This is a genomic window from Arenimonas fontis, assembly GCF_008386465.1.
GTDB classification, from domain to species: Bacteria; Pseudomonadota; Gammaproteobacteria; order Xanthomonadales; family Xanthomonadaceae; genus Arenimonas; species Arenimonas fontis.
The window spans coordinates 1-110,823 of the sequence record NZ_VUOD01000006.1; the positions used below are offsets into that span (position 1 = coordinate 1).

The 110,823-nt window shown below is 69.4% G+C and carries 109 protein-coding genes, 4 tRNA genes and 5 pseudogenes (1 of these 118 only partly in view); 41 read left to right on the forward strand and 77 right to left on the reverse strand.

The window, feature by feature from the left end; translation table 11 throughout:
- Both F0415_RS08765 and F0415_RS08770 read right to left on the reverse strand, forming a co-directional pair.
- Positions 1-187 (reverse strand): annotated as a pseudogene (locus tag F0415_RS08765) (ISL3 family transposase); the annotation flags it as partial.
- A gap of 215 nt (positions 188-402) precedes the next feature.
- Positions 403-846, reverse strand: a complete 444-nt coding sequence (locus F0415_RS08770) for a hypothetical protein (RefSeq protein WP_149860846.1) — start codon at positions 844-846, stop codon at positions 403-405.
- 173 nt (positions 847-1,019) lie between these two features.
- Here F0415_RS08770 and F0415_RS12705 point away from each other — a divergent pair.
- Positions 1,020-1,514 (forward strand): annotated as a pseudogene (locus F0415_RS12705) (phage integrase N-terminal SAM-like domain-containing protein); the annotation flags it as partial.
- Positions 1,515-1,733: 219 nt separating this feature from the next.
- Positions 1,734-3,410, forward strand: coding sequence for an ADP-ribosylglycohydrolase family protein (locus F0415_RS12710; protein WP_342780503.1), 1,677 nt, complete (start codon positions 1,734-1,736; stop codon positions 3,408-3,410).
- A gap of 27 nt (positions 3,411-3,437) precedes the next feature.
- Here the strand turns inward: F0415_RS12710 and guaA are convergent, their stop codons facing one another.
- From guaA to F0415_RS08815, 8 genes are all read right to left on the reverse strand, one after another.
- Positions 3,438-5,006 (reverse strand): glutamine-hydrolyzing GMP synthase, encoded by a 1,569-nt coding sequence (gene guaA / locus F0415_RS08780; protein WP_149860848.1) that lies wholly within the window; start codon positions 5,004-5,006, stop codon positions 3,438-3,440.
- A complete protein-coding gene (guaB, locus tag F0415_RS08785) occupies positions 5,006-6,463 on the reverse strand; it encodes an IMP dehydrogenase (RefSeq protein ID WP_149860849.1) in 1,458 nt (485 codons plus the stop codon). The genes guaA and guaB overlap by 1 nt, the downstream gene beginning before the upstream one ends.
- Before the next feature lie 88 nt (positions 6,464-6,551).
- Positions 6,552-7,829 (reverse strand): TRAP transporter large permease, encoded by a 1,278-nt coding sequence (locus F0415_RS08790; protein ID WP_149860850.1) that lies wholly within the window; start codon positions 7,827-7,829, stop codon positions 6,552-6,554.
- Entirely contained in the window at positions 7,826-8,359 is a 534-nt protein-coding gene (locus F0415_RS08795; protein WP_149860851.1) for a TRAP transporter small permease, read from the reverse strand. The genes F0415_RS08790 and F0415_RS08795 overlap by 4 nt, the downstream gene beginning before the upstream one ends.
- Positions 8,360-9,343: a TRAP transporter substrate-binding protein DctP gene (gene dctP / locus F0415_RS08800; protein ID WP_188310345.1), complete on the reverse strand. Its 984-nt coding sequence runs from the start codon at positions 9,341-9,343 to the stop codon at positions 8,360-8,362. It abuts the gene before it with no gap.
- A gap of 23 nt (positions 9,344-9,366) precedes the next feature.
- Positions 9,367-10,251, reverse strand: a complete 885-nt coding sequence (locus F0415_RS08805) for a TRAP transporter TatT component family protein (RefSeq protein WP_149860853.1) — start codon at positions 10,249-10,251, stop codon at positions 9,367-9,369.
- Positions 10,252-10,275: 24 nt separating this feature from the next.
- Positions 10,276-11,145: a bifunctional methylenetetrahydrofolate dehydrogenase/methenyltetrahydrofolate cyclohydrolase FolD gene (gene folD / locus F0415_RS08810; RefSeq protein WP_149860854.1), complete on the reverse strand. Its 870-nt coding sequence runs from the start codon at positions 11,143-11,145 to the stop codon at positions 10,276-10,278.
- A gap of 139 nt (positions 11,146-11,284) precedes the next feature.
- Positions 11,285-11,752 (reverse strand): hypothetical protein, encoded by a 468-nt coding sequence (locus tag F0415_RS08815; protein ID WP_149860855.1) that lies wholly within the window; start codon positions 11,750-11,752, stop codon positions 11,285-11,287.
- A gap of 139 nt (positions 11,753-11,891) precedes the next feature.
- On the opposite strand from F0415_RS08815, the gene F0415_RS08820 reads away from it, so the two are divergent.
- Positions 11,892-12,749, forward strand: coding sequence for a tetratricopeptide repeat protein (locus F0415_RS08820; RefSeq protein ID WP_149860856.1), 858 nt, complete (start codon positions 11,892-11,894; stop codon positions 12,747-12,749).
- A gap of 57 nt (positions 12,750-12,806) precedes the next feature.
- On the opposite strand, the gene F0415_RS08825 is transcribed toward F0415_RS08820, so the two are convergent.
- The 25 genes and pseudogenes from F0415_RS08825 to F0415_RS12820 all read right to left on the reverse strand — a co-directional run.
- Positions 12,807-12,881 (reverse strand) — tRNA-Val (locus F0415_RS08825).
- Positions 12,882-12,999: 118 nt separating this feature from the next.
- Positions 13,000-14,628: an FMN-binding glutamate synthase family protein gene (locus tag F0415_RS08830; protein WP_149860857.1), complete on the reverse strand. Its 1,629-nt coding sequence runs from the start codon at positions 14,626-14,628 to the stop codon at positions 13,000-13,002.
- 14 nt (positions 14,629-14,642) lie between these two features.
- Positions 14,643-14,729, reverse strand: a tRNA-Leu gene (locus tag F0415_RS08835).
- A gap of 90 nt (positions 14,730-14,819) precedes the next feature.
- Positions 14,820-14,893: transfer RNA gene (locus F0415_RS08840), tRNA-Cys, on the reverse strand.
- Between the two features lie 80 nt (positions 14,894-14,973).
- Positions 14,974-15,049: transfer RNA gene (locus F0415_RS08845), tRNA-Gly, on the reverse strand.
- Positions 15,050-15,123: 74 nt separating this feature from the next.
- A complete protein-coding gene (gene pgsA, locus F0415_RS08850; RefSeq protein WP_149860858.1) occupies positions 15,124-15,684 on the reverse strand; it encodes a CDP-diacylglycerol--glycerol-3-phosphate 3-phosphatidyltransferase in 561 nt (186 codons plus the stop codon).
- Positions 15,681-17,549, reverse strand: a complete 1,869-nt coding sequence (gene uvrC / locus F0415_RS08855; RefSeq protein WP_149860859.1) for an excinuclease ABC subunit UvrC — start codon at positions 17,547-17,549, stop codon at positions 15,681-15,683. The genes pgsA and uvrC overlap by 4 nt, the downstream gene beginning before the upstream one ends.
- Positions 17,546-18,961 (reverse strand): redoxin domain-containing protein, encoded by a 1,416-nt coding sequence (locus F0415_RS08860; RefSeq protein ID WP_149860860.1) that lies wholly within the window; start codon positions 18,959-18,961, stop codon positions 17,546-17,548. Before F0415_RS08860 ends, uvrC begins: the two co-directional genes overlap by 4 nt.
- Before the next feature lie 26 nt (positions 18,962-18,987).
- Positions 18,988-19,449, reverse strand: a complete 462-nt coding sequence (locus F0415_RS08865; RefSeq protein WP_149860861.1) for a low molecular weight protein-tyrosine-phosphatase — start codon at positions 19,447-19,449, stop codon at positions 18,988-18,990.
- An 11-nt stretch (positions 19,450-19,460) separates the two neighbouring features.
- Positions 19,461-20,234: a 3-deoxy-manno-octulosonate cytidylyltransferase gene (gene kdsB, locus F0415_RS08870; RefSeq protein WP_149860862.1), complete on the reverse strand. Its 774-nt coding sequence runs from the start codon at positions 20,232-20,234 to the stop codon at positions 19,461-19,463.
- Positions 20,221-21,198 carry a tetraacyldisaccharide 4'-kinase gene (gene lpxK / locus F0415_RS08875; protein WP_149860986.1) on the reverse strand — a complete coding sequence of 326 codons (978 nt, stop codon included), beginning with the start codon at positions 21,196-21,198 and terminating at the stop codon, positions 20,221-20,223. The genes kdsB and lpxK overlap by 14 nt, the downstream gene beginning before the upstream one ends.
- Before the next feature lie 8 nt (positions 21,199-21,206).
- Positions 21,207-22,961 (reverse strand): lipid A export permease/ATP-binding protein MsbA, encoded by a 1,755-nt coding sequence (gene msbA / locus F0415_RS08880; protein ID WP_149860863.1) that lies wholly within the window; start codon positions 22,959-22,961, stop codon positions 21,207-21,209.
- Positions 22,958-23,380: an ExbD/TolR family protein gene (locus F0415_RS08885; protein ID WP_149860864.1), complete on the reverse strand. Its 423-nt coding sequence runs from the start codon at positions 23,378-23,380 to the stop codon at positions 22,958-22,960. The genes msbA and F0415_RS08885 overlap by 4 nt, the downstream gene beginning before the upstream one ends.
- The gene (locus tag F0415_RS08890; RefSeq protein ID WP_149860865.1) at positions 23,377-24,039 is read right to left on the reverse strand and encodes a MotA/TolQ/ExbB proton channel family protein; all 663 of its coding nucleotides are present in this window, start codon (positions 24,037-24,039) and stop codon (positions 23,377-23,379) included. Before F0415_RS08890 ends, F0415_RS08885 begins: the two co-directional genes overlap by 4 nt.
- Positions 23,933-26,349: pseudogene (locus F0415_RS08895) on the reverse strand (DNA internalization-related competence protein ComEC/Rec2); the annotation flags it as partial. The pseudogene F0415_RS08895 and the gene F0415_RS08890, both read right to left, overlap by 107 nt.
- A 57-nt stretch (positions 26,350-26,406) precedes the next feature.
- A complete protein-coding gene (gene lolD, locus F0415_RS08900; protein WP_483964258.1) occupies positions 26,407-27,093 on the reverse strand; it encodes a lipoprotein-releasing ABC transporter ATP-binding protein LolD in 687 nt (228 codons plus the stop codon).
- A gap of 7 nt (positions 27,094-27,100) precedes the next feature.
- On the reverse strand, positions 27,101-28,348 hold the full coding sequence (locus tag F0415_RS08905) for a lipoprotein-releasing ABC transporter permease subunit (protein WP_149860868.1): 1,248 nt from the start codon (positions 28,346-28,348) through the stop codon (positions 27,101-27,103).
- 6 nt (positions 28,349-28,354) lie between these two features.
- Entirely contained in the window at positions 28,355-28,804 is a 450-nt protein-coding gene (locus F0415_RS08910; protein WP_246149925.1) for a hypothetical protein, read from the reverse strand.
- Positions 28,767-29,015 carry an FAD assembly factor SdhE gene (locus tag F0415_RS08915; protein ID WP_149860869.1) on the reverse strand — a complete coding sequence of 83 codons (249 nt, stop codon included), beginning with the start codon at positions 29,013-29,015 and terminating at the stop codon, positions 28,767-28,769. Before F0415_RS08915 ends, F0415_RS08910 begins: the two co-directional genes overlap by 38 nt.
- Entirely contained in the window at positions 29,012-29,431 is a 420-nt protein-coding gene (locus F0415_RS08920) for an MAPEG family protein (protein ID WP_149860870.1), read from the reverse strand. The genes F0415_RS08915 and F0415_RS08920 overlap by 4 nt, the downstream gene beginning before the upstream one ends.
- Positions 29,432-29,441: 10 nt before the next feature.
- Positions 29,442-30,224 (reverse strand): succinate dehydrogenase iron-sulfur subunit, encoded by a 783-nt coding sequence (locus F0415_RS08925; RefSeq protein WP_149860871.1) that lies wholly within the window; start codon positions 30,222-30,224, stop codon positions 29,442-29,444.
- A 21-nt stretch (positions 30,225-30,245) separates the two neighbouring features.
- Positions 30,246-32,036, reverse strand: coding sequence for a succinate dehydrogenase flavoprotein subunit (gene sdhA / locus F0415_RS08930; protein ID WP_149860872.1), 1,791 nt, complete (start codon positions 32,034-32,036; stop codon positions 30,246-30,248).
- Between the two features lie 7 nt (positions 32,037-32,043).
- The gene (gene sdhD / locus F0415_RS08935) at positions 32,044-32,424 is read right to left on the reverse strand and encodes a succinate dehydrogenase, hydrophobic membrane anchor protein (RefSeq protein ID WP_149860873.1); all 381 of its coding nucleotides are present in this window, start codon (positions 32,422-32,424) and stop codon (positions 32,044-32,046) included.
- Positions 32,421-32,816, reverse strand: coding sequence for a succinate dehydrogenase, cytochrome b556 subunit (gene sdhC / locus F0415_RS08940; protein ID WP_149860874.1), 396 nt, complete (start codon positions 32,814-32,816; stop codon positions 32,421-32,423). Before sdhC ends, sdhD begins: the two co-directional genes overlap by 4 nt.
- 54 nt (positions 32,817-32,870) lie before the next feature.
- Positions 32,871-32,960 (reverse strand): annotated as a pseudogene (locus F0415_RS12820) (DUF1674 domain-containing protein); the annotation flags it as partial.
- Positions 32,961-33,066: 106 nt separating this feature from the next.
- Here F0415_RS12820 and ygfZ point away from each other — a divergent pair.
- Positions 33,067-33,924, forward strand: coding sequence for a CAF17-like 4Fe-4S cluster assembly/insertion protein YgfZ (ygfZ, locus tag F0415_RS08950; protein WP_149860875.1), 858 nt, complete (start codon positions 33,067-33,069; stop codon positions 33,922-33,924).
- Positions 33,925-33,991: 67 nt separating this feature from the next.
- Entirely contained in the window at positions 33,992-34,888 is an 897-nt protein-coding gene (locus F0415_RS08955; RefSeq protein ID WP_188310346.1) for a phosphate/phosphite/phosphonate ABC transporter substrate-binding protein, read from the forward strand.
- Between the two features lie 4 nt (positions 34,889-34,892).
- Here the strand turns inward: F0415_RS08955 and F0415_RS08960 are convergent, their stop codons facing one another.
- From F0415_RS08960 to F0415_RS08980, 5 genes are all read right to left on the reverse strand, one after another.
- The gene (locus F0415_RS08960) at positions 34,893-35,792 is read right to left on the reverse strand and encodes an adenylate/guanylate cyclase domain-containing protein (protein WP_149860877.1); all 900 of its coding nucleotides are present in this window, start codon (positions 35,790-35,792) and stop codon (positions 34,893-34,895) included.
- 53 nt (positions 35,793-35,845) lie between these two features.
- Entirely contained in the window at positions 35,846-38,107 is a 2,262-nt protein-coding gene (locus tag F0415_RS08965; protein WP_149860878.1) for a thiamine pyrophosphate-dependent enzyme, read from the reverse strand.
- Positions 38,108-38,140: 33 nt separating this feature from the next.
- On the reverse strand, positions 38,141-38,683 hold the full coding sequence (locus F0415_RS08970) for a GNAT family N-acetyltransferase (protein WP_149860879.1): 543 nt from the start codon (positions 38,681-38,683) through the stop codon (positions 38,141-38,143).
- 43 nt (positions 38,684-38,726) lie between these two features.
- Positions 38,727-39,890, reverse strand: a complete 1,164-nt coding sequence (locus tag F0415_RS08975) for an acyl-CoA dehydrogenase family protein (RefSeq protein ID WP_149860989.1) — start codon at positions 39,888-39,890, stop codon at positions 38,727-38,729.
- Positions 39,891-40,123: 233 nt separating this feature from the next.
- The gene (locus F0415_RS08980) at positions 40,124-40,810 is read right to left on the reverse strand and encodes a glycine zipper 2TM domain-containing protein (protein WP_149860880.1); all 687 of its coding nucleotides are present in this window, start codon (positions 40,808-40,810) and stop codon (positions 40,124-40,126) included.
- A gap of 131 nt (positions 40,811-40,941) precedes the next feature.
- Here F0415_RS08980 and F0415_RS08985 point away from each other — a divergent pair, with 131 nt between their 5' ends.
- Positions 40,942-41,190 (forward strand): DUF6116 family protein, encoded by a 249-nt coding sequence (locus tag F0415_RS08985; protein ID WP_149860881.1) that lies wholly within the window; start codon positions 40,942-40,944, stop codon positions 41,188-41,190.
- Positions 41,187-41,948 carry a TatD family hydrolase gene (locus F0415_RS08990; protein ID WP_149860882.1) on the forward strand — a complete coding sequence of 254 codons (762 nt, stop codon included), beginning with the start codon at positions 41,187-41,189 and terminating at the stop codon, positions 41,946-41,948. The genes F0415_RS08985 and F0415_RS08990 overlap by 4 nt, the downstream gene beginning before the upstream one ends.
- Positions 41,949-41,956: 8 nt before the next feature.
- Here F0415_RS08990 and F0415_RS08995 read toward each other — a convergent pair whose 3' ends face one another.
- Positions 41,957-42,739: a tRNA threonylcarbamoyladenosine dehydratase gene (locus tag F0415_RS08995; protein ID WP_149860883.1), complete on the reverse strand. Its 783-nt coding sequence runs from the start codon at positions 42,737-42,739 to the stop codon at positions 41,957-41,959.
- A gap of 115 nt (positions 42,740-42,854) precedes the next feature.
- Here F0415_RS08995 and F0415_RS09000 point away from each other — a divergent pair, with 115 nt between their 5' ends.
- A complete protein-coding gene (locus tag F0415_RS09000; RefSeq protein ID WP_149860884.1) occupies positions 42,855-43,334 on the forward strand; it encodes a glycine zipper 2TM domain-containing protein in 480 nt (159 codons plus the stop codon).
- A 128-nt stretch (positions 43,335-43,462) separates the two neighbouring features.
- On the forward strand, positions 43,463-43,861 hold the full coding sequence (locus F0415_RS09005; protein WP_149860885.1) for a cytochrome c: 399 nt from the start codon (positions 43,463-43,465) through the stop codon (positions 43,859-43,861).
- On the opposite strand, the gene F0415_RS09010 is transcribed toward F0415_RS09005, so the two are convergent.
- The gene (locus tag F0415_RS09010) at positions 43,851-44,684 is read right to left on the reverse strand and encodes an alpha/beta hydrolase family protein (protein ID WP_149860886.1); all 834 of its coding nucleotides are present in this window, start codon (positions 44,682-44,684) and stop codon (positions 43,851-43,853) included. The genes F0415_RS09005 and F0415_RS09010 overlap by 11 nt on opposite strands.
- Before the next feature lie 122 nt (positions 44,685-44,806).
- Here F0415_RS09010 and F0415_RS09015 point away from each other — a divergent pair, with 122 nt between their 5' ends.
- Complete coding sequence (locus F0415_RS09015) at positions 44,807-45,295, forward strand: DUF456 domain-containing protein (RefSeq protein WP_149860887.1); 489 nt, start codon at positions 44,807-44,809, stop codon at positions 45,293-45,295.
- Positions 45,296-45,299: 4 nt separating this feature from the next.
- On the opposite strand, the gene F0415_RS09020 is transcribed toward F0415_RS09015, so the two are convergent.
- A complete protein-coding gene (locus F0415_RS09020) occupies positions 45,300-47,792 on the reverse strand; it encodes an ABC transporter permease (RefSeq protein WP_149860888.1) in 2,493 nt (830 codons plus the stop codon).
- On the reverse strand, positions 47,789-48,490 hold the full coding sequence (locus F0415_RS09025; protein WP_149860889.1) for an ABC transporter ATP-binding protein: 702 nt from the start codon (positions 48,488-48,490) through the stop codon (positions 47,789-47,791). The genes F0415_RS09020 and F0415_RS09025 overlap by 4 nt, the downstream gene beginning before the upstream one ends.
- Positions 48,491-48,570: 80 nt before the next feature.
- Here F0415_RS09025 and F0415_RS09030 point away from each other — a divergent pair, with 80 nt between their 5' ends.
- On the forward strand, positions 48,571-49,182 hold the full coding sequence (locus F0415_RS09030; RefSeq protein WP_149860890.1) for an arylesterase: 612 nt from the start codon (positions 48,571-48,573) through the stop codon (positions 49,180-49,182).
- Complete coding sequence (locus F0415_RS09035; RefSeq protein ID WP_149860891.1) at positions 49,179-50,342, forward strand: PQQ-dependent sugar dehydrogenase; 1,164 nt, start codon at positions 49,179-49,181, stop codon at positions 50,340-50,342. The genes F0415_RS09030 and F0415_RS09035 overlap by 4 nt, the downstream gene beginning before the upstream one ends.
- A gap of 12 nt (positions 50,343-50,354) precedes the next feature.
- Here F0415_RS09035 and F0415_RS09040 read toward each other — a convergent pair whose 3' ends face one another.
- The 5 genes from F0415_RS09040 to F0415_RS09060 all read right to left on the reverse strand — a co-directional run bounded on the left by F0415_RS09040 (position 50,355) and on the right by F0415_RS09060 (position 54,185).
- Positions 50,355-50,981, reverse strand: coding sequence for a glutathione S-transferase family protein (locus F0415_RS09040; protein WP_149860892.1), 627 nt, complete (start codon positions 50,979-50,981; stop codon positions 50,355-50,357).
- Positions 50,982-51,170: 189 nt separating this feature from the next.
- Positions 51,171-51,380: a cold-shock protein gene (locus tag F0415_RS09045; RefSeq protein ID WP_149860893.1), complete on the reverse strand. Its 210-nt coding sequence runs from the start codon at positions 51,378-51,380 to the stop codon at positions 51,171-51,173.
- 250 nt (positions 51,381-51,630) lie between these two features.
- Positions 51,631-53,148, reverse strand: a complete 1,518-nt coding sequence (locus tag F0415_RS09050; protein ID WP_149860894.1) for a fumarate hydratase — start codon at positions 53,146-53,148, stop codon at positions 51,631-51,633.
- A gap of 99 nt (positions 53,149-53,247) precedes the next feature.
- On the reverse strand, positions 53,248-53,634 hold the full coding sequence (locus F0415_RS09055) for a hypothetical protein (RefSeq protein WP_149860895.1): 387 nt from the start codon (positions 53,632-53,634) through the stop codon (positions 53,248-53,250).
- 68 nt (positions 53,635-53,702) lie between these two features.
- Positions 53,703-54,185, reverse strand: coding sequence for an FKBP-type peptidyl-prolyl cis-trans isomerase (locus tag F0415_RS09060; protein WP_149860896.1), 483 nt, complete (start codon positions 54,183-54,185; stop codon positions 53,703-53,705).
- Positions 54,186-54,443: 258 nt separating this feature from the next.
- Between F0415_RS09060 and F0415_RS09065 the strand changes: the two genes are divergently transcribed.
- Positions 54,444-55,220, forward strand: a complete 777-nt coding sequence (locus F0415_RS09065; protein ID WP_149860897.1) for a ferredoxin--NADP reductase — start codon at positions 54,444-54,446, stop codon at positions 55,218-55,220.
- A gap of 7 nt (positions 55,221-55,227) precedes the next feature.
- Here F0415_RS09065 and F0415_RS09070 read toward each other — a convergent pair whose 3' ends face one another.
- Positions 55,228-55,710: a glutathione peroxidase gene (locus F0415_RS09070; RefSeq protein ID WP_149860898.1), complete on the reverse strand. Its 483-nt coding sequence runs from the start codon at positions 55,708-55,710 to the stop codon at positions 55,228-55,230.
- Between the two features lie 136 nt (positions 55,711-55,846).
- Here F0415_RS09070 and F0415_RS09075 point away from each other — a divergent pair, with 136 nt between their 5' ends.
- Positions 55,847-58,003: a M3 family metallopeptidase gene (locus F0415_RS09075; protein WP_149860899.1), complete on the forward strand. Its 2,157-nt coding sequence runs from the start codon at positions 55,847-55,849 to the stop codon at positions 58,001-58,003.
- A 149-nt stretch (positions 58,004-58,152) separates the two neighbouring features.
- Here the strand turns inward: F0415_RS09075 and F0415_RS09080 are convergent, their stop codons facing one another.
- The 3 genes from F0415_RS09080 to F0415_RS09090 all read right to left on the reverse strand — a co-directional run bounded on the left by F0415_RS09080 (position 58,153) and on the right by F0415_RS09090 (position 60,404).
- Positions 58,153-58,587 carry a PA2169 family four-helix-bundle protein gene (locus tag F0415_RS09080; RefSeq protein ID WP_188310347.1) on the reverse strand — a complete coding sequence of 145 codons (435 nt, stop codon included), beginning with the start codon at positions 58,585-58,587 and terminating at the stop codon, positions 58,153-58,155.
- Positions 58,588-58,827: 240 nt separating this feature from the next.
- The gene (locus F0415_RS09085; RefSeq protein WP_149860901.1) at positions 58,828-59,319 is read right to left on the reverse strand and encodes an NUDIX hydrolase; all 492 of its coding nucleotides are present in this window, start codon (positions 59,317-59,319) and stop codon (positions 58,828-58,830) included.
- An 8-nt stretch (positions 59,320-59,327) separates the two neighbouring features.
- On the reverse strand, positions 59,328-60,404 hold the full coding sequence (locus F0415_RS09090) for a GGDEF domain-containing protein (protein ID WP_188310348.1): 1,077 nt from the start codon (positions 60,402-60,404) through the stop codon (positions 59,328-59,330).
- 308 nt (positions 60,405-60,712) lie between these two features.
- On the opposite strand from F0415_RS09090, the gene F0415_RS09095 reads away from it, so the two are divergent.
- Complete coding sequence (locus F0415_RS09095; RefSeq protein WP_149860903.1) at positions 60,713-60,904, forward strand: hypothetical protein; 192 nt, start codon at positions 60,713-60,715, stop codon at positions 60,902-60,904.
- A gap of 3 nt (positions 60,905-60,907) precedes the next feature.
- Positions 60,908-61,072: a hypothetical protein gene (locus tag F0415_RS12605; protein WP_188310349.1), complete on the forward strand. Its 165-nt coding sequence runs from the start codon at positions 60,908-60,910 to the stop codon at positions 61,070-61,072.
- 6 nt (positions 61,073-61,078) lie between these two features.
- On the opposite strand, the gene F0415_RS09100 is transcribed toward F0415_RS12605, so the two are convergent.
- The gene (locus tag F0415_RS09100) at positions 61,079-61,489 is read right to left on the reverse strand and encodes a hypothetical protein (protein WP_149860904.1); all 411 of its coding nucleotides are present in this window, start codon (positions 61,487-61,489) and stop codon (positions 61,079-61,081) included.
- Between the two features lie 96 nt (positions 61,490-61,585).
- On the opposite strand from F0415_RS09100, the gene F0415_RS09105 reads away from it, so the two are divergent.
- On the forward strand, positions 61,586-62,782 hold the full coding sequence (locus F0415_RS09105; RefSeq protein WP_149860905.1) for a lytic murein transglycosylase: 1,197 nt from the start codon (positions 61,586-61,588) through the stop codon (positions 62,780-62,782).
- A 116-nt stretch (positions 62,783-62,898) separates the two neighbouring features.
- Here F0415_RS09105 and F0415_RS09110 read toward each other — a convergent pair whose 3' ends face one another.
- Genes F0415_RS09110 through F0415_RS09125 form a run of 4 tightly spaced genes read right to left on the reverse strand, consistent with a single transcriptional unit; the run spans position 62,899 to position 65,293 of the window.
- Positions 62,899-63,771, reverse strand: coding sequence for an acyltransferase (locus F0415_RS09110; RefSeq protein ID WP_342780502.1), 873 nt, complete (start codon positions 63,769-63,771; stop codon positions 62,899-62,901).
- Between the two features lie 30 nt (positions 63,772-63,801).
- Positions 63,802-64,155 (reverse strand): DUF6164 family protein, encoded by a 354-nt coding sequence (locus F0415_RS09115; protein WP_149860907.1) that lies wholly within the window; start codon positions 64,153-64,155, stop codon positions 63,802-63,804.
- A gap of 5 nt (positions 64,156-64,160) precedes the next feature.
- Positions 64,161-64,706, reverse strand: a complete 546-nt coding sequence (locus F0415_RS09120; RefSeq protein ID WP_246149926.1) for an SRPBCC family protein — start codon at positions 64,704-64,706, stop codon at positions 64,161-64,163.
- Between the two features lie 11 nt (positions 64,707-64,717).
- Positions 64,718-65,293: a hypothetical protein gene (locus tag F0415_RS09125; RefSeq protein ID WP_210244175.1), complete on the reverse strand. Its 576-nt coding sequence runs from the start codon at positions 65,291-65,293 to the stop codon at positions 64,718-64,720.
- An 85-nt stretch (positions 65,294-65,378) separates the two neighbouring features.
- Between F0415_RS09125 and F0415_RS09130 the strand changes: the two genes are divergently transcribed.
- On the forward strand, positions 65,379-66,335 hold the full coding sequence (locus F0415_RS09130; protein WP_210244176.1) for a DUF808 domain-containing protein: 957 nt from the start codon (positions 65,379-65,381) through the stop codon (positions 66,333-66,335).
- 7 nt (positions 66,336-66,342) lie between these two features.
- Here F0415_RS09130 and F0415_RS09135 read toward each other — a convergent pair whose 3' ends face one another.
- Together F0415_RS09135 and F0415_RS09140 are read right to left on the reverse strand one after the other, a co-directional pair.
- Positions 66,343-67,590 carry a GGDEF domain-containing response regulator gene (locus tag F0415_RS09135; protein ID WP_149860911.1) on the reverse strand — a complete coding sequence of 416 codons (1,248 nt, stop codon included), beginning with the start codon at positions 67,588-67,590 and terminating at the stop codon, positions 66,343-66,345.
- Positions 67,591-67,687: 97 nt separating this feature from the next.
- A complete protein-coding gene (locus F0415_RS09140; protein ID WP_188310350.1) occupies positions 67,688-68,548 on the reverse strand; it encodes a transporter substrate-binding domain-containing protein in 861 nt (286 codons plus the stop codon).
- A gap of 191 nt (positions 68,549-68,739) precedes the next feature.
- Between F0415_RS09140 and F0415_RS09145 the strand changes: the two genes are divergently transcribed.
- Positions 68,740-69,816, forward strand: a complete 1,077-nt coding sequence (locus F0415_RS09145; RefSeq protein WP_149860913.1) for a diguanylate cyclase — start codon at positions 68,740-68,742, stop codon at positions 69,814-69,816.
- A 4-nt stretch (positions 69,817-69,820) separates the two neighbouring features.
- On the opposite strand, the pseudogene F0415_RS12895 reads toward F0415_RS09145, so the two are convergent.
- From F0415_RS12895 to F0415_RS09170, 6 genes and pseudogenes are all read right to left on the reverse strand, one after another.
- Positions 69,821-69,928, reverse strand: a pseudogene (locus F0415_RS12895) (TraR/DksA C4-type zinc finger protein); the annotation flags it as partial.
- 12 nt (positions 69,929-69,940) lie between these two features.
- On the reverse strand, positions 69,941-70,525 hold the full coding sequence (locus tag F0415_RS09150) for an NnrU family protein (RefSeq protein ID WP_149860914.1): 585 nt from the start codon (positions 70,523-70,525) through the stop codon (positions 69,941-69,943).
- A 91-nt stretch (positions 70,526-70,616) separates the two neighbouring features.
- Positions 70,617-70,910, reverse strand: a complete 294-nt coding sequence (locus F0415_RS09155; protein WP_149860915.1) for a hypothetical protein — start codon at positions 70,908-70,910, stop codon at positions 70,617-70,619.
- Positions 70,911-70,918: 8 nt separating this feature from the next.
- The gene (locus F0415_RS09160; protein ID WP_149860916.1) at positions 70,919-71,494 is read right to left on the reverse strand and encodes a hypothetical protein; all 576 of its coding nucleotides are present in this window, start codon (positions 71,492-71,494) and stop codon (positions 70,919-70,921) included.
- Positions 71,495-71,592: 98 nt separating this feature from the next.
- Positions 71,593-71,889, reverse strand: a complete 297-nt coding sequence (locus F0415_RS09165) for a HigA family addiction module antitoxin (protein WP_149860917.1) — start codon at positions 71,887-71,889, stop codon at positions 71,593-71,595.
- A complete protein-coding gene (locus F0415_RS09170; RefSeq protein ID WP_149860918.1) occupies positions 71,889-72,170 on the reverse strand; it encodes a type II toxin-antitoxin system RelE/ParE family toxin in 282 nt (93 codons plus the stop codon). The genes F0415_RS09165 and F0415_RS09170 overlap by 1 nt, the downstream gene beginning before the upstream one ends.
- 350 nt (positions 72,171-72,520) lie before the next feature.
- On the opposite strand from F0415_RS09170, the gene F0415_RS09175 reads away from it, so the two are divergent.
- On the forward strand, positions 72,521-73,462 hold the full coding sequence (locus F0415_RS09175) for an HNH endonuclease signature motif containing protein (RefSeq protein WP_149860919.1): 942 nt from the start codon (positions 72,521-72,523) through the stop codon (positions 73,460-73,462).
- Between the two features lie 8 nt (positions 73,463-73,470).
- Here the strand turns inward: F0415_RS09175 and F0415_RS09180 are convergent, their stop codons facing one another.
- From F0415_RS09180 to F0415_RS09190, 3 genes are all read right to left on the reverse strand, one after another.
- A complete protein-coding gene (locus F0415_RS09180) occupies positions 73,471-74,616 on the reverse strand; it encodes an NAD-dependent epimerase/dehydratase family protein (RefSeq protein WP_149860920.1) in 1,146 nt (381 codons plus the stop codon).
- 147 nt (positions 74,617-74,763) lie between these two features.
- Positions 74,764-75,690: a M14 family metallopeptidase gene (locus tag F0415_RS09185; protein ID WP_149860921.1), complete on the reverse strand. Its 927-nt coding sequence runs from the start codon at positions 75,688-75,690 to the stop codon at positions 74,764-74,766.
- 113 nt (positions 75,691-75,803) lie between these two features.
- The gene (locus F0415_RS09190) at positions 75,804-79,544 is read right to left on the reverse strand and encodes a methylmalonyl-CoA mutase family protein (RefSeq protein WP_149860922.1); all 3,741 of its coding nucleotides are present in this window, start codon (positions 79,542-79,544) and stop codon (positions 75,804-75,806) included.
- A 479-nt stretch (positions 79,545-80,023) separates the two neighbouring features.
- On the opposite strand from F0415_RS09190, the gene F0415_RS09195 reads away from it, so the two are divergent.
- The 5 genes from F0415_RS09195 (at position 80,024) to F0415_RS09215 (ending at position 85,908) form a co-directional block, all read left to right on the forward strand.
- The gene (locus F0415_RS09195; protein ID WP_149860923.1) at positions 80,024-81,124 is read left to right on the forward strand and encodes a Glu/Leu/Phe/Val dehydrogenase dimerization domain-containing protein; all 1,101 of its coding nucleotides are present in this window, start codon (positions 80,024-80,026) and stop codon (positions 81,122-81,124) included.
- Positions 81,125-81,213: 89 nt separating this feature from the next.
- Positions 81,214-82,371: an isovaleryl-CoA dehydrogenase gene (locus tag F0415_RS09200; protein ID WP_149860924.1), complete on the forward strand. Its 1,158-nt coding sequence runs from the start codon at positions 81,214-81,216 to the stop codon at positions 82,369-82,371.
- Positions 82,372-82,559: 188 nt separating this feature from the next.
- Positions 82,560-83,735 carry a thiolase family protein gene (locus tag F0415_RS09205; protein ID WP_149860925.1) on the forward strand — a complete coding sequence of 392 codons (1,176 nt, stop codon included), beginning with the start codon at positions 82,560-82,562 and terminating at the stop codon, positions 83,733-83,735.
- A 118-nt stretch (positions 83,736-83,853) separates the two neighbouring features.
- Positions 83,854-84,204 (forward strand): hypothetical protein, encoded by a 351-nt coding sequence (locus F0415_RS09210; RefSeq protein ID WP_149860926.1) that lies wholly within the window; start codon positions 83,854-83,856, stop codon positions 84,202-84,204.
- Positions 84,205-84,300: 96 nt separating this feature from the next.
- The gene (locus F0415_RS09215) at positions 84,301-85,908 is read left to right on the forward strand and encodes a carboxyl transferase domain-containing protein (RefSeq protein WP_149860927.1); all 1,608 of its coding nucleotides are present in this window, start codon (positions 84,301-84,303) and stop codon (positions 85,906-85,908) included.
- A 66-nt stretch (positions 85,909-85,974) separates the two neighbouring features.
- Here F0415_RS09215 and F0415_RS09220 read toward each other — a convergent pair whose 3' ends face one another.
- Genes F0415_RS09220 through F0415_RS09230 form a run of 3 tightly spaced genes read right to left on the reverse strand, consistent with a single transcriptional unit; the run spans position 85,975 to position 88,338 of the window.
- Positions 85,975-86,244, reverse strand: coding sequence for a DUF6587 family protein (locus F0415_RS09220; RefSeq protein ID WP_149860928.1), 270 nt, complete (start codon positions 86,242-86,244; stop codon positions 85,975-85,977).
- Positions 86,245-86,248: 4 nt separating this feature from the next.
- Positions 86,249-88,099, reverse strand: coding sequence for a ferrous iron transporter B (feoB, locus tag F0415_RS09225; RefSeq protein ID WP_149860929.1), 1,851 nt, complete (start codon positions 88,097-88,099; stop codon positions 86,249-86,251).
- On the reverse strand, positions 88,096-88,338 hold the full coding sequence (locus F0415_RS09230) for a FeoA family protein (protein ID WP_149860930.1): 243 nt from the start codon (positions 88,336-88,338) through the stop codon (positions 88,096-88,098). The genes feoB and F0415_RS09230 overlap by 4 nt, the downstream gene beginning before the upstream one ends.
- A gap of 264 nt (positions 88,339-88,602) precedes the next feature.
- Between F0415_RS09230 and F0415_RS09235 the strand changes: the two genes are divergently transcribed.
- The 12 genes from F0415_RS09235 (at position 88,603) to F0415_RS09290 (ending at position 102,752) form a co-directional block, all read left to right on the forward strand.
- On the forward strand, positions 88,603-89,406 hold the full coding sequence (locus F0415_RS09235) for an enoyl-CoA hydratase-related protein (RefSeq protein ID WP_149860931.1): 804 nt from the start codon (positions 88,603-88,605) through the stop codon (positions 89,404-89,406).
- 39 nt (positions 89,407-89,445) lie between these two features.
- Positions 89,446-91,443, forward strand: a complete 1,998-nt coding sequence (locus F0415_RS09240; protein WP_149860932.1) for an acetyl/propionyl/methylcrotonyl-CoA carboxylase subunit alpha — start codon at positions 89,446-89,448, stop codon at positions 91,441-91,443.
- Positions 91,443-92,030 (forward strand): hypothetical protein, encoded by a 588-nt coding sequence (locus tag F0415_RS09245; protein WP_149860933.1) that lies wholly within the window; start codon positions 91,443-91,445, stop codon positions 92,028-92,030. Before F0415_RS09240 ends, F0415_RS09245 begins: the two co-directional genes overlap by 1 nt.
- Complete coding sequence (locus F0415_RS09250; RefSeq protein ID WP_188310351.1) at positions 92,027-92,920, forward strand: hydroxymethylglutaryl-CoA lyase; 894 nt, start codon at positions 92,027-92,029, stop codon at positions 92,918-92,920. The genes F0415_RS09245 and F0415_RS09250 overlap by 4 nt, the downstream gene beginning before the upstream one ends.
- 67 nt (positions 92,921-92,987) lie before the next feature.
- Complete coding sequence (locus F0415_RS09255) at positions 92,988-93,992, forward strand: PAS domain-containing protein (protein ID WP_188310352.1); 1,005 nt, start codon at positions 92,988-92,990, stop codon at positions 93,990-93,992.
- 53 nt (positions 93,993-94,045) lie between these two features.
- Entirely contained in the window at positions 94,046-95,014 is a 969-nt protein-coding gene (locus tag F0415_RS09260) for an IS5 family transposase (RefSeq protein WP_149860935.1), read from the forward strand.
- Positions 95,015-95,124: 110 nt separating this feature from the next.
- A complete protein-coding gene (locus F0415_RS09265) occupies positions 95,125-96,714 on the forward strand; it encodes a putative bifunctional diguanylate cyclase/phosphodiesterase (protein WP_246149927.1) in 1,590 nt (529 codons plus the stop codon).
- Between the two features lie 66 nt (positions 96,715-96,780).
- Positions 96,781-97,551 (forward strand): SDR family oxidoreductase, encoded by a 771-nt coding sequence (locus tag F0415_RS09270; protein WP_149860936.1) that lies wholly within the window; start codon positions 96,781-96,783, stop codon positions 97,549-97,551.
- A gap of 109 nt (positions 97,552-97,660) precedes the next feature.
- Positions 97,661-98,224 carry an elongation factor P-like protein YeiP gene (yeiP, locus tag F0415_RS09275; RefSeq protein ID WP_149860937.1) on the forward strand — a complete coding sequence of 188 codons (564 nt, stop codon included), beginning with the start codon at positions 97,661-97,663 and terminating at the stop codon, positions 98,222-98,224.
- Between the two features lie 218 nt (positions 98,225-98,442).
- Complete coding sequence (gene nhaC, locus F0415_RS09280) at positions 98,443-99,930, forward strand: Na+/H+ antiporter NhaC (RefSeq protein ID WP_149860938.1); 1,488 nt, start codon at positions 98,443-98,445, stop codon at positions 99,928-99,930.
- A 29-nt stretch (positions 99,931-99,959) separates the two neighbouring features.
- Positions 99,960-101,441, forward strand: a complete 1,482-nt coding sequence (locus F0415_RS09285; RefSeq protein WP_149860939.1) for an amino acid permease — start codon at positions 99,960-99,962, stop codon at positions 101,439-101,441.
- 27 nt (positions 101,442-101,468) lie between these two features.
- The gene (locus F0415_RS09290) at positions 101,469-102,752 is read left to right on the forward strand and encodes an amino acid permease (RefSeq protein WP_149860940.1); all 1,284 of its coding nucleotides are present in this window, start codon (positions 101,469-101,471) and stop codon (positions 102,750-102,752) included.
- An 18-nt stretch (positions 102,753-102,770) separates the two neighbouring features.
- On the opposite strand, the gene F0415_RS09295 is transcribed toward F0415_RS09290, so the two are convergent.
- From F0415_RS09295 to F0415_RS09305, 3 genes are all read right to left on the reverse strand, one after another.
- On the reverse strand, positions 102,771-104,318 hold the full coding sequence (locus tag F0415_RS09295) for an alanine/glycine:cation symporter family protein (RefSeq protein WP_149860941.1): 1,548 nt from the start codon (positions 104,316-104,318) through the stop codon (positions 102,771-102,773).
- Between the two features lie 82 nt (positions 104,319-104,400).
- The gene (locus tag F0415_RS09300) at positions 104,401-105,699 is read right to left on the reverse strand and encodes a DNA recombination protein RmuC (RefSeq protein ID WP_149860942.1); all 1,299 of its coding nucleotides are present in this window, start codon (positions 105,697-105,699) and stop codon (positions 104,401-104,403) included.
- A gap of 74 nt (positions 105,700-105,773) precedes the next feature.
- Positions 105,774-106,091 carry a high-potential iron-sulfur protein gene (locus F0415_RS09305; protein WP_210244177.1) on the reverse strand — a complete coding sequence of 106 codons (318 nt, stop codon included), beginning with the start codon at positions 106,089-106,091 and terminating at the stop codon, positions 105,774-105,776.
- A gap of 127 nt (positions 106,092-106,218) precedes the next feature.
- Here F0415_RS09305 and F0415_RS09310 point away from each other — a divergent pair, with 127 nt between their 5' ends.
- From F0415_RS09310 to F0415_RS09325, 4 genes are read left to right on the forward strand one after another with little or no spacing between them, the layout of a single operon-like run.
- Positions 106,219-106,854, forward strand: a complete 636-nt coding sequence (locus F0415_RS09310) for a methylthioribulose 1-phosphate dehydratase (protein ID WP_149860944.1) — start codon at positions 106,219-106,221, stop codon at positions 106,852-106,854.
- Positions 106,851-107,408: a 1,2-dihydroxy-3-keto-5-methylthiopentene dioxygenase gene (locus F0415_RS09315; RefSeq protein WP_149860945.1), complete on the forward strand. Its 558-nt coding sequence runs from the start codon at positions 106,851-106,853 to the stop codon at positions 107,406-107,408. Before F0415_RS09310 ends, F0415_RS09315 begins: the two co-directional genes overlap by 4 nt.
- A gap of 38 nt (positions 107,409-107,446) precedes the next feature.
- Positions 107,447-108,142: an acireductone synthase gene (mtnC, locus tag F0415_RS09320; RefSeq protein ID WP_149860946.1), complete on the forward strand. Its 696-nt coding sequence runs from the start codon at positions 107,447-107,449 to the stop codon at positions 108,140-108,142.
- Positions 108,139-109,092, forward strand: a complete 954-nt coding sequence (locus F0415_RS09325) for a C13 family peptidase (protein WP_149860947.1) — start codon at positions 108,139-108,141, stop codon at positions 109,090-109,092. Before mtnC ends, F0415_RS09325 begins: the two co-directional genes overlap by 4 nt.
- Here the strand turns inward: F0415_RS09325 and F0415_RS09330 are convergent.
- A complete protein-coding gene (locus F0415_RS09330) occupies positions 109,058-110,710 on the reverse strand; it encodes a calcineurin-like phosphoesterase C-terminal domain-containing protein (RefSeq protein WP_246149928.1) in 1,653 nt (550 codons plus the stop codon). The two genes, F0415_RS09325 and F0415_RS09330, sit on opposite strands and share 35 nt — an antisense overlap.
- Before the next feature lie 44 nt (positions 110,711-110,754).
- Positions 110,755-110,823 carry the 3' portion of a bifunctional phosphoribosyl-AMP cyclohydrolase/phosphoribosyl-ATP diphosphatase HisIE gene (gene hisIE / locus F0415_RS09335; protein ID WP_149860948.1) on the reverse strand. Its footprint extends 540 nt past the window's final position, so 69 of the gene's 609 nt are visible here — the last part of the coding sequence; its start codon lies off the right edge, out of view; its stop codon occupies positions 110,755-110,757.

The following is a 110,823-nucleotide window of genomic DNA, read 5'->3' on the forward strand; positions in this document are numbered from 1 at the left end:
GCCGGTAACGCTTGGCGACGGTGTCGTGAACCGGATGCTGGCCCTCCACGCCAGCCAGCGCGAAGCGGCTGCCGGCGATGAAGTCCACCCGGATGGTGAGCGTCTTGGCCGCCAAATCGAAGTCCGCGCCCGTCACCTGCCACGGCGGAGAGACCCCCAAGGCAGCCTCAAACAGCTTGTCAGTCATACCCGATCCCGTACCTGCTCAGGTCCAGCTTACCCACTCGAAATTGAAAAGAGGCACCTTTTTTGCTCTGTCTTTGAGAGCGAAAGGCACGGAGACGTGAATTTCGTCACCCGATCTAGCAATGAGAATTTCCATCAAGTAGCCCCAATGTCTGTGCTGAAACCTAACACCAGAATTAAGCCGCGCCGCGAAGCGGCGTCGGCTTGAATGAATCGTTAGACCGCGCCGAGCATCCGCGCAACGAGCGGTCCGATTGCTTCAGTAGCCGCGAGCCTCGCACCCGCCGCCGTAACCGATTTGAGGCGCTCAAAGTAGCTTCTCCGATCCACAGAAGAATCCACTGACTCCGGAGTCTTTTGAAGAAGCGCAAATCCCTTGCTGGTGAGCACCAGGCTCTGGAACCCACGCACCTCCAGGTACTGCGGCCCATCCGAGACTCGAACGAAACCTTCGTCGATGAGGAACCGGATGGTCGCATCCGCAGCAGTAAGGAGGTGTTGGTATTGCGGGCTTCCTTCCGCGTACTTCTCTTCCAGTAGTACGCCAATCCCCAACACGGTCGGGTCGATGTTGGTCGGGGTGGGGAACGCCTCGTAGAGCTTAACGAGGACCTTCGCTGCGACGATATTGAAGACTTCGATGTTCGGAGGTGCGCTCATGTTTGGAGGTCTAACTACTATTAGACCCCGAAGTGGGGCGTAGCACGGATTCTGTGGCAGGACTGAGGGCTCGTCAATCAGGCTTTTCCTATAGGAATCAGTGGTTTGTGGCGATGGGCGCGGGGCTGGGGGCATGAAACATTGAGGGCGTTATCCGGTGTGGAGACGTCCATATGCAATATGACCGCAGCGCTGCAGCCGTAACCGGCGTGCGAACCCAGCCGGAACGGCCACGGTTGTTGGACGAAGTTCGGCGCCGTTTGCGGATGAAGCATTACAGCTTGCGTACCGAGCAGGCGTATCTGTACTGGATTCGCCGCTATATCCAGGCCAACGGCAGGCGGCATCCGCGCGAGATGGGCGGCGCGGAAGTGGAACGCTTCCTCAGCGACCTGGCGCGCAAGGGGCGGGTGGCGCCCAGTACCCAGAACCAGGCGCTGTCGGCGCTGCTGTTCCTGTATCGCGAGGTGCTGGCGCAGGAACTGCCGTGGATGGAGAACGTGGTACGGGCCAAGCGCGCGCCGCGCTTGCCGGTGGTGCTGTCGCGCGCGGAAACGACGGCTTTGCTGCGCCATCTGTGCGGACGCGAGGCGTTGATGGCGGCGCTGCTGTACGGCAGCGGCCTGCGATTGATGGAGTGCCTGCGCCTGCGGGTCAAGGACGTGGAAGGGATCGATACGAGCGCCATGCAAAATTTCACAGAGCTTCACCTCAAGCCAGAGACGCTGGCGCACTACGGGTTGCCGGATATCCCGTACCCCATCCCTGTAACCGAGCTGAAGCCGGCCTTACTCGACAGTGGGGATCTTCCGCTGGCCGCGATGCTGCACGGCCTGCAACAGCGTAGCCGGGATGGAAAGGCCGCATGGCAGCAGGTCGAACCCGCAATGGATCGGCTTTCCGAGCTGTTGGCGCCTGACGATGCCCGCGATGTCATTTCAGCTGCCGGTGACCACTGGTGGCTCGAGGTGGGGCCCGTAGACCTCGGCGGCAAACTTGTCACCATCCAACGTGGCGATGCTCTGATCGCTGCCATTACCGCCCGGGACGACGGACGCTTGCGGGTGGCCGTGTTTCGCCCGTTGGACGCCAAGAGCGCGGAATACCTGATCGCGCTGGGGCAAGCGCCGCACCCTGAGCACGGGGTCTGCATGCGCGAGAACAACTGGGAGTACGCGCTCGACTGCTCCGCCGGCAACGGCAACTACTACGCGGCCGACCGGGGCGAGGCCTACCTGTCCTACTGGGAGAAAGGCCTGGGCATCAGTTGGGACGGCTCCGATGTGCTCGAGTGGCGCAAGCAGCTGGACCTCGTTGCCCGGCCCGCCGCGCGCGTGGTCGCAGAGCTGGGCGTCTACTACACCTTGTCCGGCAATGAGGACGAGGAGCCGGTTGACGATGCGGGCCCGACGGAAGATATCGAGACGCCGGCCTCACCGGCCTGGCGCAGAAAACGTCAGCAAAAACGCACGGTTCGGGGGCGGTTTCTGGGCTGCCTACTCGGCGGTGCAGTCGGCGATGCGCTGGGCGCACCGGTTGAGTTCATGAAGCGGACCGAGATTCTGCGTCGCTTCGGCCCGAATGGCATCACCCAGTACGCACCGGCGTACGGCGGCCTGGGGAAGATCACCGACGACACGCAGATGACGTTGTTCACCGCCGAAGGGTTGATCCGAGCCTGGGTGCGCGGCTGTTTCAAGGGCAGCACGACCTATACCGGGGTAACGGCGCATGCCTATCTGCGCTGGCTGCAAACCCAGGGCGAACGCCCGACATGTGACATCAACTTCGGTACTGATGAGCCTGGCTGGCTGTTTCAGCAGCGTCAGCTGCACAGCCGTCGGGCACCGGGCAACACCTGTCTATCAGCCCTTCGGGCGATGAACCATCTCGGGGAACCGGCCCGCAACGACAGCAAGGGCTGCGGCGGCGTCATGCGGGTTGCGCCGGTCGGTCTGTTCGCTTGGCGCCTGCGTCAGCACGAATCTCCCCAAGACGCCTTCCGATTGGGTACCGAATTGGCTGCGCTGACCCATGGGCACCCGACCGGAGCCCTGACCGGTGGTGTGCTGGCAGTGCTAGTCCTTGCACTGACAGATGGCGCTTCGCTACCCGAGGCACTGGCCGCCGCCAAGAGCGTCTTGCGAGCCGAGCCAGGCCACGAGGAAACGCTGCGGGCCATTGAGATGGCTGAGGAGTTGACCGATTCAGGCCTGGCTCATGAAGAAGCCATCGCCCAGCTGGGCCAGGGCTGGATCGCCGAAGAGGCGCTGGCGATTTCCATCTATTGCGCGCTGGTCGCCCGCAATTTCAAACAGGGCGTGATCCTGGCCGTGAACCACGATGGTGACTCCGACTCAACCGGAGCGATCGTCGGCAACCTGCTCGGCGCGATGCACGGCGTCAAGGCGATCCCTGCCGAGTGGCTGGCGCCACTGGAGCTGCGCGACGTCATCACCGAGTTGGCGGAAGACCTCTACGCCTTCAAGGATTGGGTGATCGGCGAGCACAGCGACAACGAAGAGCTGAACCGGCGGATCTGGCGGAAGTACCCGGGATTCTGAGATCGCGACCGTGCCAAGGGCCGCGCCTCACTCCCACTCAATCGTCGCCGGCGGCTTCCCGCTGATGTCATAAACCACGCGAGAAATCCCCCGCAACTCATTGATAATCCTGCGGGAAACTGTGTCGAGGAAGTCGTAGGGCAAGTGCGCCCAGTGCGCCGTCATGAAGTCCACGGTCTCCACCGCGCGCAGGGCGATCACCCACTCGTAGGCGCGGGCATCGCCCACCACGCCCACCGACTTCACCGGCAGGAACACGGCGAAGGCCTGGCTCACCTTGTCGTACAGGTCGGCCTTGCGCAGTTCCTCGATGAAGATGGCATCGGCGCGGGCCAGCAGCTCGGCGTACTCGGGCTTGACCTCGCCCAGGATGCGCACGCCCAGGCCCGGGCCCGGGAACGGGTGCCGGTAGACCATCTCGCGCGGCAGGCCCAGCTCGACGCCGATGCGCCGCACCTCGTCCTTGAACAGCTCGCGCAGCGGCTCCACCAGGCCCAGCTTCATGTGCGCCGGCAGGCCGCCGACGTTGTGGTGGCTCTTGATGACGTGAGCCTTGCCGGTCTTGCTGCCGGCCGACTCGATCACGTCCGGGTAGATGGTGCCCTGGGCCAGCCAGCGGGCGTTCTTCAGCTTGCCCGACTCCTCCTCGAAGATCTCGACGAAGAGGTTGCCAATGATCTTGCGCTTGGCCTCGGGGTCGGCCACGCCGGCCAGCGCCTTGAAGTAGCGCTCGGCGGCGTTCACGCGGATCACCTTCACGCCCATGTGCTCGGCGAACATCGCCATCACCTGGTCGCCTTCCTGCCAGCGCAGCAGGCCGGTATCCACGAACACGCAGGTCAGTTGATCGCCGATGGCCCGGTGCAGCAGCGCCGCCACCACCGAGGAATCCACACCGCCGGACAGGCCGAGGATGACCTCGTCCGAGCCCACCTGTTCGCGCACGCGGGCGATCTGGTCCTCGATGATGTTGGCGGCCGTCCACAGGGTCCGGCAGCCGCAGATGTCCACCGCGAAGCGGCGCAGCATCTGCGCGCCCGACTTGGTGTGGGTGACTTCGGGGTGGAACTGCACGCCATACCAGCGCCGCGCCTCGTCGGCCATGGCCACGATCGGCACGCTGGCGGTGCGGGCCACGGCAGCGAAGCCCTCGGGCAGCCTGGTCACCCGGTCGCCGTGGCTCATCCACACGTCCAGGCGCGGCGGGCTACCGGCGTGGTCCTTCAGGCCGTCCAGCAAGGCGCACTCGGCGGTGACTTCCACCTCGGCATAGCCGAACTCGCGGTGGTGGCCGCCCTCGACCAGGCCGCCCAGCTGCGCCGCCATGGTCTGCATGCCGTAGCAGATGCCCAGCAGCGGCACGCCCAGATCGAACACTTCCTGCGGCGCCCGCGGCGAGCCGGCCTCGGTGGTGGATTCCGGGCCGCCGGAAAGCACGATGCCCTTGGCGCCGAAGGCCTTGATCTCGGCCGGGTCGTGGTCCCAGGCCCAGATCTCGCAGTAGACACCGAACTCGCGGATGCGCCGGGCGATCAGCTGGGTGTACTGGGCCCCGAAATCGAGGATGAGGATCTTGTCGGAATGGATGTCGTGCATCAGCTCATCCGATAGTTCGGCGGTTCCTTGGTGATCTGCACGTCGTGCACGTGGCTTTCGCGCACGCCGGCATTGGTCACCCGCACGAACTTCGGACGGGTGCGCATTTCCTCGATGGTGGCGCAGCCCACGTAGCCCATGGAGGCGCGCAGGCCGCCGGCCAACTGGTGGACGATGTTGCGCAGCAGGCCGCGGTAGGGCACCCGGCCCTCGATGCCCTCGGGCACCAGCTTGTCGGCGTCGGAGGCGTCCTGGAAGTAGCGGTCCTTGCTGCCCTTCTCCATCGCCCCCAGCGAGCCCATGCCGCGGTAGCTCTTGTAGCTGCGGCCCTGGAACAGTTCGACCTCGCCCGGCGATTCCTCGGTGCCGGCGAACAGGCCGCCGATCATCACCGCGCTGGCGCCGGCCGCCAGGGCCTTGGCGATGTCGCCGGAGTAGCGGATGCCGCCGTCGGCGATCAGCGGAATGCGGTCCTTGAGCACGTCGGCCACCATGTCGATGGCGGTGATCTGCGGCACGCCCACGCCGGCGACGATGCGGGTGGTGCATATCGAGCCCGGGCCCACGCCGACCTTCACCGCGTCGGCGCCGGCGTCCATCAGGGCCAGCGCCGCGTCGCCGGTGACGATGTTGCCGCCGATCACCTGCAGGTTCGGGTAGTGCTTCTTGGCCCAGGCGACGCGGTCGAGCACGCCCTGGCTGTGGCCGTGGGCGGTATCCACCACGATCACGTCCACGCCGGCCGCGACCAGGGCTTCGATGCGGGCCTCGGTGTCGCCGCCGACCCCGACCGCGGCGCCGACCAGCAGCTGCTCGTCGGCGTCCTTGGCGGCGTTCGGGTTGTCACGCGCCTTCTGTATGTCCTTGACCGTGATCAGACCCTTGAGCGCGAAGCCGTCGTCCACCACCAGCACCTTCTCGATGCGGTGCCGGTGCATGAGCTCCAGGACCTCGTCGTCGCCTGCCCCCTCGCGCACCGTGACCAGCTTGTCCTTGCGGGTCATGATGTTCTTCACCGGGTCGTCCAGTTTCTTCTCGAAGCGCATGTCGCGGCTGGTGACGATGCCCACCAGTTGGCCGCCCTCCACCACCGGCACCCCGGAGATGTTGCGGGCCCGGGTCAGTTTCAGCACTTCGCCGATGGTCGTTTGCGGCGTCACCGTGAACGGCTCGCGGATCACTCCGGCCTCGAAGTTCTTGACCGTGGCCACCTGCGCCGCCTGTTCGGCCAGGGACATGTTCTTGTGGATGATGCCGATGCCGCCGAGTTGGGCCATGGCGATGGCCAGTCGGGCCTCGGTAACGGTGTCCATGGCCGCGGACACGATCGGCAGGTTCAGGCGGATGCCGCGGGTGAGGCGGGTGGCCAGGCTGACGTCCTTGGGCAGGACCGTGGAGTGGGCGGGGACGAGGGAGACGTCGTCGAAGGTGAGCGCTTCGGCCTGGATGCGCAGCATGGGCGGCTCCGGGGTGAGGAAGCGCGGCATTATAGCCTGCCGGCCCGCCACCACGCGGCTGCGGCGACTCGGGCCGGTTGGCGTCCCGTCAGCCCAGCAGCGCCAGGGACAGGCCCGGCCACCAGGTGATCAGCAGCACCGCCGCCGCCAGGATCAGGAAAAAGGGAATGCAGGCCCTGACCAGGGTGCCTATCGGCCGGCCGAAACGGTAGGCGGCGATGAACAGGTTCATGCCTACCGGCGGGGTGAAATAACCCAGTTGCAGGTTGGCCAGCATGACGATGCCCAGGTGCACGGGGTGAATGCCGAAGGCCGCCGCCACCGGCAGCAACAGGGGAACGAGAATGACCACCGCCGAGAAGATGTCCAGCAGCATGCCCACCGCCAACAGGAACAGGTTGAGCAGCAGCAGGAAGGCCAGCGGGCTGTGCACGTGCCGGCTCAGCCATTCGAACAGCCGGGTCGGCACTTCCTGATCCACCAGCCAGGCCGAGAGCGCCAGCGCGGCTCCGAGGATCAGCAGCACGGCGCCTACCAGGCGCACGGCCTCGGCCATTACCCGGGGCAGCTCCCGGAAGGATATTTCCCTATTTATCAATACAGTTACGATCAAAACATAAAGTGCTGTCACAGCTGCGGCCTCGCTGGCCGCAAGGGCGCCGGAGTAAATGCCGCCCAGCACGATAAGGGGCAGCGGCAGCTCCCAGGCGCTTTCCCGCAGGGCGCCGGCCAGTTCCGACCAGGAGAAGCGTGCACCACGCGGCAGGCGCCAGCCCTCGCGCATCGCCTGCAGGGACAACAGCGCCATCATCAGCGCGCCGGGCAGCAGGCCGGCCAGGAACAGGTCGGGGATGGTCACCTCCCCGCCCCCGGCCTGCCCTGCCACGAAGCCGTACAGGATCAGCGGCAGCGAAGGCGCGAACAGCAGGCCCAGGCTGCCGCCGGCGGTCACCAGGCCCAGGCTGTAGCGTTCGGAATAGCCGGCCTGGCGCAGCGCCGGATACAGCAGGGCGCCCAGGGCCACGATGGTGACGCCGGACGCGCCAGTGAAGGCGGTGAAGAAGGCGCAGGCGACGATGGCGACGATGGCCAGCCCGCCCGGCAGCCAACCCAGCAGGGCGTTCGAAAGGCGCACCAGGCGCCTGGGCGCCCCGCTCTCGCCCAGCAGGTAGCCGGCCAGGGCGAACAGCGGGATGGCGGCCAGGCCGGGCAAGTCGCCCAGCCGGTAAAGTTCGACGGCGAGCACCACCGGGTCGTAGCCGGCGAGGTGGAAACCCAGCAGGGCCACGCCGGCGATGACCGCGAAGAGGGGCATGCCCAGCGCTGCCAACGCCAGCAGGATCAGCAGGCCCAGCCACAGGCTCATGGCCGCGCCCCTTCCCCCGTCTCCGGGGATGGCGGCGCGCCTGGCGCACGGTCTGCCCCCGGGCCAGTGCCCGCCGTCAGCAGGAAGCGCAGCGCCATCAGCCCGAAGCCCAGCGGCAGGGCCAGCATCGGTACCCAGCTCGGGATGCCCTCGATGAAGGGCACCGGCGCCTCGCGTTCCAGCCGCACCAGGCCCCAGCCCAGCCAGGCCAGGCTGCCGCAGAGCGCGGACGCGGCCAGTTGCGCGACGGCCCAGGCCAGCCGGCGCAGCCGTGGCGGCAGCAAGCGCGGCAACACGTCGATGGCGATGTGGCGGCGCTCGCGGGTCGCCGCCAGCGCCCCCAGCAGGGCGAGCCACAACACGCCAGCCCGGCCCGCGGCTTCCGCCCAGGCCAGGCCGGTGTCGAAAAAGACCCGCAGGCCGATCTGGCTCACCGACAGCAGCAGCAGCGCCGCCACCAGGGCCGCCAGCAGCATGTCCTCCGCCCGGTGCAGGCCGTCCAGCCAGCGCCGCGTCCGCTGCGCGGGCATTCAGTCGGCCCTTGCCTCGGCCAGCACCCGCCGGACTTCCGCCAGCAAGGCCGGCGAGATCGCCTGCCTGGTTTCGAGTTCCGCCATCACCTGCTCGCCCAGTCCGCGCCAGCGCGCCGCCTCTTCCGGCGCCAGCTCGGTCACCACCAGGCCCTGGCGGCGCAAGGCTTTCAGGGCTTCGTCCTCGTCTTCGCGCACGCTGGCATCCATGCGGCGGGCGGCGCCGGCGAAGGCCCCGGCCAGCACCTGCCGGTCTTCCGGCGACAGTCTTGCCCAGGCCTTGTCGTCCAGCACCAGGAAACCGACCACGTAACTCAGCGGCAGATCAACGAGACTGCGCAGCCGACCGTGCCACTGCAGGGCGATGGCACCGCTGGGCGTGTTGGCCACGGTGTCCACCATGCCGGTCTGCAGCGCGGTGAACACGTCGCCGATCGGCAGCGGAATCGGGCTGACTCCGCCCAGTTCGAAGGTGCGGATGGCGATCGTGTCGTTCTGCGGCACCCACAGCTTGATGCCGGCGACGTCGGCCTGGCTGCGCAGCGGCTTGTTGCCCATGATGTAGGCGAAACCGACGCCGCTCACGCCGAGCAGGCGCAGGCCGCGCTCTTCGAAACCCTTGGCCAGCAGCGGGTCGACCTGGGCCCGCACCGCTGCCACCTCGTCCCAGTTCCGGAACAGGAAGGGCAGGCTGTACAGCTGCGAATCCGGATAGACCAGCGACAGCTCGCTGCCGGTGAACACTCCGCCCTGCAGCTGTCCCAGCCGCATCTTGCGCAAGACCACGGCGTCGTTGCCCATCACGCCGCCGGGGTAGAACTTCACCTCCACCCTGCCCCCGGTGCCGGCCTTGACCTCGGCGGCGGCGGCGCGCAGCTCGCGCATCCAGGCCGAGCCTTCCGGCGCCAGCGTGGCGATCTTGATCTGCTGGGCCCAGGCCGTGCCCGCCAGCAAGCAGACCAGAAGGGTCAGGATTGCGCGCATGCCCCGGCTCATCGTTCCTCGCCTCAGAAATAGTCCTTGCCGCTCTCCAGCAGCTTACGCGCCCGCTCCTGCGCCAGCACGTTCATCAGCGTATAGCCGGGTGCGACCGGGTCGGCGGCCAGTACCTCGCCGAGCAGACGATCGTGCAGGTCCTGATCGAAGACCAGGCGGGCGTAGTACTCCGCCATCAACGTGCGCGCCATCAGGTTGCGGCCACCGCTGAGGGCGATCGCCTGTTCGAAATGCTGGCGACCGCGCCCGGGCTGGCCGCCGAAGGATTCCGGGCGCAGCGAATGCAGCACGCCCAGGTAGGCCTGGGCCATGCCGCCGCCGTGGCCGGGCTCGATCTCCACCACCCGCTCGAGCAGGGCCTGCACTTTGGGCAGTTCGGCGATCAGGCCCCAGTCGCCGCTGTTTGCCTGCAGTACGCCGGCCCAGGCCGCAGCCAGGCCGTAAAGCGCTTTCACATCCTCGGCCGACGCCTTCGCCACCGCCGCCTCAAAGGCTGGAATATCGCCGTCCAGGGCCCTGCAGATCGCCTCGTCGGTGACGCAGATGCTGCGCCGGGCGTAGTCCAGCGCTTTGGCCGCCATGCGCCGGGCCCGCACCGCATCGTCGCCGGTGAAGTTGCCGGCGTAGGCGCCGTTGAGTTCCGCCGCGGCCAGCAGCAGGCTCGCCTTGCGCGGCGAATCCGGCTTGCCGTCGGCGATCAGGCCGTCGATCAGCAGCAAGTAGGCCGGCAGGCCGTCGCGGACGGTGGCCGGATCGTCGCTGTCGACCACCGCCTGCCCGAGCTGCGCTGCCAGGCGGTCGCCGGCCCGGCCGGCGATGGCGGCGCAGGCGGCCAGCAACGCCGCCAGCGCGGCAATCAGGGCAAGGCGGAAGAATCGGCGCGTCGTAATCGGCATCCCGGCCTCGATGTCAGACGATCATCATGACGCTTGTGTGTCGAAGGCCTCGGCGGCCTCGAGCGTGTTCTGCATCAGGGTGGCCACGGTCATCGGCCCCACCCCACCGGGCACCGGCGTGATCCAGGAAGCGCGCCTGGCCGCCTCCTCGAAGCCGACGTCGCCGACCAGGCGGCCGTCCTCGAGCCGGTTGATGCCGACGTCGATGACCACGGCGCCGGGCTTGACCCATTCGCCCGGAACGATGCCCGGCCGGCCCACCGCCACCACCAGGATGTCGGCCTCGCGCACCTGCCGCTCCAGCACCTCGCGCGGGGTGAACTTGTGGCAGCAGGTGGTGGTGCAGCCAGCGATCAGCAGTTCCAGCGCCATCGGCCGGCCGACGTGGTTGCTGACGCCGACGATGGTGGCGCTGCGGCCGCGCACCGGCTGGTCGGTATAGGCCAGCAGCGTGGTGATGCCGCGTGGCGTGCAGGGCCGCAGGCCGAACTGGCGCAGGGCCAGGTGGCCGACGTTCTCCGGGTGGAAGCCGTCCACGTCCTTGCGCGGATCGATGCGATGGATCAGGGCGCTGGCGTCACGACCGCCCGGCAGCGGCAACTGGACCAGGATGCCGTGGATGGCCGGGTCGGCGTTGAGCCTGTCGACGAGGGCGAGCAACTCTTCGTCGCCGGTGCTGGCCGGCAGGTCGTAGTCGACGGCGCGAATGCCCACCTTCGCGGCGGCGCGGCGCTTGTTGCGCACGTAGACGGCCGAAGCGGGGTCGTCGCCCACCAGCACCACGGCCAGGCCGGGTGCCGGCTTGCCGGCGGCGAGCCGGGCCTGGACCCGCTTGGCCAGGTCGTCCAGCAGGTCTTCGGCGATGCCCTTGCCATCGAGGATGCGGGCGCTCATGGAACTCCGGGTTTCGGCGCGAGAGGCCGCGATTATCCCCGATGCGCCGACGGCGCCGCCAGCATGGCGCCTTCGGCAAAAAGATGCCCCGGCCTTGCGGGCCGGGGCAACAAGTCTCCCAACTGACGGGAAGAGAGATTCAGGCGCGGCGGGCGCGCTTGCTGGCCTTGCGGGCAGCCGGACGGCGGGTCGCCTTCTTCGCCGCCGAACGACGGCGGGCACGGGTCGGTTTGTCGGCCAGGCCGAAACGCGCCAGCACGGGCTGCAGGCGGGTCTCGAACTCGGCCTGGGCCTGGTCGGCGAAAGCCAGCGCCTGCTTGCGCAGCGGCGCCACCTTGGCCTCAGCCTGCCTGCGTAGCGGGGCGATCTTCTTTTCCGCCTGCCTGCGCAGCTTCGCGACCTCGCTGCGGGCCTGCTCGGCTGCGGCGCAGGCGCGCTCGCGCAGCGCTTCGGGAGCGGCGGCCAGGGTCTCGACAGCCTGCGCCGCCTGGCGGCGACCGATGGCCACGGCACCCAGGCCGGCCAGCAGCAGGTTGCGGGCGGTGACGGGCGTGGCGGCGGCGCGGGCCGGACGGGCCTTGCTGGCGGAACGGGTCGAACGGGTCATGGCTCACCTCGTGTCGTGCGGCCGGAAAGGGCCGGTGTCGGGCCCGAGTCTGGTGTCGCCGCGTCGAGTTTTCACACTAGCCCGCTTGCGGCCCGACGGAGCTCGGGACAAGCTGGACGTCCCTGTCAGGAGACCGCCAATGGCCGCGAAGAAATCCGCCTGGGCCCGCTTCCCGCACGATGGCAAGGGCTTCGACTACGCCGGAGACAAGCTCAGGAAGGCCTGGCCGGACCTGCATGCCGGCGACGCCGAGCCCTTCCCGGACGACAAACGCGCCGCCGCCCTGATCAAGGCCGCCGGCAAGGCCGCGCCCAAGGGCCTGGACGCCGAGGGCCTGGCCGAGGCCCTGCAGGAGGCCTGGCGGGCCTTCCACCGCGGCGATTTCCAGCGGGCCTACGAGGCCGGCGTCGCCCTGGGCCCCGTCGGCGCCTCGGTGGCCTGCAAGGCCCTGGGCATCCACGCCACCCATCTGGTGGACGACGAAGACGACCGGCTCGAGCGCTTCGAGCGGGTGGCCAGGCTGGCCGAGGACGCCATCGCCGCCCTGCCCGGCGAGGCCAACAGCCATTACCGCCATGCCTTCGGGCTGGGCCGCTACAGCCAGGGCATCAGCATCGCCAAGGCCCTGAAAATGGGCCTGGCCGGCAAAGTGCGCAAGGCGCTTGAGAAGGCGCTCGAACTCGCCCCGAAACATGCCGAGGCGCATCTGGCCATGGCCCAGTACCACGCCGAGATCATCGGCAAGGTCGGCGCCATGGTCGGCGGCCTGACCTATGGCGCCAAGGCCAGCGCCGCCGAGAAGCACATGGCCACCGCGCTCAAGCTGATCCCGGCGGCACCCGTGGCGCACAACGAACACGCCGCCATGCTGCTGCTCCTGCATGGCGAGGATGGCGAGGACGCCGCTGCGGCTGCCTACGAGAAGGCCGGCAAGCTGAAGCCGCGGGACGCGATGGAAGCGCTGGACGCCGAGTTCGCGCGTGCCCAGCTGGAATGAGCCGCCCGGCGTCCGGGCATGAAAAAAGCCGGGCATGCCCGGCTTGGTTTCGGATCCTGGTGGGCGGTACAGGATTTGAACCTGTGACCCCTGCCGTGTGAAAGCAGTGCTCTACCGCTGAGCTAACCGCCCGGGAGGCCGCGCATCTTACGCGGGGGGCAAAAACCGGTCAAGCCGACGAGGGCGGGACGGCGACAGCGCCCCGCGCTTGCACGTCGCCGCTTCCGGCCACGGTCGCTTTGCCCACGGCTCAGCGCAACTTGGTCGCCAGCATCGCCGCGGCTTCCGGCGGCGGCGCGAACCGGTCCGGCCGGGCGCTTTCCCAGAACACCTGGAACACCGGATGGTCGGGAATGGTTTCCAGCAGCTGGCCCTGCGGCACGAAGCGGTGCAGTTTGGCCAGCGAGCGCACCTCGGTGGACGATATCCGGCGGATGATGTGCTCGGGGCCCAACTGGCGCGGATGCTCGAGCCCGGCCGCGGCCAGCAGGTCCCTGAGCGCTTCGAGCGTGTTGCGGTGGAAGTTGTGCACGCGCGCCGCCTTGTCGGCCGGGTCCAGGGCGGCCTGGCGGTGCCGGTCCTGGGTGGCGACGCCGGTCGGGCAGCGGTCGGTGTGGCAGCTCTGCGACTGGATGCAGCCCAAGGCGAACATGAAGCCTCGGGCGGCATTGCACCAGTCCGCGCCCAGGGCCATGGCCCGGGCGATGTCGAAGGCGGTGATGATCTTGCCGGCAGCCGCCAGCTTGACCCGGGCGCGCAGGTCCAGGCCGACCAGGGTGTTGTGCACCAGCATCAGCGCCTCGCGCATGGGGGCGCCGACATGGTCGGTGAACTCCAGTGGCGCCGCGCCGGTGCCGCCCTCGCCGCCGTCCACGACGATGAAGTCGGGCAGGATGCCGGTCTCGCGCATGGCCTTGGCGATCGAGAACCACTCCCAGGGATGACCGATGGCCAGCTTGAAGCCGGTGGGCTTGCCGCCGGACAGATCACGCAGGCGCTGGATGAACTCGAGCAGGCCGATCGGCGTGTCGAAGGCGCTGTGCGCCGCCGGCGATACGCAGTCCACGCCTTGCCGTACGCCACGGGCCCGGGCGATTTCGGCGCTGACCTTGGCTGCCGGCAGGATCCCGCCCTGGCCGGGCTTGGCGCCCTGGCTGAGCTTGAGTTCGATCATCTTCACCTGCGGGTCGCCGGCGTTGCGCTGGAAACGCTCAGCGTCGAACCGGCCCTCCCCGTTGCGGCAGCCGAAATAGCCCGAGCCGATCTCCCAGACCAGGTCGCCGCCGTTCTCACGGTGGTAGATCGAGATCGAGCCCTCGCCGGTGTCGTGATAGAAGCGGCCGCGCCGTGCACCTTCGTTGAGCGCACGGATGGCGTTGGCGGAAAGCGAGCCGAAGCTCATCGCCGAGATGTTGAACACGCTGGCCGCGTAGGGTTGCGCGCGGTCCTCGCCCACGACCACACGAAAGTCGGCCGATTCGATCCGTACCGGCCGCAGCGAATGGTTGATCCACTCGTAGTGCTCGCCGTAGAGGTCGCGCTGGGTGCCGAAAGGCCGCTTGTCCAACACGTCCTTGGCGCGCTGGTAGACGATGGCCCGTTGCTGGCGCGAGAACGGCCGCTCATCGGTGTCGCTCTCGATGAAGTACTGGCGGATCTCCGGGCCGATGGATTCCAGGCCGTAGCGGAAATGCGCCGCCACCGGATAGTTGCGCCGCAGGGCCTGCTTGCGCTGCAACAGGTCGATCACGCCGACGACGCTCAGGCCGCCGAAGATCGCCAGCCCCCAGCCGGCCACCGGCGTCCAGGCCAGGGCGATGCCGAAAACCAGCGTCAACAGCAGGCAGGCCGCGAAAGGCCAGTATCGCGAAGGCAGCATGGGCTCTCCTGTGCTGGTGCCCGGGGTGGGAGTCGAACCCACATGGCCTTGCGGCCGGGGGATTTTAAGTCCCCTGCGTTTACCGGTTTCGCCACCCGGGCCGGGCCTGCCGGCATGGTGCCGCAAGCCTGCCGGCGACGACAACGGCAGCAGCGGAAAAGACGAAGCCCCGCCGGGGCGGGGCTTCGAACTGGAGGCCGGGGTCGGAATTGAACCGGCGTACGCGGATTTGCAGTCCGCTGCATAACCACTCTGCCACCCGGCCGGGAGGCGATCCGGAAGCAAGCTTAGCGCCTGCCTGGCCCGGAAAGAACAAGACCCCGCGAGCGGGGTCTTGTCGGAACCTGGAGCGGGAAACGAGACTCGAACTCGCGACCCCGACCTTGGCAAGGTCGTGCTCTACCAACTGAGCTATTCCCGCGGGAGACGCGCATTTTGGGCAAGCCACCCGGGGGTGTCAATACCCCGTCAGCGCGAAAACGACCTTAGCCATCCCTACCCCTTCTGCCGCATCGCCGGCCAGGCGGCGCGCAGGTAGTCCCAGCCCGACCACAGGGTCAGCGTCGCCGCCACCGCCAGCAGCCATTCGCCGATCCTGAACACGGGCAGGCCCAGCAGGTCTTCCTCAAACAACAGGCAGGTGATCGCCACCATCTGCACGATGGTCTTGAGCTTGCCCAGCCCCGCCACCTTCACCAGGCCGTGCGCGCCGACCTGCGCCATCCACTCCCGCAGCGCGCTGATGGTGATTTCCCTGCCGATGATGATGGCGCTGAGCAGGGCCATCCAGGGCGTATCGTGCCGTTCCACCACCAGCAGCAGGGCGAAGGCCACGGTGAGCTTGTCGGCCACCGGGTCCAGGAAGGCGCCGAAGGCGGAGAACATGCGGAACCTGCGGGCAATCCAACCATCCAGCCAATCGGTGCTGGCGCCCAGCAGGAATATCGCCGCCGCGGCGATGTTGGTCCACGCATAAGGCAGGTAGAAGACTGCGACCAGGACCGGGATCAGCAGGATCCGGAACAGCGTCAGCAGGGTGGGAATGGTCAGGGTCACGGCGTGCCTGCGCTGGAAGCGTCGTCGGGAGATTGTGGCCCAAGTCCGTGCAGGGCGTGGTAGATGCGTTCGGCCAGGGCGCGGTTCACCCCTTCGACACGGGCGATTTCCTCGACGCCGGCCCCGCGCAGGCCGGCCAGGCCACCGAAGTGCTTGAGCAGGGCCGAGCGTCGCCTCGGGCCGATGCCCGGAATGTCCTCCAGCCGGCTGGTCTCGCGCGCCTTCTGGCGTTTTCCGCGATGGCCGGTGATGGCGAAGCGGTGCGCCTCGTCACGCACCTGCTGGATCAGTTGCAAGCCGGGTGAGGCCGCGCCCGGGCGCAATTGCTTGCCGTCCGGCAGGATCAGGGTTTCGTGACCGGCGCGGCGCTCCTCGCCCTTGGCCACGCCGACCAGGGCCACGCCGGTCACGCCCAACTCGTCGAGCACGGCCCGCGCCTGGGCCAGCTGGCCGGCGCCGCCGTCGATCAGCAGCAGGTCCGGCAGCACGCCCTCGTCCATGCCGCGGCGGAAACGGCGTTGCAGGACCTGGTGCATGGCGGCGTAGTCGTCGCCCGGAGTGATGCCGGTGATGTTGTAGCGCCGGTACTGGCCGCGCACGGGACCTTCCGTGTCGAACACCACGCAGGAGGCCACCGTAGCCTCGCCAAGGGTGTGGCTGATGTCGAAGCACTCGATGCGCGCCGGCGGCTCGGCCAGGCCCAGCAGCTCCTGCAGCGACAGCAGGCGCGTGCGCTGGGCAACGCTGGAAGTCAGCTCGGCATTCAGGGCCAGGCGGGCGTTCTGCCTGGCGAGATCGAGGAAGCGGGCCCGTTCGCCGCGCACCGAGGCCTTGATCTCGACCTTGCGCCCGGCCTGGCTGCTCAGCACATCCTGCAGCAGTGCCCGGTCGTGGATGTCGTGGCTGAGCACGATCTCGCGCGGCGGCCGCTGCTCCAGGTAATGCTGGGCGACGAAGGCGCCCAGCACCTCCGCCGGGGATTCCTCGCCGTTGGTACGCGGGAAGAAGCTGCGGGTGCCCTGATTGAAACCGTTGCGGAAGGCCAGCAGCAGCACGCAGGCGCTGCCCTGCCCGACCTCGCAGGCCAGTATGTCCATGTCCAGCTGCTCGCCTTCGACGTACTGCCGGGCCTGCACGCGCCGGATCGCCGCGATCTGGTCGCGCAGCCGCGCCGCCTGCTCGAACTCCAGCCGCGACGAGGCCTCGTCCATGGCCCGGGTCAGCTCGTCCACCAGTTCGTTGCTGCGGCCCTCCAGGAACAGGGCGGCCCGGCGCACGTCGGCGTCGTAGTCGCGGGCGGCGATCAGGCCGACGCAAGGCGCGCTGCAGCGGCCGATCTGGTGTTGCAGGCAGGGTCGGCTGCGGTTGCGGAACACGCTGTCCTCGCAGGTGCGCAAGCGGAAGATCTTGGCCATCAGGTCCAGGGTCTCGCGCACTGCGCCGGAGCCTGGATACGGCCCGTAATAGCGGCCGGCCACCGCCCGCGGGCCGCGGTGGAAAGCCAGTCGCGGCCAGGTTTCCTCGGTCAGCAGGATGTGCGGGTAGCTCTTGTCGTCCCGCAACAGAACGTTGTAGCGGGGACGCAGGGCCTTGATCAGCTGGTTCTCCAGGATCAGGGCCTCGCTCTCGGTGCGGGTCGCCGTCACCTCGATGCCGGCGATCTGCGACACCATCAGGGCGATGCGCCGGGAAGGCTGCTCCTTGAGGAAGTAGCTGGCCACGCGCTTGCGCAGCGAAGCCGCCTTGCCGACGTAGAGCACGCTGCCGTCGGCCGCCAGCATCCGGTACACGCCCGGCGCCGAGGTCAGGCCACGCACGAAGGCCTTGCCGTCGAAGGCCGGCGCCGGAGCCGCTTCCCCGCTCATTCGCCGATCGGCAGGCGGGTCAGCTTGCCGGTGCCCAAGTCGTACCGCAGCACCTCGTGCGCGCCGGTGTTGGCGATCCACAGGGAACCGGAGCCTGCGGCCAGAGCGGCCGGCTGCTCCAGCGGATGCGACAATTCCAGCGTGGCCATGTCGCCGCCGCCCAGTCGCAGCCGCCGCAGCAGCCCGTTGTAGGCATCGGCCACCCACAGCACCGGGGAACCGGGATCCAGGGCCAGCCCCAGCGGCAACTGCATGCGCGCCTCGCGGCGCTGCCCGTCCTGGTCGCCAAACTCGTAAAGCCCCTGTCCGACCAGGGTCTGCACCTGCCCCTGGGCGATCTGAACCGCACGCACCGCCGACGTGGCGGAATCGGCCACGTACAGCATCTGCTGCACCTGCACCAAGGCGGCAGGATGGGCGAACATGGCGCTGCGGGCCGGCCCGTCGGCGATGCCCAGCTCGCCAGTGCCGGCCAGGCAGCGCATTCGCGACTGGCCTAGGTCGTATTCCCAGATCTGGTTGCTGCCCGCCATGGCGATGTACAGGCGTTCGATGCCACCGGTGAGGTCCCAGGGTTGGTTCAGGGCGAAATCGGCTCCTTTTCCCTTGCCCTCGTGCGGCTGCCCGGACCGGCCCTGGCCCAGCACCGTTTCGACCGCACCGTCGAGCAGGCGGATGCGGCGGATGCAGTGGTTGCCGGCGTCGGCGACGTAGAGCGATTCGCGGACCAGGCACAGGCCGCGCGGATGCCGGAACGCGGCTTCCTCGACCGGCCCGTCCAGATAATCGCCGTGGCCGGTGCCGAACTCGCGCAATACCCGGCCGGAATGGCTGCACTCCAGTACGCGGTGATGGCCGGTATCGGCGACGTAGAGATGGTTCTCGCCCGCCGCCAGCCCGGCCGGAAAGGCCAGGGGCAGGCGTGGCTCGGCACCCAGGCGGCGCGGCTGCCGCGGCGGCGAAAGGGCGCCGTCGGCCTCTTCCACCAGCTGCGACACCGCGGCTTCCAGGGCAGGGCCCTGGTCGTCGCCGGCAAACACCTGACGCAGCCTGCCCTGAGAGTCTACCAGGGCAACCGAGGGCCAGGCGCGGATGCCGTAGTGCTGCCAGGCCACCCAGCCGGGATCGTTGGCCACCGGAAAGGACAGTCCCATGCGGTTGACGGCCTTGAGCACCAGCCGGCTGTCCAGTTCGGCATCGAACTTGGGCACGTGCAGCCCCAGCAGCGACAAGGCCAAGGGAAAGCGCGCCTGCAGGCGCTGCAGCTCGTCCACCATGTTCTGGCAGTACGCCGAGCCGGAATTCCAGAACATCAGACCCAGCACGCGACCGCGGTAGGCGGGCAACGGCTGCGGGTCGGCATTGAGCCAATGCAGGGTGTCGGGCAGTTCGGGGGCGAGGGCCGGCGACATGCGCTGCTCCTTGGACGTGCCGGGGATTATGCCTGCCCGCGCAGGCGCCGCAGCAGGCCCTCGGCCGCGTCACGGCACAGGGCATTGACCCGTTCGAAGTCGGCTGCGCTCCCGTAATACGGATCAGGCACTTCGCCACCGGCCTGCACCCCGGCCCAGTCCAGGGCCAGGGCGATGCGCGCGCGGGCGTCCGGCGGAGCCCGGCGCAGCAGTTCGCGCTGGTTGTCGCGGTCGGCGCAGAGGATCAGGTCCATGCCCTGGAAGTCGTCGGCGCGCACCTGGCGGGCGCGCAGGCCGGATATGTCCAGGCCGTACCGGGCCGCCACCGCAACGGCACGCGGGTCGGGCGGCTGGCCGGCGTGCCAAGCGCCGGTACCGGCCGAATCCACCAGGCGCACCAGGCCGGTGTCGCCCAGCACCTGCCGCGCCCAGCCTTCCAGCAGCGGCGAGCGGCAGATGTTCCCCATGCAAACAAACAGTATTTTCAAGTATTTACACGCTATTGTTGATCGGTGTCCGAGATGAAGGCATTGGCCCTGGCCAGGTCTTCCTCGGTGTCCACGCCGGGCGGGAACGGCACCGGCGTCAGGGCCACGGCGATGCGGTGGCCGGCTTCCAGCACCCGCAACTGCTCCAGCGCCTCCATTTGCTCAAGCCGGCCAGGCGGCATGGCGGCAAAGCAGCGCAGGAAGCCGGCGCGGTAGGCGTAGATGCCGATGTGCCGCAGGGTGTCCGGCCCGGGCGGCGACAGCCGGTCCCGGGCGAAGCGATCGCGCTGCCAGGGGATGGGTGCGCGGCTGAAGTACAGGGCCATGCCGGACGCGTCGCGCACCACCTTCACCGTGTTCGGATCGAACAGGCTTGCGCTGTCGGTGACCGGCGTGGCGAGGGTGGCCATGTCGGCGCCGGACTTCACCAGCAAGTCGGCGACGGCGCGGATGCCCTCTGGTGGGGCGAAGGGTTCGTCGCCCTGCAGGTTCACCACCGCGGTGTCCTCGCTCCAGCCCAGCTGGTCGGTGACCTCGGCCAGGCGGTCGGTGCCGGAGAGGTGATCGGGTTTGGTCATGCAGACGCGCACCGCCTGCCCGGCCAGGGCCTCGGCGACGCGGGCGTCGTCCGTGGCCACCACCACCTCGCGGGCGCCGGCCTGCAGGGCACGTTCGACCACGCGCAACACCAGCGGCTGGCCGCCGACCAGGCGCAGCGGCTTGCCGGGCAATCGGCTGGCGCCGTAACGGGCAGGAATGGCGACGATGAAATCAGGTGCGGCCATATCGGGAATCCGTGGATGCCAGGCGGGCGGCCACGGCATCGTAAAAGGCTTCTGGCAGCTTCGCTTCCACAGGAACGGCCCAGGCGTCGTCCAGGCCGAGGCCGCGGCACTTGACCGCGTCCTTCTCGGTCATCAGCAGCGGCAGCGGCGGATCGAAGCGCAGTTCTTCCGGATGGAAGACGTGGTGGTCCGGGAAGGGATGTTCGAGCGGTTCCAGGCCGGCGCCGCGCAGGGCCGCGAAAAAGCGCTGCGGATGGCCGATGCCGGCGACGGCATGCACGCGCTGGCCGGCGAAGGCCGACAGCGGACGCTCGCTGCTGCCGTCGAGGGCGCGGGCGGCACCCGGCTGCAGGCGCATCGGAACCTCGCCCTCGCCCGCCGTGCCGCCGTTGACGACGCGGAAATCCACCCGGCGCCCGGCCGGCTCGCGCAGCGGTCCGGCCGGCAGCAGCAGGCCATTGCCGTAGCGGCGTTCGCCGTCCACCACTTCGATCTCGATGTCGCGGGCCAGGCGCAGGTGCTGCAGGCCGTCGTCGGCGATCACCAGGTCGCAACCGGCGGCGACGGCGGCGCGGGCCGCGGCCAGGCGGTCGCGATCGACGAAGACCGGCAGGCCGGTACGCTCGGCGATCAGCAGCGGTTCGTCACCGCACAGGGCCGGCGACATGCCGGCTTCCACCCGCAACGGCCCATTGCCCCGGCGGCCATGGCCGCGGCTGACGATGCCCGCTGACCATCCGCGGCGGGCAAGTTCGCGGCCCAGGGCGATGGCCAGCGGCGTCTTGCCGGCGCCGCCGGCCACCAGGTTACCGACCACCAGCACCGGCACGCCGGGCGAGGCCGCGGCGGCGGCGGCACGCTGGCGACGTCGGGAGGAAAGCCGGTCGTACAGCCGGGACAGCAGGCGCAGCACCGGGCCGGGCGCCACGCCGCCGTACCAGCGCCGCAGTAGCCAGGCTTCCAGCCGCGCCCTCACGAGCCTTCCGCCTCCCTGAACTGCATGCGGTGCAGGTGCGCGTACAGGCCGCCGCGGGCCAGCAGTTCGGCGTGCCGGCCCTGCTCGACCAGCCGGCCGCCGTCCAGCACCAGCACCTGGTCGGCGTGCTCGACCGTGGACAGGCGGTGGGCGATCACCAGGGTCGTGCGATCGGGAATCAGACGGTCCAGGGCAGCCTGCACCAGCCGCTCCGACTCGGTGTCCAGGGCTGCCGTCGCCTCGTCCAGGATCAGGATCGGCGCGTCCTTGAGGATGGCGCGGGCGATCGCCAGGCGCTGGCGCTGACCGCCGGAAAGCAGACCGCCGTTTTCGCCGATGCGCGCCTGCATGCCACCCGGCAGGCGTTCGATGAACTCCAGGGCATTGGCGGCCTCGGCCGCGGCCCGGATGCGTTCGGGATCCGCCCGGTCGGGCATGCCGTAGGCAATGTTGGCGGCGACACTGTCGTCGAACAGCATCACCCGCTGACCGACCAGGGCGATCTGCCGGCGCAGGTCGGCCAGGCGGTAGTCCTGCACCGGCCGGCCATCCACCAGCACCTGGCCTTCGCTGGCCTCGTAGAAACGCGGCAACAGCCGGATCAGGGTGGACTTGCCGCTGCCGGAGCGGCCGACGATGGCGGTGACGGTGCCCGGCTCGGCCCGGAAGCTGATGCCCTGCAGGGCGGCCTGCTCGCTGCCGGCGTAACGCAGGCCGACTCCGCGGAATTCGATCTCGCCGCGCACGCGTCCGACGGTGACGGTGCCGCCATCGGGCTCGTCCGGCGAGTCCAGGATGGCGAACAGGCGGTCCGCCGCCGCCACGCCGCGCTGGATCAGCGCCTGAACGTTGGTGATGCGCTTGAGCGAGGGCAGCATCGCCATCATCGCCGTCAGCATGGCCACGAAGCTGCCGGCGCTCATCCGCCCCTTGGCCGCCTCCAGCCCCGCCACCAGCAGGATCACCGCCAGCGCCACCGCTGCCAGCAGTTGCACCACCGATGAGGCAGCGGCCCGGGTCGCCTCGACCTTGGTGCCCAGGCGCAGGTTGCGGTCTATCAGCTCGTCATAGCGGGCCAGTTCCGACGCCTGGGCGCCGTATATCTTCACTTCCTGGTGGGCCGACAGCGCCTGTTCGGCCACCTGCGCCATGCTGGCCACGCCGTCCTGGATGCCGCGGTTGATGCGCCGATAGCGCCGGCCCACGCTCGAGGAGATCAGGGCGATGAGCGGCGCCAGCACCAGCATCACCAGGGTCACCCGCGGGCTCTGGTACAGCATGACGCCCAGCAGCACGAGGATGGTCAGACTGTCGGTGAGGATGGTCTTGATGGCCTCGCTCGAGGCCTGTGTGACCTGCTCGGTGTCGTAGTTCAGGCGCGAGACCATGGACGGAACCGGCTCGAGGTCGAAACGCGAGCTGGGCAGGCGCAGATACTTGGCCAGGATGTCGTGGCGCAGATCGCGCACCACGCTGCGCCCGGCCCGCGCCATGCCGTAGTCGGTGCAGAAGGTGGCGATGCCGCGCAGCAGGAACAGGCCGACGATGGCCAGCGGCAGCGTCCAGCGGACGTCGGGGTTCCGGGCCACGAATGTCTCGTTGACCATCGGTTCCATCAGCGCGGTGAAGGCGCCGGCGGCCGCGGCCTCGAACACCATGCCGACGGCGGCGGCGGCCAGCAGCGGCCAGTAGCGCCCGGCCCGGCCAAGCAGGCGCCGGTAGATCCTCCAGGACGAGGTCTCCACGCTCAAGGCCTTGCCTCGGGCGCGGTGGCGATGCGGATGCGGGTGAAGCCAAGCTGGCCAAGCGCGTCCATGGCAGTGACCAGCGCCTGCACCGGCGCCCGCGCATCGCCGCGTATCACCACCGGCCGCTGGCGATCGGCGCCGGCTACCCGGGCGATGGCCTCCTTCAGGGAAGCGGTGTCGCGCCTGAGCACTTCGTCCTGGTCCAGGAAATAGCGCCCCTCGGCATCCACCACCAGCACCAGCGGCGCCACTTCCTCGACCGGCGCCGGCTGCTGCGCGGTCGGCAACACCAGGTTGAGCGCCGCCCGATGGTCGAAGGTGGTGGTGACCACCAGGAAGACGATCAGGCAGAACACCACGTCGATCAGCGAGACCAGATTGATCTCCGGCTCGTCCGGCAACTTGCCCGAGCTCAGCCTCATGCCGTGCCGCTCCGCCTGCTGCCGGCACGACCGGCCGCTCGCGCCGGCGTCGGCGTCACGCCGGGGTCGAGAGCATCGAGCAGGGCCATGGCCTGCTGCTCCATCTCGATGATGTAGGCGGTGACCCGCCCCCGCAGATGGCGATGGAACATCAAGGCCGGTATGGCCACGCACAGGCCGGCGGCGGTGGAGATCAGGGCCTGGCCGATGCCGCCGGCGAGTTGGTTGGCGTCACCGACGCCGGACACCAGGATGTCGAGGAACATCTCGATCATGCCGAACACGGTGCCGAGCAGGCCCAGCAGCGGCGTGACCGCAGCGATGGTGCCCAGGGTGTTGAGGAACCGTTCCAACCGGTGCGCCACGTGCCGGCCGACGTCTTCGATGCGCTCCTTGATCAGCTCGCGCGGGCGTTCGCGCACGTCCAGGCCGGCTGCCAGCAGTTCCCCCAGGGGCGAATTCCGGCGCAGGACCTCGATGTGCCTGGGATCGAGCTGGCGGCCCTTTGCCCACTCCCGGACCTCTTCTCCCAGACCGGGCGGCAGCACCTCGCGCCGGCGCAGGCTCCAGAAGCGTTCCAGGATGATCGCCAGGGCCAGCACGGCCAGCACGATGATCGGCAGCATCACCCAGCCGCCGGCTTTGATCAGTTCCAGCACTCGTCACCTGTCGGGTTCGGGGGGACCGCCGATAGCATACCCGCCGCCGGCATGACGCCAGTAGCGCGGCCGGTCCAGACGGAACCGCTCCCGCACCTCGACGCCGGCCGGACCGAGCCGGATGCGAAGACTGCCGTGCCCGGCGCTGTCGAGCAGTCCCACGCCGTAACGCGCGTAGCGTCCCAGGACCACCGGTTTCGGGAAGCCGAAGCGGTTGTCACGGCCGGCCGACAGCAGGGCCAGCCTGGGCCGCACCGCTGCCAGGAAGTCCAGGCTGGACGAGCTGTCGCTGCCGTGATGCGGTACCAGCAGCAGATCGCTGCCGATATCGGCATGACGCGCCAGCCTGGCCTCCACCTGCCGGCCGATATCGCCCGGCAACAGCGCCTGCCGGCCCGACGCCCGTATCCGCAGGACGCAGCTGCTGTCGTTGCGCAGGTAGGGCAGATGCAGGGGTGGATGCAGCCAGTCGAAGTCGACGCCGTCCCAGTGCCAGCGCTCGCCGGCCAGACAGGGCGCCATGCCGCCGTGGGCCCAGCCCCGCGGGGCCAGCACCCGCGCCACCGGCAGGCCGCGCCGCACCGCAGCGGCACCGCCGGCATGGTCGTTGTCGCCATGGCTCAGCACCAGCATGTCCAGGCGCCTCATGCCCATGGCGCGCAGGGCCGGCAACACCACCGCTTCGCCGGTATCCAGGCCACGCGACGGCGCCGGACCGGCGTCGTACAGCAAGGCATGCCGCTGCGTGCGCACCAGCACAGCCAAACCCTGGCCGACGTCGAACTGGACGATGTCGACCTCGCCGGCTGCCGGCAGGTCCTGCCGCGGCCAAAGCATCGGCAGCCACAGCAGCAGGGCCAGCGGCTTTCCCGGCACGCCCCTGGGCAGGGTCAGCCAGAAGGCGCCGGCCAGGGCCAGGGCCAGGCCGGCCAGGTCCGGCTCCGGCAGCCAGACGAAGGCGGCTGGCCATTGTGCGACCCGCTCCAGCAGCTGCCACAGCAGTTCCATGGCCGCCGCCGCCACCCGCCACGCCCACCCGGCGGCACCCTCGTGCAGTGGCGCCAGCAACAAGCCCGACAAGGCCGCCGGCACCACCACCAGACTGATCCAGGGAATGCCGGCCAGGTTGGCCAGCGGGCCTGCCAGCGAAGCCTGACGGAAGAACCAGACTGTCAGCGGTGACAATCCGGCGGTGGCGACGACCTGGGCCCACACCAGGCCGCGCAGCGGATGCCTGCCTTCCCTGCCCGGAAGGCACCACAGCAACCAGGCCACGCCAGCGAAGCTCAGCCAGAATCCCGGCGCCAGTACCGCCAGCGGATCGGCCAGCAGGATCGCCAACAAGGCCAGGGACAAACCGGTGGCCGGGCCGCTGCCACGGCGCGACAAGCGCGCCAGGGCCAGCACCGCGATCATCAGCAGGGTACGCACCGTCGGCAGCGCGCAGCCGGCCAGAGCCGTGTAGGCGGCCGCAACCGCCAGCGCCGCCGCCGCGCTGGCCAGCGGCCGCGGCCAGTGCCGGCCCAACCCAGGCGCCAGCCACCAGGCCAACCGTGCCAGCAGTGCCCCGAAGCCGGCCGCCAACCCGACGTGGAAACCGGAAATGGCAATCAGGTGAGTCAGCCCGGTGACGCGCAGGATCTCCCAATCGCGATCATCGAGAGCGCGGGTATCGCCCAAGGCCAGGGCACGGACGAAGCGTTCGGACGGCATGCCGGTCGCCTGGGCGATGTGCCGCGCCTGCCGTTCGCGCCAGGCGTCCAGTCCCCGTCCCTGCTCCTGCAGGATGGCCTGGGCCGACGCACCCTGAACCTGGGCCAGGGCGGCAATGCGCTGTTCGACCGCCCGGCGCTCCAGGTCGAAGCCACCGGGGTTCGCCAACCCCGTCGGCGCCCGCCAGCGCAGGTTGAGGCGCCAGCGGCTTCCGGCCTCGACCTCCGGCAAGCGCTGTCCGGGATCGTGATCGGCAAACCAGGACACCCGCAACAGGCGGCCCGCCAGCGCGGCCGCCTGGCCCTCGCCGGCCTCCACCCGGAAGGCGAAGCGCCAAGCGTCCGGGCTGCGGTCGGGCAGCCCCACTACCCGCCCCTGCACCCAGCCGCTGCCCGCCCCCCGCTCCGCCGGCCACTGCAGGGACAACGCATACGCGCCATGCAGGCTGGCCAGGGCCAGGCCCGCCAGCAAGGCGCCGAACGGACGCCAAACGCCAGCGCGGAACCAGATCGCCACGGCCGTGACGAGGACCGGCACCGCCAGCCATGCCGGCGGCAAGGACGGTGCGCGCTGGACGAGCAGCACGCCAGCCAGCATGGCCAGCGCACAGGCCGGCCCGAACGCTGGCGGGGAGGCCGCCGGCGCGGCGGACACTCAGTCCCCGGTCAGGGGCTGCAGTTTTCCCTGGGTCAGTTCCAGGGTCCGGTCCAGTCGCCGCGCCAGACGGCGATCATGGGTGACCAGGACCAGGGCCGTGCCCTGTTCCCGGTTCAGTTCAAGCAACAGTTCGAGCACGCCGGCGGCGGTTTTCTCGTCCAGGTTGCCGGTGGGCTCGTCGCCCAGCACGCAAGCAGGGCGAGCCACCAGGGCGCGGGCGACGGCGGCGCGTTGGCGTTCGCCGCCGGAAAGTTCACCCGGCTTGTGCGCCAGGCGATGGCCCAATCCGACCCGCTCCAGCAGCCGCTGCGCCGGCTCGCGCGCCTTCGCTACCGGTTCGCCACGCACCAGCAGCGGCATCATGACGTTCTCCAGCGCGGTGAACTCCGGCAGCAGGTGATGGAACTGGTAGATGAAGCCCAAGGCGCGGTTGCGCAGCTCGCCGCGGGCCCTCGGCGACAGCGCCGACATCGGCTGGCCGGCCACTTCCACCTCGCCCGCGCTGGGGTGGTCCAGGCCGCCGAGCAGATGCAGGAGCGTGGACTTGCCAACGCCCGAGGCGCCGACGATGGCCACCGTTTCCCCCGCCTTCACCTCGAGGGAGAGGTCATGGAACACCGGCGTGCGCAAGTTGCCTTCCTCGTAGGTCTTGCCCAGCGCATGGCAGCGGATCACGGCGGGCATGGCGGACTCATTCATAGCGAAGGGCCGTGGCCGGATCGGTGCGGGAAGCGCGCCAGGCCGGGTACAGGGTGGCCAGCAGGCACATCACGAAGGCCACCGCCGCCACCATCAGCACATCGGAGACGTTCACCACCGAAGGCACGCCGCTGATGTAGTACACGTCCGAAGGCATGAGTTCGGTGTCGAACAGGTCCTCGACGAAGGCGACCACGTGCGAGAGGTTGCTGGCCAGGGCCACGCCGGCGGCCACGCCGACCGCGATGCCGGCCACGCCCACCACCAGCCCCTGGACAACGAACACCCGCATCACCGCGCCGGGCGACATGCCCAGGGTACGCAGGATGGCGATGTCGGACTGCTTGTCCTGCACCAGCATCACCAGCGAGGACACCAGATTGAAGGCGGCGATCAGGATCACCAGCGACAGCAGGATGAACATCACCGTCTTCTCCATCTTCAGCGCGCGGAAGAAGTTGGCGTGGTCGCGGCTCCAGTCGCGCACCCGATAGAAGCCGTCGTCGAGCCGGTCGGCCAGGTCGCGGGCGACATTCCATGCGTCCCAGAGGTCGTCGAGGCGCAGGCGGACGCCCGAGACGCCCTCGCCCATCCTGGTCAGGGCCTGGGCATCCTGGAGGTGGATCACCGCCAGGCCGAGGTCATATTCCTGGGCGCCCGCCTCGAAGATGCCGGCCACCGTGAAGCGCCGGGCCCGCGGCATCGCGCCCAGCGGCGTCACCGTAGCCTGGGAGATGAACACGTTGACCTGATCGCCGACCTGCACGCCCAGCACCATGGCCAACTCGACGCCGAGCAGGATGCGGTATTCGCCCGGCCGCAGGTCTTCCAGCCGCCCCTGCCGCATCTTGTCCGCCAGTTGCGACACCCGCGGCTCCAGCGCCGGATCCACCCCGCGCAGCAGCGCGCCCTGGCGCCGGCGGCCCTGGATCAGGGCTTCGGTCTCGACGTAGGGCGCCGCGCCGAGCACCCGCGGATCCTCATCGGCCAGCTCGACGGCGCGAGGCCAATCCTGCAGGGGCCCGTCCACGCCGGAGACGGTGGCGTGCGCGACCATGCCGAGGATGCGTTCGCGCAGTTCCTGCTGGAAGCCGCTCATCACCGCGATGGTGGTGATCAGGGCCACGACGCCGAGGATGATGCCCAGGATGGATGCCAGGGACAGAAAGGAGATGAAGCCGTTGCGGCGCTTGGCGCGAAGGTAGCGCAGGCCGATGGCGACGGACAGGGGCTGGAACATGGGCGCCTAGGGTGCCACGAGCGGCAGCGGCCCGGGAGCGGCGGCAGCCGACACGGCCAGCCTGAGTTCACGTCGGGCCGGGGCCGGCAGGTTGTCCGGCATCCAGGCCAGGAACCAGCGCCGGCCCAGGCAGTCTTCCGCGCGCAACCAGGCGAAAGGCCCGCGGAGGTGCCAGACGGCGCGGGCCAGCGGCACGATCCGGCCCCGGGCCGGAACCAGCCACCAGCGGCCGCCGTCGAACAGCAGTTCGCAGGCCGGCTTCCGCCGCTCCTGCCGCCAGAGCCGCGCGCCCAGGGCGGAGACGGCAACGCTGACCGCGGCGGCACCCGGCCAGGGCAGCGCACTGCGCCAGGGCGCCAGCGCCGCCAACAGCGTCAGCGCCAGCAGGGCCGTCTGCCAGATCCGGGACGGATGCCAGTCACAGCGGAAGATCGAGGATGCGGCGGACGAGTACATCGAGCTCCTTGTCGGGTGCCGGCTCCCGGCCCATGAACCAGCGCCAGAGCCTATCGTCCTCGTGGTCCAGCAGCCTGAGGAAAAGCGCCCGTTCGGTTTCGTCCGCCGCCGGCCAGGCGGCGTCGAGATATCGCAGCAGCAACTGGTCGAGTTCGCGCATGCCGCGCCGGCAGCGCCAGCGCAGGCGCCTGACGCCGGCGTCTTCGCTCACTTCAGCAGACCCCAGGCCAGCCAGCCCCAGAGCAGCCAGAGGACCGCACCGCCGGCGGCATAGGCGGCGAAACGATGCATCACCCGGTTGTAGCTGCAGTGGATCAGGCTGTGCAGCGCCCGCAAGGCCACGAAGGCCCAGGCCAGTGTCAGCGATACCGGACCGGTCTGGCCGGTGAGCGTGGCGACCACCAGGGCCAGGTAGAACAGCACCGGCAGTTCGAACAGGTTGCGGAAGTTGTCGGCGGCCCGGGTGTCCGGCAGCTGCGCCAGCATGTCGCGCTGACTGGCCACCTTCTGCGGATGCACCCGCAGGCGTTTCATCTGGCCGATGCGTTCGACGTACATCCGCAGCCAGACCGCCAGGGTCAGCCCGGCCATGGCGAAGGCCGGCCACAACATGGAGGTATCGGCCATGACGTGATCCTCAGGCGCCGCGACGCTGCAACATCAGCTTCTTGATCTCGCCTATCGCCCTGGCCGGATTCAGGCCCTTCGGACAGGTGCGGGTGCAGTTCATGATGGTGTGGCAGCGGTAGAGCTTGAACGGATCCTCCAGCTCGTCGAGACGGGCGCCGGTATCCTCGTCGCGGCTGTCCACGATCCAGCGGTAGGCCTGCAGCAGGATCGCCGGGCCGAGGTAACGCTCGCCGTTCCACCAATAGCTGGGACAGCTGGTCGAACAGCAGGCGCACAGGATGCACTCGTACAGACCGTCGAGCCTGGCGCGGTCCTCCTTGGACTGCAGGCGTTCGCGCGCCGGCGGCGCGCTCTGGGTGCGCAGCCAGGGGCGGATGGAAGCGTACTGGGCGTAGAAGTGCGTCAGGTCCGGCACCAGGTCCTTGACTACCGGCATGTGCGGCAGCGGATAGATCGGCACCTCCTTGCCGCGGCAGTCCTCGATGGCCTTGGTGCAGGCCAGGGTGTTGGTGCCGTCGATGTTCATCGCGCAGCTGCCGCAGATGCCCTCGCGACAGGAGCGGCGGAAGGTCAGGGTGGGGTCGATCTCGTTCTTGATCTTGATAAGCGCATCCAGAACCATCGGGCCGCAGCTGTCCATATCCACCTCGTAGGTGTCGGTGCGCGGATTGGACGGTTCGTCGGGATTCCAGCGGTAGACCTTGAAGACGCGGACGTTTTTCGCGCCTTTCGCAGGGAAATGCCTGCCCTTCTGGACCTTGGAATTCTTGGGGAGGGTGAGCTCGGCCATGGTTTTCGTCCTGGGGGCGGATCAGTAGGTGCGCGGCTTGGGCGGCACCACATCCACGTCCTTGGTCAGCGTGTACATGTGCACGGGGCGGTAGTCGATGCGTGTGTTGCCCTTCTCGTCTACCCAGCACAGCGTGTGCTTGTGCCAGTTGACGTCGTCGCGCTCCGGATAGTCTTCCCGGGCGTGGGCGCCGCGCGATTCCTTGCGATTTTCGGCCGACACCATGGTGGCCACGGCCTGGCCAAGCAGGTTCTGCAGTTCCAGGGTCTCGATCAGGTCGGAGTTCCAGACCAGGGAGCGATCGCTGACCCGCACGTCCTGGAAGGACTCGAACACCGCGCGGATCTTCTGCACGCCTTCCTGCAGGGTTTCGCCGGTGCGGAACACGGCTGCATTGTTCTGCATGGTGCGCTGCATGTCGTCGCGGATCATGGCAGTCGGGGTGCCGCCGTCGGCATGGCGCAGCCGGTCCAGATTGGCCAGCGAGCGGTCGCAGGCCGAAGCCGGCAGCGCCTTGTGCGGCGCACCGGGCCTGATCGTCTCGGCGCAACGGTTGGCGACCGCGCGGCCGAACACCACCAGGTCCAGCAGCGAGTTCGAACCCAGGCGATTGGCGCCGTGCACCGACACGCAGGCGGCCTCGCCGATGGCATACAGGCCCGGGACCACGTGGTCGGGATTGCCGTCCTTCAGGGTGACAACCTCGCCGTGGTAGTTGGTCTGAAGGCCGCCCATGTTGTAGTGCACGGTCGGGATGACCGGGATCGGCTGCTTGGTGACGTCCACGCCGGCGAAGATTTTCGCTGTCTCGGCGATGCCGGGAAGCTTCTCGTGGATGTCGGCCGGGTTGAGATGGGTCAGATCCAGGTGGATGTGGTCCTTCTTCGGTCCGACGCCGCGGCCCTCGCGGATCTCGATGGTCATCGAGCGCGAGACCACGTCGCGGCTGGCCAGATCCTTGGCGTTGGGCGCGTAGCGTTCCATGAAGCGCTCGCCATTGGCATTGCGCAGGATGCCGCCTTCGCCGCGCACGCCCTCGGTGATCAGGCAGCCGGCGCCGTAGATGCCGGTCGGGTGGAACTGCACGAATTCCATGTCCTGCAACGGCAGGCCGGCACGCAGTGCCATGCCGCCGCCGTCGCCGGTGCAGGTATGGGCCGAGGTGGCGCTGAAGTAGGCGCGACCGTAGCCGCCGGTGGCCAGCACCACGCCGTGGGCGCGGAACAGGTGCAGCTGGCCGGTGGCCATCTCCAGGGCCAGCACGCCGCGGCAGGCGCCCTCCTCGTCCATGATCAGGTCGAGGGCGAAAAACTCGATGAAGAACTCAGCCGAATGCGCCAGCGACTGCTGGTACAGGGTGTGCAGGATGGCGTGACCGGTGCGGTCGGCGGCGGCGCAGGTGCGCTGGGCGGTGCCCTTGCCGTAGTGCGTGGTCATGCCGCCGAAGGGGCGCTGGTAGATGCGGCCGTCCTCGGTGCGGGAGAACGGTACGCCATAGTGCTCCAGCTCGATGATGGCCGGGATCGCCTCGCGGCACATGTACTCGATGGCGTCCTGGTCGCCCAGCCAGTCCGAGCCCTTGATGGTGTCGTAGAAGTGAAAGCGCCAGTCGTCCTCGCCCATGTTGCCCAAGGCCGCGGAAATGCCACCCTGGGCGGCCACGGTATGGGAACGGGTCGGAAAGACCTTGCTCAGGCAGGCGGTGCGCAGGCCCTTCTGGGCCAGGCCGAAGGTGGCACGCAGGCCGGCGCCGCCGGCGCCGACCACCACCACGTCGTACTTGTGTTCCTGGATCTTGTAGGCGTCGGACATGGCGGCCTCAGGCGGTGAAAGCGATGCGGCCGATGGCCAGCAGGGAGACGATGGCGCCAAGCGCGCAGGCGAACCGGATCAGCAACTGCAGGACGAGCTCCTTCCAGCCGTGGACGTAGTCCTCGACCACCACCTGCAGGCCCAGGCGCGCGTGCCAGAACAGGGCCAGCACGAAAGCGGCCAGCAGGCTGGCGCTCCAGGGCCGGGCGATGGCCGCACGTACCGTTTCGGCGTCGGCGCCGGCCAGGCTGGCGGCGAACAGCGCGAACCAGGGCGCCAGCAGGGCCAGGGCGATGGCGCTGAGGCGTTGCGACCACCAGTGGTTGACGCCGTCCTTGGCCGAGCCCAGTCCCTTGGCCCGGGCCAGAGGGTTGCGCAGATCGCTCATGCCGCACCTCCCAGGGCCAGCCACCACAGGCCGGCGGTCAGCAGTACGGTCAGGGCGAGCACGACGTAGCCGCTGGCATAGACCCTGGGGAGCTCGAAGCCCCAGCCGGCGTCCCAGAGCAGGTGCCGGAGGCCGTTGAGGAAGTGGTAGATCAGGGCCGCCGAGACGAGGAACAGCAGGCCCTTGCCCAGTGGCGACGCGGCGCAGGTCAGGAAGGCCGCGTAGGCCTCGCCGCCCAGCGACGCGGCCAGCAGCCACCAGGCCAGGCCGAAGGCGCCCAGGGCGACCAGCACGCCGGTACCGCGGTGGGCAATGGACATCATCGAGGTGATCTGCGGCCGGTAATACGGCCCGATCATGAAGGGAGACAGGGGTCGCTTCGGCGTGGCCATGGGCTGCGCTCTGTTCAAGGACTCGTGAAGTAAGGGACCTGTGCCGCCGGTCCGTCAGAAATCTATGCAGCGACCGTTTTTCTCCCAGTCGCCGTAGCGGGTCGGTTCCGGGCCGTCCCGGCCACCGATCTCCGCGGGCGGCGGGCTGTCCGCAGGGGCCGGGGCGTCGGGGAAGGGTTCGGCACGATCCCCGGATTCGCCTATCATTCGCGGCTGCGTCGCCATGCCGCAATGTTACGTCCCGTCGCCGATGCCGTTCAAGGAACCCTTGCCGGACAACAGCTGCCCCATCCTGCCGGGCTTCTCGCTGCTGGAGCTGGAGGGGCCGCAGGCGGCGGCGTTCGCGCAGGCGCAGTTCAGCAACGACGTTTCGGCCCTCGAGCCCGAGCATTGGCACTGGAGCGCCTGGCTGACGCCGAAGGGCCGGGTGATCGCCTTGTTTGCCTTGCTGCGACTGGGCGAGGACCGGCTCTGGCTGGTACTGCCGGACCATCCGGCCGAGTCCCTGGCCGCCGCCCTGCAGCGCTACGTCTTCCGCAGCCGGGTCCTACTGCGGCCACGGCCGGACCTCGTTGCCGCTGTCGGACCTGCCGAACCTGGCGAGGTTCCCGACCTGATCGTCGGTGAACCCGGAAGCGGCATCGCCCTGGACATGGGTGCTCCGGATCTGCCGAGGTGCCTGCTGGTGTTGCCGGCCGCACACCCGGCGCTGGCCGCGCCCGATACCGGGGCGGAGGGCGCATGGCTGGCCGCCGACCTGGCCCTGGGCTTTCCCCGTCTGGATCCGCGACGGGAAGAAGCATGGACACCGCAGATGCTGTCCCTGGAGCGCCTGGGCGCCTACAGCCTGCGCAAGGGCTGCTATCCGGGCCAGGAGATCGTCGCCCGTACCCATTACCTCGGGCAGGCCAAGCGCGGCCTGGTCCGGCTGGCCGGCGAGGGCCTGGCGGCGGGCCGGGCTCTGGAACCTGCCGGCGCCGTGGTCTGCGCTCTCGCCGATGGCAGCCAGGCGCTTGCCGTCACAGCCCTGGAGAGTCCGGCGCCGAGCCTGGAAGGCCGCCAGCTGCAACGCCTTCCCTTGCTCGACGGCCTGCGCCGGCCCCGATGAAGCGGGCTTCCGATTGGCGTCTGGGGGCCGGACCTGCTATACCGCGCGGCAAGGGAGGAGTCCAAACATGAAGCGAATCACCGGCCTGTCGGCCATGCTGCTCGCGCTTGCGTCCACCGGCGCCACCGCCGCCGAGTACACCCTGACGGTGGAGCCCAACTACCCCCCCTACCAGGCCGAACAGGTCTACCAGCCCTTGCTGGACTACCTGTCGGCCAGCACCGGCCATACCTTCAGGCTGAAGACGGCGACCAACTATCACGTCTACTGGCGCGACCTGCGCAACGGCGTCCCCACCGACTTCGCCTTCGAGGAGGCCCATTTCACCGACTACCGCATCACCCGGCTCGGCTTCACGCCGCTGGTGCGCGTTTCCGACCCGACCCGCTATTCGCTGCTGACCACGGCAGACACGGCCGAGGGTGGCCTGTCCGGCCTGATCGGCTACCGGGTGGTGAGCATGCCCTCGCCCAGCCTCGGCTACCTGGCGCTGATCGAGCTGTACCGCAATCCCATGGCCCAGCCGGAGATCCTCTCCGAAGCCAGCAACTGGAAAGACGGCGTGGACATGATCTTCGCCGGCGAGAGCGAAGGTGCGATGGTGCCCAACTACATTGCCCAGCTCTACCCGAACCTGGTGAGCCTGTCGGATTCACGCGAGTTCACCGGCCGCGCGCTCAGTGCTGCCGGGAACGTACCGCAGGACGTGCGCGAAGCCGTCACCCAGGCGATGCTGCGCCTGCACGAGGACCCGTCCCAATACGAAGTGCTGGTGGAACTTGGCGCCACCCAGTTCGTCCAGGCCGATGCCGCCGAATACGCCGGCAGCGAGCGGTTGCTGCGCGCCGTCTACGGCTACAAGCCGGCGCCGGTCCGGCCGGCCGAACCCGCGCCGGAAACCGGGCAGAAGCCGGAAGTGGACATGGATGCCCTCGAGGGCATCCGCGCCACGACCGAGGACTGAGGCCTCACTCCGCCTCGTAGTGGATGAGGTCGGGGGCGTCCGGCACGCCGGCGCGCCCCAGGCTGATGGTGCCCGACTTGCGCAGGTGCAGTTCGTCGCGGTGCAGCTTCAGCTCCTCGTCCTCGCCGATCCGCACATAGGTGCCGTTGGTCGAACGATCGGCGATGACGAAGTGGCCGCGCTTGAACTCGACCTGGGCATGGGTCCGGCTCACCCATTCCGCCTCCACCACCAGATGGTTGCCCGCTTCCCGGCCCATCATGAAAACCGGGGAGTCCGCATCGAGCACGACCTCGTTGCCGCGATGACGCAGACGCAAGCGATTCGCGACCGCCTCCTCTGTGGCTGCCTGCCGCAGTACCGAGCTCTGCACCAGGGTCATTCCGGAGGTGTCCTCCTGCCAGACCAGGTCCACGATTTCGATCGGCAGCAGTTTGCCGCTGACCCGGGCCCGGCCCAGGCTGCGCGCCTCCGGCACCTTGCCCGACAGTGACTGGTAGGTCGCCGCGGTGGTCACCACCTGCTCGCGCTTGGCCAGGGCCGCCATGCGGGCAGCGGTGTTGACCGCGTCGCCGAAGACGTCGCCGTCCTCTTCCAGGGCATCGCCGTGGTGCAGGCCGATGCGCACGGCCAGGCTCTCGCGCACGAACTCCGGATCACGGCCGACCCGGCGCTGCATGTCGCAGGCCGCCAGCACACCGTTGAGCGCCCCGGGGAAGGTGCACATGATCTCGTCGCCGATGGTCTTGACCACCCGGCCGCCGTGCCGGGCGCAGATCCCGGACATCGCATCCAGCACCATGGCGATCAGCCGCCGTGCCTCGATGTCGCCCTTGCGCTCGAACAGGCGGGTGCTGCCGCTGACGTCGGCGAACAGGATGGTCTGGGGCCGGGAACTGCTCATGCCGGAAGTCTAGGTCGCCCGGGCGGCGGCGTCATTCCCCTAAAAAAACGGGCTCAGGCCAGCTGCGCGGCCATGGCGACGATATCCGCCTCCGAGGGGATGACCAGGAAGGCGGCCCCCGCCAGAGGCGTGTAGGTGTCGGCGCCGGCCACCCGGCGCAGGGGCTTGCCGCCGTGCCCGGCCTCGACCACGGCAGTGACGATGCCCTCGCCCACACCGGCCGAGCGCCGGCCTTCGTCCACCACCAGAATGCGGGCGCATTCGCCGGCATGGCGGGCGATGGCCTCGGCATTCAGTGGCTGTAGCCAGCGCAAGTCCACCACCCTCGCCTTCCAGCGGTGCAGCCTTTCGATCTCGCGGGCGGCACGCAGACTCATCGGCACGCCGTTGCCAAAGGTGAAGATCACCAGGTCGGTGGCTTCCGGCTCATACACCCGCTCCTCGCCCAGCACCATGGCCTCGCCCGGCGGCGGGTAAGACGTCAGCCAGCCGCCATCGCCCGGCTCGTAAAGGTCCTTGGTCATGTACAGGGCGATCGGTTCCAGGAAGGCGCAGACCCGGCCGTCCACCCTGGCCAGGGCCATCAGGGTGCGCAGCATGGTCACGGCGTCGTCGCCGCGGCTGGGGCAGCCGACCACCAGGCCGGGAATGTCGCGCAACGCCGTCACCGAGTTGTCGTTGTGGAAATGGCCGCCGAAGCCGCGCTGGTAACCCAGCGAGGCAATGCGCATCAGCATCGGGTTGCGGTACTGGCCGTTGCTGAAGAACTGCAGGCTGCAGGCCTCGCCGCGGATCTGGTCGCAAGCGTTGTGGAAGTAAGCCAGGTACTGGATCTCCGGCATGGGCAGCATGCCCATGTTGGCATAGCCCTGGGCCAGGCCGAGGATCATGGTTTCGTCCAGCAGGGTGTTGAACACCCGTGCACCCTTGAAGGCGCGATGCAGGCCCTTGGTCACCGTGTAGACGCCGCCCTTCTGGGCGACGTCCTCGCCGAACAGCAGCGCTTCCGGGTACTGGCAGAACAGGTCGTGCAGGGCATTGTTGATCTGCACCGCCAGGTGACGTGGCGGCTGGTTCTCCGGCAGTTTCGCCTCGCTACCGAACACCTCGAGGCGGCGCTCGCGGAAGTCGGCGCGGCGCGCCTGCTCGGCCACCTTGTCCGGCGTGTACGGCGCCAGCGGCGCCATCACCTCTTCCAGCGTCTCCAGGCGCGGACGGCGGTCGGCCTCCTCGGCGGCGGCAAAGCAGCGCTTGCGCATGGCCTCATAGCGCTCCAGCAGCTCGTCCGGCGTCATCAGGCCCGATTCCAGGGCGATGGCGGCGGAGCGCAACAGCGGATCGGTGGCCTCCACCGCCATCAGCTCCTGGATGCTGCGCCACTCGATCTCGAAGTCGGTGCCGGCATGGCCCATGATCCGGGTGGTGCGCAGGTGCAGGAAGGTCGGTCGCCGGCTGCGCCGGCAGTGCTCGACCGCGGCACGTACGTCGGCATAGCCGCCGGCCAGGTCCAGGCCGTCGGCGAAGAAGTAATCCAGGCCCGGACGCTGGCGGAAGGACTCGGCGATCCAGCCGGCCGGCGTCTTCACCGAGATGCCGATGCCGTTGTCCTCGCAGACGAACAGCACCGGCGCCGGCAGCCGCTGGTAGGCGGTCCACTGGGCACAGTTGAAGGCGGTCTGGGCCGTGGCATGGTTGGCCGAGGCATCACCGAAGCTGCAGATGACGATGCTGTCGTCCGGCACCGGCAGGGTGTGGCCGATGCGCCCGGCCTGCTCGATGGCGATGGCCGTGCCCAGGGCCTTGGGCAGGTGCGAGGCGATGGTCGAGGTCTGCGGCAGCACCCACAGCGGCTTGCTGCCCCAGACCTTGTGCCGGCCGCCGGAGGCGGGGTCTTCCTTGCTTGCGGCGAAGCTCAGCGCCGAATCCATCACCGGGTCCATGCCGGGCAACTTGCGGAAGCGCTCGGCCATGAAGCCGCCGGAGCGGTAGTGCAGGAAGGCGGGATCGGTGTGCCGGCTCAGGCGCGCCACCATGGCGTTGCCCTCATGGCCGGAGGAACCGATGGTGTAGAAGACCTTGTTCTGCACCCGCAGCACGCGCGCCATCAGGTCCAGGTGGCGGCTGATCAGCTGCGACTCGAACAGCTCGAGGAAATCGCCGGCGGTGCAGGCGCTGCCGGGCAGTACCGGCTCGTGCGGCGCCGGCCGCGGCCGCGGGCTGCCGGCCCAGCCGCGGACGAACTCGATGAAGTTCTCGTCGCAGACCTTGGCGCGATTGACGTCACGTTGGCGGGCAGGAATGGGGGCGGAGGACATGGCGATTCGGCGTGGAGAGTCGGAAAGGTGGGCTCAGGCGGTGCCGCGGCGAGTGCGCCACTGCGCTGCCGTCTGCCCCCAGACTTCGGAGGGTTCGTTCTCGTAAGGAGCCGGCAGCTTCTGCGGCCCGCGCAGGACCGAGCCCAGGCGCCGGGCGACGGCCTGGGAGCCGGCATTGCGCGGGTCTATCGAGTGGATGATGTCGGTCCAGCCAAGCACGTCCACGGCGAAGTCCATCGTGGCGGCGGCAGCTTCGGTGGCGTAACCGCGGCCCCAACTCTCGCGGGACAGGCTCCAGCCGATCTCCGTCCCCGGCCACTCGGCCGGGTACCAGGGACCAACGCGGCCGATCCAGCGCCCGCTTTCCCGTTCGATCACCGAAAACATGCCGAAGCCCTGCAGGCTCCAAGCGCCGGCCATGGTCAGGAAGCTGCGCCAGGCGGCCGCCCGCGGCTGGCTGCCGCCGATGTAGCGGGTGGCCTCCTCGTCGGCCTGCAGCGCCGCCCAGGACTCGAAGTCCTCGAGCGCGGTCGGACGCAGCAGCAGGCGCGCCGTTTCTATCACCGGACCCTGCATGTGGCTTGCTCCTCGATGTCCGCCCGTCGCCGGGCCGGCCGGCTCAGAACGCGTTGATGCCGGTGACTTCGCGGCCGATCACCAGCTGGTGCACGGTCTCGGTGCCCTCGTAGGTGATCACCGACTCCAGGTTCAGCGCGTGACGGATCGGCGGGTGTTCGGTGGTGATGCCGGCGCCGCCGAGGATGTCGCGGGCCTCGCGGGCGATGTCCAGGGCCACGCGCACGTTGTTCCACTTGGCCAGGGACACCTGGGCCGGCTGCATGCTGCCCGCATCCTTGAGGCGGCCCAACTGCAGGCTGAGAAGCTGCGCCAGGGTGATGCGGCGGGCCATGTCGGCCAGCTTCAGCTGCACGGCCTGGGTGGCGGCGATCGGCCGGTTGAACAGCACCCGCTCCTTCGAGTACTCCAGCGCCGACGTGTAACAGGCGATGGCGGCGCCGATCGGGCCCCAGGTGATGCCGTAGCGGGCCTGGGTCAGGCAGCCCAGCGGGCCCTTCAGGCCCTTCACGTTCGGCAGGCGGTTGGCCTCGGGCACGCGCACGTTGTCCAGGTACAGGGCGCTGGTGACCGAGGCGCGCAGGCTCATCTTGCGGTGAACCTCATGGGCCTCGAAGCCCTTCATGCCCTTCTCGACGATGAAACCCTGGATGCCGTCCCCGGTCTGCGCCCAGACGATGGCGATGTCGGCCAGGTTGCCGTTGGTGATCCACATCTTGGCGCCGCTGATCAACCAGTCGTCGCCGTCCTTCCTGGCCACTGTCTTCATGTTGGCCGGGTCGGAGCCGCCGTGCGGCTCGGTCAGGCCGAAACAGCCGATGACCTCGCCGCGGGCCATGGCAGGCAGCCAGCGCAGGCGCTGCTCCTCGCTGCCGTAGGCGTAGATCGGGTACATGCACAGCGAACTCTGCACCGAGACGAAGCTGCGGATGCCGCTGTCGCCGCGTTCCAGCTCCTGGCAGATCAGGCCGTAGCTGACCGCGTTGAGGCCGGCACAACCGTACTGCTCCGGCAGCGAGGAGCCCAGCAGGCCCATGGCGGCGATTTCCGGGATCAGTTCCTTCGGGAACCGGCCCTGGTCGAAGCAGTCGCCGATGATCGGCAGGACCTTCTCGTCGGTGAAGCGGGCGACGCTGTCCTGGATCATGCGCTCCTCCTCGGAGAGCAGGGAGCGGATGTCGTACAGGTCGGTCGGGTTCAGGGCCATGGCGGTCGGGTCGTTGCGGGCGGGAAAGCCCGGCATTCTAGCCCGCCGGACCCTCCCGGGGCAGCCCGCGGAAATCCGGGACCCGCCAGCCGTTCCTGCCATGGGCAGGCATTCCCGACCAGGCGGCGAACCGGGGGCGCCGCCCCGGTCGGCGACGGGCGAACGGAAAGGGCCGGCGTGGTGCCGGCCCTTTCCGGGATGCACGAAACGGGATCAGGGCGACGGGGCCAAGATCAGCCCTGCGGAGGCGCCGCCTGGCCGGCGACCTGGATCACGCCGTCCTTGATCGGCAGCCGATCGCCAGGATCCCGGTCCATGCGCAGGCTGCCGGTCTGGCCCTCGTAACGCCAGGTCACGTCATAACCGACGATCCGGTCGCGCTCGCCCAGCTGGATCCGCGCGCCGGGCTTGCGGTCCACCCGGGTGGTAGCCACGGTGCCGTCTTCGCCGCGGTACTGCACGTCGTAACCGATCACTTCCTCGCGCGGCTCGGTAACGGTCTGGCAGACCGTCTCCATCTCGGTGTACTTCTGACCGCCCTCGTGCCGGCGATCGATCTCGCGGCCGGCATAGGCGCCGCCGACGGCGCCGGCGACGGTGGCCAGCTTCTTGCCGCTGCCGCCGCCCACCTGGTTGCCCAGCAGGCCACCGACCACGGCACCCACCACCATGCCGTCCTTGTCGCCGAAGCGCTCGGGCTTGCGCTTCTCCACTGCCACCTCCTCGCAGACCTCGCGTTTGCCGGTCCGCATTTCGGTGACCGCGGTGCTGCTGATGACCTCGCCATAGATGGGCTCGCGTTCGGTGATCGGCACGGCCGACACGACCTCGGCGTACGGCGTCGAAAAGGCCTGGTACGCAGCGATCGCGCCACCGCCCACCAGCATGCCGGCCAGCACTCCCAATACGGTCTTGTTCATGGTCTGTTCCTCCTCGCGGCGGCGGGGGAACCGCCGACGGGCAGCAGCCTGTGACAGCCCACCTGAATGCCAGCTCAAGCGAGCTTTCAGTCGCGTCATGCTAGTTTGCCGGCATACCCAGGAGGCCCGACATGCCCCATCCCCTGACTGGCCCGCTGGTCGGATTCGCCAGCCGGCTGCGCTTCCCCACCCTGTTCAAGATCACCCTGGCCTTGATGCTGGTGAGCTGGCTCTGGCCCTTCGATCCCATCCCGTTCCTGGATGAGATCGTGACCGCCCTGGCCACCCTGGTGCTGGCCAGCTGGAAGAGGTCCGATCCGCCCACGGCGCCTCCCTCCGATCAGGACCGGGTCATCGAAGGCCAGGCGCGGCGGGAATGATCCGGCTCTATGACAGCCACTGCCATCTGGATGCGCCGGAGTTCGACGCCGACCGGGAGGCGGTGCTGACCCGCGCCCGCGCCGCCGGCGTCGCCCGGCAGCTGGTGCCGGCCGTCGCCAGACCGGGCTGGCCGAAGCTCAAGGCCCTGTGTGCTGCCGAGCCCGGGCTGCGCCCGGCCTACGGCCTGCACCCGATGAACCTGGGTGAACACCGGCCTGAGTACCTCCAGGACCTGGCTGCCTGGCTGGCAGCGGAACGGCCGGCCGCGGTCGGCGAATGTGGCCTGGATTTTTTCGTGGAGGGACTGGACCCGCGGGCCCAGCGCGAGTACTTCCGGCGTCAGCTGGAACTGGCCCGGGAATTCGACCTGCCGGTCGTGCTGCACGCCCGCCGGGCGGTGGACGAGGTGATTGCCGGCCTGCGCCGGGTCGGCGGCCTGCGCGGCGTGGTGCATAGCTGGTCCGGCAGCGAGGAGCAGGCCCGCCAGCTGTTCGGTCTGGGCTTCTGCCTGGGCATCGGCGGGCCGGTCACCTTCGAGCGGGCACAGCGCCTGCGGCGCACCGTGGCAAGGATGCCGCTGGAGCACCTGCTGCTGGAGACCGATGCGCCCGACCAGCCGGGCGCTACCCATCGCGGCCGTCGCAACGAACCCGGCTTCCTGCCGGAGGTGCTGCGGGTGGTCGCGCAGTTGCGAGGGGTGTCCGAGGAGGCCGTTGCCGAGGCCACCTGGGCCAACGCCGAACGCCTGTTCGGCTGAGCATCATCTCAGGCCCGCCGCTTCAACAGCAGCTCCAGGGCCTTGCCGGCCATGGCGAAACCGAAGGCTCCGGTCAGGTGCGTGGCCGCGCCCAGGCCGGCGCCGCAGTCCAGCTTGAGGGCGGCATCCGGAGCGAGTCTCGGGCGGGTGCCGCAGACGCTGCCGTCGGCCTGCGGGTAACGCACGTTCTCCAGCGAATACACCGCCGGCACGCCGAAATAACGGTCCGGATTGCGGGGAAAGCCGTAGTCGGCGCGCAGGCGCTTGCGTACCAGGGCCAGCAGGGCGTCATGTTCGGTGCGGGAAAGATCGCGCACCCGCACCTGGGTCGGATCGAGCCGGCCGCCAGCCGAGCCCGAGACCACGATCGGCAGCTTGCGCCGCCGGCACCAGGCGATCATCTCGATCTTGCTGCGGAAGCTGTCGCAGGCGTCCAGCACCAGGTCATGACCCGCGCCCAGGATCTCCTCGAGGTTGGCGGACACCAGAAAGCGCTGATCCGCCCGCACTTCGACCGCCGGGTTGATGGCCCGGCAACGCTCGGCCAGCACCTCCGCCTTGGCCCGGCCGTACTGTCCGTCCAGCGCGTGCAGCTGCCGGTTGGTGTTGCTGACGCAGACCTCGTCCGCGTCCACCAGCACCAGCCGGCCGACGCCGCTACGGGCCAGCGCTTCGACCGCCCAGGAGCCGACGCCACCGAGGCCGACCACGCAGACCTGGCGTTCGCCCAGCCGCCTTGCGCTGCCCCGGCCATAGAGCCGGTCCAGGCCGGCGAATCGGGATGCGTTCATGAGCGCGGATTCTAGCCGGCCGCGCCGGCTGAACCGCGCCCGGGGGCCGGTCGGTGCCCGTTCAGGGGCAGCCGCATAGCGTCGGCACCGGAACCAGGCATCGAGGAGGCCCGTCATGCAATACAAGTTCCTGATCGCCGCCGGTATCGCCGCCATGCTGGCCGCCTGCGCCAGCAGCACCCCCCGGGACCGCGGTCACGGTGGCTATGGCTATGGCCGGGATCCCGGCCATTACGAGCCGCGGCGCTGCTACGACTGCGGCCAGGTCGAACGCATCGTCACCGTGTACGGCGCCCGCGACAATACCCGTACCGGCGCCATTCTCGGCGGCGTGATCGGCGCCGTGGCGGCCCGCGAAATCCCCAAACACGGCAGCAAGGGCAAGGAAAACACCGCCACCGTCGCCGGTGCGGTCGCCGGCGCCGCGATCGGCAACGCCATCGAGAACAAGGCCAACGAGGAAAGCTTCGACATCCACGTGCGGATGGACGACGGCCGTCTGCTGGTCATCAACCGCAACAGCCTGGGCAATGGCGTTCGCGTCGGTGCCCGGGTCCGGGTGGACGGCACCCGGCTGATTCCGATCGGCTACTGACTCGTCCAATCCGGCCGTATCAGGAATCCGGTCGTATCAGGCCGGCCAGCGGACTTGCCCCACTCTCCCGGGGCGCGGGACCGCCGTGTTATGTTGCCGGCGGTCCTCTTTAGCCTCGGGAGTCCTGCATGCGTTCGGTCATCCTGGTCCTGATCGGCCTGTTCCTTGGCGTCACCGGCACCCTGGTGCTCATGAACGCCCTGCGCAAGGGGACGGCGTATCCCAATGGCGTGATGGCGGTGATGTCGGCGCAGATGGGCGCCCTGAACAACTCTCTCAAGCAGAACCGCTGCGCTGCCACCGACCTGTTGCCGAGACTGCAGACCCTGCGCCACCTGGGCAACGATCTGGAGCCGGCCTTCCTGCCGACCCAGGACGACGAGCGCTTCATCCGGCACGCCAGCGAACTGCGCGCCGCCGTGGATGCCGCCCTGGCGGCGACGCCGTCGGACTGCGCCGCCGCTTCGGTGGTGATCAACCGGATCGGCGGAACCTGCAAGGCCTGCCACGACGACTTCAGGGGCTGAGCAGCCAGTCCGCAACCGTCTGCGCCAGCCCATCCGGCCGGCGCATCCAGCGGAAATGATCGGCCCGGACGCCCAGACGTCCGCCGTCCAGGGTCATGGCCCGGTGGGGGCCGGGGCCCAGCTTGTCCATCAAGGCCGCGAGCGTGACGGCGGGGGCCAGCCAGTCCTCCGCCAGGCTCAGGCCGAGCACCGGGACGGCCAGCCGGCGCATCCGGTCCTCCAGGGACCCGCCCGTGCCGTAGTCCTCGTAGACGCCGTGACGCACGGTCCGTGCCCAGTCGCGCATCACGCCACCCGCCTCGCGTCCGGCAAACCCCAGACGATGCCCCGGGTAATGGCCGCACAGACGGGTCAGCGCCGGCAGCAGCCGGGCGAAAGCGGCGATCGCCAGGCCGGCGGCGCCGCGGTACAGGCGCTCGTGCGGCACGCCCGTGGCCACCAGGACCAGACCGGCGCAGGCTTCCGGATCCAGCGCCGCCAGCATGGCCGCGAACTGACCGCCGAGGCTGTGGCCACCGTAATGCCAGGCGCCCGGGCCCAGCGCCGCCCTGGCGGCCCGCAGGTCCCGCCCGAGCAGCGTCCCGTATCCCCAGTCGATGCCGCGCCCGGCGCGCCAGGCGCTGCTGCCGATGCCGCGCCATTCGGCCACGGCGACCCGGATGCCGTGCCCGGCCAGCGCCGCCGCGAAGGCGTCGTACTTCGCGGCCGGCACGCCCAGGGCCGGCAGGAACAGCAGGTGCGCGCGCGAGGCGGCCGGCTCGACGATGCGCAGGCAGAAACGGTGGCCGTCCTCGGCGACGACCGGATGTTCGACGGGGTTCATGGCATCCGCGGGATTAGTGCAGGCGAAGAAGCATACGCAGGCAGCCACCGCCCGCACAGGCGACCGCCGGACGCTCCGGTGGCCCCGGTGCCGGGCCGGCGGGACGCTGCTAGGCTCGCGCCATGGACACGAACACCGCCTGGTTTCTGGTATCCGCCGCCCTGATCCTGATCGGCCTGCTGGGCACGGTCCTGCCGGTGCTGCCCGGTCTGCCGCTGATGTTCGCCGGCATGTGGCTGGCCGCCTGGGCCGACGCGTATCAGCGGGTTGGCGCCGGCACTCTGACGGTGCTGGGGGTGCTGGTGTTGCTGTCCATCCTCGTGGACCTGCTGGCCAGCATGATCGGCGCCCGCCGGGTCGGCGCCTCCGGCAAGGCCATGTTCGGTGCCGGCGTAGGCAGCGTGGTCGGCCTGTTTTTCGGCCTGCCTGGGCTGCTGGCCGGTCCCTTCCTAGGCGCTTCGCTGGGCGAGCTGTGGCATGGGCGGGAGTTTCGCGCCGCCACCCGGGTCGGGTTCGGCACCTGGCTGGGTTTGCTGCTGGGCGCAGTTTTCAAACTGCTGCTGGCGCTGGCGATGCTGGCGATCTTCTTCGCCATGCTGCTGCTGGGCTGAAACCTCAGCCCTGCAGTTCGCGCAGGGTCACCGAGGGCGGCGCATCCACCACCCGCCGGGTCGCATACAGGCCCGCCAACAGGGCCGCCACCAGGCCGGCGCCGGCGCCGGTGGCGATCATGGCCGGATCGGGCGTCCAGGGCAGGTCGAACACGCGTCTGGCTACCACCCCGGCCAGCAGCGAAGCGGCAATCGCGGCCACCAGGCCGGCGATCAGGCCTAGTGCGGCGAACTCCGAAGCCTGCGCCAGCCGCAGTTGCCGGCGCCGGCCACCGAGCACCCGCATCACCCCACCCTCGAGCAGACGCTCGTCCTGGCTGGCGCTGACCGCCGCCATCAGGACCAGCAAGCCTGCCAGCAGGGCGAATGCGAACACCGCCTCGACCACGGTGGAGACCTGGTCCACCGTGCCGCGGATCTGGTCCAGCACCACGTCCACGTCCACCACCGACAGGTTCGGGAAGGCCGCCACCAGCTCGGCGGTGAAACGCGTGTCGCCAGCGGGCACCTTCACGGCCGTGATGTGGCTGCCGGAGAACCCGTCCAGCGCCCCCGGCGAAGCCAGCACGAAGAAGTTCGGCTGGAAGCTTTCCCAGTCCACCTTGCGCAGGCTGGTGATGCGCGCGGCGAAACGCGCGCCGGCGATGTCGAAGGCGACCTCGTCGCCGAGGCGCCAGCCCAGGTCGCGGGCGAAGTCTTCTTCCACCGACAGCTCGGGCCCGGCCGGCCGTCCCTGCCAGAACCGCCCGGCCACCACCTCGTTGTCGGAACGCAATGCCTCGGCGGCGCTGAGATTGAACTCGCGTTCGGCCATGCGCCGGGCCCGACTGCCTTCCGGATAGTCCGAGCCGCTGGCCGGCCGGCCGTTCAACTCGATCAGCCGGGCACGGATCATCGGAAACAGGGTTGGTTCGGCGAGGCCGCGCCTGGCCACGAAGCTACGCAGCGGCTGCACCTGATCCGGTTGCACATTGACGATGAAGCGGTTGGGTGCGTCCTCCGGCAGCGCCTGGCGCCAGCGCTCCAGTAGATCGGTGCGGACGAAACCAAGCAGCAGCAGGGCCATCAGGCCCAGGCCCAGGGCCGAGACCTGGGCAATACTGGCGCCGGCACGCCGGCCGACGTTGGCCAGACCGTAGCGCCAGGCGCCGCGCAGGCGCCGGCGCAGGCTCCGCACCAGCAGGATCAGGCCCCAGGCCAGCAGGGCCAGCACGGTCAGGGTGATGGCGATGCCCGCCAGCATGGCAGTGCCAAGGACCGCCGACCCGGCCTTCCACCACAGCAGGGCGGACAGGCCGGCCAGGCCGGCGGCGAGCACCAGCCAGGCGCTGGGCTCGGTCGGGTCGAGGTCGCTGCGCAACACCCGCAGGGCCGGCACCCGGCGCAGCGCCAGCACCGGTGGCAGGCCGAATGCCAGCAGCACCGTCAGGCCGACGGCGAAACCTTCCAGCACGGGCCTCCAGCCGGCGCCAGGCAGGTCCAGTTTCAGCGCCTCCGCCAGCCAGACTCCCACCGCCCACTGCAGGCCGAAGGCGATGCTCAGGCCGAACAGGCAGCCCAACAGCCCCGCCAGCAGCAGTTCGCCACCGTGCACCAGCACCAGATCGCGCTGACTGGCCCCCAGGCTGCGCATCACCGCTGCGCCCTGCAGATGCCGGGCACCATGCCGGCGTGCGGCCATGGCCACGGCGACCGCCGCCAGCACCACCGACACCAGGGCGGCCAGGCCCAGGAAGCGGTCGGCCCGGTCAAGCGCCCGACGGATTTCCGGACGGGCCTCGGCGGCGGTTTCCAGGCGCTGGCCGCGGTCTAGCTTGTCGCCGACGGAGGTGGTGAAGCGCTCCACCGCCGCCGGAGTTCCCGCCACCGCCAACCGATAGGTGATGCGGCTGCCGGGCTGCACCAGCCCCGTGGATTCCAGATCGGCCAAGGCCAGGAACAGGCGCGGTGCGGTGTTGAAGTAATCCAGCGCGGCATCGGGTTCCTGCACGACCAGGGCCGCCAGTTCGAACTCGCGCAGGCCCACGCCGATGCGGTCGCCGATGCGGGCGCCCAGGGTATCGGCGCCGGCCCGGCTCAGCCAGACGGTGCCGGGCGCGGGCACGCCCGGCGCGGGCGCCTCCCTGCCGGCAGCGTCACGCAGGACGAACTGCCCGCGCAGCGGGAAGCCCTCGCCCAGGGCGCGCAACTCACCCAGGCGCAAGGCCTCGCCGGCCCGCACCATGCTGGGGAAACCCACGGTCTCGGCTGCCCGCAGTCCGGGCGCCGAGGCGGCCTCGCGCAGGGCGCCGACGATCGGCGCGTCGGCGCGCAGCACGGCGTCGCCGCCAAGCAGGCGGTTGGCCTCCAGCGCCAAGGCCCGCTCGGCCCGGTCGGTGACGAAGCCCACCGAGCACACCGCGGTCACCGCCAGTACCAAGGCCGCCAACAGGATGCGGATGTCGCCCGAGCCCAGGTCGCGACGGAACTGCCGCCAGGCCAGTCGCAAGGGCTTCATGCCGACACCAGGCGGCCGGCATCCAGCCGCAGCACCCGGTCGCAGCGGGCCGCCAGGCGGTCGTCGTGGGTGACCAGCACCAGGGTGGTGCCGGCCTCGCGATTGAGCCGGAACAGCAGGTCCACGATGGCCTGGCCGGTGTGGGTATCCAGGTTGCCGGTCGGCTCGTCGGCGAACAGGAGCGCCGGCCGGGTGACGAAGGCGCGGGCCAGGGCCACGCGCTGCTGCTCACCGCCTGACAACTGTCGGGGATAGTGACCCAGGCGTTCGCCCAGGCCGACCTGGGCCAGGATCGCCCGCGCCGGGCCTTCGCAGTCGCGATCGCCGCGCAGTTCCAGCGGCAGCATCACGTTCTCCAGCGCGGTCAGCGAGGGCAGTAGCTGGAAGTTCTGGAAAACGAAGCCCACCTTGTCGCCGCGCACCCGTGCCCTGCCGTCCTCGTCCAGGCGATCCAGGCGCTCGCCGCCCAGTTCGACATGGCCGCTGCTGGGCAGGTCCAGCCCGGCCAGCAGGGACAACAGCGTGCTCTTTCCTGAACCGGAGGCACCGACGATGGCGACGGCTTCACCCCGGGAGATGGTAAAACCGACCCCGTCGAGGATGGTCAACTCGCCCGAGGGCAGCGGCACCCGCTTGCCCAGGCCTTCGGCAGTCAGTGCGGTCACGGACCGCGCGGTGCGGTCCCGGGAGTCGGCCATGTCGGTCTTCTTTCGATGCGAGGAAGGAAATGGATGCAGTTTATGCAGGCTGGCGAGGGAGGCTTCAATGCCTGTTGGTCATGCTGGCCCTCCTCCTGGCGCTGCCGGCGCACGCCTCGGCGACACGCACCGTCCTGGTGATGGGAGATTCGCTGTCCGCCGCCTACAACCTGGCCCCGGAACAGGGATGGGTGGCGCTGCTGGCGCGCAAGCTGGCCGCCGAACGGCCCGGCTGGCGGGTGGTGAATGCCAGTGTCAGCGGCGAAACCACCGCCGGCGGCGCCAGCCGCATCGGCACCGAGCTGGCCCGGCACTCGCCGGCGGTGGTGGTGATCGAACTGGGTGCCAACGACGGCCTGCGCGGCCTGCCGCTGGAGCAAACCCGCGCCAATCTCGAGCGCATGATCCGCGCCGCCGGTGAAGCCGGCGCGAAGGTGCTGCTGATCGGCATGCGCCTGCCTCCGAACTACGGCCCGCAGTACACGCGAGGTTTCGAGCGCAACTATGTGGAGCTGGCCGAGGCGCACGGCGCCGCCCTGCTGCCCTTCCTGCTGGAACCGATCGCCCTGGACCGGGACGCCTTCCAGCCCGACAACCTGCATCCGGTGGCCGAGGCGCAACCGCGCTTGCTCGAGCACGTCTGGCCGGCACTGGAACCCCTGCTCGATACCGACTCGAGGACTTCGCCATGACCCCCTTGCGCATCAAGCCCCTGCTCCTCGCCGGCACCCTGGCGTTGCTGGCCGGCTGCGAGGCCCGTCACCCCGCGTCGGCGGAACAGGTGTCGCCACAGCGTTTCGCCAGCCAGCATGGCACCCTGGAAGTGTTTCCGGTCGCCACCGGCCTCGAACACCCCTGGGGCCTGGCCTTCCTGCCCGACGGTCGCATGCTGGTGACGGAGCGGCCTGGCCGGCTTCGTCTGGTGTACCCCGATGGCCGGCTTTCGGACCCGATCGCCGGCGTGCCCCAGGTCTTCGCCCGCGGCCAGGGCGGCCTGCTGGACGTCGCCCTGGACCCGGACTTCGAGGACAATCGGCTGGTCTACCTGAGTTACGCCGAGCCCGGCGAAAACGGCGCCGGCACGGCGGTCGCCCGGGCCCGCCTGGCCGGGGACAGCCGGCTGGAGGAGCTGCAGGTGATCTTCCGCCAGCAGCCGAAGCTCGGTGCCGGCCACCATTTCGGCTCGCGCCTGGTGTTCGACCGCGAAGGCCGGCTCTACGTCACCGCCGGCGACCGGGGCGAACCGGAACGGGCGCAGCGGCTGGACCAGGGCCAGGGCAAGATCTTCCGTATCGAGCGCGACGGCGGTATCCCGGCCGACAATCCTTTCGTCGGCCGTGACGGCGCCCAGGCGGCGATCTGGTCCTGGGGTCACCGCAACGTCCAGGGCGCCGCCCTGAATCCCGATACCGGCGAGCTGTGGCAGACCGAACACGGCCCCAAGGGCGGCGACGAGCTGAACATCGCCCGGGCCGGGCTCAACTACGGCTGGCCGGCGATCAGCCATGGCGTGAACTACGACGGCACCCCGGTCGGGGAAGGTCTGCGCGAGGCGCCGGGCATGGAACAGCCCCTGCATCACTGGACCCCGTCGATCGGCGCCAGCGGCCTGGCCTTCTACACCGGCGAGCGATTCCCGGCCTGGCGTGGCGACCTGTTCGCCGGCGGCCTGGCCTTGCGCAAGCTGGTGCGGCTGGATCTCGAGGACGGCAAGCTGGTCGGCAGCGAGGATCTGCTGGTCGAGCTGGGCGAGCGCATCCGCGACGTCCGCCAGGGGCCGGACGGTTACCTGTACCTGCTCACCGATGCCGGCAACGGAAAGCTGTTGCGGGTGGGACTGGCAGCGGACTGAGCCGCCCCGCCCTCAGGCCCATTCGGTCAGGCCTTCGCGCTCGTACAGGGTGCGGAAGCTCGGCCTGGCCTTCATGCGCTGCGCGTGCGCGGCCAGTTGCGGCCATTCGGTGGCGGGCCGCGCCATCCTGCGCGACCAGCGCATCAGCATGGTAAGCAGGAAATCGGCGGCACAGACCGAAGGCCCCAGCAGGTAGGGGCCGCGCCTGGCCAGGTGCGCCTCGATATGGTCCCAGGCCTCGTGGATGCGGCGCTCGGCATCGGCCTTGGCCGCTTCCGGTCCGCCCGGGGCCTCGTGCGGGTACCACCAGGTGCGGAAAGCCGGCATCACCGTGTTGGCCAGGAACAGGACCCACTGGTAGTAGCGGCCGCGTTCGATGCTGCCCGGCTCCGGCGCCATGCCGAAGCTGGGATGGGCATCGGCCAGGTGCAGCACCAGGGCTGCGGATTCGGTCAGCGGCTCGCCGTGCACCAGCAGGGTCGGGACGACGCCGCGCGGGTTGAGGGCCAGGTATTCTGGCCGCTTCTGGTCCCTGGCTTCGAGGTCGAGGCGCCTGAGTTCGTGCCTGGCGCCGAACTCGATCAGCAGCCAGTGCACCACCATGCTCGCCGCACCCGGCGCGTAATAGAGGGTGTACATCTCGCTTCCCTGCCTGGGGGGAGCGGAAGGATACGATGCGCTGCCGGGACCGGGTAAGCCCCTGCCCCGGCACCGGGCGGCCGGGAAACCATGCGTCTTTCCCGGCCGGGCAAGGGGCCGGAGAAAAAACAAGACCCCGAGCGTTTCCGCCCGGGGTCCCGAGGCGCCGGCCCTTGCGGGCCGGGGCGGTTACATCGGCTGGACTTCGTCGGCCTGCATGCCCTTCTGGCCCTGCACGACCTTGAACGAAACCTTCTGGCCTTCCTGCAGGCTGCGGAAACCCGAGCCGACGATGGAACGGAAGTGGACGAACACGTCCTCACCGTTCTCGCGGCTGATGAAACCGAAACCCTTGGCGTCGTTGAACCACTTGACGGTACCGATCTGACGATCCGACATGACTTGCTCCTTGAAACATATTGCGGATGGATGACATCGCGGACGGAACTTCCGCCGCGCGACTGGGTTGCAAGGAGAAGCGTGGTGAAAAGATGTAGCGGATCGATGGATCTACCGCATCAGGTCACGTTGCACTGTGACCCTTGGCAAACACACAGTCGGGCGCACCCTACACCTTTCCGGCGGCAAAAGCCATCCCGGCCTGACGGACCGGCCGGGATGGCGCTACGGCCGTTCAGTTTCGCCGGCGCTATTCCGGTACGACCGGGATCTTGCCGATCCGCGCCTGCCACTGGCGCGGACCGGTCCGGTGCACCGACTCGCCCCGGGCATCCACCGCCACCGTGACCGGCATGTCCCGGACCTCGAACTCGTAGATGGCCTCCATGCCCAGGTCCTCGAAGGCCACCACCCTGGCCGCCCGGATCGCCTTTGACACCAGGTAGGCAGCACCGCCGACCGCCATCAGGTAGGCCGAGCGGTGCCTGCGGATGGCCTCGATGGCCGCGGGGCCGCGCTCCGCCTTGCCGATCATGCCCAGCAGGCCGGTCTGGGCCAACACCTGTTCAGTGAACTTGTCCATGCGGGTGGCCGTGGTCGGGCCGGCCGGTCCGACGACCTCGTCACGAACCGGGTCCACCGGGCCGACGTAGTAGATGAACTTGCCGCGCAGGTCCACCGGCAGCACCTCGCCGCGATCGAGCATGTCCACGATGCGCTTGTGGGCGGCGTCGCGGCCGGTCAGCAGCTTGCCGCTCAGCAGCAGCACCTCGCCGGGCTTCCAACTGGCGACCTCGTCCCGGGTGACCTCGTCCAGGTCCACGCGGCGACCCTTGGAGGCGTCGTAGGTCAGTGTCGGCCAGTCCTCCAGCGAAGGCGGCTCCAGGGCTACCGGGCCGCTGCCGTCTAGCGTGAAGTGCGCGTGCCGGGTGGCGGCGCAGTTGGGAATCATCGCCACCGGCAGGTTGGCCGCGTGGGTCGGGTAGTCCCTGACCTTCACGTCCAGCACTGTGGTCAGGCCGCCGAGGCCCTGGGCGCCGATGCCCAGGGCGTTGACCTTCTCGTAAAGCTCCAAGCGCAGCTCCTCGGCCCGGTTCGAGGGTCCACGGGCGATCAGGTCCTGGATGTCGATCGGCTCCATCAGGGCTTCCTTGGCCAACAGCATGGCCTTCTCGGCGGTACCGCCGATGCCGATGCCCAGCATGCCCGGCGGACACCAGCCGGCGCCCATGCTCGGCACCGTTTTCAGCACCCAGTCGACGATGGAGTCGGACGGATTGAGCATGACGAACTTGCTCTTGGCCTCCGAGCCGCCGCCCTTGGCCGCCACGATCACGTCCACGGTATCGCCGGGGACGATCTTCATGTTCACCACTGCCGGCGTGTTGTCGCGGGTGTTGCGGCGCCGGCCGGCCGGATCGGCCAGTACGCTGGCGCGCAGCCGGTTGTCGGGGTGGTTGTAGGCACGACGCACGCCCTCGTTGATCATGTCTTCCAGCGACATGGTCGCGCCGTCCCAGCGCACGTCCATGCCGACTTCCAGGAACACGGTGACGATGCCGGTGTCCTGGCAGATCGGCCGGTGTCCTTCGGCGCACATGCGCGAGTTGATCAGGATCTGCGCCATCGCATCCTTGGCGGCAGGCGACTGCTCGCGCTCGTAGGCGGCGGCAAGGCTGCGGATGTAGTCGACCGGGTGGTAGTACGAGATGTACTGAAGGGCGTCGGCGACGGACTGGATCAGGTCTTCCTGCTTGATGACGGACATGGCGGGCGAAGGCTGGCGGCAAACGCCGCCATTCTACCCGCCCCGACACCCGTTCCGCGCCGGCGCAGCAGGGACGGTGGTCGCCCCGGCGGACCCGGCTCAGCCGCCGCCGTGCCTCAGCCAGCGCTCGGCCAGGTCGGCGCTGCTGAATACCCTGCCATTGGCCCCGTACTCCATGGCCAGGATTTCGCCTTGTTCCATCACCGGCAGCAGCTCGACCCGATGCACGACGAAGGCGATCTTGATCCGGTCCAGGCCCATGGCCACCAGCGCGGCGATCATGCGCGCCATGTCGCGTTCGCCTTCGTAGTCGCCCAGCCGCTCCACCACCATCAGGCGACGGGCATTGCCGGCCTTGCACCGGGCGGAAATGGCTGCCCAGTAGGCCAACGAGATCTGCATGCTGTCGCGGGGGCCGCTGACTTCGGCGTAGAGGTAGCCGGGACGATCTTCGAAACGGAGGCTGATGTGGGGGGGAAGCTGCAACACGCGAGGGTAAGGGACTGCCGGGGGGCGCGCATTCTACCCCGCCCCGGCATTGGCCCGCACCGTACTCAGTGCGAGTGGCCGCCCTCGCCGTGCACGTGACCGTGCATGACCTCCTCCAGGCTGGCTTCGCGCACGTCGGTCACCTCGATGGCGAAATGCAGCGACTTGCCGGCCAGCGGATGGTTGCCGTCCACCGTGACCTGGTCGCCCTCGATCCTGGCGATGACCACGGAAATCGGACCCTGCGGCGTATGCGCCTGGAAACGCATGCCGACCTCGATCTCGCCAGCGCCCTGGAACGCTTCACGCGGCACGGTCTGGACCAGCATGTCGTTGGGCAGGCCATAGCCCTCTTCCGGCGGCACCACCACATCGAAACGGTCACCGGCGCTATGGCCCTCCATGGCCTTCTCGAGACCGGGCACGATGTTGCCGGCGCCGTGCAGGTAGCTCAGCGGCTCGTGACCGACGGAGGAGTCGAGCACGGTGCCGGCCTCGTCGGTCAGGGTGTAATGGAAGGACGCGACGGTGCGCTCGGCGATCTGCATGGGGTTTCCTCGGGGGAGGCCTGGCCGGAGAACCCGGTGGCCGAATGAAAGGGCCTGTATTTTCCGACATCGCCGTGCCCGGCGCAAACGACCGCTTGGTCCACCGGCACCAGGCCTGTCGTCGGCCGAGGCGCAACGGCCGGGAAGCCGCCGCGGACGCTGCCCGGCGCTTATCCCGACCGTCCCGACTCACGTACAATCCGCCGGTCCGGACCCGCACGCCAGCGCTCGCCGGTCCGCCTATTGCGAATCCTTCCGATGTCCTCCTTCGCCACCGAACGGGTCCTCGCCGTCCGGCACTGGACCAGCGACTACTTCAGCTTCACCACCACCCGCGACGACGGCCTGCGTTTCGACAATGGCCAGTTCGTGATGATCGGCCTGATGGTGGACGGCCGGCCGCTGCTGCGCGCCTATTCCATCGCCTCGGCCAACTGGGAGGAGGAGCTGGAGTTCTTCAGCATCAAGGTGCCCGACGGCCCCCTGACCTCGCGCCTGCAGCACATCAAGCCCGGCGACGACCTGCTGGTCAGCCGCAAGCCGACCGGCACCCTGCTGATCAGCGATCTGCACCCCGGCCGCAATCTCTATCTGCTGGCCACCGGCACCGGCCTGGCACCCTTCCTGAGCGTCATCAAGGATCCGGCCACCTACGAGCGCTTCGAGCGCGTGGTGCTCACCCATGGCGTGCGCGGTGTCGCCGACCTGGCCTATCACGACTACATCAGCCGCGAGCTGCCGCGGCACGAGTACCTGGGCGAGACCATCTCGAAACAGTTGCTGTATTACCCGGCCGTGACCAGGGAGCCGTTCCGGCACCAGGGCCGCCTGACCACCCTGCTCGACAGCGGCCGAATCGCCGCGGACCTCGGCCTGGCGCCGCTGGACCCGGCGCACGACCGGGCCATGATCTGCGGCAGCCCGCAGATGCTGGCCGATTTCCGCGCCATCCTCGACGGCCGCGGTTTCAGCGCCGCGCCGCGCATCGGCACGCCCGGGCACTACGTGTTCGAGCGGGCTTTCGTGGAGAAATGAGCCGGCCTCAGGCCAGCAGATCCCGAAGGTCCTTTTCGATCTTCTCCGGGGTGTCGGTGGGTGCGTAGCGCTTGAGCACCTTGCCGTCGCGGCCGACCAGGAACTTGGTGAAGTTCCACTTGATCGCCTCCGAGCCGAGCAGGCCGGGCTTCTCGGCCTTCAGGTGCCGGTACAGCGGATGCGCGTTCGCCCCGTTGACCTCGATCTTGGCGAACATCGGAAAGCTGACGTCGTAGCTCAGCGAGCAGAACTGGCGGATCTCGGCCTCGTCGCCCGGCTCCTGATGGCCGAACTGGTCGCAAGGAAACCCCAGCACCACCAGCCCCTTGTCCCGGTACTTGCGCCAAAGCGCCTCCAGGCCGGCGTACTGGGGCGTGAAGCCGCACTTGCTGGCGGTATTCACCACCAGCAACACCTTGCCGCGGTATTCGGACAGGGCCTGCTCGCGGCCTTCGAGGGTCACGGCGGCGAAATCGTGGACAGTGGCCATGGCCTTGCTCCGGTTGGGCCTCACAGCCTAGCGGTGACCAGGCCCGGCCGCCACAGGACCGTGCCTTTCGTCACGGGTTGGCCACCGGGGGATGGGGTAGGCTCGGCGCTTTCCCCTAGCCGCGAGGACCCGCCGCATGACCCGCAAGTTGTCCCTGGCCCTGGCCATTGCCCTTGCCCTGGGCGCGCCCGCCGCCGCCCTCGCCGATGCCGGCCCGGCAAAGGCCGTCACGCCCGCCGAAGCCGACAACCCTTTCTTCCAGGCCAGCACCCTGCCCTACCAGGCACCGCGCTTCGACCTGATCAAGGATGAGCACTACGGTCCGGCGCTGGAAGCCGGCATGGCGGCGCACCGCGCGGAGATCGAAGCCATTGCCGACGACCCGGCGCCGCCGAGCTTCGACAACACCATCGTGGCGATGGAGAAGAGCGGCGCCCTGCTCAACCGCACCGCCGCCGTCTTCTACAACCTGGCCGGCGCCCACACCAACCCGACGATCCAGAAGACCCAGGCCGAGATGGCGCCGAAGTTCGCCGCCCACCAGGACGCCATCCTGCTCAACGGCAAGCTGTTCGAACGGGTGAAGACCCTGTACGACCAACGCGACGGCTTGGGCCTGGACGCCGAATCCCGGCGCCTGCTGGAGCGTTACTACATCGAATTCGTGCGCGCCGGCGCCAAGCTGTCCGACGCCGACAAGGAAACGCTGAAGGCGATCAACGCCGAGCTGGCCAGCCTGGCCACGCAGTTCGGCCAGAACGTCCTCAAGGAGGTGAATGCCTCCGCCGTGCTGGTCGAGGACGCGGCCGAGCTCGCCGGCCTGCCGGCGGAAGCGGTGACGGCCGCCGCCGAGGCTGCCAAGGCGGCGGGCCACGAAGGCAAGTGCCTGATCGCGCTGCAGAACACTTCCGGACAACCGCCGCTGGCCTATCTGCAGAACCGTGAGCTGCGCAAGCGCATCATGGCGGCTTCACTGGCCCGCGGCGCCCGCGGCAACGAGTTCGACAACCGCGAGATCGTCGCCAGGGTGGCCAGGCTGCGTGCCGAGCGCGCCGCCTTGCTGGGCTACGACAGCCACGCCGCCTACGTGCTCGAGGACGAAACGGCCGGCAGCGTCGAGGCGGTGAACAAGCTCCTGGGCGACCTAGCCCCGGCCGCCGTGGCCAATGCCCGCCGGGAAGCCGCCGAGATGCAGGCGATCATCGACGCCGAGGGAGGCGGTTTCCAGCTCGAGGCGGCCGATTGGGCCTACTACGCCGAAAAGCTGCGCAAGCAGAAGTACGACTTCGACGAATCGCAGCTGCGGCCCTATTTCGAGCTGAACAGCGTGCTGGAGAACGGCGTCTTCTACGCCGCCAACCAGCTCTACGGGCTGAGCTTCAAGGAACGCAAGGACATCCCGGTCTACCACCCCGACGTGCGGGTCTGGGAGGTCTTCGACGCCGACGGCAGCCCGCTGGGACTGTTTTATGGCGACTTCTACGCCCGCCCGAGCAAGCGCGGCGGCGCCTGGATGAACGCCTACGTGCCGCAGAACGGCCTGACCGGAGCCAAGCCGGTGGTCGCCAACCACCAGAACATCCCCAAGCCGGCCGACGGACAGCCGACCCTGATGAGCTTCGACGAGGTCACCACCATGTTCCACGAGTTCGGCCATGCCCTGCACGGCCTGTTCTCGAAGGTGAAATACCCGCAGTTCGCCGGCACCAGCGTGCCGCGCGACTTCGTCGAATACCCTTCGCAGGTCAACGAGATGTGGGCCACCTGGCCCTCGGTGTTGGCCAACTACGCCAAGCACTACCAGACCGGCGAGCCGATCCCGCAGGACCTGCTGGACAAGGTGCTGGCCGCCGAACAGTACGGCCAGGGCCACGCCACCACCGAGTACCTGGCGGCAGCCATCCTCGACCAGCACTGGCACCAGCTCGGGCCGGACCAGGTGCCGACCGACACCCTCGCCTTCGAGGCGCAGGCGCTGAAGGCGGCCGGCCTGGACTACCCACCGGTACCGCCGCGTTACCGCAGCACCTACTTCTCGCACATCATGGGCGGCTACTCTGCCGGCTACTACGCCTACATCTGGTCCGAGGTGCTGGACGCCGATTCGGTGGAGTGGTTCAAGGAGAACGGCGGCCTCAAGCGCGAGAACGGCGACCACTTCCGCACTACCCTGCTCAGCCGGGGCGGCAGCGCCGACGCCATGCAACTGTTCCGGAATTTCCGCGGCCGCGATCCGGAGGTGGGCCCGCTGCTCAAGCGGCGCGGCCTGGACACCGCCGCCAGCACCGACTGAGCCGGGCGCTTGCAGAAACGAAACCGCCCGGCGATGCCGGGCGGTTTTTTCATGCCGGTTCGGCTGCCGAGGCGGCCACGCAAAGGCTCGCCGGCAAACGGCGACGGGACGCGCATCGGCGCCACCCGCCGTGGACAGGGGCGGCGGTTTCAGGCGTTGCGCTGGACCGCGCGCAGTTCCTTGTTCAGCACTTCGGCCTTGCTGACGTATTGCTTGGCCAACACCCTCACCACGAAGCTCTGCTCGCGGTCCAGCACCACCTTCTGGAAGGTCTGCTGCAGCTGCCCCTCGACCTCGGCCATGCGCTGGAAGCGCTCGGCGGGGGCGGCCTGCTGCTTGCGCAGGCCGTCGTAGGCCTGGCTCAGGTCGGCCAGGGCTTCGGGCGGCTTGCGACGGCCGCGGCGCCTGGCCGGCTTCAGTTCGTTCGACAGTTCCTGCACCAGCTCCGATTTGGCCTTGGCCAGCTTCGAGAACAGGCTTGAGAGTTTCTTGTCCTTCACTTTCTGCGCCGCCTCCTCGTAGAAGGCGAAGCCGTCTTCGCTGATCTCGATCAGATCGGGAAGGCTGCTGGTGATATCGGTCATGCGGCGCTCCTTGGCGTATGAGGACGGACAGCGCGGTCGTCCCGAGGCCCAGGCCGGGCCCCGGTAGCCCCGGGTGGGGCGGCGATCGCGAAGGATTGCGAAGCAGGCGGCCACGAGGGCCGTTTCACGCCGCGACAGCATACGCGAGCGCCCGTAAAAATATGGTTATCCGGCCGATCACGCGCTTGAAACATCAGAGACCGGCACTTTTAGCCGGTTTTCGCTTCATTTCGAGTATTTTTAGCGCGAATACGACCAGCTCAGCATGCGCCCGGCGGCATAGGGCATCACCCCGTGGAAGGGGCGGGGGTCCTGGTCGAAGACCAGGGGCAGGAAATGCCGGTCGCCCTCCCACAGCGGCACCTCGCCGGCAAGCAGACGCTCCAGCGGCACCCAGGCCAGCTCGCCCTCGGCATTGCGCGCCGGCGGTCGGCCTTCGAAACGGTCCACCAGAAAGATGAAGCCCAGCCAGTCCTCGCCCCCTTTCCCGAAACCCGGCCAGCTGAGCGTGCCACGCAGGCGCAGGGACAAACACTCGATACCCGCCTCCTCGCGCAGTTCCCGGCGCATGCCGGCCATCGCGTCCTCGTCCGGCTCCAGCTTGCCGCCCAGGCCGTTGTACTTGCCGAGGTGGTGGTCGCCCTCCCGGGCATTGCGATGGACCATCAGGCAGTGGCGCCGGTCCGGCGACAGTACGTAGCCGAGCGTGGCCACGATCGGGGTGTAGGGCATCGGGACTCTCAGCGGGAATGGCGATTGCGGCCGCCCGTTTTCGCCCGGTAGAGGGCGGCATCGGCGGCGGCGATCCATTGTTCCGGGCCGGCCATGTCGCGGTCCAGCACCGCGAAACCGATGCTAATGCTGTAGGGCACGACGTTATCGGCTTCCTCGGCCCGGCGGCGCACCTGGCCGAGCAGACGCCGGGCCGCCTGCTCGGCGCCCTCCGGCCCGGTGTCGGGCATCACGACGACGAACTCGTCACCACCGTACCGGGCCGCGACGTCCACCGCGCGCAGGCCCCGACGAAGTTCCACGGCAAATTCCTGCAGTACCTGGTCGCCGACCAGATGGCCCAGTTCGTCGTTGATCTGCTTGAAGTTGTCGATGTCCACCATCATCAGCACCGCCGGCCGGCCGTGCCGGCTGAAACGCTGGAACTCGTGTTCCAGCGCCTGCCGCCAATGCTGGCGGTTGGGCAGGCCGGTCAGAACGTCGGTACGGTTGTGCAGTTCGAGCTGCCGGTTCTGCCGCAGCACGGCCTGCCCCAGCCGCCAGGTGGCCAGGCTGAGGGCCAGCGGATAGCCCAGCAGCAGCGGCAACGCGCACAGGATCACCGACATCGGTGACTCCGGAGACAGCGGGAAGCCCAGCAGGGTCCAGACCAGGCCGCCGCCACACAGCATCGCCAGCCAGCTGCGCGCCAGCAGCCGCCAGCCGCCGGCCGCCACCTTGTCCATGCTCAGCATGGCCAGCAGGACGGCCGATGGCAGCAGGTTGAACTGCATGACCGCGATCCAGGCGCCGCCGAAGGCCGAATCCAGCAGCAGGTTGCGCCTTTCGGCCTGGGCCGGATCCGGCGCCGAGTACGCCCAGTGGTAAGCCAGGTGTGGCCAGAGCAGCGCGTTGGCGGCCAACAGCAGCCAGGCCAGGGGACCGGCCTGATGAAGATGCAGAACCCCCGCCACCGCCACGCCACCCGCCGCCAGGCCGAACACGCGCATCGGATAGAGCCGGCGGACGAAGCGGAGGCCGCGCGCCCGTTCGGGCGGCTGCTCCGATTCCATCGCCGCGGCGGTCTGCAACAGCAATTCCGGCATGCCGTCACTTTCACGCCCGACCGGCCGGTCCGCAAGGCTACGCAAGTCGGGCTGGGCAGCGGCCAGGTGCCCTGCCGCGTCAGGCTTTGCCCGTCGTCGCGCCAGTGGCCTCCAGCCTGGCGCCGTTTCGATCGTCGGGCCAAGGCCTGCATCCACTCCCATATCTTGTGGCCGGCCGGATCGGAATCGTGACCGGCTTCACCATTCCGGCCCGTTGCCCCCGATGCTCAGCCCGTGTCCCGACGCCTTGGTACGAAACCTGCAGCGCTTGGCTGGCGACACTCCACCCCCCTAAAGGAGTTCACATCATGGGCACGGTAATCCCCTTCCCCGCCCGCAAGGTCTTGGACGAGGAGCTGGCGGTCCAGCTCTGGGAACTGGTCATGGCCGGCCGGATCGACAGCCCGGAATACCGCCGGCTCGACGCCGAGATCGCCAGGCGACGCCATCTGGCCGGGCATGCGCGCCCGCGGCCCTGGGCCGGACCGCGCAGGGCCTGAGCCATGCCTGCCTGGTGGCCCCGCCATGGTCGCCGTGGCCCGCGCCTGCCGGCGTGGCCGCGCGGCCGCCGGCCCAGGCGCGACGGCGCCGCCCCACGACCGATCCGGCATCCGCTGCGCGAGCTGACCCGCATGCTGCAGGCCTGGTGGCGGGCGCTCGGCGCCTGAGCCCCGCTACTGCCGCATGGGCTGGCGCTTGCCATCCGGCAACACCAGCTCGCATTCCCCCGTCCAGGCCGGCTGGTCAGCGGTGCCGCCTTGCAGCCGGCCTTCGGCCATTTCCCGGAACTCCCTTGCCAGGGCTGCCCGGCCCTCCCCGCTCAAGGCGCACTCCATGCGCATGCCGCCCGGCATGGTCTGGGAGTAGGGGCAACGTCCCGCTTCGTCCTCGCCGGCGACCACATGTTCGATGACGAAGCCCGGAACGAAGGGATGGGGTCCCTGATGGGTAGCGGCCGCGCACGCGTCCATGGCGTCGGCGAAAGCCAGATCGGCAGCGGCCTGGTTCACGGATGCGGCCACGGGCATGGCCAGTGCCGGCACCAGGGCAAGGACCAGTGCACTGCCGATTCGCGGATGTCTCATGACGATCACCTCGCCGGTTGGAATGTTCGATTCGGAAAACGGCCGATCACGCCCCGCCGGGCCATCGTTCAGCGCCGTGATGGCAAAGTGCGGCGCATGCTTCCGCTTGCCACCGTCCTGTTCGCCTTCGCCACCGCCGCCGGCGCCGGCGATCCGGATGCCGGGCAAGGCCGCCTGGACCGATGCCTGGCCGAGCTGCGCCCGCTGGCACTCGCCCGTGGCGTGTCCGCCGCGACCTGGGATGCCCACATGCCCGGGCGCAGGCAGGACCCGGAGGTGCAGAGGGCGCTGGACCGGCAGCCGGAGTTCGAGCTGCCGATCTGGGATTATCTGGCGGCGCTCGTGGACGAGGAGCGCATCGCCGACGGCCAGGCCCGCCTGCTCGAACATGCCGGCTTGCTGGCGCGCATGGAAGCCGAGCATGGCGTGGATGCCGCCACCGTGGTGGCGGTCTGGGGCGTGGAAAGCGACTACGGCCGCGTGACCGGCCGCAAGCCCCTGCTGGATTCGCTGGCGACGCTGTCCTGTGCCGGCCGCCGCCAGGCCTTCTTCCGCGGCGAGTTGTTCGCGCTGCTGGCGCTCATCGGGCGCGGCGACCTGGACGCCGAAGACCTGACCGGCTCCTGGGCCGGCGCCTTCGGCCAGACCCAGTTCATGCCTTCCACCTACGCCCGCGTCGCCGTGGATGGCGACGGCGACGGCCGTCGCGACCTGGTCGGCAGCGTCGCGGACGCCCTGGCCTCGACCGCCCACTATCTGCGCCGGGCCGGCTGGCAGCCCGGCCAGGCCTGGGGCCATGAAGTCCTGCTGCCCGAGGGCTTCGATACCTCCCTGCAGGGCCGCAGGCAGCGGCGCCCGCTCTCGTACTGGACCGACCGCGGCCTGCGCCGGGCCGATGGCGGCGACTGGCCGAAGGACGAACGCAAGGCGGCCCTGTTGCTGCCGGCCGGCCCGCAGGGTCCGGCCTTCCTGGTGTTCCGCAACTACGACGCGATCTTCAGCTACAACGCCGCCGAGAGTTATGCCCTGGCGATCGCCCTGCTCTCGGACCACCTCCGCGGCGGCGCCGGCCTGCGCATGCCCTGGCCCACCGACGATCCCGGCCTGTCGCGCGCCCAGCGGCGCGAACTGCAGGCCCTGCTGATCACCCGTGGCCATGACATCGGCGAGGTGGACGGGCTGCTGGGCGAACGCAGCCGCCGCGCCATCCGCGCCGAGCAGGCTCGTCTGGGCCTGGAGCCGGACGGCAAGGCCGCCCGCTCCCTGCTCGAGGCCCTGCGCCGGGGCGATTGAGGCCACTGGCCTGACCGCGATCAGCCTGGCTCCGGCCCCGGGTGGGCCGGCAGGAAACGGCCCGGCGCCCGCGATGCGCCCCGCCTGCGGACCGCCGACGCCGACCAGGTTCCGCCTCAGCCTGCCGACCAGCGCGCCAGGCGCGCGTCCTTCTCCGCCCAGAGCACGTTGATCCAGTCCTGGAAGCGCTGGCGGAACTGCGGATCACCGGTGTAATCGGCACCGGCGAAGCCTTCGGGAATGGACAGCAGGCGCAGGTGCACGCGCACCGTGCGCACGCGGTCGGCGAACAGGTCCACCAGGCTGGGCGTCGCCGGTTCGTAATGCAGGGTGACGTCGAGCACGGCATCCAGCACGTCGCCCATGGCGCCCATCACGAAGGCAACGCCACCGGCCTTGGGCCGCAGCAGGTGGCGGTAGCCGGCATCGCCGGCCTGGCGCTTTTCCGGGGTGAAGCGCGTGCCCTCGACGAAGTTCATCACCGACACCGGCAACTGACGGAACTTCAGGCAGGCCTTGCGGGTTTCCTCGAGGTCGCGTCCGGCCAGCTCGGGCCGGCGCGCCAGCTGCTGCGGCGTGTAGCGGCGCATGAAGGGGAAATCCAGCGCCCACCAGCACAGGCCCAGCACCGGTACCCAGATCAGGTTGCGCTTGAGGAAGAAGCGCAGCAGCGGGATGCGGCGGTTCAGCACCTTCTGCAGCACCGGGATGTCCACCCAGCTGCGGTGGTTGGCCAGCACCAGGTAGCGGCCTTCGGCGCGCAGGCCCTCGCCGCCCTCGACGATGAACCGGGTACGGGTGAAGCGGTCGATCATCCAGCCGTTGACGCCGATCCAGCTTTCGGCGATGGCCGGCAGCCAGCGCTCCAGCCGGCGGCGAAGACAGGGCAGCGGAAGCAACCACCTGAACAAGGCCGCGGCCAACAGCAAGGCACCGTGCAGGCAGGTGCTGGCGATGAACAGCAGCGCCGCCATCGCCATACGCGCCATCACCGGCATCACCCGTTCGCCCCCACCCCGTCAACGGCCCAACAGCAAGAAGGGCACCGTCACCAGGCCGAGCATGATCAGCAGGCCCAGCAGGGCCGCCAGGCTGCGCAGCGGGTGCTCGCGCCAGGGCGATTCGCGGTGGCCGGCGGCACGCAGTTCGCGCATGCGCCGGGAGCGCTCGGCCTGGTAGCGTTCGAGCAGGGCGCGGGCGCGCGCTTCCTCGGCTTCGTCGGCATCGTCCGGCAGCCAGATGCCGCCGCCGGAGACGCCCCACATGCTCGGGCGCGTCTCGTAGAAGTCCACGCCCTCGGCCTCCAGCAGGGCGCGCACCTCCTCCAGTTCGTCCTCGGGCACGTCGCGCAGGTGCATCAGCAGGACGGGCATGGCGATCACTCCGCCGGCGCGGCGGCGCCCAGGTGGGTGGCCAGCGCGCGCAGTTGCTGCGCCTGCACGCGATCCACGATCGGCGCCAGGGCCTGCAGGTCCTCGGTGGCGTAACCGCCGGCCCGGTAGCGCATGACGATGCGGCTGCCGCCTTCTTCCCGCGCCGCGATGCTGAACTCGAGCACACCGTGCAAGCCCAGCCCCTGCAGCGGCCCCAGGCCGCCCAGCAGGCGCAGAGTCTTCTCCGGGTCCACGAAGCCCACGCGCAGGTGTTCGGCCTGGCGCGCGCCGGCGCGTTCGCAGAAGCAGCCGCCGGCGACCGGGTCAATGCTCAGCGTTGACTCTTCGCCCCACCAGGTGTGGTCGCGCGGCCACCAGCGGTCCACTTCCCGGACCAGGCCACGCCAGGCCTCGGCTGGCGTCACCGGCACTTCCACCACGTTCTCGATGGTGAAACCGCTGGCGCTGGAATCCTTGAGTTCGGCCGCCGCCGGCGCGGCGAACCCTGTCAGCAGCACGAGCGCGGGGAAGCCTCGACGGAAGATGCGCATCCCGGTCCTCCTCATTCCAGCGGCAGCTTGTCGGCCAGATCGGGGCGCAGCGCGCCCTCCAGCAGCAGCGTTTCGGCGGATTTCGTCCGCAGGGCAAAGGGCACGACCTCGGCGCGCACGGCCTGGCCCTCGGGCGGCGCCTTCATGTCCCAGTCGGAGCCGGGCTGCGGCGTCAGCCGGGCGCTGCCCTCGGCGCCGGCGGCCAGGCCGCCCGACACCGGGAAGTTGAACACCTGCGCCAGCCAGGGCTCGCCGCCGCTGCGCAGGGTGACCTGTACCCACAACCGCTCGATGTCCAGCTGGCTCTCGTTGCGGAACTCGATGTCCAGGTAAGGCCGACGCTGGCCGGTCTGCGGATGGGTGTCGTAGCCATAGCTGGCGCCGGTGACGGCGAAACCCCGGGTGCGGGCCATGTCCGCGAGCACGCGCGCCGTCAGTTGCGCCTGGTCGAGCTTGCCGGCCCGGGCCGCGCCGGCCTCGCTGCCGTCTGATTGCGGTTCGCCGCCGCAGCCGGCGGCCGCCAGAACGACCATCGCCAGGACAAGCCCGCCCAGGTCCCGCACCCGCTCCCGAACCCGCATCGCCATCACCTCTCCCGGCATCCGCACCCAGTCTAGCCCAGCCCCGGCCGGGCCATGCCAGAATCCGCCTCCCGCCACACCCGGACCGGCCATGGCTTCCAGCCTGCTTGCTCTGCTCGACGACATCACCACAGTGCTCGACGACGTTTCGGTGATGACCAAGGTCGCCACCAAGAAGACCGCCGGCGTGCTCGGCGACGACCTGGCCCTGAACGCGCACCAGGTCACCGGCGTCAAACCCGACCGCGAGCTGCCGGTGGTCTGGGCAGTGGCCAGGGGTTCGCTGGTGAACAAGGCGATACTGGTGCCGGCGGCGCTGGCGATCAGTGCCCTGGAAGCCTGGCTCGGGGCCCGCGGTTACCCGATCCCGATCATCCTGCCGCTGATGATGGCCGGTGGCGCCTTCCTCTGTTACGAGGGCGCCGAGAAGCTGATCCACCGTTTCCTGCATTCAGCCGATGAGAAACGGGCGCAACACCAGGCCCTGAGCGAGGCCGTCGCCGACGAGCAGGTGAACCTGGTCGCCTTCGAGCGCGACAAGATCCGTGGCGCCATCCGCACCGATTTCATCCTGTCGGCCGAGATCATCGTGATCAGCCTGGGCACCGTGGCCGGCAAATCCTTCTCCGTGCAGGTCGGCACCCTGGTGGCCATCGCCCTGCTGATGACGGTTGGCGTGTACGGCCTGGTCGCCGGCATCGTGAAGATGGACGACGCCGGCCTGAGCCTGAGCCGGCATCCCGGCCAAGGCCGCTCCGACCGCCTCCGGCGCGCTTTCGGCCGCGGCATCCTCTACAGCGCGCCCTGGCTGATGAAATTCCTGTCGGTGGCCGGCACCGCCGCGATGTTCCTGGTCGGCGGCGGCATCCTGGTCCATGGCATCGGCCCGCTGCACCACGCCCTCCAGGCAATCGGCCCCGGCGGCGGCCTCGGCACCGTCACGGCCCTGCTGGCCGAGGGTCTGTTCGGCGTGCTGGCCGGCGCCCTGGTCGTGGCCGCGCTTGGGCTGCTCAGGCGCCTGCGCGGCGGCGGCTCCGCAACTGCCTGAAGCCGCCCTATTTCTGCAGGAACTGGATCAGCTGCGCCCGCTGCCTCGGACCCAGCAGGCGCAGCAGCGGCAGCAGTTTTCCGATCACCGCCGGCACCTGCGGCAGCACCTCCCGGGCCCGGCCCTGGCGGATGCGCTCCAGCACCTCGTCCACGCTGATCTCCGCGGATGCGGCGGCAGCAGGCGCTGAAGCAGGCGCGGACGATGCCGACCTTGCAGCCGGCGCGGGCTGTGCGGCGGGCGCGGCCGCCGCCGGAACGGTGGTCGGGCCGGCCGTCGGCGCCGCCACTTCGGCAGAACCCGAGGCTCCCGGCGCGTCCGCCGTGATCGCCGACGCCGGCGGCGACGCGCCCTCTTCCACCGGCCCGGCCTCCGGCAGCGGTTCCAATCGCCGCTGGATCGCTTCCAGGGCTTCGACCGCGCCCATGTTGGGGTCCAGCAGCGGGCTCATCACTGCGGTCAGCAACCTGACCTGCCGCGGCTCGCCGGCGATGACCGGCGGAGCCGAGGCCAGCCGTTCGCGCAGCCAGTCCACCAGGGCGATGATGCCGGCCTCCTGGCCGCCGGGTAGCGACAGGCCGAACGCGCCCAGACCGATGCGGCCGGCGGTGTCTTCCTTGCGGATGCGGCCGCGCAGCAAACGGCCGACATGCTGCAGCAAGGCGTCGGCGGCCTCGCGCCCGTGCTGCAGAAAGAAGCGGCGGAAGTCTTCGATCTCGACCTGCATCAGACTCAGCGGCTGTTGGTGCCGTCGCGCGTAGGCGATGTCCTGCTGAAGGCGATCCACGAAACCGGCCCGATTGGCCAGGCCGGTGGTCGGGTCCAGGGTGATGGCTTCCTGCAGGCGGCGGGTCACCCGCGTGTAGGTGGCGTGGGCCCGGGCGCGGGCGATCAGGTCGCTGGCGGTGAAGGGCTTGGAGATGAAATCGGTGGCGCCGCGGTCCAGGGCCTTCATGCGCGCCTTCTCGTCGTCCTCGGCGCCGGTGACCACGATCACCGGCAGGCCCTGGATGCCGCTGTCCTCGGCACTGCGGATCTTCTCCAGCAGACCGTAGCCGTCCAGGCGCGGCATGTTCAGGTCGGTGAAGACCACCTGGATGGCGTGGTCGGCCTCGACCTTGGCCCAGGCATCCAGGCCGTCGTCGCCGGTGACGATGTCGAACTCGTCGCCCAGCATCTTCAGCGCCGCCTTGCGCATCAGCCTGGAATCATCCACCACGAGGATGCGCGCCCGGGCGCCGGCCTGCTCGCTCATGGAACCTCCCCCCGACTGGACCCGGCCCAATCTAAACCGGGCCCGGGGCCTGGCCCAAGCGATACCGTCACGGTTTGCGCCGGCCGCTTCCCGGGAATCAGGGCGAAGCGGCCATCGGGTAGCGCCGGCCGCGGCGCCAGCGCCACAGGACCAGCGACATCAGCGCCAGCACCGCCGCGCCGGCCAGCCACCAGGGCCAGCGCCGGGCATGGGTGGCGGCGGAACTGTCTTGCCAGCGCATGCGCATTTCCAGCAAGCGGTCACTGCCTTCCAGGCGGGACAGGCCGGCGTTCAACTCGGCGACCAGGTCCGGGCGACGGGGGTTGACGCCGAAGGCGTACTCCATCACCAGCATGGGCGGGCCGACTGCGGCGATGTGCCGCAGCCGGTGTCGGGCGACGGCCCGCTCGCCGATGTCCGCCGGCACCAGGGCCAGATCGGCCTCGCCCCTGGCCACCGCCAGCACGGCACCCTCCTCGACATTGACCGGCATCAGTCTGGCGCCGGTGCGGCCGGTGTTCAGCCACTCCCAGGCCAGGCCGCCGAACTGCACGGCCACCCGCCGGCCAGCCAGATCCGCCACCCCCGCCACCGGCGGCGCATCCGAGCGCGCGTACAGCCGGTGGTGGCGATAGTCGAAAGGCCGGGTGAACAGGAAGCGTTGGCGACGGTCGCCGGAGATGAACATCGGCACCACGTCCAGTTCGCCCCGCTCCAGCCGATCCAGCACGCCGTTCCATTCGCCGAACTGGAAACGCAGCTCCAGTCCGCGGTCGGCGGCGATCGCCCGGAGCAGTTCGACGTCGAACCCGGCCGGCTGGCCACGCTCGTCCAGGAAATGATGCGGCGGATAACGCGGGTCGCCGCCCATCCGCACTGGTCCTGCCGCCTCCGCCCGTGCCGTCGGCGGTGGGGTGAGCAGCAAGGCCAACAGACAAAGCAGGCCGGCGACGCGCATCTCGAATCTCCCTGGCATGCCTCGCGCCCGCAGCCGGCGCGATGCCGCCGGCCACAACATGTGCGCCGGCCGTGTCCGGGGGTCAAGTCCCGACCCGAAAAATGACCGGTGCGACTATCGGTGTTAGCGGGGTTATCCTTGCCCGCACGGCGGGCCGGCCCTGATCGGCCGCCGGAACAGGGGACGACACCATGGCCAGCGACACCCCGCCGCGCCCGGCGACGGCCGCACATGGCGCTACCGGCAGGAACCGGCTGCCCTGGCGGGTGTATCCGTTGCGTGCCCTCGGCATGGGCCTGGCCTTCCTGCCCATGTACGCCGTGCTGCGCGAACTGGAATCGCCGCCGGCGGTCTGGGCCTGGGCGGCGTTCAGCGCCTTCGTCTGGCCGCACCTGGCCTTCGCCCTGGCGGCCCGCGCCGCCGAGCCCGACCGGGCCGAAATACGCAATCTGATGCTCGATTCGATGATCGCCGGCAGCTGGGTGCCGCTGCTGCACTTCAACCTGCTGCCTTCGGCGGTGCTGGTGACGGTGGCCACCGCCGACAAGATCAATTCCGGCGTGCGCGGCCTGTGGCTGCGTTCGCTGCCCGCCATGCTGGCGGCACTGGTGTTCACCGGCCTGGCCTACGGCTGGTACGTGCAGCCGGAATCCAGCCTGCCGGTGATCCTGGCCTGCCTGCCGCTGATGACCATCCACACCCTGGCGGTCAGCGCCAACCTGTACCGGCTGGTGCGCAAGCTGCAGCGGCAGAATCTGCTGTTGGACCGGATCAGCCGTCAGGACGACCTGACCGGCCTGCACAGCCGGGCGCACTGGCTGGCCGAGGCGGAGCAACTGCTGCGTGAACACCAGGAAAGCGGCCGACCGGCCACCCTGACATTCCTGGACGTGCACCACTTCAAGGCGACCAACGACCGCTACGGCCATGCCGTCGGTGACGACGTGCTGCGCGGCATCGCCGGTCAGATTCGCGCGCACCTGCCCGAAGGCGGCCATGCCGGCCGGCTCGGCGGCGACGAATTCGCCCTTGCCCTGCCCTACGGCCTCCCCGGTGCCGAGGCCCTGGCCGGAACCCTGCGGGTGGCGGTGGAAACCCTGGAATTCCCCTGCCACCCGGGCCTGCGTTGCTCGATCAGCCTTGGCCTGGCCGAGCCGCCCGGCGCCGGGCTGGGCCTGCGCGAATGGATGGAAGCCGCCGACCGCGCGCTCTACGAAGCCAAGCAGGCCGGCCGCAACCGCACCGCCGGCGCCCGGCCACGGGCCTGAGGCTTCAGCGCAGCTGGCTGTCCTTGCTGCCGCGGCGGTTGTAGCCGCTGCCGACGCGCTGTTCGGCGTCGCGCGCCTGCTGACAGGACAGGCACAGGCGCACGCCCGGCAGCCGGCTCATCCCTCACCAGGTGGTTCCGAACGGGGCCACGCCCATCAGGCGAATGTGCGCCCAGAAGGCGAACCCCGCCCACAGCGCCACGCCCAGCACCACCGCGGCCAGCGTGAAGCCCCAACTCGGCGCCCGGGTGGCCGCCGCCGGCGGCCGCTTCCAGCTCAACAGCAGGCACAGCACCGACCACAGCAGGAAGCCGCCGAACAACAGCACCGCGTGCAGAAAGCCATTGACCAGCACGTGCGCCAGCGCCCACAGCGACACGCCGATCAGCATCGGGTGGCGCAGCCAGCTTCGGAAGTGGTTGCGCGGCAGATTCCCGGCCAGCACCAGCACGAAGGCCACCAGGGTCAGCAGGCCGGCGCCGTGGCGCAGGGCGATCGGCGGCACCCAGAGTAGGGTGGTGTCGCCGGCCCCGGCCGGGCCGTAGCCCAGGATGATCATGGCCAGGCCGATGACGGCCACCAGGCTGTAGGCGGCCTTCCAGCGCATCAGGCCAAGCGCGGCGACGCCGGCCTCGCGCACGCGCGGCGACAGCATGCGCAGCGAATGGACGCCCAGGAACAGGATCAGGCCGAGGACGAGCCAGGACATGGAAGCACTCCGTCAGGGTTGGCGAAGCGATTCTAGGCCGGCGGACGGATCTCCGGAGCAACGGGACGGACTGTCCCGCCGATCGGCCCTCTCAGCCTCCGCAGCCCCCGCAGCAGACCGAGGGCAGCTGACGCAGGTCGCACTCGCTCACCGCCAGGCCGGCCTCGCCCAGCAGCCGGCGCAGTTCCCTGGAGCCCAAGCAGGTGGACAGGCGTAGCAGGGCGCGCCCGCCGTCCACGTCCAGCAGCGCCGCCGGGTCGGCGGCCAGCAGGGCTTCGGCGATGGCGGCCAGGGGCAGCTGGCGGCCAAGCAGGCTGATTTCGTATTCCATGACGACACCCCGAACGATGTCGGCATGGTGGCCGGCGGCAGAGGACGCGGCCATGACGTGGGTCAATCGGGCCGGTGTTTGCCCGGCTCCGGGGTCGTTTGTTCGATGATGCGCAGGGCCTCTTCCTGGCGGGCGCGCAGTTCCTCGTCCTCGGCCAAGGCCTGGTTGGCCTTGTGCTGCGCGCGGATTTCGGGGCTGATGACGTCGATCTGGCGCGGGCGCGACAGCAGGGCCCGGTCGCCCGGGGCAAGCTGGCAGTTGCGGCTCAGGATCTCCAGTTCGTCGCCGGTAGTGGCGGCACCGCTCTGCAGGTTCACCACCACACCCAAGGTGTCGCCCAAGGGTTCCAACGCCTTGCAGATGCGGTCGATCGTGGCGTAGCTGCGTAGCTCGTTGCGGTCGACGATCACGAACAGGTTCTCGCGGTCCAGCCAGACGACCGAACGCACGCCCTCCACCTTCCGGGCGGCGGCCCTCGCGGCTTCTGGATCTACACGGCGAGTGCCGTCGGGCAGTTTGATGGCCCTGCGGAAATCGTCGTTCATGGCTTCCACGTTGCGCTTCAGGGCCTCCTGGTCGCCGGTGAGCGCCGCGGCCTCAATGGCCGCCATCTGCGCGGTGACGCGGGCCGGATCCATGCCCTGCCCAGCCTGCCGGGGGTTGTCCTGGTCCGCGTGCCGCCCCGTACAGGCGGTAAGCGCCATCACAAGCAGGATGCCGGCAACACAGCGCATGCTCAGGCCACCCGCCGGACCTGGGACAGTGTCCGGCCCAAGGAACGCCGGGCCTCTTTCAGGTCGTACTCCGCCTGCAAGCCCAGCCAGAACCGCTCGCTCGTGCCCAAGGCCGCGGCCAGGCGGAGCGCGGTGTCGGCCGTAATGCCACGCTTGCCCAGCACGATCTCGTTGATTCGCCGCGGCGGCACGCCGGCCGCCCGGGCCAGCGCGTTCTGGCTCAGACCAAGCGGCTCGAGGAACTCGGCCATCAGGACTTCGCCTGGGTGGATGTTGGGCAACTGTTTGTTGGTGGCCATCAGTGGTAATCCACGATCCCTACGTCATGGGCATCACCATCGCGCCAGCGAAAGCACGCCCGCCATTGGTCGTTGATCCGGATGCTGTACTGGCCACGTCGATCACCCACCAGCACCTCCAGGCGATTCGCGGGAGGCACACGCAGATCCTCGAGGCTTGCTGCGGCATTCAGCATCCTCAGCTTGCGCCGCGCCACCCGCTGGATGGCGGCTGGAAGATGCCGACTGCGCTGGCCATTCCAGATCCTTTCCGACTCCGGGTCAGCGAAGCTCCGGATCACGGCGCGACCATAACGCTATCCGATATATAACGCAAGTCGTTATAGATGGGCATATGGGCGGACCCAAAGGCCAAGGGCCCGCAGCATCCCGATTTTCTGTTGCCTGGTGCATCCGAAACCTCGGGACAGCGCGGTCCGAACTGCCTGCACGGACGGCCCTACTCTGATTCCACGCCAGACAGGTCCAGCACCCAACGCGGCGTGCCCGGGCTTTCGGAACACTGGAGGGCCGGGGCCGGATCATATGGCTAACCGGGGTATCGCCGCCTGATACAAACCTTCCCCGTACTGCTCGGCCTGTACTAACCTGGTGGTGCCGCCAAGGGGAGATTGGGTTAAGGGGAATAGCCGTGGCGTTCTGGTGGGTAAACCACAAGCAGACGCGGGACCATGAGGTCAGCGGGGGCTATCTATGGTCGCCCTTTCGAAACGCAAACGGCGCCTATAACCAGACGTACGAGAACATGCGCCATGCCCAAGTGGGCGACATAGTCTTCTCGTATGCGAACGGCAGGATCGGCGCAGTTGGCCGGGTGACCGCTGAAGCAACGCCCTGCCCAAAGCCAGCCGAGTTCGGAGTTGTCGGTGACTACTGGTCTGACGAAGGCTGGCTGGTCGAAGTCGAGTTCGTGGAGGTACCCAAGCCGATTCGACCAAAGGAACATATGCAGGCGATCGGGCCGCATCGTCCGGACAAGTACTCGCCAATCAACGCAAACGGCGATGGCAATCAGGGCTGCTATCTAGCCGCAATTCCTGACACCCTCGGCCATCTCCTGATGGCGCTCACCCAGGCGGATGAGCTGCAACTGGATAAGAAGCTCAAGATTCAGGAATCCGAACCCGATGCCATCGTCCTGGAAGATCTGCACCAGATCGACCTGGACCTCACCATCCCGGACACCCAGCGCCTTCAATTGGCCAAAGCACGTGTCGGCCAGGGCCTGTTCCGGAAACGCGTTCTGATGCTGAACGAAAGCTGCCGGGTCACCGGCGTGACCGACCGCCGCCTGCTGATTGCCAGCCACATCAAGGCCTGGAAGGATTCGTCCAATGCCGAGAGGATCAGCGGCTATAACGGCATCCTGCTATCGCCGCATGTGGATGCCCTCTTCGACGGCCACCTGCTGACCTTCGAGGACGACGGGCGGATGCATATTCATGAATCCCTGCCCGCCGACGTGCTCGAGCGCTGGTCCATCGACCCTAGCATGAAGGTGGAGAAGTTCCGGCCAGAACAGGCGGCCTTCCTGGCGCACCACCGGTCGGTTTTTGCCAGGAAGGTCGCCTAGGGCAGGCCTCAACCCTGCTTCGCCTTCCAGGCCTTCAGGATTTCCGCTTCCTTCTCGCGGCTGATGCCGGCGCGAACCTGGGCCTGTCGTTCGGCCGGCAAGCCGTGGAACCAGGCCAACAGCTCGGCGACGGTGGTGGCCAGCGGACGGAAGCTCAGGCCGGCGGCGATCGCGCGGGCATTGCTGACGGCGCCATAGCCGGAATACGGCGTGCCCTCGCGCGGCACCCAGATCGGCAGTTGCGCCTGCTGCTTCTCGAGGAAATCGGCTGGCACGTGCGTGTAGCGGATCGGCCCGCCGGTGACGGCGTGGCAGCCGTGCAGCATGGCGTCAGTGGTCAGGGTGTAGTCGGGGCCGCAGGCGTTGAAGACACCGGTGGTGCCATTCTCGGCCAGGCGGATCATCCACTCGGCCAGATCGCGGCCATCGATGATCTGCACCGGATCCTGGCCGTCGCCTGGCACCAGCACCTCGCCGCCGTCGGCCACGCGCAGTGGCCAGTAGGTGAAACGGTCGGTCTCGTCGCGCGGGCCGACGATGTAGCCCGGGCGCACGATGGTCACCTTCTTGCCGAACTGCTTGTGCGCCTCGGCCTCGCTGAGCGCCTTGAGCGGGCCGTACAGGTTCTCGATGTCGGCTAGCAGGGTTTCGCGGGTTTCGGCCATGGCGTCGCGGCCCTTGTAGGGGGCCAGTGGCGCGTCTTCGTCGAGGCCGGGCTTCGAACCGTCGGCATAAACCGAGATGGTGGAGATAAACAGGTAGTGGCCCACCTTGCCGGCCAGCACCTTGCCGGCATCGCGCACCCAGGACGGCAGGCTGGTGGGGTTGTCTATGCAGACGTCCCACGTGCGGCCTTGCAGCGCCCGCAGGTCGCCGGTGCTGCGGTCGCCCACCAACTGCTCGACCCGGTCGCCCCATTCGGCGATGGGCCGGCGGCCGCGGTTGAAGGTGGTGACGCGGTGCCCGCGCGCCAGCGCATAGGCGACCTGGAAGGGCCCGGTGAAGCCGGTGCCGCCGAGGATCAGGACGTTCAGCGGCGTGTCGGCCCTGGGCACCTTGGCCATGGCCGCCCGGGCGGCGGCGAAGGACGGCAGCATGGCGCCGGCGGCGGCCAGGCCGCCAAGCTTGAGCAGGTCGCGACGGGTGGTGGACATGGCGGGCTCCGCGGCGGTGGTGGCGGCACCATGGCATCACGGCCTGGCCGGCGCCCCTGTCGGAAGTCGGGGGAGCCCGGAACTGCCCGACCGGACAGCCGCACGGCCTGCCAGGCGGGATTCCCGCCATCCGCTGCCGGGCGGGTGTCAGCGCTGGTGTGCCAGGGCGTAGTCCAGCGCGGCCCGCACGGCCACGGCCTGGGCCTCGTTGCACTGCTCGGGCGTGGCCCGCGGGCTGTCCGGGTAGACCTCGGTGGTGGTGCGGTAGCGGGCCCCGGTCATGCCGGCGCACAGGCCCAGATCGCGGCAGGGGTATTCGATGACGCCGTGGGCCACCACCGGCGAACCGATGATCTCGCCCTTATCGTCCGGCAGGGCGATATGGGTGACCTTGGCCACCGCCTCGATGACAGCCTGCTGGAAAGCCGGTTCCGGCGCCTCGCTGTCGGCGCAGAGATAGAAACCATCCGGAATGGTGCCCGGCTCGAAGGGCTTGCCATCGCGGGCGGCCAGGGCCGGGCGGAACTCGGTTTCGTCGCTGTCGGTGGTTTCGTGCAGGTCAACATGCAGCAGGAAACGGCCCTGCAGCGGTTCCATCAGCTGCATCAGCGCCGCCGATTCCCCAGCCGGGCTGGGCGTCCGGAAGCTGCGGTTCGGGTCCACCGCCTCCGGATTCCAGCGGTGGATGCGCTCATAGGCCCAAGGGCTGATGCAGGGGGCGATCAGCAGGTTCAAGCGGCCGGCGTAATCGGCGGCATCGCGCTCGGCAAAGCGCAGCGCGCCGAACACGCCGCTGGTCTCGTAGCCGTGCACGCCACCGGTGACCAGGGCCACCGGCAGATCATCACGCCAGTCGCGGCTGCGCAGGGAGAACAGCGGGTAGCGGCCGTCGGGCGAGTAGTCGAGCTCGCCGTACTGGATGACGTCAAAGTGGGCGCGCAGGCGCTCGATGACCGGAAGGACGTCGTCGGCGTAGCGGCGCCGGACCAGCTGGCGGGAGCGCCAGAGGGCTTTCTCGGCCGTGCCCCAGGGCGTACCCGGGGTGCCGATCGGGTAGAAATTTCCAACGCTCATCTACGGACACTACTCATGTAAGTCGGCTTGGACCTGTAGCCCAGGACAGTTCACGGCGTCGATGACCAGGATCGCCGGCCAGCGCGTGATCGTCTCGGGCCCAGCCCGCATGCCTACATATTCCGCCGATACTCCCCACCCACCTCATAAAGGGCATGACTGATCTGCCCCAAGCTGTGGGTCTTCACCGCCTCCATCAACGCGGCGAAGATGTTCTGGCGGTCACGGGCGACGGCCTGGAGGGCCTTCAGCGGGGGCACGCGATCCGCTGCCCCGGTCGTGCCCAGCGGACGCGGTAGCTCGACGGCATTGCGGGCCTCCTGGAAGGCCTTCACGTTGGCGATCTGCTGGGCCTTTTCCTCGGGCGTGCTGCGGATAAGTTCGATCTCGGTGGCGACCTCACTGCCGCCGTCCTTGGCGCGGAAGGTGTTCACGCCGATCAGCGGCAGGCTGCCGTCGTGCTTCTTCTGCTCGTAGTACAGGCTTTCTTCCTGGATCTTGCCGCGCTGGTACATGGTGTCCATGGCGCCGAGCACGCCGCCGCGCTCGCTGATGGCCTCGAACTCCCTGTAGACGGCTTCCTCCACCAGGTCGGTCAGCTGCTCGACGATGAAGCTGCCCTGCCAGGGGTTCTCGTTGAAGTTCAGCCCCAGCTCCTTGTTGATGATCATCTGGATGGCCACGGCGCGCCGCACCGATTCCTCGGTCGGGGTGGTGATGGCCTCGTCGTAGGCATTGGTATGCAGGCTGTTGCAGTTGTCGAACAGCGCATACAGGGCCTGCAGCGTGGTGCGGATGTCGTTGAACTGGATTTCCTGGGCGTGCAGCGAGCGGCCCGAGGTCTGGATGTGGTACTTCAGCATCTGGCTGCGCTCGTTGGCGCCGTAGCGCTCGCGCATGGCGCGGGCCCAGATGCGGCGGGCCACCCGGCCGATCACCGTGTACTCCGGGTCCATGCCGTTGCTGAAGAAGAAGCTCAGGTTCGGGGCGAAGTCGTCTACGTGCATGCCCCGGGCCAGGTAGTATTCGACGATGGTGAAGCCGTTGCTGAGCGTGAAGGCCAGCTGGCTGATCGGGTTCGCGCCGGCCTCTGCGATGTGGTAGCCGGAGATGGACACCGAGTAGAAGTTGCGGACCTTGTGATCCACGAAGTACTGCTGGATGTCGCCCATCATGCGCAGGGCGAACTCGGTGCTGAAGATGCAGGTGTTCTGCGCCTGGTCTTCCTTGAGGATGTCGGCCTGGACGGTGCCGCGCACGGTGCGCAGGGTCTCTTCCTTGATGCGCGCGTAGACCTCGGGCTCGACCAGCTGGTCGCCGGTCACGCCCAGCAGGCCCAGGCCCAGGCCGTCATTGCCCTCGGGCAGCAGGCCGGCGTACTCGGGGCGCTTGCGGCCCTCGTACATCTTCTCGATCTTGGCGTGGGCGGCGTCCCAGCGGCTCTGTTCGGCGCGCAGGTATTTCTCCACCTGCTGGTCAATCGCCGTGTTCATGAACATGGCCAGGATCATCGGCGCCGGGCCGTTGATGGTCATGCTGACGCTGGTGGTGGGCGCGCACAGGTCGAAGCCGCTGTACAGCTTCTTCATGTCGTCCAGCGTGGCGATGGACACACCGCTATTGCCGATCTTGCCGTAGATGTCCGGGCGCTCGGCCGGGTCCTCGCCGTACAGCGTCACGGAATCGAAGGCGGTGGACAGGCGCGCCGCCGGCTGGCCCAGGCTCAGGTAGTGGAAGCGGCGGTTGGTGCGCTCGGGCGTGCCCTCGCCGGCGAACATGCGGATCGGGTCCTCGCCGGTGCGGCGGTAGGGGTAGACGCCGCCGGTGTAGGGGTAGGAACCCGGCAGGTTCTCCTTGCCAAGGAAACGCAGCAGCTCGCCCCAGCTCTTCCACTTCGGCGCGGCGATCTTGGGGATCTTCTGGTGGCTGAGCGATTCCCGGTAGTTCTCCACCCGGATGGTCTTGCCGCGCACCTGGTACTCGTTCACTTCGTCGGTGACGGCTTTCAGGCGCTGCGGCCACTCGCGCAGCAGGCTCAGGGATTCGCTGGAAAGCGCCTTCACGGCGTCGTTGTAGCGCTGGCGCAGCACCACCAGGCTGCGGTCCGGCGGCGTCTGGGCCGCCGGCTGGTCGCCGGCGGCGGCGCCCATGCGGCGCTCCCACTGGAACACCATCTTGCGGCGGTCCAGGCCGCTGCGGCGCTCGCCGCAGGCCGGCCACTCGCCCTGGGCCAGATGCGGCTGCGCCTGCGGCGGCGGCATCAGCAGGTGGTGCGGGTCGTACAGGTCCAGGGGCTTGGGCAGGGCCGGGTCGCCCAGCTCGCGCAGGCTTTCCCAGTAGTGTTGGGCGCGCTCGGCGGCCTCGGCCTGCTTCTCGATGGAGGCATTGATGGCCCGGCCCTGCTCGGCGATCTCGGCCAGGTAGCGGTTGCGGTTGCCGGGAATCAGCACCGTGGCCCGCGGTTCCTTCAGGCGGGTGTCCACCTGCGGCTCGAAGTCGCAGCGCGGGCTGGCGGCGCCGAGCTTCTCGCGCAGCAGCCGGCACAGGTTGGCGAACATCCAGGTCACGCCGGGGTCGTTGAACTGCGAGGCGATGGTCGGGTAGACCGGCACGTCCTCGTCCTTGAGCTGGAAGGCCACCCGGTTGCGCTTCCACTGCTTGCGCACGTCGCGCAGGGCGTCCTCGGCGCCGCGCTTGTCGAACTTGTTCAGCACCACCAGCTCGGCGAAGTCCAGCATGTCTATCTTCTCGAGCTGGCTGGGGGCGCCGAAGTCGCTGGTCATCACGTAGACGGGGAAGTCCACCAGGTCCACGATCTCCGAATCGCTCTGGCCGATGCCGGCGGTCTCCACCATCACCAGGTCGAAGCCCTGGGCGCGCAGGAAGGCCACGCAGTCCTTGAGCACGGCATTGGTGGCCACGTGCTGGCGGCGGGTGGCCATCGAGCGCATGAACACCCGCGGGCTGCGCAGGCTGTTCATGCGGATGCGGTCGCCCAGCAGGGCGCCGCCGGTGCGGCGGCGGGTCGGGTCCACCGAGATCACGGCGATGCGCATTTCCGGGAAATGCTGCAGGAAGCGGTTCATCAGCTCGTCGGTGACGCTGGACTTGCCGGCACCGCCGGTGCCGGTCAGGCCCACCACCGGCGTCTTGCCGCCGGCCAGCTGCCACTGCTTGCGCAGGCTGGCAAGGGTGGCCTCGTCCAGGACTTCGTTCTCGAGGGTGGTGAGCATGCGGCCCAGGGCGATCTCGTCGCCCGGGTCCACGATGGCGCTGATGCCGGCGTCGGCGGTCGAGCCGGGCTCCGCCCCTTTCCGGGCCTGGGCCCGCTTCGTGGCGGCCTTCCCGGAGCCGGACCGCGCCGGAGCCGGCCCCCGGTTTCCGCCCCCCCGCTGCTCCCTGGCCTCCCGCGTCCGGCGCACCAGGTCCTCGATCATGGCCACCAGGCCCATCTGCATGCCGTCGTTGGGGTGGTAGATGCGCTCCACCCCGTAGTCCTGCAGCTCGCGGATCTCCTCCGGCGTGATCGTGCCGCCGCCGCCGCCGAACACGCGGATGTGGCCGGCGCCGCGCTCGCGCAGCATGTCCACCATGTACTTGAAGTACTCGATGTGGCCGCCCTGGTAGGAGGAGACGGCGATGCCGTCGGCGTCCTCCTGCAGGGCCGCCCGTACCACGTCCTCGACGCTGCGGTTGTGGCCCAGGTGCACCACTTCCACGCCCTGGGCCTGGATCAGCCGGCGCATGATGTTGATGGCCGCGTCGTGGCCGTCGAACAGGCTGGCGGCGGTGACGAAGCGCAGCGGGGCGCGTTCGGTCTGGGCCTCGGGAAGCTGGTTGGCGGGAGTGCTCATGGGCGCTCGGGCTCCGGGAAACTGCGGAATCGCCCGATTGTAGCGCCCCGCCCCGGTTCCGCACCCGGACGGACGGGTCGCACCGCGTCACGCCGACACGGCAGGTCCGAAGGAGACGCCTGCTTGTTCCTGCGATATCCGCGTGGCCTTCCCGGACCTGGGTGAAGAACCCAAAAAAGAGGGCGGTCACGTGGTGACCGCCCAAGCGAACCCTGCTCTCAAGGGTTGGAGGCTGGCGGCCCTCCGGGGAGAGACAGGACCGCCAAGCATTGGAAGGAACGCGTCGCCCCGCGGGGACCGGCCACGATGCCTGCCCGTCTAGAGCGTTTGCTTTACACTACGGCCCGCCATGCCCCTTCCCAGCCCCGCTCGGAAGGCTGTGGCGCTAGTATTTTCAACAACTTGCGGATCATACTTCGCCAACAATCTTACGCCTGCCCCGCGCAGGCCGCGCCGATCCGCCGGACCCGGAGCCCTCCATGATCTTCGAACGCATCTCCACCTCGGACCACGAGGAAGTGGTGTACTGCCACAACAAGGACGCGGGCCTGCGCGCCATCATCGCGATCCACAACACGGTGCTGGGACCGGCCCTGGGCGGCACCCGCATGTGGCCCTACGCCACCGAGCAGGAGGCGCTGGAGGACGTGCTGCGCCTGAGCCGCGGCATGACCTACAAGGCCGCGGTGTCCGGCCTGAACCTGGGCGGCGGCAAGGCGGTGATCTGGGGCGACCCGAACAAGGACAAGTCCGAGGCCCTGTTCCGCGCCTTCGGCCGCTTCGTCAACTCGCTGGGCGGCCGCTACATCACCGCCGAAGACGTCGGCATCGACGTCAACGACATGGAATACGTACTGCGCGAAACCGAATTCGTGACCGGCGTGCACCAGGTGCACGGCGGTTCCGGCGATCCCTCGCCGTTCACCGCCTACGGCACCCTGCAGGGCCTCATGGCCGCCCTGCAGGTCAAGTTCGGCGACGAGGACGTGGGCAAGTACAGCTACGCCGTGCAGGGCGTGGGCCACGTCGGCATGGAGTTCGTCAAGCTGCTGCGCGAGCGCGGCGCCAAGGTTTTTGTCACCGACATCAACAAGGACGCCGTGCAGCGGGCGGTGGACGAGTACGGCTGCGAGGCCGTGGGCCTGGACGAGATCTACGACGTGGACGCCGATGTCTACTCGCCGACCGCCCTGGGCGGCACGGTCAACGAGAAGACCCTGCCGCGCCTGAAGTGCAAGGTGATCTGCGGCGCCGCCAACAACCAGCTGGCCAACGAAGCCGCCGGCATCGAGCTGGAAAAGCGCGGCATGCTTTACGCGCCCGACTACGCGGTGAACGCCGGCGGCCTGATGAACGTCTCGCTGGAGATCGACGGCTACAACCGCGAGCGCGCCATGCGCATGATGCGGACCATCTACTACAACCTGGGCCGCATCTTCGAGATCGCCAAGCGCGACGGCATCCCGACCTTCAAGGCTGCCGACCGCATGGCCGAGGAGCGCATCGCCGCCATCGGCAAGCTGCGCCTGCCGCATCTGGGCGCGGCCGCGCCGCGCTTCCAGGGTCGCCGCGGCAACTGAGCCCCGCCTGGACCCGGCCGCCACGGCGGCCGGGTCATCATCGGCGTTCCGGACCAGGCCCACCCAGACACCCAGACACGGAGTCGTCCATGCGCGTTTTCCCGCTCGGCGAAGAACTCGATGCCCTGCGCGAGGCGGTACGCCGTTTCGCCGAGGCCGAAATCGCCCCGCGCGCGTCCCGCATCGACGAGGACAACGCCTTCCCGCAGGAGCTGTGGCCCAAGCTGGGCGAGCTGGGTCTGTTGGGCATGACCGTGCCCGGCGAGTACGGCGGTTCGGACATGGGTTACCTGGCGCACCTGGTGGCGATGGAGGAAATCTCCCGCGCTTCCGGCTCGGTCGGCCTGAGCTACGGCGCCCATTCCAACCTCTGCGTCTCCAATCTCTACGCCAACGGCAGCGAGGCACAGCGGCAGAAGTACCTGCCGAAGCTGTGCAGCGGCGAGTGGAAGGGCGCCCTGGCGATGAGCGAGCCCGGCGCCGGCTCCGATGTGGTCGGCTCGATGAGCTGCCGCGCCGAGTGGCGCGGCGACGTCTGGGTCGCCAACGGCAGCAAGATGTGGATCACCAACGGCCCCGAAGCCGACGTGCTGGTGGTCTACATGCGCACCGCCGGCAAGGAGGCGGGCAGCCGCTGCATCACCGCCTTCATCGTCGAGCGCGGCATGAAGGGCTTTTCCACCGCCCAGAAGCTGGACAAGCTGGGCATGCGTGGCTCCAACACCTGCGAGCTGGTATTCGAGAACTGCGAGATTCCGCCCGAAAACGTCCTTGGCGAGGTCAACCAGGGCGTCAAGGTGCTGATGAGCGGCCTGAACACCGAGCGCCTGGTACTGACCGGCGGCCCGCTGGGCCTGATGCAGGCAGCCATGGACGTCGTGCTGCCCTACGTGCGCGAGCGCCGGCAGTTCGACGCACCGATCGGCAGCTTCGGCATCATGCAGGCCAAGATCGCCGACATGTACACCGCCCTGCAGGCCAGTCGCGCCTTCGCCTACCAGGTGGCGCGCGACTACGACGCCGGCCACCGCAGCCGGGTGGACGCCGCCGCCTGCCTGCTGCAGGCCAGCGAGGCGGCGGTTCAGGTGGCCCTGGAGGCGATCCAGGCCCTGGGCGGCAACGGCTACATCAACGAATACCCGACCGGGCGGATCCTGCGCGACGCCAAGCTGTACGCGATCGGCGCCGGCACCAACGAGATCCGCCGCATGCTGATCGGCCGCGAGCTGTTCGAAGGCCGCGACTGAAGCCCGACATCGCCGCGGCCGCATTCCCGCGGCGGCGTGGGCCCGGCCGATGTGCCAGCACGGCGCCCGCGGCCGGCTGGCGGGCGATTTCCGCCAGGGCGTCCGTCCCCGCCCTCGCCCCGCGCCCGGCATCCGGGCGATAATCCCGCCATTGCCTCTACCCCATTCCCGACAAGCACGGAGCCATCATGTCCAAGGTCGTGATCACCGGTGCCAAGCGCACCGCCATCGGAGCCCTGCTCGGCCAGTTCACCGGCGTACCCGCGCCGACCCTGGGCGCCGCCGCCATCAAGGGCGCGCTGGAACAGTCCGGCCTGGCGCCGGACGAGGTGGACGAGGTGATCATGGGCTGCGTGCTGCCGGCCGGCCTCGGCCAGGCGCCTGCCCGCCAGGCGGCCCTGGGCGCCGGCCTGCCCACCGGCACCGGCTGCACCACCGTCAACAAGGTCTGCGGCTCGGGCATGAAGGCCATGATGCTGGCGCACGACCTGATCAAGGCCGGTTCGGCGAAGGTCGTGGTGGCCGGCGGCATGGAATCCATGACCAATGCCCCGCACCTGCTCAACGGCTCCCGCACCGGCATCAAGTACGGCAGCGTCGAGATGCTCGACCACATGGCCTGGGACGGCCTGACCAACCCCTACGACAAGCAGGCCATGGGCGTGTTCGGCGAGCTGTGCGCGGAGAAGTTCGGCTTCAGCCGCGAGCAGCAGGACGCCTTCGCCGCCGAGTCGGTGCGGCGCGCCCTGGCGGCGGTGGCCGAAGGCGCCTTCAAGGCCGAGATCGTCCCGGTGGCCGTCGCCGGCCGCAAGGGTGACACCGTCATCGATACCGACGAGCAGCCCGGCCGCTGCAACATCGAGAAGATCCCCAGCCTGCGCCCCGCATTCAAAAAGGACGGCACCATCACCGCCGCCAGCTCCTCCTCGATCAACGACGGCGCCGCCGCCCTGGTGCTGATGTCCGAGGAATCGGCGAAAGCCACCGGCGCCAGGCCGCTGGCCACCTTGCTGGCCCATGCCAGCCATGCCCAGGCGCCGGAGTGGTTCACCACCGCGCCGGTATCGGCCATCCAGGCGGTGCTGGCCAAGACCGGCTGGAATGTCGCCGATGTGGACCTGTTCGAGGTCAACGAGGCCTTCGCCTGCGTGGCCATGGCCCCTATCCATGCCCTCGGCATCCCGCACGGGAAGCTGAACGTGCACGGTGGCGCCTGCGCCCTGGGTCACCCGATCGGCGCCTCCGGCGCCCGGCTGGTGGTGACCCTGATCCACGCCCTGCAGCGCCATGGCGGCAAGCGCGGCGTGGCCGCCCTGTGCATCGGCGGCGGCGAGGCCACGGCGGTGGCGATCGAACTGGCTTGAGGGGTATTTCAAGCGAGCACTTGACTGCGACCCCGTTCGTGACATGATTTTGGCGGCGTGCGCGCCCGGCGCACGTTTGAATATCCGAACTCAACACTCCCAGACGAGGAAAACTCCCATGTCCCTGAACAAGACCCTGCTCGCCCTGGCCCTGGGCCTGGCCCTGGCGGCCTGTTCGCAGCAGGCCGAACAGGCTGCCGACGAGGCGTCCGCCGCCGCCGAGAACGCCGCTGCCGAAACCGCCGAGGCCGCCGAGGCCACTGCCGACGCCGCCGTCGAGGGTGCCGAGGCCGCCGGTGAGGCTGTCTCCGATGCCGCCGAAGCCGCCGGTGAGGCGATGGAGGAAGGCGCCGCCGCTGCCGAGGAGGCGATGGATGACGCCGCCGCCGCGGCCGACGAGGCCATGGACGATGCCGCCGAAGCCGTCGAAGAGGCTGCCGAGGAAGTCGAGGACGAGGCGAAGGAGTAATCCTTCCCGCTTTCTTGCTTCGATACCGACGGGCGCGGCGAGAGTCGCGCCCGTCTTCTTTTGTACACTCCGGGCTTCGCCAAGGGAGTGAACTCGATGCCCGTCCTGTCCAGCCACGTTGACCCGCGCTCGCCGGAGTTCCAGGAGAACGCCGAGGCCCTGCGCGCCGCCGTCGCCGAGTTGGAAGAGCGCCTGGCCTGCGCCGCCGCCGGTGGCGGTGAAAAGGCCAGGGCCAAACACGTCGAACGCGGCAAGCTGCTGCCGCGCGAGCGCATCGCCGCCCTGCTCGACCCGGGCTCGCCCTTCCTGGAGCTCTCGCCGCTGGCGGCCGGCGGCCTGTACGACGACGCCGCGCCGGCCGCCGGCATCATCACCGGCATCGGCCGCGTGCACGGCATCGAGGTGGTGGTCGTGGCCAACGACGCCACCGTCAAGGGCGGCACCTACTTCCCGATGACGGTGAAGAAACACCTGCGCGCCCAGGAAGTGGCACTGGAGAACCACCTGCCCTGCGTCTACCTGGTGGACTCCGGCGGCGCCTTCCTGCCGCTGCAGGACGAGGTCTTCCCGGACAAGGAGCACTTCGGCCGCATCTTCTACAACCAGGCGCGGCTCAGCGCCCGCAACATCCCGCAGGTGGCGGTGGTGATGGGCAGCTGTACCGCCGGCGGCGCCTACGTGCCGGCGATGTGCGACGAAAGCATCATCGTCAAGGGCCAGGGCACCATCTTCCTGGGCGGCCCGCCGCTGGTGAAGGCGGCCACCGGCGAGGTCGTGGATGCCGAGTCGCTGGGCGGCGCCGAGGTGCACACCAGCATGTCCGGCGTGGCCGACCACTTCGCCGAGGACGACCGGCATGCCCTGCAGATCGCCCGTGATGTCGTCCGCCACCTCAACCGCCGCAAGCAGGTTCCGCTGGCCCTGCAGGAACCGCGTGAGCCGCTGTACCCGGCCGAGCAGATCTACGGCATCGTCCCGCGCGACACCCGCCGGCCCTTCGACGTGCGCGAGGTGATCGCCAGGCTGGTGGACGGCAGCGAGTTCCAGGAATTCAAGGCCCGCTACGGCAAGACCCTGGTCTGCGGCTTCGCCCACATCCACGGCTATCCGGTCGGCATCGTCGCCAACAACGGCATCCTGTTCTCGGAGTCGGCGCTCAAGGGCGCGCATTTCATCGAGCTGTGCAACCAGCGCGACATTCCGCTTGTCTTCCTGCAGAACATCACCGGCTTCATGGTCGGCAAGAAGTACGAAAACGCCGGCATCGCCAAAGACGGCGCCAAGATGGTCACCGCCGTGGCCTGCAGCCACGTGCCCAAGTTCACCGTGGTGATCGGCGGGTCTTTTGGCGCCGGCAACTATGCCATGTGCGGCCGCGCCTACGGCGCCCGCTTCCTGTGGATGTGGCCGAATGCCCGCATCAGCGTGATGGGCGGCGAGCAGGCCGCCAGCGTGCTGGCCACGGTCAAGCGTGACGGCGTCGAGGCCGCCGGCGGCCAGTGGAGCAAGGAAGAGGAAGAGGCCTTCAAGGCGCCGATCCGCGAACAGTACGAACGCCAAGGCTCGCCCTGGTACGCCACCGCCCGGCTCTGGGACGACGGCATCATCGATCCGGCCGATTCCCGGCGGGTGCTGGGCCTGGCGCTGTCGGCGGCGCTCAACGCTCCGATCGAGAAGGATCGTTTCGGCGTCTTCCGCATGTAAGGCAAGAACAGAACCTGGTCAGGTTCGTCTGGAAAGTGAACCTGGCCTCGTTCTTTATCGCTTCAGTCAGTCCTTGCCGCAGCCGCCGCAGCCGCTGTTGCCGCAGTTGGCGGTCACCCGCCTGCCGCCCGGGCCCGGCGCCAGCCGCGCCATCGGCGCGATCTTCCGGCCCAGGCCTCGCAGCAGCGGGCTGCGGCGGTTGAGCAGGAACAGCACCACCGCCACCTGCACGCGCCGCCAGGTGCCGGGCATGACCCGCTTGAAGCTGTAGAGCGCCGCAGCCAGCACCACCACGGCCAGCAGGCTGTTCTCCAGCAGGGGCCAGTAGGCGTTCATGCGCTCAGCCGGTGATCCAGCGGGTGATCTGGAAGGTCAGGAAGGAGGCCAGGTAGGCCAGGGCGAACAGGTAGACAGCCATCACCGCCACCGTGCGCCAGGAGCCGGTCTCGCGCCGCACCACCGCCAGGGTGGACAGGCACTGCGGCGCGTAGATGAACCACACCAGCAGCGACAGCGCCGTCGCCAGCGGCCACTCACTGGCAATCAGCGGCTGCAGGGCCTGGGCGGCGGCTTCCTCGTCCGGCGCCGACAGCGCGTACACCGTGGCCAGGGCCGACACCGCCACCTCGCGCGCGGCCATGCCCGGCACCAGGGCGATGGAGATCTGCCAGTTGAAGCCGATCGGCGCGAACACGTATTCCAGCAGCTGGCCGAGCTGGCCGGCCAGGCTGTACTCGATGGTCGGCTCGCTGGCGCCCGGCGGCGGCGCCGGGAAATTCAGCAGCGCCCACATCACGATAGTCAGGGAGAGGATGATCGTGCCGACGCGGCGCAGGAAGATCCAGCAGCGCTCCCACAGGCCGATCAGGATGTCGCGCGGATGCGGAACGCGATAGCTGGGCAGCTCCAGCAGCAGGCTGTGTTCGCCGCCGCGGCGCCAGCGCTTCATGATCCAGGCCACCAGCAGGGCGCTGGCAATGCCGGCCAGGTACAGGCCGAACAGCACCAAGCCCTGCAGGTTGAACAGTCCCCCGACCTCCTGCCGCGGCACGAAGGCGCCGATCAGCAGGGTGTACACCGGCAACCGCGCCGAGCAGGTCATGAGCGGCGCCACCATGATCGTGGCCAGGCGGTCGCGCGGGTCCTGGATCGAGCGCGTGGCCATGATGCCGGGGATGGCGCAGGCGAAGCTGGACAGCAGCGGGATGAAGGAACGGCCGCTGAGGCCGGCCTTGAACATCGGCCGGTCCAGCAGGAAGGCGGCGCGTGGCAGGTAGCCGCTTTCCTCCAGCGCCAGGATGAACAGGAACAGCAGCAGGATCTGCGGCAGGAACTCCACCACCGTGCCTACGCCGGCGAAGATGCCGTCGGTGACCAGGCTTTGCAGATGCCCTTCGGGCAGCAGCGCCGCCAGCCATTCGCCGGCGGCGCCGACCCCGCCGGCCAGGGCGTCCTGTAGCGGCGCCGCCCAGGCGAACACCGCCTGGAAGATCAGGAACATGGCCGCCACCAACACCAGCAGGCCGGCCACGGGATGCAGCAGCACCCGGTCCAGGGCCTCGTCCACGTGCGCGGTCGGTGACGGCATGTCCACGGCCCGCGCGATCAGCTCGCGCACCTGCTGGTGCAGGCTCAGGTCGTCGGGAATGTCCACCGCTGGCGGCGTCGGGATGTCGCCGCGGTCCAGCACTTCCACCAGCTGCCGGGCACCGCCGCGGCGGATGCCGATGGTTTCCACCACCGGCACGCCCAGGGCCCCGGACAACGCGTGCAGGTCAATGCGGATGCCGCGCCGGTGGGCGGTGTCGGCCATGTTCACCGCCACCACCATCGGCAGGCCGAGGGCGCGCACTTCCAGCACGAAGCGCAGGTGCAGGCGCAGGTTGGTGGCATCCACCACGCAGACCAGGGCATCCGGGCGCGGCTCGTCCGGATGCATGCCGCGACAGACGTCGCGGGTGACCGCCTCGTCGGGCGAGAGCGCATCCAGGCTGTAAGCCCCGGGCAGGTCCAGCACGTCGAAATGCCGGCCCGAGGGCGCGGTGAAGCGGCCGGACTTGCGCTCGACGGTGACGCCGGCGTAGTTGGCCACCTTCTGCCGGCTACCGGTCAGCTGGTTGAACAGCGCCGTCTTGCCGCAGTTGGGATTGCCCAGCAGCGCGATGCGGATGCTTTCGGCAGCGGCGTTCACGCGTCCACCTGCTCCACGCGGACCCGCTCGGCCTCGCTGCGGCGCAGGGCGAAGCGGGTGAAGCCCACCTGCACCAGGATCGGATCGCCGCCCAGCGGCGCCGTCCCCACCACCCGTACCGGCTCGCCGCCGACGAAACCCAGGGCGCGCAGGCGACGGGCGAGTGGATCGCCCGGGCTGCGCTGCTCGACCTCGGCGACGGTGGCACGGGCCCCCTTGGCTAGCTGGGAAAGGGTCACGATGGGCGCTCCAGATGAGAATGCTTCGCAATTCTAGACTGGCCGGGACAGGAAAGCGATGACCCCGGTCAAAACCTCGGCCATCCGTCCGTTCCCGCCTCCCCGGCCGGCGCCGGGACCGCCTCCGGAACCCCTTCGGAGGCCTGTGCCGGAGACGGGATCGGCCCCGGGGATGGAGCCGACCCGCGACCGGCCCGAAGCACGGACTTCGGGCTCAGCGGCCCAGCCGCTACACTTGCCCGCTGGCCCGCGATGGAGCGCCCGATGTCCGACCGCCCCGCCCTGCACGTCGCCCATGCCGGCGGCGTGGCCACCCTCACCCTGGATCGGCCGCAGGTCCACAACGCCTTCGACGATCGCCTGATCGCCGAGCTGACGGCCGCCCTGGAAGCCACGGACGCCGACCCGGCGGTGCGGGTGGTGGTACTGACCGGCGCCGGCAAGACCTTCTCGGCAGGGGCCGACCTGGACTGGATGCGCGGCATGGCCGCCGCCAGCGAGGCCGACAATCTGGCCGATTCCCTGCGCCTGGCCCGGTTGATGCGCACCCTGGCCTTCCTGTCCAAGCCGACCATTGCCCGGGTGAACGGCTCGGCCTATGGCGGCGGCGTCGGCCTGGTGGCCTGCTGCGACATCGCCATCGGGGTAACGCCGGCCAAGTTCTGCCTGTCGGAGGTGAAGCTGGGCCTGGTGCCGGCGGTGATCTCGCCCTACGTGACGGCGGCGATCGGGCCGCGCCAGGCGCGCAGGCTGTTCCTCAGCGCCGAGGTCTTCGAGGGGCCGGAGGCGCAGCGGGTCGGCCTGCTGCACGAGTGCGTGTCGCCCGACGCCCTGGACGAGGCCGTGGCCCGGCAGCTGCACTGGCTGGGCAAGGGCGCTCCGGTGGCCCAGCACGAGGCCAAGCGCCTGGCCCTGCGCATGGCAGGCTGCAGCCCCGAAACCGCCGAACGCGTGGACGCCGAAAACGCCGCCCTGATTGCCCGCCTGCGCGTCTCCCCCGAGGGTCAGGAAGGCCTCGCCGCCTTCCTCTCCAAACGCCCACCAGCCTGGGCGCAGGGTTCCGGCTAAGCCGCCCTGGAGGCTGTCTTGGATTCCGTGGCGAAAACCATGTTTGAAAAAGTGCTGATTGCAAATCGGGGCGAAATCGCCTGTCGGGTGATCCGGACCTGCCGGAGGCTCGGGATCAGGACGGTGGCGGTGTATTCGGAAGCGGATGCCGGAGCGCAGCACGCGCGGCTCGCCGACGAGGCCTGGCCGATCGGCGGGGCACGGCCGCAGGACTCCTACCTGTGCGGCGAGCGGATCATCGAAGTGGCGAAGCGCTCTGGTGCCCAGGCCGTCCATCCCGGCTACGGCTTCCTGAGCGAGAACGCCGACTTCGCCGAGGCCGTCGAGGCCGCCGGCCTGGTATTCATCGGCCCCAAGGCCGCTTCGATGCGCAAGATGGGCAGCAAGGCCGGGGCCAAGCGCCTGATGGAGAGTCATGGTGTACCGGTGGTGCCCGGCTACGCCGGCGAAGACCAGGACCCCGGCCGCCTGCAGATCGAGGCCGACGGCATCGGCTATCCGCTGATGATCAAGGCGGCGCACGGCGGCGGCGGCAAGGGCATGCGCATCGTGCGCGCCTCCGAGGACTTCGCCGCTGCCCTGGAAAGCTGCCGGCGCGAGGCGGCCGGCGCTTTCGGTCGCGACAGGGTACTGCTGGAACGCTATGTGGAGGAGCCGCGGCACATCGAGATCCAGGTCTTCGCCGACAGCCACGGCAAGGTCGTCCACCTGGGCGAGCGCGAATGCTCGGCCCAGCGCCGCTACCAGAAGGTGGTGGAAGAATCGCCCTCGCCCTTCCTCACCCCGGAACTTCGCCAGCGCATGGGCGCGGCGGCGGTGGCGGCGGCGCGTGCCATCGACTACGTCAACGCCGGCACGGTCGAGTTCATCGTCGGCCCGCGGGGCGACTTCCATTTCATGGAGATCAATACCCGCCTTCAGGTCGAGCATCCGGTCACCGAGCTGGTCACCGGCCTGGACCTGGTCGAGTGGCAACTGCGGGTGGCGGCGGGCGAGCCGCTGCCGCTGTCCCAGGGCGAGATCCGCCACCGCGGCCACGCCATCGAGGTGCGCCTGTACGCCGAGGACCCGGCCGCCGGCTTCCTGCCCGGCTCCGGCCGGCTGGAAACGCTGCGCCTTCCCGAACCCGGCCCGCATGTGCGACTGGATACCGGTGTGGTCGAGGGCGACACCGTCACCGTGCACTACGACCCGATGATCGCCAAGCTGATCGTGCATGACACCGACCGGCCCCGTGCCCTGGCCAGGCTGCGCGAGGCCCTGGCCGATTGCGAGGTGGTCGGGCCGAAATCGAATGTGGACTTCCTCGAGCGGCTGGTGCGCCACCCGCGTATCGTCGAGGGCCGCATCCACACCGCCTACCTCGACCGGCACCTGGACGAAGTGCTGCCGCCGGAGGAGGACGCGCCGGCCGAGCTGCTGGCCGCGGCGGCGGTGGCCGCGCTGCTGCATGACGAAGCCGCCACCCGTGCCGCCGCCCGCGCCGGCAGCGACCCGCATTCGCCCTGGGCCATCGCCGACGGCTGGCGCCTGGGCCACGCCGGCGAGCGCCTGCTGTGTTTCCTGCACCGCGGCCAACGCCTGGAACTGCACGCCCGCGGCCATGCCGGCGACTACCGGCTCAGCGGCGCCGCCGGCGAGCGCGAGGTTCGCGCCGCCCGCCTGGACGGCCGCTGGCTGGACCTGATTCTCGACGACCGCCGCCTGCGCCTGCGCGCCCGGGCCGATGCCGGCCGAGCCTTCGTGCACGACGGCGAACGCCGACTGTCGCTGCCGCGGGTGGGCGCCTACCAGGCCGAGGCCGGCGCCGGCGCCGGCGGCGACGACCGGGTGCGGGCGCCGATGCCGGGGCGTATCGTGCTGGTTAAGGCCGAACCCGGCCAGGCCGTGGCCGAGGGCGAGGAAGTGCTGGTGATGGAAGCCATGAAGATGGAACTGAGCCTGCGCGCCCCGCGCGCCGGCGTCGTGCGGGCGGTGCAGGCCGGCGCCGGCGAGTTCGTCGAGGCCGATGCCGTGCTGCTGACCCTGGAGGCCTGATGCGCGCCCGCGTCCGCCGCTACGGGGTTCTGCTGTCGGCGCTGGCCCTGCTGGCCGGCTGCGAGGCCACCCGTTTCGAACAGGCGCCGCTGACCGCCGAGGCTGCCTGCGACCCGGCCCTGGCCGGCCGCTGGCTGTCGGTGGCCGAGCCGCCCGGACCGGACGGAGAGATGGAACTGCAGGTCTCCGCGGATTGCCTGCTGGCGGTGGTCGAATACCAGGGCGAACAGCGCCGTACAGGCGAGGTCGCGCGCCTGCACACCGGCCGGCACGGCGGGCACCGCTACGCCTGGGTGGACGCAGGCTGGGCGCACCGCCGCTTCGAAGTGGATCTGGCCGTGGCCGAAGGCGCGGTTTACCTGGTGCGTTACCGGGTGCAAGGCGATGTCCTGGACGTCCGCAGCCCGGACACCCGCCGGGTCGCCCACCTGATCATCGACCAGGAGCTGGACGGCGAAGTGGTGGCGCGCGACTACTCGATCTTCAGCCGGGTGGATGTGGCCGACGGACTGGCGGCGCTGGAACGCGCCGATTTCTTCAAGCCCGAACCGCTGCGCTTCCGCCGCGCCCTGGAGCAGCCGCGATGAACCTGCCCGCCGAGGTCCGCATCGTCGAGGTCGGCCCGCGCGACGGCCTGCAGAACGAAAAGGCCATCATCCCGGCCGCCGACAAGATCGAGCTGATCGACCGTCTCTCGGCCACCGGCCTGCGCAGCATCGAGGCCACCAGTTTCGTCAGCCCCAAATGGGTGCCGCAGCTGGCCGACGCCGCCGAGGTCTTCGCCGGCATCCGCAAGGCGCCCGGCGTCAGCTACCCGGTGCTGGTGCCCAACCTGCAGGGCTACGAGCGGGCCCGCGCGGTCGGCGCCAGCGAGGTCGCCGTCTTCACCGCCGCTTCCGAAGCCTTCAACCGCAGGAACATCAACGCCTCGATAGACGAGAGCATCGAGCGTTTCCTGCCGGTGCTCGAGCGCGCCCGCGAAGACGGCGTGAAGGTGCGCGGCTACGTTTCCACCGTGCTTGGCTGCCCCTACCAGGGCGGGGTGCCGCTGGCGGACGTGGTGCGGGTGGCGCGCCGCCTGCACGAAATGGGCTGCTACGAGATCTCGCTGGGCGACACCATCGGCATCGGTACGCCCGGCGCGGCCCGGACCATGCTGCGCGCGGTCGCCGCCGAACTGCCCATGACCGCGCTGGCGGTGCATTTCCACGACACCCGCGGCCAGGCCCTGGCCAACATCCTGGCCTGCCTGGAGGAAGGCGTGGCGGTGGTGGACGCGGCCATCTCCGGCACCGGCGGCTGCCCCTACGCACCCGGCGCCAGCGGCAACGTCGCCACCGAGGACGTGGTCTACATGTTGCATGGCCTGGGCATCCGTACCGGCGTGGACCTGGGGCGGTTGATCGAAACCGGCCGCTGGCTGGCGGCGAAGCTGGGCCGGAGCTCCGGCAGCAAGGTCGCCCAGGCCGGCGTCTGAACCGGGTCGGTCGACATGGGCCCGGTGTATGCTCGGGCCAGGATCCGACCTCGAACCCGCGCCAGGCATGGGCCCTGACCGTCCCGAGAAATCCCCGGAACACACGGACGCCGGGCCGGCCGTCGGCGAGGCCGGCCTGCTGGCCCGGCTGGAGGCGCTGGTGGCCGCCGGAGAAGGCGCCGACCCGGCCCTGCTCGGCGCCCTGCTGGCGGAGCTGCGGCAGCTGCGCGGGGAGGCCGAGCGCCAGCGTCGTCGTTATCTCAACCTGTTCAACGCGGTACCGGACCCGGTCAGCATCCTCGACCAGGAAGGTCGCATCCTGGACCTCAACCGGGCCGGTGAGCGCGCTTACCAGCGCCCGCGCGAGGAGATCGTCGGCAAGCTGGTACACGTGCTGAACCCGGACCTGCCGCCCGACCACATGGGGCCGGTGCTGGAGGCGCTGCACGGCGGCGACACCTATGTGGTGGAAGTGAACAACCAGCGCGGCGACGACAGCCGGTTTCCGGTGGAAGTGCATTCGGCGCTGTTCCACGACGGTCCGCACCAGTACATCATCGCCGTCGCCCGTGACCTGAGCCGCCGGCGCGAGGCCGAGCAGAACTACCGCGACCTGCTCGATGCCATGGACAAGGGCGTGGTGTTCCAGGGCGCCGACGGCTCCATCCTGTCGGCCAACGCCGCCGCCCACCGGCTGCTGGGAATTCCCGAAGGTGGCGACATCGTCCAGGACCTGCGCTGGCAGGACTGGCTGGTGGTGGACCACCGCGGCTGGCCGATCGGCTTTCACGAGATGCCGCCGATGCGCGCCCTGGCCAGCGGCCGCATCGTCGAAAGCACACTGCTCGGCCTGTACCATCTGGGACGCCGCCAGCTGACCTGGGTCAGCGCCACCTCGGTGCCGCAGTTCCGGCCCGGCGCCGAGCGTCCGCATCAGGTGATCTCGCTTTTCTCCGACGTCACCGAGCTCAAGCGCGACAGCGCCCTGTTCCTGCGCACCCAGGCCTTGGCCCGGATCGGCGGCTGGGAATGGGACGGCGGCCGCCAGCGCCTGTACCTAAGGAAACTCTGAACAAATCAGCCTGACTGGGCGACAATAGCGCACCGTATCTGGAAAGACGATCGATGCAGCTGACGTTCGGTGACGCCGAGGACCTGGGCCAGCGCAAGCAGACGCGCCGGGAGCTGTTTCTGGCCGAGATGGAGCAGGTGGTGCCCTGGAAGGCGTTGTTGGCGCTGATCGAGCCGCACTACCCGAAGCGGGGCCGTCCGGGCCGCCAGCCCTACCCGCTGGTGGCGATGCTGCGCATCCATTTCCTGCAGCAGTGGTATGCCCTGAGCGACCCGGCGATGGAAGAAGCGCTTTACGACACGCCGGTGATGCGCCGGTTCGCCCAGCTGGGCGGGCTTGCCGATATTCCCGACGAGACCACGATCCTCAATTTCCGCCGTTTGCTCGAGCGCCACGGCCTGGCCCGCAAGATCCTGGCGAAGGTCAATGCGCACCTGTCGCGCCAGGGCCTGAGCCTGCGCGGCGGGACGATCGTGGACGCGACGATCATTGCCGCGCCGAGCTCGACCAAGAACCAGGATGGCGAACGCGACCCGGAGATGTGCCAGACCAAGAAGGGCAACCAGTGGCACTTCGGGATGAAGGCGCATATCGGCGTGGACGATGAATCGGGGCTGGTGCACCACGTGGAATGCACGGCGGCGAACGTGGCGGATGTGACCCAGATGCACAAGCTGCTGCATGGGCACGAGGAGACGGTGTGTGGCGACAGCGGCTACACCGGGGCGGACAAGCGCGCCGAGTTGCAGCATGTTGATGCGGGCTTCCTGATCGCGGAGAAGCCGTCGAAGCTGCGGGCGATGAAGAACAAGCGCGACCGCCACTACGCCGCGCGGTGGGAGCACTACAAGGCCAGCGTGCGCGCGAAAGTCGAGCATCCGTTCCGGGTGATCAAGCGGCAGTTCGGCTACACCAAGGTGCGTTACCGCGGGCTGGCGAAGAATGCGGCGCAGGTGTTGACGCTGTTCGCGTTGTCGAACCTGTGGATGGCGAGGCGACGGGTGTTGCAACCGACGGGATAGATCCGTCCGATGGACGGGAAACCCGGTAGAAAACGGCTCGAAATGGCGTTGATTTGGTCAAACCGAGCCTGGTCGGGCGCTCGACGCTGAAATCAAGCGGTCAAGGCGCGTTGATCAGACCTTCCCTAACCGACGAGGCCCTGCGCATCATCGGCCGCAGCGACGACCCGCCGCGCAGCCTGGAATCGGTCATGGAGCAGATTGCCGACGAGGACCGGCAACGGGTCCGGGAGGCGGTGGAAAGCCTGGTGCGCGACGGCGGCGCCTTCGACCTGGAGGTGCGCCTGCGCCGGGCCAGCGGCGAGTTGCGCTGGGCCAGGCTGATCGGCCAGGCCGAGGGCCGGGCGCCCATGACCACGCGCATCACCGGCACCCTGCAGGACATCACCCAGCGCCGGCAGATCGAGGAAGCGCTGCGCAGCCAGGCGCGCACCGATCCGCTGACCGGGCTGTACAACCGCGACGGCATCCTGGGCGAGCTGGAACGCCGGCTGGGCGACGCTCGTGACGGCTGCACGGTCATCTACATCGACCTGGACCGCTTCAAGCTGGTCAACGACCTGCTCGGCCATGCCGCCGGTGACCAGCTGCTGATCAGCGCCGCGCGCCGGCTGGAGCGCTGCGTTGGCGAGGATGGGCTGCTGGCGCGGTTCGGCGGCGACGAATTCCTCGCCGTGGTGGACGATGCCGGCCGCGACGCGGCCGAAACCATCGCCGCGCGCATCACCCAGGCGTTCAGCGAAGGCTTCCGTTACGCCGGCGAGGAGTTTTCCATCACCGCCAGCGTCGGCCTGGCCCGGCATCCCGAGCATGGCCGCACCGTGCAGCAGCTGGTGAACAACGCCGACGCCGCGATGTACGACGCCAAACGGCGCGGCCGCAACACCTGGCAGGTGTTCACCCCGGAACTGGAGCGCCAGCAATACGACCGGGTGCAGGTGGAAGCGCAACTGCGCCGGGCCCTGGACAACGACGAGTTCCGCCTGGTCTACCAGCCGCTGGTGTCGCTGGACGACGGCCGAACCTTCGGTGCCGAGGCGCTGATCCGTTGGCACAGCCCGAGCCTGGGTGAACTGCCGCCGGACCGCTTCATCAGCCATGCCGAAACCACTGGCGACATCGTCCACATCGGCGCCTGGGTGATCGGTGCGGCCTGCCGGCAGATGGCCGACTGGCGTGGTGCCGGCCTGATGCCGTCGCGGGTGGCGGTGAACGTGTCCTACCGGCAGTTCCTGACCGAGGACCTGCCGCAGATCATTGCCCGCGCCCTGGACGAGCACGGTCTGCCCGGCTCGTCCCTGGAACTGGAATTCACCGAACGGGTGCTGATCGAGGACGCCCCCGACACCCTGCGCACCTTCCAGGCGCTGCGCGAACTGGGCGTGGTGCTGACCATAGACGACTTCGGCGAGGGCTACAGCGCCCTGAACTACCTGCGCCGGCTGCCCATCCACGGCCTCAAGCTCAGCCAGGCCTTCCTGCAGGGCGTGCCCGGCAATCCCTCCGATGTGGCGATCTGCCAGGCGGTGGCCGGCATTGCCCGCAGCCTGGGGCTGGAGGTGGTGGCCGAAGGGGTGGAGAACACCGCCCAGCGCACCTTCCTGCTGGACCTTGGCATTCACCTGGGCCAGGGCTTCCTGTTCGCCAAGCCGCTGAGTCCCGACGAGTTCGCCGCCCATCTGCGCCGGCAGGGCCGCTGAGCGGCCGCTCGCGGGCGCGGTCCCGGCTCCGGTAAGATTCCCGGCTTTCCGCACCCGGGAGTCCCCATGCAGCTTTCCGATACCCGCGCCGTGGTCAGCGGCGGCGTCTCCGGTCTGGGCCTGGCCGTGGCCCGGCACCTCGTGGCCGCCGGCGCCAGGGTCGCCCTGCTGGACGTGAACGACGACAAGGGCGCCGCCGCCGTCGCCGAACTCGACCAGGAGCGCGCCCGTTACTGGAAGACCGACGTCACCGACGAGGCCCAGGTCGCCGCCACCCTGGCCGCCGCCCGCGACTTCATGGGCGGCCTGAACGCAGCGGTGAACTGCGCCGGCATCCTCGGCGCCGGCCGTGTGCTGGGCAAGGAAGGCCCGATGCCGCTGAAGAACTTCACCGCCACGGTGATGGTGAACCTGGTCGGCAGCTTCAACGTCGCCAAGGCCGCGGCCGACCTGATGCAGCACAACGCGCCGGGCGAGGACGGCGAGCGCGGTGTGATCGTCAACACCGCCTCGGTGGCCGCCTACGAGGGCCAGATCGGCCAGGCGGCCTATTCGGCCAGCAAGGGCGGCGTGGTCGGCATGACCCTGCCGATGGCGCGCGAGCTGGCCCGCTTCGGCATCCGGGTGAACACCGTCGCCCCGGGCATCTTCTGGACGCCGATGGTGGACGGCATGCCCGAGGCGGTGCAGCAGTCGCTGTCGGCCTCCATCCCCTACCCCTCGCGCCTGGGCCGGCCGGAGGAGTTCGCCGACCTGGTGGCCTACATACTCTCCAACCGCTACCTCAACGGCGAGACCATCCGCTTGGACGGCGCGGTGCGACTGGCGCCCAAATAGGTTCTTTCCGGCCCTCCCGTGCCGGCAGGGCCTAACCGCATGCGTGACAACCGTGCCCCCGGCCGGCGGTCCTTCCGCCCACGGAGAGGCCGAAGGCAGGAATCCGAAAATGAAGGCTGCAGAGATCAGGAAGGGCAACGTCGTCGAATACAACGGCGGCGTCTATCAGGTGCGCGACATCGAGCGCAGCTCACCGCAGGGCCGGGGCGGCAACGTCCGCTTCCGCTTCACCCTGTACAGCGTGCCCGGCGGCAACAAGCTGGACGCCAGCTTCGATGCCGACGACGAGCTGCGCGAGGTGGAACTCCTGCGCCGCCAGGCCAGCTTCTCCTACAAGGACGGCGAAGCCTTCGTGTTCCTCGACGACGAGGACTACACGCCCTACCAGCTCGACGCCGACGCGGTCGGTGACCTGGCCGGCTACATCACCGAGGGCCTGACCGGCTGCTACGTGCAACTGATCGACGAAGTGCCGGTGGCGGTGCAGTTGCCGGCCAACGTCGTGCTCGAAGTCGTGGACACCCCGCCCGAGCTCAAGGGCGGCACCGCCACCAAGCGGCCCAAGCCGGCCCGGCTCAGCACCGGCATCGAGATCATGGTGCCGGAGTACATCGCCAACGGCGAGAGAATCCTGGTCTCCACCGCCACCGGCGAGTACGCCGGCCGCGCCTGAGCGGCGCCACCGGCGCCGGCACCCGGCCATGGGGCCCTGCCCGCCGGAACAGCCATCCGGCGTCTTGCCTGCCGGTCCCGCAAGACCAGCAGGCGCCGGTGTCCGCCCGCGCGCCGTCCATACCCCGGAGGATGCCGGGGGAATATGCCATCGGTCCTGCCTCACAGGCCGGCCTGCTCGGGTACACTCGGCCGATACCTCTGGGGAGAGAGCGCTAGATGTCCGAATCCTCGCCGGCCCGCGGGGCCCGTGAGCCGAGCCTGTGGCAGGCCCTCCTGCCTCTGGTCGTCCTGTTCATCCTGCTGGGCCTGTCGGTGTACCTGTATGCCGACAACTCCTCCTACGGCGCCAACCAGATCGCCCTGTTGCTGGCCGGCGGCGTCGCCGCCCTGATGGGCCTGCGCAACGGCATGCGCTGGACCGACATCCAGGACGCTGTCAGCCACGGCATCGCCATTTCCACCAGCGCCATCCTGATCCTGCTCGCCGTGGGCGCCCTCATCGGCACCTGGATCCTCTCCGGCGCGGTGCCGACGCTGATCCACTACGGCCTGTTGCTGATGCACCCGGCCTGGTTCTATCCGGCGACCTGCCTGGTCTGCGCCATCACCGCCCTGGCCATCGGCAGCTCCTGGACCGTGGCCGGGACCCTGGGCGTGGCCCTGATGGGCGTGGCCCAGGGCCTGGGCCTGGACCCGGCGATCACTGCCGGTGCGGTCATCTCCGGCGCGTATTTCGGCGACAAGATGTCGCCGCTTTCGGACACCACCAACCTGGCGCCGGCCGCCGCCGGCAGCGAACTCTTCTCGCATGTCCGGCACATGACCTGGACCACCCTGCCCTCGCTGCTGCTGGCCCTGGCCGGCTTCGGCCTGCTGGCGGCCGGAAGTGATGCCGGCGCGACCCGGGCAGGCTTCGACGACCTTTCGGCGGAGATGGCCAAGGTCTTCGCGCTCGGGCCGCACCTGCTGATTCCGCTGGTGGTGGTGTTCGTGCTGGCCATCCGCCGTTTTCCGGCCTATCCCACCATCCTGGTCGGCGCCCTGCTGGGCGCGCTGTTCGCGGTGCTGTTCCAACCCGAGGCGGTCGTACGCCTGGCCGGCGACGAGACGCTGTCGCGGCCGATGGCCCTGCTGTCCGGCGCCTGGACGGCCTTGTTCGACGGCTACCGGGGCGAAAGCGGCAACGCGGCGGTGGACGAGCTGCTCAACCGCGGCGGCATGGCCAGCATGCTCAACACGGTCTGGCTGATCGTCTGCGCCATGGCCTTCGGCGCCGTGATGGAAAAGACCGGATTGCTGGAGCGGCTGATCCGCAGCGTGCTGAAGCTGGCCCGCTCGACCGGCTCGCTCATCGTCGCCACCCTGGTCACTGCCTTCGGCACCAACGTGCTGGCTGCCGACCAGTACCTGGCCATCGTGCTGCCCGGGCGAATCTACCGCTCCGAGTACGAGAAGCGCGGGCTGGCGGCGGTCAACCTGTCGCGCGCGCTGGAGGACGCCGGCACCATCACCTCGCCACTGGTCCCCTGGAACACCTGCGGCGCCTACATGGCCGCCACCCTGGGCGTGGCAACCCTCGACTATGTGCCCTACGCCCTGTTCAACCTCGTCAATCCCGTGCTGGCCGGGGTACTGGCCTACGCGGGCTTCAAGATCCTCAGGATCGAGCCGGCCGGCGCCGTCGCCCGGCGCGGCGAAGCCTGAGCCCATCCACCGCCACCCTGGAACCGTCCATGTTCAAGAACCTGTTGATCGTCAAGCCCGTGACACCCTCGCCACACGTGGACGCGGGCGAGCCGGTGGAAGGCAGCCTGCAGGGCGAAGCCGGCCTCAAGCGCGTGCTGAGCGCGCGTCACCTGGTGCTGCTGGGCATCGGCGCCATCATCGGCGCCGGCATCTTCGTCATGACCGGCCAGGCCGCTGCCAACCACGCCGGGCCCGCCATCATGCTCAGCTTCGTGCTGGCCGGCCTGGCCTGCGCCTTCGCCGGCCTTTGTTACGCCGAGTTCGCGGCCATGATCCCGGTCTCGGGTAGCGCCTACAGCTACACCTACGCCACCCTCGGCGAGGCGGTGGCCTGGTTCGTCGGCTGGAGTCTGGTGCTGGAGTACCTGTTCGCCGCCTCGGCCGTGGCGGTGGGCTGGTCGGCCTACACCATCAGCCTGATGGAGAACCTGGCGGGCATGGCCGGCATCGACTGGACCTTCCCCAGCGTGCTGGCCAGCGCGCCCTTCACCTACGCCAACGGCAAGATCGTCGCCACCGGCAGCCTGTTCAACCTGCCGGCGGTGCTGATCGTCGGCGCGGTCGGCGTGCTGTGCTACATCGGCATCCGCCAGTCGGCCACGGCCAACGCCATCATCGTGGCGGTGAAGATGGCGGTGATCCTGGCCCTGATCGGCTTCGGCGCGCAGTACGTGAACCCCGACAACTGGGTTCCCTTCATCCCGGAGAACGAGGGCGGCGACCGTTTCGGCATCGAAGGCGTGCTGCGAGGCGCCTCCATCGTGTTCTTCGCCTACATCGGCTTCGACGCGGTCTCGACCGCAGCCCAGGAAGCCAAGAACCCGCAGCGCGACATGCCGATCGGCATTCTCGGCTCGCTGGTGGTATGCACCCTGATCTACATCCTGGTCTCGGCGGTGCTGACCGGCATGATGCCCTACACCGAGCTGGGCACCGCCAAGCCGGTGGCCACCGCCCTGGAGCCCTACCCCGCGCTGTCCTGGCTGAAGCTGGCGGTCGAGGTCGGCGCCGTGGCCGGCCTGAGCTCGGTGATCCTGGTGATGATGATGGGTCAGCCGCGCATCTTCTTCGCCATGTCCCGCGACGGCCTGCTGCCCAAGGCCCTGGGTGCCGCCCATCCGCGTTTCGGCACGCCGCACAAGGCGACGGTGCTGGTGGCCCTGGTGGCGGCCTTCCTGGCGGCCTTCTTCCCGCTCGGCCTGCTGGGCGACCTGGTCAGCATGGGCACCCTGCTGGCCTTCGCCACCGTCTGCATCGGCGTACTGGTACTGCGCCGCACCCGACCGGACCTGCAACGCCCATTCCGGGTGCCGTTCGCGCCGGTGGTGTGCGTGCTTGGAACCCTGTCCTGCCTGGCCCTGGTGTTCTTCATGGGCTGGTACAACTGGGCCCTGCTGGCCGCCTGGACCTTCGTCGGCTTCTGCATTTACTTCGGTTACGGCTACCGGCACAGCAAGCTGCGCCAGTAAGCACCGGCGGCGCCGGCGCCATCGGCCGTGACCGTCCGCAAGATCGGCCCCGTGTTGGCGACCTTCGTGGTCGCCAACAACATGATCGGGTCCGGCTTTTTCCTGCTGCCGGCCTCGCTGGCAGGCCAGGGCGGCGTCACCGCGCTCAGCTGGCTGCTGGGCACGGTGATCGCGGTTGTGCTGGGCGCGGCATTCGCCCGTCTGGCTCGCGACCATCCCAGGCTCGATTGCCCGGACGACTACGTGCAGCCCGCGCTCGGCCGCGACATGGGCTTCCTGGCCACCAGCCTGTACTGGGCGGCCTCCTGGATGGGCAACAACGCCATCGCCGTGGCAGCGTTCGGTTACCTGGTCACGCTGCTGCCGATCGACGGCGGCGACGCCGGCTGGCGCATAGCCGGTCAGCTGGCGCTGATCTGGCTTATGTTCGCCGTCAATCTGCTCGGACCGCGCAAGGTCGCGGCCTTCCAGTCCTTCTGCGTGGTGTTCGGCCTGCTGCCGGTGGCGGCGGTGCTGGTCGGCGGCTGGACGCACTTCGACCCCGGCCTGTACTCGGCGGCCTGGAACGTCACCGGCCGCCCGGACCTCGCCGTGGTGCTGTCGAACCTGGCACCGGTGTTCTGGGCCTTCGTGGGCCTGGAGACCGGGGCCATGGTGGCCGGCATCGTGCGCGACCCCGACCGGAACGTGCCGCGGGCAACCCTCGGCGGCATCCTGCTGGCCGGTCTGGTCTACCTGCTGTCCTCGGTGCTGGTGATGGGCATCGTGCCGGCCGCCGAGCTGGCAGCCTCCAGTGCGCCCTTCGCCCTGGTCGCCGCCCGGATCTTCGGTCCCTGGGCGGCCGCGGCCGTTGCCGCCGCCGCCGCGCTCAAGGCCACCGGCACCCTCGGCGGCTGGATGCTGGTGTCGGGCGAGTCCGGCGCCCGCGCCGCCATGCGCGGCTACCTGCCGGCGCGTTTCGGCCGGATGCTGGACAACGGCGCGGCCGGCTGGGGCCTGCTGTTCGTGGCGACCGCCATGTCGGTCATCGCCATCCTGACCCTGGCCCCGACCGTGTCGCGCCAGTTCGAGATCATCATCGGCATGGTGGTGCTGCTGGTCGTGCTGGCCTACGTGGCGGCGGGCCTGAGCCTGCTGGTCGGCGCACCCGGACGCCGCTCGGGCCCGCGGGAGAGACTGCTGGGGCTGGGCGCCCTGCTGGCCTGTGGTCTGCTGATCTTCAGCTCGCCCGCGTGGATGATCGGCGGCGCCCTGGCGGTGACCCTGCTGGCCTGGCTGCTGTTCCGCGCCTTCGGCGCACGACCCGCCTGAGTATCGCTCCGAAGCGCGTCACGAGCCGTCGCTGGGGCGGATCTCGCCGGAAGCGAGCCTGGCCTGATAGTCGGCCAGCTTGCGCCGGAGCACCGGCAGCAGCAGGTAGACGCCGATCAGGTTGGGAATGGCCATGATGAACATCAGGCCGTCGGCCAGGTCCACGATGCTACCGATGCTCATCGTGCAGCCAACCACCACCATGGCCAGGTAGAAGAACTTGAAGCCGTACAGCACCAGCTTCGACTCGTTGGCCAGGAAGCTGGCCGCCTTGGCGCCGTAGTAGGCCCAGGTGATGGTGGTGGAGAAGGCGAACAGCAGCACTACCAGGGTCAGGGCGTAGGGCAGCCAGCCGGCGACGGTGGCGAAGGCGTTCGAGGTCAGGGCCACGCCGTCGGCGCCGCCGACCACGTGCTGGTTGGTCAGGATGATCACCAGGGCGGTCATGGTGCAGATCACCACGGTGTCGATGAAAGGTTCCCACAGAGCGACGAAACCCTCGGTCATGGGCTCCCGGGTCTTGACCGCGGCATGGGCGATCGGTGCCGAGCCCAGACCGGCCTCGTTGGAGAAGGCCGCCCGGCGGAAGCCGACGATCAGCGCGCCGATCACACCGCCCTGCACGCCCTGGGCGGTGAAGGCGCCCTCGAGGATGGTCATGAAGGCCGCCGGCAGCTGCGGCAGGTGCAGCAGGATCACCGCCAGCGCACCGAGCATGTAGATGCCGGCCATGCCGGGCACCAGCCGGGCGGTGACGCTGCCGATGCGGGTGATGCCGCCGACCACCACCAGGCCGGCCAGCACCGCGTAGACCAGGCCGAACAGCCAGCCGCGGCCCTCGAGCGCGCCACCGCTGATGTTGGCCAGCTGCGAATAGGCCTGGTTGGCCTGGAACATGGCACCCGCGCCGATCGCGCCGGCCATGGTGCACAGCGCCACCACCACCGCCAGCACCAGGCCAAGGCCGGCCAGGCGCGGGTAGTTTTCGGCGATGCCGCGGCGCAGGTAATACATTGGGCCGCCGGACACGGTGCCGTCCGGTTTTTCCAGGCGGTAGATCACGCCCAGCGAGCACTCGGCGAACTTGGTGCTCATGCCCAGCAGGCCTGCCAGGATCATCCAGAAGGTGGCGCCGGGGCCGCCGACGGTGATGGCGACGGCCACGCCGGCGATGTTGCCCAGACCGACCGTGCCGGATACTGCCGACGTGAGGGCGCGGAAATGGCTGACCTCGCCGGCGCTGTCCGGGTCGGCATACCTGCCGCGGATCAGGTCCAGGCCATGGCGGAAGCCGCGGATGTTGATGAAGCGGAAATAGATGGTGGTGACCAGGCCGCCGAGGATCAGCCAGGCGACGATCAGCGGGAACATCACCGGCGCCTCGTCCGTGCCGCCGACCCGCACTTCGTAGAAGATCGCTCCCGAGATGGCATCGGCCACCGGGCGGACCGCGGCTTCGATGCGCTCGTCCAGACTCGGCGCCGCCGGCGCCGGCGCCTGCGCCATGGCCAGACCGGCAAGGGACAGCCACAGAACGGCCGCCGCCAGGATCGTCTTCACCTTCATCGTTCCGGGTTCCCCGTGGACAAACGAAGGGGCAGCCTAACCCGGACCGGCCCCGGGGTGCACGGCCGGAGCGCGACCGGGCTCAGCGAACGGGCGGAGGCGGCGGCAGGAAGTCGGCGCCCACGTCGCCCTCCCTCTCGTCTTCCGCTTCTCCCTCGGCGGCCGCGGCGGCCTCCAGGGCCGGCGGCAGCTTCTTGCCCGGCGCCACGCCCAGCTTGCGCAGCATCTCTACCTGCCGCAGCAGGTTGCCGCGACCCTGGCTGAGCTTGGCCAGGGCGTCGTCGTGGGCTTTCTGCGCCTTGGCCAGGGCCTCGCCCACCCGGGCCAGGTCCTCGGTGAAGCCGACGAACTTGTCGTACAGGGCGGCGCCACGTTCGGCGATGGCGCGGGCATTGCGGTTCTGGGCCTCCGTGCGCCAGAGCTGCGCCACCAGCCGCAAGGAGGCCAGCAGGTTGCTGGGCCCGACCAGGATGATCTTGCGGGCGTAGGCGTAGTCGTAAAGATCGGGATCGCGACGCAGGGCCTCGAGGAAGGCGGCCTCGACCGGCACGAACATCAGCACCAGATCCGGGCTGTTCAGCCCGTGCAGGCGGCTGTAGTCCTTCTCGCCGAGCTGGCGCACGTGGTTGCGCAGGGCCTGGGCATGCCGGGCCAGGTGCTGTTCGCGCTCGGCCTCGGCCACGTCGCCGCAGGCGCGCTGGTAGTCCAGCAAGGCCACCTTGGCGTCAATCACGATCTGCCGGTCCTCCGGCAGCAGCAACAGCGCATCGGGGCGGTAGCGCTCGCCGTGCTCGTCGCTGAAGCTTTCCTGGGTGAGGTACTGCTGGCCCTTTTCCAGGCCGGCGCTTTCCAGCAGGCGCTCGAGCTTGAGCTCGCCCCAGTAGCCCTGGGTGCGGTTGTCGGCGGTCAGGGCGCGGGTCAGGCTGTCGGCCTCCTCGGCCAGTTGGCGGTTGAGCTCGAACAGCTGCCGCAGCTCGGCCTGCAGGCCGGCCCGCTCCTTGCCTTCCTTCTCGTAGGCGTCGCTGACCAGCTTGCGGAAATCGCCTATCTGCTCGCGCAGCGGATTGAGCAGCTGGCCCAGCTGGCTGGCGTTCTGCTCGCTGAAACGGCGGGCCTTGTCCTCGAGGATCTCCTGCGCCAGTTGCTGGAACTCGACCTTGAGACGGTCGCGGGCCTGCTCCAGGTCGCGATAGCGCTGCTCGGCGGCGCGGCTCTGCTCTTCCAGGCGGGTGCGCAGTACGGCCAGTTCCGCCTCGCGCTCGCGCCGGCCGGCTTCCCTGGCCTCGTCCAGCCGGGCCCGGCCCAGCGCGATCGCCGCCAGTCCAGTGGCGACCAGCCCCAGCAGCAAGCCAAGCAGGAAAGACGCGGTATCGAATGACAAGGCCTACCCCGGCATCGGCGACGGATGCCGGGGATTCTAGGCGCTGTCTGTCTCAGGCGCCGAGACTGGCGCCATCAGGCGGCCTTCTTGGCCCAGGCGCTGCACCAGGCCTGGGCCGGCACCTTGAAGCCCGGGAACAGGCTGCAGGCACCGGTGGCAGCGGTGAAGAACTGGCAGTTGGCGCAGTTGCTGCCGGGCTTGTACGAGGGATGGCTGACCTTGCTGGCATCCTCGGCATAGGCCAGGGCCTTGGCCGTGGCGTTGTCCGGCGGCAACGGCTTGAGCTCCTGCGCCCGGGCGGTGCCGATCATGCCGGAGGCCAGGAAGGGCACGGCGGCCAGCAAGCCGGCCCTGACCAGGAATCCGCGGCGGGAAACATTGACGCTGTCCATCTGCATGCTCCTTGGCTGGCGGAGGGATCTCCGCTGGCTGCGGCGCAGTCTACGCCGTTGCGGTGAATGCAGCGTTGATGCAGATCAAGGCCCCGGCGGCGGATGTCATGGGCTAGACTTCGCGGCCATGAGCCCCCTTCCCTACGACCCGGCCCGGCTGGCCGCCCGGGCCGCCGAGATCGTCGCCGCCACCCGCGAGCTGGCCGCGCTCGGCTGGACCCCGGCCACCAGCAGCAACTTTTCCATGCGCCTGGACGCTGGCCACGCCGCGATCACCGTCTCCGGCCGCGACAAGGGCCGGCTGACCGAGGCCGACATCATGGTGGTGGACCTGGAGGGACGACCGGTGGCCACCCACCACCGGCCATCGGCGGAAACCCTGCTGCACACCCAGCTCTACGCCCGGTTCCCCGATCTGGGCTGCGTCTTGCATACCCACTCGCGCACGCAGACGGTGGCCTCGCGCCTGTTCGCCCGGCAGGGTCATGTGCGTCTGGCCGGCTACGAGCTGCTCAAAGCCTTCGCCGGCAACCGGACCCACGATATGGCGATCGAAGTGCCGGTACTGCCCAATTCCCAGGACATGCCGGCGCTGGCCGCGCAGGTGGAACGCCTGCTCGACGCCGGCCCGCTCTGGGGTTACCTGATCGACGGTCACGGCCTGTATGCCTGGGGCAAGGACATGGCCGAGGCCCGTCGCCACCTCGAGGCCTTCGACTTCCTGCTGGCCTGCGAACTGGAGCTTAGGAGACTGCAGCCATGAGCCGACTCCGGATCTTCGACGATTCCGACCCTTCCGTTCCGTTGTCGGTGAGCACCGACCTGGCCGAGATCGCCGCGCGGCTGAAACCCATCGGCGTGCGCTTCGAGCAATGGCAGGCCGGCGCGCCGGTGCGGCCGGGCGACGGCCCCGAGCAGGTGATGGCCGCCTATCGCGCCGACATCGACCGGCTGGTAGCCGAGAACGGCTTCAAGACCGTGGACGTGGTCTCGATTTCGCCCGACAGCCCCAACAAGGAAGCAGCCCGCGCCAAGTTCCTGGACGAGCACTACCACAAGGAAGACGAGGTGCGCTTTTTCGTGGCCGGCTCGGGCCTGTTCTCGCTACACGTGGACGGCAAGGTCTACGAACTACTGTGCGAGGCTGGCGACCTGGTGGGCGTGCCCGACCGCATGACCCACTGGTTCGACATGGGCCCGCAGCCCAGCTTCGTCGCCATCCGCTTCTTCACCGAGCCCGACGGCTGGGTCGGCCACTTCACCGGCACCGACATCGCCCAACGCTTCCCGAGGTATGAACCCGGGCAGGCGGCATGAGGGGTTTGGCCGCGTGGATCCGCGGCCAAGAAACCACCATGAAACACATCCTCACGGACATTGAAGGAACGACCAGCAGCATCTCCTTCGTGAAGGACGTGCTGTTTCCGTATGCGCGACGTGCCCTGCCCGGTTTCGTGGCCGAGCACGGCCACGAGCCGGAGGTGCGGCACTGGCTGGACCAGGTGGCGGCCGAGAACGGCGGCCTGTGCCAGGACGCGATGATCGTCGAAACCTTGCAGGGCTGGATCGACCAGGACCGCAAGCACACCGCGCTCAAGGCCCTGCAGGGCATGATCTGGCGCTGGGGCTACGAGCACGGCGAGTATCGTGCGCACTTCTACCCGGACGCTGCCGAGGCCCTGCGTCGCTGGCACGCCGCCGGCCATGTCATCAGCGTCTACTCATCCGGTTCGGTGCCTGCCCAGAAGCTGTTTTTCGCCCATGCCGAGGGTGGCGACCTGAGCGGTCTGGTCTCGCACTGGTTCGACACGGAAATCGGCGGCAAGCGCGAGGCCGGTAGCTACCGGTGCATCGTCGACACCCTGGGCGTGCCGGCCGGCCAGGTGTTGTTCCTGTCCGACGTGGTCGAAGAGCTCGACGCCGCCCGCGATGCCGGCCTGGACACCGTTCTGCTGGACCGCCGCCAGGATTACCCGCGGCCGCGCCTGGACGAGGCCTGCCATGGCCATCGCCGGGTCGAGGACTTCTCCGCCATCCGGCCCGGGACATGACCGGGCGCCTCCGCCGCTTGCCGTTCGCTGGCGCGCTGATCCTGGCGCTCTGCGGCTTCGGGCCGATGCCGGAGGACGAGGCCCGCCTGCGCCAGGCGATCGCGGCGCTGCAGCCGCAGCGGCCGGGCGTGCCGGATCTCTACGTGCTGGCGGTCGCCGGCGACGGCAGCGAGCAGGTGTTCCGCAACGAAGCCCTGCACCTGCTGGCGCTGGCCCGGACCCGGCTGGGCGCCGACGGCCGCGCCCTGGCCCTGGCCAATCACCCGCCGCAAGCCGGCGTGCCCACCCTGCCGCTGGCCAGCATCGACAACCTGAAACTGGCCCTGGCCGGCATCGGCGCGCGCATGAACCCGGGGGAAGACCTGTTGTTGCTCTACCTGAGCACGCACGGCACCGAGGAGCACCGGCTGTACCTGAACGCGCCCGGCCACGGCGAACAGCTGCTGGCCCCGGATACGCTGCGCCAGGCCCTGGACCAGGCCGGCATCCGCCACCGGGTGCTGGTCATCTCGGCTTGCTATTCCGGCGGTTTCATCCCGGCCCTGCGCGGTCCGGACAGCCTGGTGCTGACCGCGGCCCGGCGAGACCGGCCCTCGTTCGGCTGCGGTACCGATTCGGTGGCGACCTATTTCGGTCGCGCCTGGCTGGTGGACGGGCTGAACCACAGCCTGGACTTCGAGGCCGCCTTCCTCGCCGCCCGCCGGCAGATCGCCGCGCGCGAACGCGAAGAGGGCCTGCTGCCCTCGCAGCCGCAGATGGCCCACGGCGCAAGGATCGGCGAGCGCCTCGCGGCCTGGCGCGACTCGTTCACACCCGGCCCGGCACTGGCCTATGCCTGGAAGGAGCCGGAGCCCAAACCCGTCGCGCATGCGGCCGGCCAGACCCGCAAGACCGATCAGCGGGTCCGGCGGGAGTTCAGGGCGAAACCGCCTGCAGGCGATAGGCGCTGACCGCGCGCAGCTCGCGGCCGTGGTCCGGGAAGGCTCGCACCTCGATCCGGTGCTCGCCCTCGGCCAGGCCGGTCGGCAAGGTGGCCCGCCACAGGTGCGTGGAGGCAACCGCTTCCGGTGAGCGGTCGAAACTGCGCAGGCCGTCGGCAAGGTCATCCAGCACGTTCTGCACCAGAAGGCGCGGGTCCGGCCGTTCGACCCGTTGCATCGGCTGCCACGGGCCCTCGCCGATCCGGTACTCGACCCGGGTACCGGCATGGCCGTCATACACGTTGGCGTACACGCCAAAGGCCGGGTAGGCGCCCTGGCGCAACACCCGCGGCGCGTGCAGGCCGATGCCGCCAGTTTCGGCCGGATCCGCCGGCCGCCAGCGCAGACGGTAACGGTCCGCGTCCACGACCAGTTCCGCCCAGCCGCGCGGGGTCCCGTCGGCCATGGTGGACACCGGCACGCCGTCCGCGCCTGCGACGCCGCTCCAGAAGGCGCCGCAGGCGGCGCCGGCGTTGAACTCGTGCAGCGGCGTCGCACCCTGCCAGCCGTCGTCGGCGTCATGCCAGTACTGGCGCTGGACATGACCATGGGCGCTCAGCAACAGAACCCGCGGGAAGTCCTTCAGCAAGGCGAACAGGCGCTCGCGGTCGCCCCGGCGAAAGCTTGGCCGCGCCTTGTCCGGTTCGTCGAAAAAGGGGATGTGCGCCGCCAGCACCAGCAGGCGATCGCGCGGCACGGCGGCCAGGTAGGCCTCGAGGAAGGCGAACTGCTGCTCGCGCAGGCCGCCGATGTAGGACGGCGAACGGCCGGGCCGGTAGATGACGTCGTCCAGCAGCACGAACACTGCCTCGTGTTCTTCCCAGGCATAGGTATCGGGACCGAAGGCGGCACGATAGCTGCGCAGCGAGTCCTCGTCGCTGTCGGCGTCGAAGTCGAGGTCGTGGTTGCCGGGCAGGTGCAGCCAAGGCACTCCCACCTGCGCCATCGCCGCCTTGATGCGCGGATAGAGCGACAGATCGTCGTGAACCACGTCGCCCAGGGTGAGGCCCAGGTCGATCAGGTCCGCCCGCGCCGCCGGGGTCGCCGGGGCGCGACCCTCCCGATCGGCCCCGCTCGCCCGCCCCTGAGCCCCGTAGGCGGCGATGAGCGGAGCGATGATGCCGCGCTCGAAATGCCCGGCCTGGATGCCGTCGCGCGGCTGCGGATCGGCCATGACGATGCCGCGCAGCCGGCCCGCAGGCCGCGGGTCGCGCTGCAGGGCGAAGTTGCGGCAATCCGGAAACGCGGCTGGAATGCCGCCGTACTTCAGGTCCGGACCTGGCTGGCGCTGCACATGCCGCCAGAACGCGGGCAGGCCGTCGGCACCGGCCGGGAAGCGGTAGCCGGCCGGCTTGATCACGAAGACCGTGCGGCCATCCTCCACCGGCAGGTGGTAGGCGCCCCGGGCATCGGTGCGCTGGATGCGCCATCCGTCCGATACCGCCACGCCCGGCAACGGCCGGTCGCCGGCATCGAAACGGCCGTCGCCGTTCACGTCCTCGTATACGTGGCCGGAATTGCAGGGCGGCGGCAAGGCCAGCGCCGGCAGGGCAAGCAGCAGGCAGGAAACCAGCAGAAGCGGACGCATGGACACCCCGGCGAGAAGGACCGCGACGATGATGCCACGCCGGCTCACGCGGCCGCGTGCCGGCGCCGCAGTTCCGCCCGCACCGCCTCCCAGTCCAGCCCGCGCGAACGCAG

Bases quoted from the DNA above. Each gene is read 5' to 3' on its own strand.
- F0415_RS09010 (WP_149860886.1), bottom strand. From the start codon at position 44,684: ATGAACCCCGTCGAACATCCGGTCGTCGCCGAGGACGGCCACCGTTTC.
- F0415_RS09040 (WP_149860892.1), bottom strand. From the start codon at position 50,981: ATGTACACCCTCTATTACGCGCCGGGTGCGGCGAGCATGGTGGTGCAC.
- F0415_RS09025 (WP_149860889.1), bottom strand. From the start codon at position 48,490: ATGGCCGACTCCCGGGACCGCACCGCGCGGTCCGTGACCGCACTGACT.
- F0415_RS08955 (WP_188310346.1), top strand. From the start codon at position 33,992: ATGAAGCGAATCACCGGCCTGTCGGCCATGCTGCTCGCGCTTGCGTCC.
- uvrC (WP_149860859.1), bottom strand. From the start codon at position 17,549: ATGAGCGGGGAAGCGGCTCCGGCGCCGGCCTTCGACGGCAAGGCCTTC.
- guaA (WP_149860848.1), bottom strand. From the start codon at position 5,006: ATGCACGACATCCATTCCGACAAGATCCTCATCCTCGATTTCGGGGCC.
- F0415_RS09065 (WP_149860897.1), top strand. From the start codon at position 54,444: ATGTCCTCCTTCGCCACCGAACGGGTCCTCGCCGTCCGGCACTGGACC.
- F0415_RS08980 (WP_149860880.1), bottom strand. From the start codon at position 40,810: ATGAACAAGACCGTATTGGGAGTGCTGGCCGGCATGCTGGTGGGCGGT.
- F0415_RS08885 (WP_149860864.1), bottom strand. From the start codon at position 23,380: ATGAGGCTGAGCTCGGGCAAGTTGCCGGACGAGCCGGAGATCAATCTG.
- F0415_RS08820 (WP_149860856.1), top strand. From the start codon at position 11,892: ATGGCCGCGAAGAAATCCGCCTGGGCCCGCTTCCCGCACGATGGCAAG.
- F0415_RS09060 (WP_149860896.1), bottom strand. From the start codon at position 54,185: ATGCAGATCGCCGAGCGCACCGTCGCGTCCTTCCATTACACCCTGACC.
- F0415_RS09085 (WP_149860901.1), bottom strand. From the start codon at position 59,319: ATGCCCTACACCCCGATCGTGGCCACGCTCGGCTACGTACTGTCGCCG.
- lolD (WP_483964258.1), bottom strand. From the start codon at position 27,093: ATGCCCGCCGTGATCCGCTGCCATGCGCTGGGCAAGACCTACGAGGAA.
- F0415_RS08985 (WP_149860881.1), top strand. From the start codon at position 40,942: ATGCCCCATCCCCTGACTGGCCCGCTGGTCGGATTCGCCAGCCGGCTG.
- F0415_RS09135 (WP_149860911.1), bottom strand. From the start codon at position 67,590: ATGAGCGAGCAGGCCGGCGCCCGGGCGCGCATCCTCGTGGTGGATGAT.
- F0415_RS09195 (WP_149860923.1), top strand. From the start codon at position 80,024: ATGATCTTCGAACGCATCTCCACCTCGGACCACGAGGAAGTGGTGTAC.
- F0415_RS09295 (WP_149860941.1), bottom strand. From the start codon at position 104,318: ATGAAGGTGAAGACGATCCTGGCGGCGGCCGTTCTGTGGCTGTCCCTT.
- F0415_RS09050 (WP_149860894.1), bottom strand. From the start codon at position 53,148: ATGTCCGTCATCAAGCAGGAAGACCTGATCCAGTCCGTCGCCGACGCC.
- F0415_RS09315 (WP_149860945.1), top strand. From the start codon at position 106,851: ATGAGCCGACTCCGGATCTTCGACGATTCCGACCCTTCCGTTCCGTTG.
- F0415_RS09190 (WP_149860922.1), bottom strand. From the start codon at position 79,544: ATGAGCACTCCCGCCAACCAGCTTCCCGAGGCCCAGACCGAACGCGCC.
- F0415_RS09145 (WP_149860913.1), top strand. From the start codon at position 68,740: ATGGCCAGCGACACCCCGCCGCGCCCGGCGACGGCCGCACATGGCGCT.
- sdhD (WP_149860873.1), bottom strand. From the start codon at position 32,424: ATGAGCGATCTGCGCAACCCTCTGGCCCGGGCCAAGGGACTGGGCTCG.
- F0415_RS09080 (WP_188310347.1), bottom strand. From the start codon at position 58,587: ATGACCGATATCACCAGCAGCCTTCCCGATCTGATCGAGATCAGCGAA.
- F0415_RS08790 (WP_149860850.1), bottom strand. From the start codon at position 7,829: ATGAGCCTGTGGCTGGGCCTGCTGATCCTGCTGGCGTTGGCAGCGCTG.
- F0415_RS08860 (WP_149860860.1), bottom strand. From the start codon at position 18,961: ATGTCGCCGGCCCTCGCCCCCGAACTGCCCGACACCCTGCATTGGCTC.
- F0415_RS12710 (WP_342780503.1), top strand. From the start codon at position 1,734: ATGGATCGGCTTTCCGAGCTGTTGGCGCCTGACGATGCCCGCGATGTC.
- F0415_RS09165 (WP_149860917.1), bottom strand. From the start codon at position 71,889: ATGGCCACCAACAAACAGTTGCCCAACATCCACCCAGGCGAAGTCCTG.
- F0415_RS09160 (WP_149860916.1), bottom strand. From the start codon at position 71,494: ATGGATCCGGCCCGCGTCACCGCGCAGATGGCGGCCATTGAGGCCGCG.
- F0415_RS09285 (WP_149860939.1), top strand. From the start codon at position 99,960: ATGTTCAAGAACCTGTTGATCGTCAAGCCCGTGACACCCTCGCCACAC.
- F0415_RS09210 (WP_149860926.1), top strand. From the start codon at position 83,854: ATGTCCCTGAACAAGACCCTGCTCGCCCTGGCCCTGGGCCTGGCCCTG.
- F0415_RS09150 (WP_149860914.1), bottom strand. From the start codon at position 70,525: ATGTCCTGGCTCGTCCTCGGCCTGATCCTGTTCCTGGGCGTCCATTCG.
- mtnC (WP_149860946.1), top strand. From the start codon at position 107,447: ATGAAACACATCCTCACGGACATTGAAGGAACGACCAGCAGCATCTCC.
- F0415_RS08770 (WP_149860846.1), bottom strand. From the start codon at position 846: ATGAGCGCACCTCCGAACATCGAAGTCTTCAATATCGTCGCAGCGAAG.
- F0415_RS08995 (WP_149860883.1), bottom strand. From the start codon at position 42,739: ATGAACGCATCCCGATTCGCCGGCCTGGACCGGCTCTATGGCCGGGGC.
- F0415_RS09075 (WP_149860899.1), top strand. From the start codon at position 55,847: ATGACCCGCAAGTTGTCCCTGGCCCTGGCCATTGCCCTTGCCCTGGGC.
- F0415_RS09310 (WP_149860944.1), top strand. From the start codon at position 106,219: ATGAGCCCCCTTCCCTACGACCCGGCCCGGCTGGCCGCCCGGGCCGCC.
- F0415_RS09095 (WP_149860903.1), top strand. From the start codon at position 60,713: ATGGGCACGGTAATCCCCTTCCCCGCCCGCAAGGTCTTGGACGAGGAG.
- nhaC (WP_149860938.1), top strand. From the start codon at position 98,443: ATGTCCGAATCCTCGCCGGCCCGCGGGGCCCGTGAGCCGAGCCTGTGG.
- F0415_RS09115 (WP_149860907.1), bottom strand. From the start codon at position 64,155: ATGCCCGTCCTGCTGATGCACCTGCGCGACGTGCCCGAGGACGAACTG.
- F0415_RS09045 (WP_149860893.1), bottom strand. From the start codon at position 51,380: ATGTCGGATCGTCAGATCGGTACCGTCAAGTGGTTCAACGACGCCAAG.
- F0415_RS08975 (WP_149860989.1), bottom strand. From the start codon at position 39,890: ATGGCCCTGAACCCGACCGACCTGTACGACATCCGCTCCCTGCTCTCC.
- F0415_RS09305 (WP_210244177.1), bottom strand. From the start codon at position 106,091: ATGGACAGCGTCAATGTTTCCCGCCGCGGATTCCTGGTCAGGGCCGGC.
- F0415_RS09250 (WP_188310351.1), top strand. From the start codon at position 92,027: ATGAACCTGCCCGCCGAGGTCCGCATCGTCGAGGTCGGCCCGCGCGAC.
- F0415_RS09270 (WP_149860936.1), top strand. From the start codon at position 96,781: ATGCAGCTTTCCGATACCCGCGCCGTGGTCAGCGGCGGCGTCTCCGGT.
- F0415_RS08830 (WP_149860857.1), bottom strand. From the start codon at position 14,628: ATGCTGCCTTCGCGATACTGGCCTTTCGCGGCCTGCCTGCTGTTGACG.
- F0415_RS09215 (WP_149860927.1), top strand. From the start codon at position 84,301: ATGCCCGTCCTGTCCAGCCACGTTGACCCGCGCTCGCCGGAGTTCCAG.
- F0415_RS08970 (WP_149860879.1), bottom strand. From the start codon at position 38,683: ATGCAGGGTCCGGTGATAGAAACGGCGCGCCTGCTGCTGCGTCCGACC.
- F0415_RS08960 (WP_149860877.1), bottom strand. From the start codon at position 35,792: ATGAGCAGTTCCCGGCCCCAGACCATCCTGTTCGCCGACGTCAGCGGC.
- F0415_RS09200 (WP_149860924.1), top strand. From the start codon at position 81,214: ATGCGCGTTTTCCCGCTCGGCGAAGAACTCGATGCCCTGCGCGAGGCG.
- sdhA (WP_149860872.1), bottom strand. From the start codon at position 32,036: ATGTCCGACGCCTACAAGATCCAGGAACACAAGTACGACGTGGTGGTG.
- F0415_RS09110 (WP_342780502.1), bottom strand. From the start codon at position 63,771: ATGGCGCGTATGGCGATGGCGGCGCTGCTGTTCATCGCCAGCACCTGC.
- F0415_RS08990 (WP_149860882.1), top strand. From the start codon at position 41,187: ATGATCCGGCTCTATGACAGCCACTGCCATCTGGATGCGCCGGAGTTC.
- F0415_RS09125 (WP_210244175.1), bottom strand. From the start codon at position 65,293: ATGGCGATGCGGGTTCGGGAGCGGGTGCGGGACCTGGGCGGGCTTGTC.
- F0415_RS09035 (WP_149860891.1), top strand. From the start codon at position 49,179: ATGACCCCCTTGCGCATCAAGCCCCTGCTCCTCGCCGGCACCCTGGCG.
- F0415_RS09100 (WP_149860904.1), bottom strand. From the start codon at position 61,489: ATGAGACATCCGCGAATCGGCAGTGCACTGGTCCTTGCCCTGGTGCCG.
- F0415_RS09325 (WP_149860947.1), top strand. From the start codon at position 108,139: ATGACCGGGCGCCTCCGCCGCTTGCCGTTCGCTGGCGCGCTGATCCTG.
- folD (WP_149860854.1), bottom strand. From the start codon at position 11,145: ATGAGCGCCCGCATCCTCGATGGCAAGGGCATCGCCGAAGACCTGCTG.
- F0415_RS09030 (WP_149860890.1), top strand. From the start codon at position 48,571: ATGCTGGCCCTCCTCCTGGCGCTGCCGGCGCACGCCTCGGCGACACGC.
- F0415_RS09235 (WP_149860931.1), top strand. From the start codon at position 88,603: ATGTCCGACCGCCCCGCCCTGCACGTCGCCCATGCCGGCGGCGTGGCC.
- F0415_RS09105 (WP_149860905.1), top strand. From the start codon at position 61,586: ATGCTTCCGCTTGCCACCGTCCTGTTCGCCTTCGCCACCGCCGCCGGC.
- F0415_RS09090 (WP_188310348.1), bottom strand. From the start codon at position 60,404: ATGCCGGAATTGCTGTTGCAGACCGCCGCGGCGATGGAATCGGAGCAG.
- F0415_RS08805 (WP_149860853.1), bottom strand. From the start codon at position 10,251: ATGCCGATTACGACGCGCCGATTCTTCCGCCTTGCCCTGATTGCCGCG.
- F0415_RS08905 (WP_149860868.1), bottom strand. From the start codon at position 28,348: ATGTTCCAGCCCCTGTCCGTCGCCATCGGCCTGCGCTACCTTCGCGCC.
- F0415_RS08910 (WP_246149925.1), bottom strand. From the start codon at position 28,804: ATGTACTCGTCCGCCGCATCCTCGATCTTCCGCTGTGACTGGCATCCG.
- F0415_RS08815 (WP_149860855.1), bottom strand. From the start codon at position 11,752: ATGACCCGTTCGACCCGTTCCGCCAGCAAGGCCCGTCCGGCCCGCGCC.
- F0415_RS09220 (WP_149860928.1), bottom strand. From the start codon at position 86,244: ATGAACGCCTACTGGCCCCTGCTGGAGAACAGCCTGCTGGCCGTGGTG.
- F0415_RS09015 (WP_149860887.1), top strand. From the start codon at position 44,807: ATGGACACGAACACCGCCTGGTTTCTGGTATCCGCCGCCCTGATCCTG.
- F0415_RS09000 (WP_149860884.1), top strand. From the start codon at position 42,855: ATGCAATACAAGTTCCTGATCGCCGCCGGTATCGCCGCCATGCTGGCC.
- F0415_RS09005 (WP_149860885.1), top strand. From the start codon at position 43,463: ATGCGTTCGGTCATCCTGGTCCTGATCGGCCTGTTCCTTGGCGTCACC.
- F0415_RS12605 (WP_188310349.1), top strand. From the start codon at position 60,908: ATGCCTGCCTGGTGGCCCCGCCATGGTCGCCGTGGCCCGCGCCTGCCG.
- yeiP (WP_149860937.1), top strand. From the start codon at position 97,661: ATGAAGGCTGCAGAGATCAGGAAGGGCAACGTCGTCGAATACAACGGC.
- F0415_RS08920 (WP_149860870.1), bottom strand. From the start codon at position 29,431: ATGGCCGATACCTCCATGTTGTGGCCGGCCTTCGCCATGGCCGGGCTG.
- ygfZ (WP_149860875.1), top strand. From the start codon at position 33,067: ATGCCGTTCAAGGAACCCTTGCCGGACAACAGCTGCCCCATCCTGCCG.
- F0415_RS09020 (WP_149860888.1), bottom strand. From the start codon at position 47,792: ATGAAGCCCTTGCGACTGGCCTGGCGGCAGTTCCGTCGCGACCTGGGC.
- guaB (WP_149860849.1), bottom strand. From the start codon at position 6,463: ATGCTGCGCATCCAGGCCGAAGCGCTCACCTTCGACGACGTCTCCCTC.
- sdhC (WP_149860874.1), bottom strand. From the start codon at position 32,816: ATGGCCACGCCGAAGCGACCCCTGTCTCCCTTCATGATCGGGCCGTAT.
- F0415_RS09330 (WP_246149928.1), bottom strand. From the start codon at position 110,710: ATGCGTCCGCTTCTGCTGGTTTCCTGCCTGCTGCTTGCCCTGCCGGCG.
- F0415_RS09140 (WP_188310350.1), bottom strand. From the start codon at position 68,548: ATGCGCGTCGCCGGCCTGCTTTGTCTGTTGGCCTTGCTGCTCACCCCA.
- F0415_RS08795 (WP_149860851.1), bottom strand. From the start codon at position 8,359: ATGCCCGCGCAGCGGACGCGGCGCTGGCTGGACGGCCTGCACCGGGCG.
- F0415_RS09205 (WP_149860925.1), top strand. From the start codon at position 82,560: ATGTCCAAGGTCGTGATCACCGGTGCCAAGCGCACCGCCATCGGAGCC.
- F0415_RS08925 (WP_149860871.1), bottom strand. From the start codon at position 30,224: ATGGCCGAGCTCACCCTCCCCAAGAATTCCAAGGTCCAGAAGGGCAGG.
- F0415_RS08965 (WP_149860878.1), bottom strand. From the start codon at position 38,107: ATGTCCTCCGCCCCCATTCCTGCCCGCCAACGTGACGTCAATCGCGCC.
- F0415_RS09260 (WP_149860935.1), top strand. From the start codon at position 94,046: ATGCAGCTGACGTTCGGTGACGCCGAGGACCTGGGCCAGCGCAAGCAG.
- dctP (WP_188310345.1), bottom strand. From the start codon at position 9,343: ATGCGCGCAATCCTGACCCTTCTGGTCTGCTTGCTGGCGGGCACGGCC.
- kdsB (WP_149860862.1), bottom strand. From the start codon at position 20,234: ATGGCCGCACCTGATTTCATCGTCGCCATTCCTGCCCGTTACGGCGCC.
- F0415_RS09070 (WP_149860898.1), bottom strand. From the start codon at position 55,710: ATGGCCACTGTCCACGATTTCGCCGCCGTGACCCTCGAAGGCCGCGAG.
- F0415_RS09120 (WP_246149926.1), bottom strand. From the start codon at position 64,706: ATGCGCATCTTCCGTCGAGGCTTCCCCGCGCTCGTGCTGCTGACAGGG.
- F0415_RS09255 (WP_188310352.1), top strand. From the start codon at position 92,988: ATGGGCCCTGACCGTCCCGAGAAATCCCCGGAACACACGGACGCCGGG.
- F0415_RS09180 (WP_149860920.1), bottom strand. From the start codon at position 74,616: ATGTCCACCACCCGTCGCGACCTGCTCAAGCTTGGCGGCCTGGCCGCC.
- F0415_RS09185 (WP_149860921.1), bottom strand. From the start codon at position 75,690: ATGAGCGTTGGAAATTTCTACCCGATCGGCACCCCGGGTACGCCCTGG.
- F0415_RS09130 (WP_210244176.1), top strand. From the start codon at position 65,379: ATGGCTTCCAGCCTGCTTGCTCTGCTCGACGACATCACCACAGTGCTC.
- F0415_RS09240 (WP_149860932.1), top strand. From the start codon at position 89,446: ATGTTTGAAAAAGTGCTGATTGCAAATCGGGGCGAAATCGCCTGTCGG.
- F0415_RS09245 (WP_149860933.1), top strand. From the start codon at position 91,443: ATGCGCGCCCGCGTCCGCCGCTACGGGGTTCTGCTGTCGGCGCTGGCC.
- F0415_RS09155 (WP_149860915.1), bottom strand. From the start codon at position 70,910: ATGGCCGCGTCCTCTGCCGCCGGCCACCATGCCGACATCGTTCGGGGT.